The organism is Pseudomonas sp. P9_2 (assembly GCF_034008255.1).
Lineage (GTDB): Bacteria > Pseudomonadota > Gammaproteobacteria > Pseudomonadales > Pseudomonadaceae > Aquipseudomonas > Aquipseudomonas synxantha_A.
On the sequence record NZ_CP125376.1, the window covers coordinates 2,466,693 to 2,581,093 of the forward strand.

At 58.7% G+C, this 114,401-nt stretch carries 101 protein-coding genes, 1 other RNA gene and 1 pseudogene (2 of these 103 cut by a window edge); 57 read left to right on the forward strand and 46 right to left on the reverse strand.

Translation table 11 applies throughout. The features are described 5' to 3' along the window. The 4 genes and pseudogenes from hrpB to QMK52_RS27350 all read left to right on the forward strand — a co-directional run. Positions 1-1,887 carry the 3' portion of an ATP-dependent helicase HrpB gene (gene hrpB / locus QMK52_RS11020; protein WP_194439311.1) on the forward strand. Its footprint begins 624 nt before the window's first position, so only the last 1,887 of its 2,511 coding nucleotides appear in the window; its start codon lies off the left edge, out of view; it ends in the stop codon at positions 1,885-1,887. Positions 1,888-2,015: 128 nt separating this feature from the next. Then, positions 2,016-2,588: a hypothetical protein gene (locus QMK52_RS11025; protein ID WP_194439309.1), complete on the forward strand. Its 573-nt coding sequence runs from the start codon at positions 2,016-2,018 to the stop codon at positions 2,586-2,588. Between the two features lie 13 nt (positions 2,589-2,601). Further along, the gene (locus tag QMK52_RS11030) at positions 2,602-3,027 is read left to right on the forward strand and encodes a hypothetical protein (RefSeq protein ID WP_005791680.1); all 426 of its coding nucleotides are present in this window, start codon (positions 2,602-2,604) and stop codon (positions 3,025-3,027) included. A gap of 262 nt (positions 3,028-3,289) precedes the next feature. Continuing rightward, a pseudogene (locus QMK52_RS27350) lies at positions 3,290-3,358 on the forward strand (hypothetical protein); the annotation flags it as partial. An 84-nt stretch (positions 3,359-3,442) separates the two neighbouring features. Here QMK52_RS27350 and QMK52_RS11035 read toward each other — a convergent pair. The 4 genes from QMK52_RS11035 to QMK52_RS11050 form a co-directional block, all read right to left on the reverse strand. After that, entirely contained in the window at positions 3,443-4,399 is a 957-nt protein-coding gene (locus QMK52_RS11035) for a TauD/TfdA family dioxygenase (protein WP_005791679.1), read from the reverse strand. Between the two features lie 31 nt (positions 4,400-4,430). Beyond that, positions 4,431-5,168 (reverse strand): TSUP family transporter, encoded by a 738-nt coding sequence (locus QMK52_RS11040; protein ID WP_005791677.1) that lies wholly within the window; start codon positions 5,166-5,168, stop codon positions 4,431-4,433. Positions 5,169-5,498: 330 nt separating this feature from the next. Then, positions 5,499-7,955, reverse strand: a complete 2,457-nt coding sequence (locus QMK52_RS11045; RefSeq protein ID WP_005791676.1) for a membrane-bound PQQ-dependent dehydrogenase, glucose/quinate/shikimate family — start codon at positions 7,953-7,955, stop codon at positions 5,499-5,501. A 219-nt stretch (positions 7,956-8,174) separates the two neighbouring features. After that, on the reverse strand, positions 8,175-9,077 hold the full coding sequence (locus QMK52_RS11050) for a GntR family transcriptional regulator (RefSeq protein ID WP_005791674.1): 903 nt from the start codon (positions 9,075-9,077) through the stop codon (positions 8,175-8,177). Positions 9,078-9,266: 189 nt separating this feature from the next. On the opposite strand from QMK52_RS11050, the gene QMK52_RS11055 reads away from it, so the two are divergent. Then, on the forward strand, positions 9,267-10,034 hold the full coding sequence (locus QMK52_RS11055) for a hydroxypyruvate isomerase family protein (RefSeq protein WP_320404083.1): 768 nt from the start codon (positions 9,267-9,269) through the stop codon (positions 10,032-10,034). Between the two features lie 3 nt (positions 10,035-10,037). Here the strand turns inward: QMK52_RS11055 and QMK52_RS11060 are convergent, their stop codons facing one another. Next, on the reverse strand, positions 10,038-11,126 hold the full coding sequence (locus QMK52_RS11060; RefSeq protein WP_320404084.1) for an endonuclease/exonuclease/phosphatase family protein: 1,089 nt from the start codon (positions 11,124-11,126) through the stop codon (positions 10,038-10,040). A 41-nt stretch (positions 11,127-11,167) separates the two neighbouring features. Further along, on the reverse strand, positions 11,168-11,827 hold the full coding sequence (locus tag QMK52_RS11065; RefSeq protein ID WP_005791669.1) for a YciC family protein: 660 nt from the start codon (positions 11,825-11,827) through the stop codon (positions 11,168-11,170). 183 nt (positions 11,828-12,010) lie between these two features. On the opposite strand from QMK52_RS11065, the gene QMK52_RS11070 reads away from it, so the two are divergent. From QMK52_RS11070 to QMK52_RS11080, 3 genes are all read left to right on the forward strand, one after another. Further along, positions 12,011-12,736, forward strand: coding sequence for a DUF2076 domain-containing protein (locus tag QMK52_RS11070; RefSeq protein ID WP_005791668.1), 726 nt, complete (start codon positions 12,011-12,013; stop codon positions 12,734-12,736). Between the two features lie 120 nt (positions 12,737-12,856). After that, a complete protein-coding gene (locus QMK52_RS11075) occupies positions 12,857-13,333 on the forward strand; it encodes an NYN domain-containing protein (protein ID WP_005791666.1) in 477 nt (158 codons plus the stop codon). A 25-nt stretch (positions 13,334-13,358) separates the two neighbouring features. Continuing rightward, positions 13,359-13,970, forward strand: a complete 612-nt coding sequence (locus QMK52_RS11080) for a 3'-5' exonuclease (protein ID WP_320404085.1) — start codon at positions 13,359-13,361, stop codon at positions 13,968-13,970. A 690-nt stretch (positions 13,971-14,660) separates the two neighbouring features. Here QMK52_RS11080 and QMK52_RS11085 read toward each other — a convergent pair. Continuing rightward, the gene (locus tag QMK52_RS11085) at positions 14,661-14,972 is read right to left on the reverse strand and encodes a DUF3077 domain-containing protein (RefSeq protein ID WP_005791663.1); all 312 of its coding nucleotides are present in this window, start codon (positions 14,970-14,972) and stop codon (positions 14,661-14,663) included. Positions 14,973-15,446: 474 nt separating this feature from the next. Between QMK52_RS11085 and QMK52_RS11090 the strand changes: the two genes are divergently transcribed. Continuing rightward, complete coding sequence (locus QMK52_RS11090; RefSeq protein ID WP_005791662.1) at positions 15,447-15,719, forward strand: hypothetical protein; 273 nt, start codon at positions 15,447-15,449, stop codon at positions 15,717-15,719. A 104-nt stretch (positions 15,720-15,823) separates the two neighbouring features. Here the strand turns inward: QMK52_RS11090 and QMK52_RS11095 are convergent, their stop codons facing one another. Further along, positions 15,824-16,285, reverse strand: a complete 462-nt coding sequence (locus QMK52_RS11095) for an Lrp/AsnC family transcriptional regulator (protein ID WP_005791661.1) — start codon at positions 16,283-16,285, stop codon at positions 15,824-15,826. 161 nt (positions 16,286-16,446) lie between these two features. On the opposite strand from QMK52_RS11095, the gene yedA reads away from it, so the two are divergent. Together yedA and QMK52_RS11105 are read left to right on the forward strand one after the other, a co-directional pair. Next, a complete protein-coding gene (gene yedA, locus QMK52_RS11100) occupies positions 16,447-17,343 on the forward strand; it encodes a drug/metabolite exporter YedA (RefSeq protein ID WP_005791660.1) in 897 nt (298 codons plus the stop codon). Between the two features lie 48 nt (positions 17,344-17,391). Continuing rightward, positions 17,392-18,726: a DEAD/DEAH box helicase gene (locus QMK52_RS11105; protein ID WP_078822399.1), complete on the forward strand. Its 1,335-nt coding sequence runs from the start codon at positions 17,392-17,394 to the stop codon at positions 18,724-18,726. Between the two features lie 120 nt (positions 18,727-18,846). On the opposite strand, the gene QMK52_RS11110 is transcribed toward QMK52_RS11105, so the two are convergent. Then, a complete protein-coding gene (locus QMK52_RS11110; protein WP_005791658.1) occupies positions 18,847-20,073 on the reverse strand; it encodes a TIGR03862 family flavoprotein in 1,227 nt (408 codons plus the stop codon). Between the two features lie 171 nt (positions 20,074-20,244). Then, positions 20,245-21,165: a histone deacetylase gene (locus tag QMK52_RS11115; protein ID WP_194439303.1), complete on the reverse strand. Its 921-nt coding sequence runs from the start codon at positions 21,163-21,165 to the stop codon at positions 20,245-20,247. A 76-nt stretch (positions 21,166-21,241) separates the two neighbouring features. Between QMK52_RS11115 and QMK52_RS11120 the strand changes: the two genes are divergently transcribed. Genes QMK52_RS11120 through QMK52_RS11130 form a run of 3 tightly spaced genes read left to right on the forward strand, consistent with a single transcriptional unit; the run spans position 21,242 to position 23,303 of the window. Further along, a complete protein-coding gene (locus tag QMK52_RS11120) occupies positions 21,242-21,811 on the forward strand; it encodes a GNAT family N-acetyltransferase (protein WP_005791656.1) in 570 nt (189 codons plus the stop codon). A 38-nt stretch (positions 21,812-21,849) separates the two neighbouring features. Continuing rightward, positions 21,850-22,719 (forward strand): acyl-CoA thioesterase II, encoded by an 870-nt coding sequence (gene tesB / locus QMK52_RS11125; RefSeq protein ID WP_005791655.1) that lies wholly within the window; start codon positions 21,850-21,852, stop codon positions 22,717-22,719. Beyond that, the gene (locus QMK52_RS11130) at positions 22,716-23,303 is read left to right on the forward strand and encodes an HAD family hydrolase (protein WP_078822395.1); all 588 of its coding nucleotides are present in this window, start codon (positions 22,716-22,718) and stop codon (positions 23,301-23,303) included. Before tesB ends, QMK52_RS11130 begins: the two co-directional genes overlap by 4 nt. Before the next feature lie 45 nt (positions 23,304-23,348). Here QMK52_RS11130 and QMK52_RS11135 read toward each other — a convergent pair whose 3' ends face one another. From QMK52_RS11135 to QMK52_RS11145, 3 genes are read right to left on the reverse strand one after another with little or no spacing between them, the layout of a single operon-like run. Further along, on the reverse strand, positions 23,349-24,323 hold the full coding sequence (locus tag QMK52_RS11135; protein ID WP_194439302.1) for an alpha/beta hydrolase: 975 nt from the start codon (positions 24,321-24,323) through the stop codon (positions 23,349-23,351). Continuing rightward, on the reverse strand, positions 24,324-25,211 hold the full coding sequence (locus QMK52_RS11140; RefSeq protein WP_194439300.1) for a neutral zinc metallopeptidase: 888 nt from the start codon (positions 25,209-25,211) through the stop codon (positions 24,324-24,326). Positions 25,212-25,256: 45 nt separating this feature from the next. Then, positions 25,257-25,667 carry a membrane lipoprotein lipid attachment site-containing protein gene (locus QMK52_RS11145; RefSeq protein WP_005791651.1) on the reverse strand — a complete coding sequence of 137 codons (411 nt, stop codon included), beginning with the start codon at positions 25,665-25,667 and terminating at the stop codon, positions 25,257-25,259. A gap of 184 nt (positions 25,668-25,851) precedes the next feature. On the opposite strand from QMK52_RS11145, the gene QMK52_RS11150 reads away from it, so the two are divergent. After that, positions 25,852-26,730 (forward strand): DMT family transporter, encoded by an 879-nt coding sequence (locus QMK52_RS11150; RefSeq protein WP_005791650.1) that lies wholly within the window; start codon positions 25,852-25,854, stop codon positions 26,728-26,730. A gap of 1 nt (position 26,731) precedes the next feature. On the opposite strand, the gene QMK52_RS11155 is transcribed toward QMK52_RS11150, so the two are convergent. Continuing rightward, positions 26,732-28,066: an MFS transporter gene (locus QMK52_RS11155; RefSeq protein ID WP_005791649.1), complete on the reverse strand. Its 1,335-nt coding sequence runs from the start codon at positions 28,064-28,066 to the stop codon at positions 26,732-26,734. A gap of 226 nt (positions 28,067-28,292) precedes the next feature. On the opposite strand from QMK52_RS11155, the gene quiC reads away from it, so the two are divergent. Both quiC and QMK52_RS11165 read left to right on the forward strand, forming a co-directional pair. Next, positions 28,293-30,194 (forward strand): 3-dehydroshikimate dehydratase QuiC, encoded by a 1,902-nt coding sequence (quiC, locus tag QMK52_RS11160; protein WP_320404086.1) that lies wholly within the window; start codon positions 28,293-28,295, stop codon positions 30,192-30,194. 75 nt (positions 30,195-30,269) lie between these two features. After that, complete coding sequence (locus tag QMK52_RS11165; protein ID WP_005791647.1) at positions 30,270-30,935, forward strand: TetR/AcrR family transcriptional regulator; 666 nt, start codon at positions 30,270-30,272, stop codon at positions 30,933-30,935. Positions 30,936-31,015: 80 nt separating this feature from the next. On the opposite strand, the gene QMK52_RS11170 is transcribed toward QMK52_RS11165, so the two are convergent. Further along, positions 31,016-31,864, reverse strand: a complete 849-nt coding sequence (locus QMK52_RS11170; RefSeq protein WP_413817836.1) for a shikimate dehydrogenase — start codon at positions 31,862-31,864, stop codon at positions 31,016-31,018. Beyond that, positions 31,864-32,310, reverse strand: coding sequence for a type II 3-dehydroquinate dehydratase (gene aroQ / locus QMK52_RS11175; RefSeq protein WP_005791645.1), 447 nt, complete (start codon positions 32,308-32,310; stop codon positions 31,864-31,866). Before aroQ ends, QMK52_RS11170 begins: the two co-directional genes overlap by 1 nt. Before the next feature lie 205 nt (positions 32,311-32,515). Here aroQ and QMK52_RS11180 point away from each other — a divergent pair, with 205 nt between their 5' ends. The 7 genes from QMK52_RS11180 (at position 32,516) to QMK52_RS11210 (ending at position 42,156) form a co-directional block, all read left to right on the forward strand. Continuing rightward, entirely contained in the window at positions 32,516-33,037 is a 522-nt protein-coding gene (locus QMK52_RS11180; protein WP_032879370.1) for an RNA polymerase sigma factor, read from the forward strand. Positions 33,038-33,100: 63 nt separating this feature from the next. After that, positions 33,101-34,099: a FecR family protein gene (locus QMK52_RS11185; RefSeq protein WP_320404087.1), complete on the forward strand. Its 999-nt coding sequence runs from the start codon at positions 33,101-33,103 to the stop codon at positions 34,097-34,099. Positions 34,100-34,230: 131 nt separating this feature from the next. Continuing rightward, positions 34,231-36,888, forward strand: a complete 2,658-nt coding sequence (locus QMK52_RS11190; RefSeq protein WP_216092138.1) for a TonB-dependent receptor — start codon at positions 34,231-34,233, stop codon at positions 36,886-36,888. 81 nt (positions 36,889-36,969) lie between these two features. After that, positions 36,970-37,590: a heme acquisition protein HasA gene (locus tag QMK52_RS11195; protein WP_005791641.1), complete on the forward strand. Its 621-nt coding sequence runs from the start codon at positions 36,970-36,972 to the stop codon at positions 37,588-37,590. Positions 37,591-37,760: 170 nt separating this feature from the next. Continuing rightward, positions 37,761-39,509, forward strand: coding sequence for a type I secretion system permease/ATPase (locus QMK52_RS11200; protein WP_320404088.1), 1,749 nt, complete (start codon positions 37,761-37,763; stop codon positions 39,507-39,509). Further along, complete coding sequence (locus QMK52_RS11205; RefSeq protein ID WP_005791639.1) at positions 39,506-40,831, forward strand: HlyD family type I secretion periplasmic adaptor subunit; 1,326 nt, start codon at positions 39,506-39,508, stop codon at positions 40,829-40,831. Before QMK52_RS11200 ends, QMK52_RS11205 begins: the two co-directional genes overlap by 4 nt. Next, positions 40,828-42,156 (forward strand): TolC family outer membrane protein, encoded by a 1,329-nt coding sequence (locus QMK52_RS11210; RefSeq protein WP_320404089.1) that lies wholly within the window; start codon positions 40,828-40,830, stop codon positions 42,154-42,156. The genes QMK52_RS11205 and QMK52_RS11210 overlap by 4 nt, the downstream gene beginning before the upstream one ends. Positions 42,157-42,311: 155 nt before the next feature. On the opposite strand, the gene trmA is transcribed toward QMK52_RS11210, so the two are convergent. Further along, on the reverse strand, positions 42,312-43,391 hold the full coding sequence (gene trmA, locus QMK52_RS11215; protein WP_005791637.1) for a tRNA (uridine(54)-C5)-methyltransferase TrmA: 1,080 nt from the start codon (positions 43,389-43,391) through the stop codon (positions 42,312-42,314). Then, positions 43,388-44,683, reverse strand: coding sequence for an NCS2 family permease (locus QMK52_RS11220; protein ID WP_005791636.1), 1,296 nt, complete (start codon positions 44,681-44,683; stop codon positions 43,388-43,390). Before QMK52_RS11220 ends, trmA begins: the two co-directional genes overlap by 4 nt. Positions 44,684-44,871: 188 nt before the next feature. Here QMK52_RS11220 and QMK52_RS11225 point away from each other — a divergent pair, with 188 nt between their 5' ends. From QMK52_RS11225 to QMK52_RS11240, 4 genes are all read left to right on the forward strand, one after another. Continuing rightward, complete coding sequence (locus QMK52_RS11225) at positions 44,872-45,318, forward strand: DUF4879 domain-containing protein (protein ID WP_005791635.1); 447 nt, start codon at positions 44,872-44,874, stop codon at positions 45,316-45,318. A 97-nt stretch (positions 45,319-45,415) separates the two neighbouring features. After that, complete coding sequence (locus QMK52_RS11230; protein WP_005791634.1) at positions 45,416-45,940, forward strand: (2Fe-2S)-binding protein; 525 nt, start codon at positions 45,416-45,418, stop codon at positions 45,938-45,940. After that, positions 45,937-46,926: an FAD binding domain-containing protein gene (locus tag QMK52_RS11235; RefSeq protein WP_005791633.1), complete on the forward strand. Its 990-nt coding sequence runs from the start codon at positions 45,937-45,939 to the stop codon at positions 46,924-46,926. The genes QMK52_RS11230 and QMK52_RS11235 overlap by 4 nt, the downstream gene beginning before the upstream one ends. Then, complete coding sequence (locus tag QMK52_RS11240) at positions 46,923-49,106, forward strand: xanthine dehydrogenase family protein molybdopterin-binding subunit (RefSeq protein WP_320404090.1); 2,184 nt, start codon at positions 46,923-46,925, stop codon at positions 49,104-49,106. Before QMK52_RS11235 ends, QMK52_RS11240 begins: the two co-directional genes overlap by 4 nt. A gap of 137 nt (positions 49,107-49,243) precedes the next feature. Here the strand turns inward: QMK52_RS11240 and QMK52_RS11245 are convergent, their stop codons facing one another. Then, on the reverse strand, positions 49,244-50,482 hold the full coding sequence (locus QMK52_RS11245; RefSeq protein WP_005791631.1) for an MFS transporter: 1,239 nt from the start codon (positions 50,480-50,482) through the stop codon (positions 49,244-49,246). A gap of 316 nt (positions 50,483-50,798) precedes the next feature. Here QMK52_RS11245 and QMK52_RS11250 point away from each other — a divergent pair, with 316 nt between their 5' ends. Genes QMK52_RS11250 through QMK52_RS11260 form a run of 3 tightly spaced genes read left to right on the forward strand, consistent with a single transcriptional unit; the run spans position 50,799 to position 53,427 of the window. Next, positions 50,799-52,238 (forward strand): cytochrome ubiquinol oxidase subunit I, encoded by a 1,440-nt coding sequence (locus QMK52_RS11250; RefSeq protein WP_005791629.1) that lies wholly within the window; start codon positions 50,799-50,801, stop codon positions 52,236-52,238. A gap of 1 nt (position 52,239) precedes the next feature. Then, positions 52,240-53,247 (forward strand): cytochrome d ubiquinol oxidase subunit II, encoded by a 1,008-nt coding sequence (gene cydB, locus QMK52_RS11255; RefSeq protein WP_005791627.1) that lies wholly within the window; start codon positions 52,240-52,242, stop codon positions 53,245-53,247. 12 nt (positions 53,248-53,259) lie between these two features. Then, positions 53,260-53,427, forward strand: a complete 168-nt coding sequence (locus QMK52_RS11260) for a DUF2474 domain-containing protein (protein WP_005791626.1) — start codon at positions 53,260-53,262, stop codon at positions 53,425-53,427. A 66-nt stretch (positions 53,428-53,493) separates the two neighbouring features. Here QMK52_RS11260 and QMK52_RS11265 read toward each other — a convergent pair whose 3' ends face one another. Both QMK52_RS11265 and QMK52_RS11270 read right to left on the reverse strand, forming a co-directional pair. Further along, on the reverse strand, positions 53,494-54,618 hold the full coding sequence (locus QMK52_RS11265; RefSeq protein ID WP_194439286.1) for a methyltransferase: 1,125 nt from the start codon (positions 54,616-54,618) through the stop codon (positions 53,494-53,496). Between the two features lie 144 nt (positions 54,619-54,762). Then, on the reverse strand, positions 54,763-55,473 hold the full coding sequence (locus QMK52_RS11270; RefSeq protein WP_005791622.1) for a helix-turn-helix transcriptional regulator: 711 nt from the start codon (positions 55,471-55,473) through the stop codon (positions 54,763-54,765). Positions 55,474-55,931: 458 nt separating this feature from the next. On the opposite strand from QMK52_RS11270, the gene QMK52_RS11275 reads away from it, so the two are divergent. Then, positions 55,932-56,708 (forward strand): ferredoxin--NADP reductase, encoded by a 777-nt coding sequence (locus QMK52_RS11275; RefSeq protein WP_005791620.1) that lies wholly within the window; start codon positions 55,932-55,934, stop codon positions 56,706-56,708. A 40-nt stretch (positions 56,709-56,748) separates the two neighbouring features. Here the strand turns inward: QMK52_RS11275 and mscL are convergent, their stop codons facing one another. Continuing rightward, positions 56,749-57,168: a large-conductance mechanosensitive channel protein MscL gene (mscL, locus tag QMK52_RS11280; RefSeq protein ID WP_005791618.1), complete on the reverse strand. Its 420-nt coding sequence runs from the start codon at positions 57,166-57,168 to the stop codon at positions 56,749-56,751. A 287-nt stretch (positions 57,169-57,455) separates the two neighbouring features. On the opposite strand from mscL, the gene katB reads away from it, so the two are divergent. From katB to radA, 3 genes are read left to right on the forward strand one after another with little or no spacing between them, the layout of a single operon-like run. After that, positions 57,456-58,997 carry a catalase KatB gene (katB, locus tag QMK52_RS11285; protein WP_005791616.1) on the forward strand — a complete coding sequence of 514 codons (1,542 nt, stop codon included), beginning with the start codon at positions 57,456-57,458 and terminating at the stop codon, positions 58,995-58,997. A gap of 57 nt (positions 58,998-59,054) precedes the next feature. Beyond that, a complete protein-coding gene (locus tag QMK52_RS11290) occupies positions 59,055-59,594 on the forward strand; it encodes an ankyrin repeat domain-containing protein (protein WP_005791615.1) in 540 nt (179 codons plus the stop codon). Between the two features lie 35 nt (positions 59,595-59,629). Continuing rightward, positions 59,630-60,997: a DNA repair protein RadA gene (radA, locus tag QMK52_RS11295; RefSeq protein ID WP_005791613.1), complete on the forward strand. Its 1,368-nt coding sequence runs from the start codon at positions 59,630-59,632 to the stop codon at positions 60,995-60,997. Between the two features lie 67 nt (positions 60,998-61,064). Here radA and QMK52_RS11300 read toward each other — a convergent pair whose 3' ends face one another. Then, positions 61,065-61,433: a PilZ domain-containing protein gene (locus QMK52_RS11300; RefSeq protein ID WP_005791611.1), complete on the reverse strand. Its 369-nt coding sequence runs from the start codon at positions 61,431-61,433 to the stop codon at positions 61,065-61,067. Positions 61,434-61,606: 173 nt separating this feature from the next. On the opposite strand from QMK52_RS11300, the gene QMK52_RS11305 reads away from it, so the two are divergent. From QMK52_RS11305 to yjiA, 3 genes are all read left to right on the forward strand, one after another. Beyond that, positions 61,607-63,673, forward strand: coding sequence for a carbon starvation CstA family protein (locus QMK52_RS11305; protein WP_005791609.1), 2,067 nt, complete (start codon positions 61,607-61,609; stop codon positions 63,671-63,673). A gap of 15 nt (positions 63,674-63,688) precedes the next feature. After that, positions 63,689-63,886: a YbdD/YjiX family protein gene (locus QMK52_RS11310; RefSeq protein WP_003194308.1), complete on the forward strand. Its 198-nt coding sequence runs from the start codon at positions 63,689-63,691 to the stop codon at positions 63,884-63,886. A 189-nt stretch (positions 63,887-64,075) separates the two neighbouring features. Next, complete coding sequence (gene yjiA, locus QMK52_RS11315) at positions 64,076-65,035, forward strand: GTPase (RefSeq protein WP_005791606.1); 960 nt, start codon at positions 64,076-64,078, stop codon at positions 65,033-65,035. A gap of 177 nt (positions 65,036-65,212) precedes the next feature. On the opposite strand, the gene glyA is transcribed toward yjiA, so the two are convergent. Beyond that, positions 65,213-66,466, reverse strand: a complete 1,254-nt coding sequence (glyA, locus tag QMK52_RS11320; protein WP_005791605.1) for a serine hydroxymethyltransferase — start codon at positions 66,464-66,466, stop codon at positions 65,213-65,215. Positions 66,467-66,697: 231 nt separating this feature from the next. Continuing rightward, the gene (locus tag QMK52_RS11325) at positions 66,698-70,549 is read right to left on the reverse strand and encodes an EAL domain-containing protein (RefSeq protein WP_320404091.1); all 3,852 of its coding nucleotides are present in this window, start codon (positions 70,547-70,549) and stop codon (positions 66,698-66,700) included. A 284-nt stretch (positions 70,550-70,833) separates the two neighbouring features. Between QMK52_RS11325 and ettA the strand changes: the two genes are divergently transcribed. Both ettA and gdhA read left to right on the forward strand, forming a co-directional pair. Next, entirely contained in the window at positions 70,834-72,498 is a 1,665-nt protein-coding gene (gene ettA, locus QMK52_RS11330; protein WP_005791601.1) for an energy-dependent translational throttle protein EttA, read from the forward strand. A gap of 348 nt (positions 72,499-72,846) precedes the next feature. Further along, complete coding sequence (gdhA, locus tag QMK52_RS11335; RefSeq protein WP_005791599.1) at positions 72,847-74,184, forward strand: NADP-specific glutamate dehydrogenase; 1,338 nt, start codon at positions 72,847-72,849, stop codon at positions 74,182-74,184. Here the strand turns inward: gdhA and QMK52_RS11340 are convergent. From QMK52_RS11340 to QMK52_RS11365, 6 genes are all read right to left on the reverse strand, one after another. Next, the gene (locus QMK52_RS11340) at positions 74,181-74,678 is read right to left on the reverse strand and encodes a GreA/GreB family elongation factor (RefSeq protein WP_005791597.1); all 498 of its coding nucleotides are present in this window, start codon (positions 74,676-74,678) and stop codon (positions 74,181-74,183) included. The genes gdhA and QMK52_RS11340 overlap by 4 nt on opposite strands. A gap of 70 nt (positions 74,679-74,748) precedes the next feature. Continuing rightward, a complete protein-coding gene (locus tag QMK52_RS11345; protein WP_005791596.1) occupies positions 74,749-75,105 on the reverse strand; it encodes a hypothetical protein in 357 nt (118 codons plus the stop codon). Positions 75,106-75,377: 272 nt separating this feature from the next. Next, positions 75,378-76,463, reverse strand: coding sequence for a type I restriction endonuclease (locus QMK52_RS11350; RefSeq protein ID WP_005791593.1), 1,086 nt, complete (start codon positions 76,461-76,463; stop codon positions 75,378-75,380). A gap of 236 nt (positions 76,464-76,699) precedes the next feature. Then, complete coding sequence (locus QMK52_RS11355) at positions 76,700-77,011, reverse strand: chorismate mutase (protein WP_320404092.1); 312 nt, start codon at positions 77,009-77,011, stop codon at positions 76,700-76,702. A gap of 701 nt (positions 77,012-77,712) precedes the next feature. Next, the gene (locus tag QMK52_RS11360) at positions 77,713-79,566 is read right to left on the reverse strand and encodes a DUF4105 domain-containing protein (protein ID WP_320404093.1); all 1,854 of its coding nucleotides are present in this window, start codon (positions 79,564-79,566) and stop codon (positions 77,713-77,715) included. A gap of 91 nt (positions 79,567-79,657) precedes the next feature. Continuing rightward, positions 79,658-80,146, reverse strand: a complete 489-nt coding sequence (locus QMK52_RS11365) for a DUF3015 domain-containing protein (RefSeq protein ID WP_003194274.1) — start codon at positions 80,144-80,146, stop codon at positions 79,658-79,660. 265 nt (positions 80,147-80,411) lie between these two features. On the opposite strand from QMK52_RS11365, the gene QMK52_RS11370 reads away from it, so the two are divergent. Next, on the forward strand, positions 80,412-82,850 hold the full coding sequence (locus QMK52_RS11370) for a Lon protease family protein (protein WP_005791588.1): 2,439 nt from the start codon (positions 80,412-80,414) through the stop codon (positions 82,848-82,850). A gap of 314 nt (positions 82,851-83,164) precedes the next feature. Then, positions 83,165-83,482, forward strand: a complete 318-nt coding sequence (locus tag QMK52_RS11375; protein ID WP_005791586.1) for a hypothetical protein — start codon at positions 83,165-83,167, stop codon at positions 83,480-83,482. Between the two features lie 6 nt (positions 83,483-83,488). Here the strand turns inward: QMK52_RS11375 and QMK52_RS11380 are convergent, their stop codons facing one another. Next, the gene (locus tag QMK52_RS11380; protein ID WP_320404094.1) at positions 83,489-85,312 is read right to left on the reverse strand and encodes a hypothetical protein; all 1,824 of its coding nucleotides are present in this window, start codon (positions 85,310-85,312) and stop codon (positions 83,489-83,491) included. 162 nt (positions 85,313-85,474) lie between these two features. Between QMK52_RS11380 and QMK52_RS11385 the strand changes: the two genes are divergently transcribed. After that, complete coding sequence (locus QMK52_RS11385) at positions 85,475-85,963, forward strand: TIGR00645 family protein (RefSeq protein WP_005791582.1); 489 nt, start codon at positions 85,475-85,477, stop codon at positions 85,961-85,963. Positions 85,964-85,978: 15 nt separating this feature from the next. Here the strand turns inward: QMK52_RS11385 and QMK52_RS11390 are convergent, their stop codons facing one another. The 4 genes from QMK52_RS11390 to QMK52_RS11405 all read right to left on the reverse strand — a co-directional run bounded on the left by QMK52_RS11390 (position 85,979) and on the right by QMK52_RS11405 (position 89,777). After that, positions 85,979-87,412, reverse strand: a complete 1,434-nt coding sequence (locus QMK52_RS11390; RefSeq protein WP_320404095.1) for an ArnT family glycosyltransferase — start codon at positions 87,410-87,412, stop codon at positions 85,979-85,981. Between the two features lie 116 nt (positions 87,413-87,528). Next, positions 87,529-88,554, reverse strand: a complete 1,026-nt coding sequence (locus tag QMK52_RS11395) for a hypothetical protein (protein ID WP_320404096.1) — start codon at positions 88,552-88,554, stop codon at positions 87,529-87,531. A 106-nt stretch (positions 88,555-88,660) separates the two neighbouring features. Beyond that, positions 88,661-88,915 (reverse strand): DUF6124 family protein, encoded by a 255-nt coding sequence (locus QMK52_RS11400; RefSeq protein WP_320404097.1) that lies wholly within the window; start codon positions 88,913-88,915, stop codon positions 88,661-88,663. Between the two features lie 343 nt (positions 88,916-89,258). Beyond that, positions 89,259-89,777, reverse strand: coding sequence for a cysteine hydrolase family protein (locus tag QMK52_RS11405; RefSeq protein WP_320404098.1), 519 nt, complete (start codon positions 89,775-89,777; stop codon positions 89,259-89,261). 378 nt (positions 89,778-90,155) lie between these two features. Here QMK52_RS11405 and QMK52_RS11410 point away from each other — a divergent pair, with 378 nt between their 5' ends. The 10 genes from QMK52_RS11410 (at position 90,156) to QMK52_RS11450 (ending at position 99,765) form a co-directional block, all read left to right on the forward strand. Further along, positions 90,156-90,959: an HNH endonuclease gene (locus QMK52_RS11410; RefSeq protein ID WP_320404099.1), complete on the forward strand. Its 804-nt coding sequence runs from the start codon at positions 90,156-90,158 to the stop codon at positions 90,957-90,959. 496 nt (positions 90,960-91,455) lie between these two features. Continuing rightward, positions 91,456-92,106, forward strand: coding sequence for a hypothetical protein (locus QMK52_RS11415; RefSeq protein ID WP_320404100.1), 651 nt, complete (start codon positions 91,456-91,458; stop codon positions 92,104-92,106). 121 nt (positions 92,107-92,227) lie between these two features. Continuing rightward, positions 92,228-92,491, forward strand: coding sequence for an AlpA family transcriptional regulator (locus QMK52_RS11420; RefSeq protein WP_320404101.1), 264 nt, complete (start codon positions 92,228-92,230; stop codon positions 92,489-92,491). After that, complete coding sequence (locus tag QMK52_RS27355; RefSeq protein ID WP_413817837.1) at positions 92,491-92,880, forward strand: recombinase family protein; 390 nt, start codon at positions 92,491-92,493, stop codon at positions 92,878-92,880. Before QMK52_RS11420 ends, QMK52_RS27355 begins: the two co-directional genes overlap by 1 nt. Positions 92,881-93,089: 209 nt before the next feature. Next, positions 93,090-93,671: a recombinase family protein gene (locus QMK52_RS11425; protein ID WP_200659165.1), complete on the forward strand. Its 582-nt coding sequence runs from the start codon at positions 93,090-93,092 to the stop codon at positions 93,669-93,671. A 2-nt stretch (positions 93,672-93,673) separates the two neighbouring features. Further along, positions 93,674-94,303 carry a helix-turn-helix domain-containing protein gene (locus QMK52_RS11430; RefSeq protein ID WP_200659163.1) on the forward strand — a complete coding sequence of 210 codons (630 nt, stop codon included), beginning with the start codon at positions 93,674-93,676 and terminating at the stop codon, positions 94,301-94,303. 96 nt (positions 94,304-94,399) lie between these two features. Further along, positions 94,400-95,620, forward strand: a complete 1,221-nt coding sequence (locus QMK52_RS11435) for a hypothetical protein (protein WP_320404102.1) — start codon at positions 94,400-94,402, stop codon at positions 95,618-95,620. 365 nt (positions 95,621-95,985) lie between these two features. After that, positions 95,986-97,050 (forward strand): hypothetical protein, encoded by a 1,065-nt coding sequence (locus QMK52_RS11440; RefSeq protein WP_320404103.1) that lies wholly within the window; start codon positions 95,986-95,988, stop codon positions 97,048-97,050. A gap of 10 nt (positions 97,051-97,060) precedes the next feature. Next, positions 97,061-97,558, forward strand: a complete 498-nt coding sequence (locus QMK52_RS11445) for a hypothetical protein (protein WP_320404104.1) — start codon at positions 97,061-97,063, stop codon at positions 97,556-97,558. Between the two features lie 467 nt (positions 97,559-98,025). Beyond that, positions 98,026-99,765 carry a DUF262 domain-containing protein gene (locus QMK52_RS11450; RefSeq protein WP_320404105.1) on the forward strand — a complete coding sequence of 580 codons (1,740 nt, stop codon included), beginning with the start codon at positions 98,026-98,028 and terminating at the stop codon, positions 99,763-99,765. 89 nt (positions 99,766-99,854) lie between these two features. Here QMK52_RS11450 and QMK52_RS11455 read toward each other — a convergent pair whose 3' ends face one another. The 7 genes from QMK52_RS11455 to QMK52_RS11485 all read right to left on the reverse strand — a co-directional run bounded on the left by QMK52_RS11455 (position 99,855) and on the right by QMK52_RS11485 (position 109,457). Continuing rightward, complete coding sequence (locus tag QMK52_RS11455; protein ID WP_320404106.1) at positions 99,855-100,787, reverse strand: BsuBI/PstI family type II restriction endonuclease; 933 nt, start codon at positions 100,785-100,787, stop codon at positions 99,855-99,857. Then, positions 100,780-102,267 carry an Eco57I restriction-modification methylase domain-containing protein gene (locus tag QMK52_RS11460; protein ID WP_320404107.1) on the reverse strand — a complete coding sequence of 496 codons (1,488 nt, stop codon included), beginning with the start codon at positions 102,265-102,267 and terminating at the stop codon, positions 100,780-100,782. The genes QMK52_RS11455 and QMK52_RS11460 overlap by 8 nt, the downstream gene beginning before the upstream one ends. 289 nt (positions 102,268-102,556) lie before the next feature. Beyond that, positions 102,557-103,792, reverse strand: a complete 1,236-nt coding sequence (locus tag QMK52_RS11465) for an integrase domain-containing protein (RefSeq protein WP_320404108.1) — start codon at positions 103,790-103,792, stop codon at positions 102,557-102,559. 183 nt (positions 103,793-103,975) lie between these two features. Continuing rightward, positions 103,976-104,372, reverse strand: a transfer-messenger RNA (tmRNA) gene (gene ssrA, locus QMK52_RS11470). A gap of 94 nt (positions 104,373-104,466) precedes the next feature. Further along, positions 104,467-104,745 carry a hypothetical protein gene (locus QMK52_RS11475; protein ID WP_005791519.1) on the reverse strand — a complete coding sequence of 93 codons (279 nt, stop codon included), beginning with the start codon at positions 104,743-104,745 and terminating at the stop codon, positions 104,467-104,469. Between the two features lie 136 nt (positions 104,746-104,881). Beyond that, a complete protein-coding gene (locus QMK52_RS11480) occupies positions 104,882-107,692 on the reverse strand; it encodes an FAD-binding and (Fe-S)-binding domain-containing protein (protein ID WP_320404109.1) in 2,811 nt (936 codons plus the stop codon). Positions 107,693-107,762: 70 nt separating this feature from the next. Continuing rightward, positions 107,763-109,457: a lactate permease LctP family transporter gene (locus QMK52_RS11485; RefSeq protein ID WP_005791516.1), complete on the reverse strand. Its 1,695-nt coding sequence runs from the start codon at positions 109,455-109,457 to the stop codon at positions 107,763-107,765. 250 nt (positions 109,458-109,707) lie between these two features. On the opposite strand from QMK52_RS11485, the gene QMK52_RS11490 reads away from it, so the two are divergent. Further along, positions 109,708-110,475, forward strand: a complete 768-nt coding sequence (locus QMK52_RS11490) for a GntR family transcriptional regulator (RefSeq protein ID WP_005791515.1) — start codon at positions 109,708-109,710, stop codon at positions 110,473-110,475. A gap of 36 nt (positions 110,476-110,511) precedes the next feature. On the opposite strand, the gene smpB is transcribed toward QMK52_RS11490, so the two are convergent. Beyond that, entirely contained in the window at positions 110,512-110,994 is a 483-nt protein-coding gene (gene smpB / locus QMK52_RS11495) for an SsrA-binding protein SmpB (protein ID WP_005791513.1), read from the reverse strand. A 167-nt stretch (positions 110,995-111,161) separates the two neighbouring features. On the opposite strand from smpB, the gene QMK52_RS11500 reads away from it, so the two are divergent. Beyond that, positions 111,162-111,596: a type II toxin-antitoxin system RatA family toxin gene (locus tag QMK52_RS11500; RefSeq protein WP_005791512.1), complete on the forward strand. Its 435-nt coding sequence runs from the start codon at positions 111,162-111,164 to the stop codon at positions 111,594-111,596. Then, complete coding sequence (locus tag QMK52_RS11505) at positions 111,589-111,891, forward strand: RnfH family protein (protein ID WP_005791511.1); 303 nt, start codon at positions 111,589-111,591, stop codon at positions 111,889-111,891. The genes QMK52_RS11500 and QMK52_RS11505 overlap by 8 nt, the downstream gene beginning before the upstream one ends. 63 nt (positions 111,892-111,954) lie before the next feature. On the opposite strand, the gene QMK52_RS11510 is transcribed toward QMK52_RS11505, so the two are convergent. Continuing rightward, positions 111,955-112,482, reverse strand: a complete 528-nt coding sequence (locus QMK52_RS11510; RefSeq protein ID WP_005791510.1) for an outer membrane protein assembly factor BamE — start codon at positions 112,480-112,482, stop codon at positions 111,955-111,957. A 98-nt stretch (positions 112,483-112,580) separates the two neighbouring features. Here QMK52_RS11510 and fur point away from each other — a divergent pair, with 98 nt between their 5' ends. Then, positions 112,581-112,985, forward strand: a complete 405-nt coding sequence (gene fur, locus QMK52_RS11515) for a ferric iron uptake transcriptional regulator (RefSeq protein WP_003194220.1) — start codon at positions 112,581-112,583, stop codon at positions 112,983-112,985. Between the two features lie 86 nt (positions 112,986-113,071). On the opposite strand, the gene recN is transcribed toward fur, so the two are convergent. Beyond that, positions 113,072-114,401: the 3' portion of a DNA repair protein RecN gene (gene recN, locus QMK52_RS11520; protein ID WP_194439229.1), read on the reverse strand. The gene runs 344 nt beyond the window's last position; only the last 1,330 of its 1,674 coding nucleotides appear in the window; the start codon falls outside the window, past its right edge; it ends in the stop codon at positions 113,072-113,074.

Below are 114,401 nucleotides of genomic sequence, written 5' to 3' on the forward strand. Positions count from 1 at the left end.
CTCGAAGCCCTGCATGACGAGACCGGCAGCGTGCTCGTATTTTTGCCGGGGCAAGCGGAGATTCGCCGGGTCAACCAGCAACTGGCCGAGGCCCTGGGTGATCGCCCGGATGTGCTGTTATGCCCCCTGCACGGTGAGCTGGACCTCAACGCCCAGCGCGCCGCCATCGACCCGGCGCCGGCCGGCAAGCGCAAAGTAGTGCTGGCCACCAACATCGCCGAGACCAGCCTGACCATCAACGGCGTGCGCGTGGTGATCGACGCCGGGCTGGCGCGGGTGCCACGTTTTGACCCGGGCAGCGGCATGACGCGCCTCGACACCCAGCGCATCTCCCGTGCCAGCGCCACCCAGCGCGCCGGTCGGGCAGGGCGGTTGGAACCGGGGGTGTGTTATCGGTTGTGGTCCGAAGACCAGCATGACGGTTTGGCCGCCTATGGCAGTGCGGAAATTCTCGCCGCCGACCTGGCCGGGCTGGCCTTGCAACTGGCGCGCTGGGGCGTGACACCCAGCCAGTTGGTTTGGCTGGACATCCCACCGACTGCCGCCTATGCCCAGGCTCAGGAGCTGTTGCAACGCCTGGGTGCATTGAACGAAGCAACCCTCACCGCCCATGGCCAGAAGATGGCCGAGCTGCCGGCCCACCCGCGTATTGCCCATCTGTTATTGCGTGGCCAGGACCTGGGGCTGGCTGCCATGGCCTGTGACGTGGCAGCCCTGTTGGGCGAGCGCGATATCCTGCGCGGCGGCGGTGCCGACTTGCACAGCCGCCTGGCGTTGATGGCCGGTGAAGAACGCGCACGCGGCACTCAGGGTGGCGTGCAGCGCGCCAAGCAGTTGGCACGGCAATACCGTGGCTACCTGCGCGGCAAGGCGACCCAGCCGGTGGACAATCCCGACCACCCGCGCTGGCTAGGCGCCTTGCTGGCACTGGCCTACCCGGATCGCGTCGCCCAGCAACGTCGCCCCGGTGGCGCTGAATATCGCCTGGCCAATGGCCGCGCGGCGCTGTTCGCCGAAGCCGACAGCCTGATGAAACAACCCTGGCTGGTGATCGCCGACCTGGGCAGCCGCCAGGGCCAGCGTGAAGAACGCATCTACCTGGCGGCAGATTTTGACCCGGCGTTGTTCGACACGGTGCTGGCCGAGCAAGTGTGCAATGTCGACCAACTCGACTGGGACGAACGCGAAGGCGTCTTGCGTGCCGAGCGCCAACGCAAAGTCGGTGAACTGGTACTCAGCCGCGAACCGTTGACCGGCCTCGACGAATCCGCCCGCAGCCAGGCGCTGGTCAACCTGGTACGCCGCAAAGGCCTGGAACTGCTGCCCTGGACTCCGGAACTGCGTCAGTGGCAAGCCCGTGTGATGCTGCTGCGCCAACTCGATGCGGGCAACACCAGCGAGTGGCCCGACATCAGCGACAAGGCGCTACTGGCCAGCCTCGAACACTGGTTGATGCCTTACCTGGGCAAGGTCTCGCGCCTCAGCCATTTCGCCAACCTGGATATTTCCAGCTACCTGCACAACCTGTTGCCCTGGCCATTGCCCCAACGCCTGGAAGAGCTGGCGCCGCAGCATGTGAAAGTGCCGTCGGGGTCATCGGTACGCCTGGACTACAGCGAGCAGCCGCCGATTCTGGCGGTGCGCTTGCAGGAATTGTTCGGGCTGGCAGACACCCCGTGTATCGCCGGCGGGCGCCTGGCCGTGAAGTTGCACCTGCTGTCCCCGGCGCGGCGGCCGGTGCAGGTCACGCAGGATCTGGCGAACTTCTGGCGCAGTACCTACGCCGAGGTGAAGAAGGATTTGAAGGGGCGGTATCCGAAGCATTACTGGCCGGATGATCCGTTGGTGGCCGAAGCCACAGCACGGGCAAAACCTCGAGGCACCTGAGCAGTAATGGCAGCGCGCCATTAGCCCATCCGCCCTAATTGTGCCTGTCCGAGCCGCCTCCTAAAGTGGCGGCCCGAACAATAACAAGTTGCTGCCTGGCAACGTGTACCCAAGGAACGGAACTGCCCATGTCATTTCTCTTCGAGTTCAAGAAGTTGATCTTCTTGTCGGCTGCGCTGCTGTTTGCCTCCAATTCGGCAAATGCCGAAGAGCCCAATCCGATTGGTGACTGGTGGATTATCTACGGCAACGGCGTGGCCCAAAAAAACATCATGTACGTCGCCGATGCCACGTCGGTAGTGCCTTCTGAAAAAACTAAAGGCGCGACCATGGTCGCGGTGACCCTGGTTTATGAAGAGCCCGGCAAGCCAATGATCGACGTGTACAACCTCGAAGCCCAGTGCTCTACGGGCAAAGTGCGCTTTATCAATGGCCAATCCGTCGAGCGTCTGGCTTACACCCTGCGCCATCTGAAAGTTGCCAATCAATGGCAAACCCCGAAAGAGTTCTGGGTACAGCAAGCGCTGAAGTTTGCCTGTGCGCCGGGCAGTCGAGCTAAAAACGACATGGCCGCCGTGGGCAAGATGGAATACCTGCAGATGATCGAGATGCTGCAGCAGATGTTCTTCAAACTCGCACCGATTCAGGAAAAGAGCCAGATGATGGACAACATCGACAGCCTGCTCGAACTGAATAAATAAGCCTGGACAGCCAATGACTTACATACGCTTATTGTTAACCACTCTGTTGGCCGTCTTGCTCTTGACTGGCTGTTCCACTATTGCGCAAAGCCGCTGGGAAGGGCGTGATATGCAGGAAGCGCTGGACTTGTTCGGCAAACCCGATTCGATGAAAAAGGAACTCGGTTCGAACGGCGAACCCTTGGCGGTGCTGACCTGGTACAAGTCCGCGAGCTGGACCACCACCGAAGCGGCCGGGACATCAATGACCCATACCGGTAATGGCATGGTGTACACCGAACACTATCAACAAGTCGGGCACAGTTCCGATTGCAAATTGCAGGCGAAGATCAATCAACAAAAGAAGATTGCGCAGTTCCTGATCGAAGATGGACGAATTCTTCATGGCAAGTGCACCAATGTCAGGTATGTCCCCGGTTATATTCCCCCAGGAATGTGAGCGGTCTTCGCGGTCAGGGGCCTTGTGCCGTCATGGTGTATTGGGGCCAGAGGGGCGTGGTTGGCTTTTGAATGTCAATGTTTTCCCGTCTGAGCTCCCTTCGCTATGCGCCGTGGTGTGTCAACCCTCTATAAAATCCCCTTTCCAAATGTCAATCCGTCATAGCGTGATTGACAGTCAACGGTGTTTCTCACGCAAACCTCATAAGCCCGGTAAGTCAGGGGCTACAACGCTGTCAATGTCGAAGGTGCTAGGTGGTACGAAGCATTACTGGCCGGATGACCCGTTGGTGGCCGAAGCGACGGCCCGGATCAAACCCAGAAAGCCTTGAGTGTAAGTAACTCCCCAGTCGTTTTGATGACTGGGGGGTTACCTGAAAGCGTTGAATCACAGCAAGGAGGTTGTCTTGAAGGGCTTAAAGCGCTTCAAGTGCACTGTCAAATTGCTTATGCGCGTCTGGCAGCGATTTGCTCGCTTGGGCGTGGATGCCGCAGGTGTACTCGATAAACGAATGCCCGGCGGTTTCAGACTGGGCAATATTGTAGTTCTGAAAGGGCAGCATGGCCCTGCGCACCGGCGACTGATCCAGGATGTTCTTGAATGTGGTGCTCGCGTCATCAGCGATCCACAGCCTTCTTACTTTTCTCTGCTGGTTGCCATCGATGAATTTATGCCGGGCATGCAGGACCCGCAGGTTATCCATCACCAGAATGTCCCCTGGCTCAAGGCTGATGGGGGTAATGTAACGCTCGTTGGTGGAGTAGTGGGTCTGGATGTATTTAAACGCCGCGTTGGCCCATTCGGGGATAAACGCAGTGCTGTCATACCGGTAGCGAATTCTTAACGTTTCGTCATCGATTTTTTCAAAGACGGCGCAATCGATGGACAACAAGTCGTCGCGGCAGTAAGTGACACTGCCGCTGGTCATCAATATTTTTAATGTCTCGGCGTTATTGGCAAGCAGGTCATTGTAGATTTTCTGCCCATCCACCAGGAAGTTGTCGCCGCCAAATTCAGGTTTTGAAACGCACTGGAGAATGACGAATTTGGGTGGCGTGATTTTTTTCGCAGTGCCCTCTACGTAGGCGATGCCATTCAAGAACGACCCATCGGTATGCGGGAAAAAATCGCTCGACAGTTCGCCATGATAATCATCCTTGAAACGTTGCCAGTCCTTGTTGATCGGTTCGCCACCGCCCACCACGCCATGTTCATCGGACTTGGTATGAAACTGAATCAGCCCGAACTTGCCGGCGGTCTCTCTAAAGGCTTCCAGAGAGTGGTCTTGGGGCTTGATAACGCAATATCCATGCTCTTTCAGAAACGTTGAGATTTCTTTGGTTTCAAAAAAATCAAACTTACGTATGCTCATTTCACGCTCCTTGTTTTATTGGAAGAACTTTTTACAGGCCGTTGAAAAAATGATCGAAGATCATCTTCAAACCAAAAAACGTCACCCCTGCCTTTAACAGCATTGCGCCGACACGCTGCGATATACGGTCTCTGAGAAAGCCGCCCAGGTACGAACCCAATGTAGAGGCGGTAATCATGATGATGATCAGGTTGGCGTAATCCATGAACGCGAAACCTGCAATAACAAAGGCGGCGACCTTGAGCCCGTGCAGTACGCTCATTTGCATGGCGTGGGTGACAATTACTTCGTTTTTATTAATATTCATCTTCATCAGGATGGGCTGCGATATCAAACCGGTTACGGCCACGAACAGTGAAAGAAAGGTTTGAAAAAAGCCCACCAGGGCAAAGTTTTTAAATATAAAACCCAGGCGTGCGACGATCTTGGTCCAGGTGATGGCCAGGATGAAGAAGCCGAGAATCAGTGATAAATACTGCTCGGGAAATTTGCCGATGAAGAAGTAACCGATGAACGCGCCGACCAGGCAGCCGATAACGTATTTAGGCAGGATTTCCACTTTTGCACTTTTGAAATCAAACGCGAATCGACTGGCGTTGCTGACCATTTGAATCAAGCCGTGAACCGGTACAACCGCAGAAATGGGGATGAATTGAGGCATAACCGCAAGCAGTCCAATTCCGCCGCCCACGCCAATGGCAGCCGTCATGAATGACGTAATAAAACTGACGCCCACCAATAGATACAAACCATCAGAAAGTTCGAGCATTGTTAATTCCTATCCAATTTTATAAAGCGTAAAGCGTATATATCGATGCGCAGGCTTCTCATCGAGTGAGTAAACCGGGCGCAATCGCCTGCGAGCGCGCTGAGAGAGTCAGGCGCTTTGAATCTGGCGTAGAAGTGGGTATTGCTACGTGAATAAAGGGCAGCAGTGATCGCCGCTACTTATAAACTTCCTGCGATAAGTCATTAGCCTGTCATCACTCTGAAGTGATGCGATACGTGCCAGAAACTACGCCATGACTGAGGGGGGTAGAACATGTATATGTTTTACCCACCGATACGCTCATGGCGAGCCTCTCTTACAGCACTCGATTTACTGCTCAGGCAGGGCCCAGGCGATGATGCTGTCACCTAACTTGGTTGGGATTCGGTCATGACCGCCAACCACCGCCACCACGTACTGTCGACCCTGGCTCATGTAGGTCAAGGGCGAAGCCTGATTGCCTGCCGGGAGGCGTTCTTCCCAGAGCAGCTCACCGCTTTCGCTGTTGTAAGCCCGCATGAACCGGTCAATAGCGGCACCGATGAACGTCACGCCGCCAGCGGTTGTCACGCCGGTTGCATCACTCGGCGTACCGATTTCGAAGCGCATCTTGGAGGCGATCCCCCAAGGTCCACTGTCATAGCCTGTGCCGAACGGGCGGCTCCACACGACATCGCGAGTGCGCAGGTCGATACCGGAGATAAAGCCCCAGGGTGGCGCAATGCAAGGCTGGTCCAGGGATGACATCCACGGATCTTTAATCGCGCCGTAAGGCAGGCCGGCCTGGACGCGGAAGCCTTGGGCATTGCCCGGCGACTCCTGGAACGACTTGGCATTGATGGCGTCGAGCTGTTCGCGCGGTACCAGCCCCTGCATATAAGGAAGGCGCTGGTTGTTGATGATCAGCAGCCCTCGCTTGAGGTCGACCATCACACCGCCCCAGTTCAAGCCGCCATGATGGCCGGGGAAGATCAGGCTTTGCTGGCCCACGACCGGCGGGGTGAAGATCCCTTCGTAGCGTGCCTGGCGAAATTCGAGGCGACATTGCATCTGATCGAAAGGCGTCAGGCCCCAGGCATTGGCTTCGGTCAGCACTTCCGGTGTTTTCGATGGACGCCCCATGGTGCTCGGCATATCCGGGGACAGTGGCTGGGTGGCTGCGGTGTAGTCTCCCGGGGCGGTGCCCTGTGGGACAGGAGCTTGCACGACATCCACCAGTGGTTCGCCGGTGGCGCGGTCAAGCACGAACAACTGGCCGGATTTGGTCGCCTGGATCACGGCCGGACGTGGCCCGGCAGCCGTCGGAAAATCAATCAGGCTGGGTTGCGGGCTCAGGTCGTAGTCCCATAGATCATGGTGGACTGTCTGGAAGTGCCAGCGGACTTTACCGGTGGTGGCGTCCAGTGCGACCAGGGACGAGCTGAACGTGTCTTCTTGTGCTGTGCGGGTGCCGCCATAGAAGTCGCCCGCTGCGTTGCCGGTGGTGACATACACCAGGCCCAGTTCATCGTCGGCCGACAGCGGTGCCCACGAGTTGGGGGTGCTGAGGGTGTAGGTCTCGTTGTTACCCGCGGGGGCGTTGGTGTCTGGCCGGCCCAAATCCCAGGCCCACTTCTGTTTGCCAGTTACTGCATCGTAGGCGCGCACCACGCCCGAGGGGGCAGGGCGCACATCCGAGTCGAGTACTCGGCCACCGGTGATCACCACCCCGCGAATGACCAGAGGGGCAGACGTGATACCCGTCGAGCCTTTTCTGAAAGTGCCCAGCCCGTCTTTCAAATCCGCAAAGCCTGCGTTGCCGAAGTCGGGGCACGCCTGGCCGGTCAGGGCGTCTACCGCGCCGAGGCGAATATCATTGGTGCCCCAAATGATGCGCGAGGCGCACAAGCCACTGGCATTGGGGACTTCGAAATAAGAGACACCACGGCAATAGGCGCCGCCATTGGCGAAGTAGTCCGGGTCGACTTTGGAGTCGAATCGCCAGTTCTCCTTTCCAGTGGTGGCATCCAGGGAAATGATGATTTGCTTGGGGGTGCAGGTGTAGAGCGAGTTACCCACCTTGATCGGCGTGGCTTCGTTCAAGTACTTGGTTTTCTCACCGGGTTGCTTCACGTCGCCGTGGTGGTATTCCCAGGCTTTGACCAGGCCCGACACATTCGAAGGCGTGATTTGCGACGCGGCTGAATAGTGGTTGCCCAGATTGGAGCCTGCATAGGCGGTCCAGTTGGTCTCGGTGTGTGAGGCGGCAATATTGCCGTCTGGAGAGGCGACGGTACTGCGGCTGAAGGCGGCGGCGGGGCGTGTGGTGGCCAGCGTCGAGTCGGCAAGGTGAACGCTTTTCGGGAAGAACAGCGGCACCAGGATGGTAGCCCCCATCACCAGCGGCAGCACACCCATAATGGTGAAGTAATGACTTTTTCTGACCTTGGCAAAATCACGCCGTACTACGGGCCAGAACGCCAGGAACGGCACGCTGAGAACCGCCAGCCAGGCCAGGCGTGGAATATAGGCCCAGCCATCGTAACCAGACTCCCACACCGCCCAGGCATAGGTGGCCACGGAGGCTGCGCCATAAAGGTAGAGGCCCAGGGACTTTTTCAGGCCCAAGAGGATGGCCGATAACAACAGCGCGGTGCCCATCATCGCGTAATAGGGTGACCCGCCCGCGGCCATCAGCACGCCGCCTTTATAGGCCAGCATCACGCCAAGCAGGGCAACCACTGTGTTGTACACCCCGAACAAGAGGTTTGAGACTCCCGCTGCACTACCCAACGTCCTTTCGTTCATGGCCACCATCCCTGTGCGATTCGATACGGATCCGAGTCCGAGCGGCGCGCATGATTGCCTATTGTTGTAACGAAATACAATATGTAGTGAAAAAATTAACTGTTTGGTGATTTTTTTGTATTCTGTTTTGATTAGAAACAATTGTGCTAGGCTGCTTGGCCCGTTATTGGGCGCGGTGATGGCGAAGCTGCGGCACTGACGGGGAGTCAGTGACGTGCTCTAGATTTGGCTTTCTTCTGGCACTGCGCGTTGATCAGTCTTGAGTCGGCCGACTTGATCCAGGTGGCGCCAGAGAAACTGTGCGGCTTCTTCACGCCGATCAGACTCGATGAGGTCGAGCAAATGGATGTGTTCCTGGCATTGCGCCTTAAGACGCGTGCGATCAATGTTGGCCTTGTAGCCCATAAAGCGCCTGAGCTGATTCTGGTGGCGTATGGCGTCGATGAAAAAAACATTGCCGGAGCACTGCACGATCATTTCGTGAAACTGGGCCCCCAGCTGGAACAGTTGCGCGCGGGACAAGGTCTGGATCTCGCCGTCGATCAAGGCCTGTTGCTGTTGCCTGGCCTGGGCAAACGCGGCGTGATTGACCTGATAACCGGGCTCAAGCAGCGCCGCCGGTTCGATGGCCATCCGGAAACGGTAGCTATGAATATGCGCCTGCGTGTTATGCACGAAGTCCTTGAGGCCCCACCCTTGGCCTGGCTTACGCTCCACCATGGCTTCGCCGGCCAACCGGTTCAGCACCTTGAGCAACTGCCCCCGGGGCACCTCATAGCGTCGCAACAACTGCGCTTCGAAAAAGTGCGCCGGTATTTCTCCGCTCAGAATGTCGTCGACCACACGCAGGTAAAAGTCCTCGAATGGATCGCTGGCGCAAGGGACTGCGGCTTCCTGAATCTGCCCGGCACCTTGTTTGAGGAAATAGCCACGATTGGGCTCTTGAATGGCAAGGTCCCACTCGGCGAGCAAGGCAAAAACCCGCCGGATCGGCGAGCGCGACACCCCGAGCGCTTGCGCAAATGTCTGCTCGCGCAAGGGCTCACCGGCTTTCATCGAACGGGCGCGAACCATGTCGATGACGCGTGGGGCCAACTGCAGGGCGAGGTCTTTCTTGATCACAGGTTTTATTCCGAATGGTTAGCTTCAGTCCGTTCCCGTCGGGGCAGATGCCCCCACCGCACTGGAGTGGGAAAATACCATACGAAGAGCATGAGTATTTGCACTGACCACTTTCAATAGCGTGGCGCTGGAGCCGCGAATGAGGCTCCAGGCTGATGATTTGTTTATTCCCAGGATGGATAGTTACCCATGCTCAAATTCAATGCTCACCTCGGTTTCCAGTTCAACGAATTGCCTTTTCTGCAACGCATCGAAGCCGCCGCCGCTGCCGGCTTCAGGGCGGTGGAGTTCCCATCGCCCTATGAATTTGACGCCAGCCTGCTCGCCGATCACCTGGCTCAATACAACCTGCCGTTGATTCAGTTCGCAGCTCCGGCAGGTGTTACCAAAGGCATCGCTGCCTTGCAGGGCAAGGAGCAGGAATTTCGCGATGGGCTGCGCGAGGCGGCCCGCTATGCGAAGGCGCTGAACTGCTCGGATGTGCACATCATGTCTGGCGTGACCACGCCCCAGGATGAGAGCGCGCCTGCCTACGCAAGTAACCTGGAATACGCGGTCAAGTACCTCGAAGATCAGGGTTTGCGCGCGCTTATTGAAGTGATCTGCCCGCAGGCGATGCCCGGCTATTACATGTCTGACTTCAGCAAGGCGCAACAGGTGCTGGAAACCTTTACGAGTGTCGGGCTGATTCTGGATCTTTACCATGCCCAGCTTTTGACCGGCGACGCAGCCGGGGTGCTGGCGCAGTTTTACGACAGGACCGTCCATGTACAAATCGCCGACAACCCGGGGCGTCATGAGCCGGGCACCGGGACCATGGACTTTGCCGCCTTGTTCGCGGCGCTGGAGCAGCGTGGCTACCGAGGATGGATCGGCTGTGAATACCGCCCATCCGGCACCACGGTTGAAAGCCTTGAGTGGCTTAAGCCGCTGCGGGCCCAGGCGTTGAAACCCTAGGGGTTATTGTGCGGCAGGCAGCAGGAAGCGGGCGATCACTGGCAGGTGATTGGAAATCCGCAATGTATCTTCCTGCCGCACCTTCGCTTCCACGCGTTTGATCCGCGAGCTGTAGAACAGGTAATCCAGGGTGCGGTCCGGGCCATCAAGGCTTGGGTCGTTGGGGAAGTGCGTCAGCCATTTCTCACGGTCGATGCCACTGGATTGGCTGTTGCTGGGGATCATCGGGTATTTGTCCCACAGCAGATGCAACTCACTGTCCGGCGAGTACTGGCCGCGCTTGCTCGCGTCCAGGCGCAGGAACTGGCCCAGTGGCAGCAGGTTGAAATCCCCGCCAATCAACCAGGGTGTGCCGCGACCTTCGAGTTTATCCAGCAGTTTTACCGTGCTTGCCACTTGCTCCTGCACCGCGCTGCGCCCAGGTGCACCGCCGTCCAGGCGGGTGTTGAGCACCGCCAGTTGGCCTCCGTCGCTCAATGGCAGATATGTCAGCAGCAGAGCTGGCTTGGGTTGGAACTGGCGGCTGATGACGTTGGCATCGGCGGTCGGCAGTTGCAGGCGTTCGGCGTGCTCGATCTGGTAGCGGCTGAGTGTCGCCAGCTTGCGCCCGACGCTGCCGAAGATATGCAGGCTGGGCACAAAGTCGGCCTTCCAGTCGAAGGCCTGGGCGCTGCACGGGTAGAGGTCGACCAGACGCTCCTGCAACAGCGCAAGCTGGTCCTGATAGTGGGACGGTTTGGCGCCTTCGTCGAGCTCCTGCAACAGCAGGATGTCGGGTTGTTCGTCGCGGATCACCCGGGCCACTTCGTCGAGGCTGAAGGCCATGTCTTCGACGGTCGGGCGATCGTCCGGGCCGCTGCCGTCCGGGGTGTCGTACCAGAACACGTAGTTCTTGCCGGCCAGGTATTGCACATTCCACGTCATGACCTTGAGCGCCTGCCCCGGCAGCAGCGTCGGCGCACGGGGTGCCACGCAGCTGACGGGCAGGGTTTCTTTGTCGGCAGGGCGCCAGGTCAGGCTGTAGATCAGCGCGGCCAGCAGGCCGGCGATGATCAACAGGCTCAACAGGGTGATGCGCAATAAACGGGTCATCGGCTCGGCTTATATGCGTGTCAGAAGAGGCACGGAGCATATCACCGCGCGTCGGCGTCGCCACCGATCAACATGAATAAACGGAACAGCACCACGCTGGTAAACAACTGCAGGAAGCTGTGCGCACTGTCCATCAACAGCCCCAGCAGCGGCGCGGGCTCGGGATACGCCGCCACGCTGGCACCCTTGAGCAGCCACAACGGCGTCATCACGCACAGCAGGCACACCAGGATTCGCCAGAAATGCCCGCGGGTCAGGCGAAAGCTTTCCTTCATCGCCTCCAGGGCCGGCATGCCGCGCAGCACCAGCAGGTATTCGGCAAACGCCAACACCACCATCAGCCACAAGCCCGGCAGGAAATACAGCGACAGGCCGAGCAATATCAACAACGTGCTCATGGCCGTCAGCAAGGCGAAGCGCGGCCACAGGCTCAGCGCCATGGCCCATACATCCTTGGTGCGTGGCGACTCGCCACGGGTGCGGGCGTCGAGAAACAGGATCAAGGCGCCGGTGTACAGCGGGTACACCAATAAACCCACGACCACGCTGTAGCCGGGAAACGCATCCGGGCCCAGCGTGTGGTCCAGTATTTGTTGCAGCAGGGCTTCGAGGATCACCAACGGCAGGCACAACTGCACGATGGCGCCCAGGTTGCGCTGGGTAAAACGCAAGGAGTCGCGCAAAACGTCTAACGGATTCATCAGGGTCATCACAGGCCTGGAAGCAGAGGGCCACACTTTAACCGATCAGGGTCCAAAGGGGCGCAAACGTAAACCTTGAGTAAAGACCATTGAAACAACTCGTAACATCCCCATAACTGGAAGGCACCCGGCCTGATCACAGGCGGGACCGGAATTTTTTATCGGCAATCTAACGAGGTCGCCATGAACAGCGAAGAGCAAACCCTGATCGATGGACTGTTTTCACGGTTGCAGCAAGCCGAAACGGACTCAGCCCCCCGCGACGCCCAGGCCGAAGCGCGGATCAAGGAGCACATGACTCGCCAACCCGCCGCCGGCTACTACATGACCCAGTCATTGCTGGTGCAGGAACATGCGCTCCAGGCTCTGGATGCACAAAACAAGCAACAGGCGCAACAGATCCAGCAATTGCAGGATGAACTGCAGCGGGCCAAGTCTGCGCAAGCGGCGCCGGCCAGTGGTGGTGGGTTTCTGTCGAGCATCTTTGGCGGTAGCTCCCGCGAGCCACAGCCTGCGCCGAACAACTCCGGTGGGGGCTGGCGTGAGCCGGCACGGCCGTCTTTCAACCAGCCAGCACCGCAGCAAAACTATCAGCCGCCGCAAGCACCGGCTGGCGCACCCGTGGGCAGCGGTTTCCTCGGCGGCGCCATGAAGACCGCTGCCGGTGTGGCCGGTGGTGTGTTGCTCGCCGAAGGCATCAGCAGCCTGTTCCACCATAATCAGCAGCCACAGGTGGTGGAAGAAATCATCGAACAACCGGCACCGGCCAGTGACCAGGGTGACTGGGGCAACGATGACCAGAAGTTTGCCGGCAATGACAGTTGGGGCGGCAACAATGCCGACGGCTTCGCTGACAGCGATTATTCCGACGATTCCTCTTCCTTTGGCGACGACGATTCTTTCGTCTGACACCTCTTGGCCCGGGGCGCCACGGCGCTCCGGTCTGATTTTTTCCCGGAAACACTCCCTTGGCTGGCATACTGGCGCCCTTTCCGGGCGCTGGCGCCTGGCTGTCCATGAGGAAGTGCGGTGAAGAAAATTGCAGTGTTCGCCGATGTACAAAACCTCTACTACACCGTGCGCCAAGCCTATGGCTGCCACTTCAACTACGCCGCCCTGTGGGCTGACATCAGCGCTCGCGGGCAGATTGTCGAGGCGTACGCGTATGCCATCGACCGTGGCGACAGCAAGCAGCAGCAATTTCAGCAGATCCTGCGCAACCTGGGCTTTACGGTAAAACTCAAGCCGTATATCCAGCGCAGCGATGGCTCGGCCAAGGGCGACTGGGACGTGGGTATCACCCTCGACATCATGGACGCCGCCGACCATGTCGACGAAATCGTACTGGCCTCCGGTGACGGCGATTTCGACATGCTGCTCGAACGCATCATCCAAAAGCATGGCGTGCGGGCCGTGGCCTACGGCGTGCCGGGGCTGACGGCCAACTCATTGATACGCGCCGCCAGCCACTACGTGCCGATCGAAGGCGCGTTGTTGCTCAAATAGACTGTTGAACGGAGTTGGAACAGGTTTGGAACGTATAGCGGTCATCGACTTTGAAACCACCGGCATCACCCCCAGCAGCCACTGCCGGGCTACGGAGATTGGCGTGGTCATCCTCGAGCGCGGGCAAATCGTGGACCGCTACCAGAGCCTGATGAACGCCGGTGTGCGCGTGCCAGCCTTTATCGAACAGCTCACCGGCATCAGCAACGCCATGCTGCGCAGTGCGCCACCGGCTGAACGGGTGATGAACGAAGTCAATGAGTTCGTCGGCACCACGCCCTTGGTGGCGCACAACGCCGCCTTCGACCAGAAGTTCTGGGACTATGAGCTCGGCCTGATCCGCCGCACCCGCCTGCAGAAATTCGCCTGCTCCCTGCTGCTGGCCCGCCGCCTCATGCCGGCTGCGCCCAACCACAAGCTCGGCACCCTCAACGCCTACGCCAAACTGCCCCACACCGGCCAGGCTCACCGGGCGCTGGCGGATGCGGAAATGGCCGCCAACCTCACGGCGCACCTGGCCCAGCAACTGCGCCAGACCCACGGCCTGCGCGAACTGTCCCATGACCTGTTATGCACCTTGCAGAAAGTGCCTGCCGCCAAAATCAATGAGCACCTGAAAAAGCATCGCGGGTTCTGATCCGGCCACCCCCTCCAGAACACTGGAGTTCCAATGTGGGAGCTGGCTTGCCTGCGATAGCGGTGTATCAGCCAGCCATTTATTGCCTGACCCTCCGCTATCGCGGCATGGGTATCTACACAACTCTGACGTAGCAACCATCAGTAACCACGATGCGAAGCGAGCCGCTCTTGATCTTGATCTGCTCTTGATCTGCTTTTGATCTTAGGCGCCCCGTTAAACCACGCTGGCCGGAATTCGACAGGGATTTGGGGGGTAAACCGGCAGGGATGCCGGTTTAGCCGCCCCGCGCCATGGATGGCGCGTGGCGGCGGCCCCCTAAATCCATGGCGGATTACGGGCACACCGAGCCTAAGCGAGGTGCCGAGTGGTGGGGCAAGAGCCTTTTGGTTACTTTTGGCTGGGCCGGCATTCCGGCTCTTTTCAAAAGTGACCCGCTGTAAAAGCGGAACCAACAGTGGCCGTTACCCAAAAAACGGATATGTACTCAGTCTGATCCAGCGTCCTGGTCGGCCCTGAGGCCGCCATCGGGAGCAAGCCCCCTCCCACATTTGGATCGCGGTGCGTCAGTTAGAAGCTATAAGCTGACAGGCAGCAAGCTCCCTTGCAGAGGAGCAGCAGCGTACCAAAGTTGTGTAGATACCCATGGCTATCGCGGGCAAGCCCGCTCCCACAGGGGTTATGCGTCGTTTATCGAGACTGTGCGCACACCAACGCCTGGTCCACCACTCCCTTCGCCATCTCCACCAAATGCATCACCGCCCGCTGCGGCGCCGTCATTACCTCACCCGACCCATGGGCCGTCTCCACCGCGCAATGCAACAAATCCGCCGCATGGGCCAGGGCGTCTTCGAAGCTCAGGTTGTCATTCAGGATAAAGATCGGCGCATCCGGGGCGGATGCCTTGAGGTAGTAGTCGATGGCGCGACGGTGGAGCAGGGCGTCTTCGCTGAGGAAGTCGGTTTTGGATTTGGGTGGATCGGGGGTGACTTTTTTGGCCATGGTGAAACTCCTTGCTGGAAGAAGTCGACACCGTTCGCTTGCACGCGAATTAGGGTGGCAACTGTGCGTAGGTGTGCAAGACCGGGGCAAGGATCCAAACCCAGCAGGCCCGAAGGCCTCCCACGCACAGCCGCCATAACAGGCATATCGGCTGAAGGTTTATTTATGATCTTGCTTGCCATCGGACTTGCACGTCCGGTCACCGAACATTCGATGACAGGGCGAGACTAGCTACCGAATCCGACGGAAACAAGGCCGTGGGATTCTCTCGGAAACGTCCCGCAAATGAAAGGGATCGATCTTGCTGGCCACTGAAACACCGCGCGGTTGATGGCGTTTTTATGTGTCGTCGGAACAGTCAGTAGGTTAAGTCCTGCGTTGCTGTCGGAGCGTTCCGGTTTTCCTTTTGCTCAAGAGGATTTCTCAACAGACCTTTAATCTCCGGCTCTCGTGACCATAAGGAAAATGAGTTTGATGCGAGTCGAAATCAGCGAAAAAGTCATCCAGCTATTCGTCGATATCATCGGTTTTATCGACCGAAGCGAAGTGACGGAGCAAACCGATTTCATCCATGACTACGACATCATTGATGACGACCTGACCTGCTTTGTCATGCAGATCAAGTGGCAGTTCAAGCTGCAAGCGACTCAGGAGGATTGGAATCACATCACGACCATAAAGCAGATCGTTGATTTGATCGTCCAGCGCAGATCAAGCCCACTGTATTTTCCCATTGCTTTTCGGTGAGGCCTCTGACGCCATCGCAGGCAAGCCAGCTCCCACAGTTGACCGCGTCGCTCGGGCAGTACGCGATCCCTGTGGAAGCCGGGCTTGCCCGCGATGGCGATCGCTCAGCCACCATTTTTCCCATTGGCTTCCAACTGCCCCAACGGCACCCGTCGCTCTATGGCGCTGGACAAAATAATCGAGGTCTTGCTGAACCCGAACTTCGCCACCCGATTAATCAGGTCTTCCAGCTGCGGCATGGTGCCTACCGCCGCTTGCATGATCACGCACGGGTCGCCCGTGACCCGGTGGCATTCGGTCAGTTCGGGAATTTGCGCCAGGGCGTCGTATACCTTCTGGCTGCCGTGATTGGTCAGCCGCAGTTCGATCACGCATTGAATCGGCAAACCCACTTTGGATAAGTCGACTTTGGCCTGGTACCCGGTGATCACTCCGCTGGCCTCAAGCTTGGCCACGCGTTCGGCCACGGCGGGGGCGGAGAGGTTTACGGTGCGCGCCAGTTGCGCGTAGGAAGCACGGCCATCTTCAAGCAGGGCGCTGAGGAGCATGCGGTCGTATTTGTCCATGGTAAGGCTCCGGTTGCGCGTGGCTTTCGAAAGCACGGGTTATAGACCTCATAACCGTGGTTTGAAAAGTGTATGGGCAGTTTAAACAGGTTTTGTAACTTAAGTTTATCCACCTTCGTTTCTAGAATAAGTCTCCCTTTTCCTGCCATTAGAGCCGCCCAATGCCTGGCCCACGTCGCTTTCCCTTACCGTTGATCGCCGCCTTTTTCGCGTTGTATGTGATCTGGGGTTCCACTTACCTGGTGATCCGCATCGGTGTGGAGTACTGGCCGCCGCTGTTGCTGGCGGGGATTCGGTTTTGCACGGCGGGTGTGTTGATGTATGGCTTCCTCAGGTGGCGCGGGGTGCCGGCGCCAACCTGGCCGCAGTGGAAGGCCGCCGGGATGATCGGCATTTTGTTGCTCACCGTGGGCAATGGTGGTGTCAGCGTGGCCGAACACATGGGTGTGTCGTCCGGTGTGGCGGCATTGGCCGTGGCGACCGTGCCGTTGTTTACCCTGCTGTGTGGGTTTTTCTGGGGCGCGCGTAATACGCGGCTGGAATGGGCCGGGGTGATTCTGGGGATCATTGGCATCGCCATGCTCAATATGGGCAGTACCTTGCAATCAAGCCCATCGGGTGCAGTTTTGCTGTTGGTTGCGGCGGCCTCCTGGGCTTTCGGCTCGGTGTGGAGCCGCCACCTGCCACTGCCCCAGGGCGCCATGGCCAGTGCCGCAGAAATGCTCGTGGCCGGCGTGGCGCTGCTGATTGTCAGCGCGCTGTCGGGCGAGCACCTGCAGGCCATGCCGCCACTGGAAGGCTGGCTGGCTCTGGCCTACCTGACGGTATTCGGCTCGATCATCGCCTTCAACGCCTATATGTACCTGCTCAAGCATGTGCGTCCGGCAGCGGCGACCAGCTATGCCTACGTGAACCCGGCTGTGGCGGTGTTGCTGGGGATTGTATTCGTCGGTGAGACCATCGGCCTGGAAGAAGCCTTGGCGATGTTGGTGATCATCAGCGCCGTGTTGCTGATCAGCCTGCCCCAGTGGCGCAAGCCCAAGCCGGAAATAAGGTAAACTGCCGCGCATTACGCCCTTGCGCTGAATTTTTCCTACGGTAACTACATGACTTTCGCCACCCTTGGCCTGATCGAACCCTTGCTGCGCGCCCTTGAGACGCTTGGCTACCAGACCCCGACGCCGGTGCAGGCGCAAGCCATTCCGGCGGTGCTGGCCGGTCGCGACCTGATGGCCGCGGCCCAGACCGGCACTGGCAAGACCGCAGGTTTCGCCTTGCCGCTGCTGCAACTGCTGACCATGGAAGGGCCGAAAGTCGCCGCCAACTCGGCGCGTGCGCTGATCCTGTGCCCGACTCGCGAACTGGCCGAGCAGGTTCACGCCAGCGTCGCTGAATATGCCCAGCACCTGCCGCTGACCACCTACGCGGTGTACGGCGGGGTAAGCATCAACCCGCAGATGATGAAGCTGCGCAAAGGCGTCGACATTCTGGTCGCCACCCCTGGCCGGCTGATCGACCTGTTCCGCCAGAACGCGCTGAAGCTCAACCAGCTGCAAACCCTGGTGCTGGATGAAGCCGACCGTATGCTCGACCTGGGCTTCTCCGAAGAGCTTGCCAACATTTATCGCATGTTGCCGAAAAAGCGCCAGACCCTGTTGTTCTCTGCGACCTTCTCCGATGACATCCGCCTGTTGGCTGGGCAGATGCTCAACGACCCGCTGAGCATCGAAGTCAGCCCGCGCAACGTCGCTGCCAACACCGTCAAGCAGTGGGTGGTGCCGGTGGACAAGAAGCGCAAGCCGGAACTGTTTGTGCACCTGATGCGCAAGGGCCGTTGGAAGCAGGTATTGGTATTCGCCAAGACCCGCAACGGCGTGGACGCCCTGGTGGACAAGTTGCAGGGCCTGGGCATCAACGCCGACGGCATCCATGGCGACAAGCCCCAGGCTACCCGCCAACGCGCACTGGACCGCTTCAAGACCAGCGAGGTGCAAATCCTGGTGGCCACTGATGTGGCGGCCCGTGGCCTGGATATCGAAGACCTGCCGCTGGTGGTCAACTTTGACCTGCCGATCGTGGCCGAGGACTACATCCACCGTATCGGCCGTACCGGGCGTGCGGGCAACACTGGGGAGGCGATTTCCCTGGTGTGCGCTGATGAGGTGAACATGCTCTCGGCGATCGAGATGCTGACCCGCCAGACCCTTACCCGCAAAATGGAAGCGGATTTCGAGCCGGAGCATCGTGTACCGGATACCGATGCCAGCGGGCAGGTGGTGAAGAAGCCGAAAAAACCGAAGAAACCTAAAACGTCCGGTGGTGGCGGTAAGCGCAACCTGGGCAAGTGGGTGGACAGTGGTGACGTGGCGCCGGCTGAGCCGTCGATCAAGCCGGTGCGCAAGGTGCCGGTGTTTAATACCGGGCCGCGTAAGAAGAAGTGATTTTGCGCTGTGGCTGATGGCCTCATCGCACGCAAGCCAGCTCCCACCTTTAAATTGTGAATACAGTCAAAGGTGGGAGCTGGCTTGCCTGCGATGGCGGCCTTGAATCCAGCGCGGCTCTCAGCGTTTAAGCCACTCCAACATCCCCAGCCCAGCCGCTCTGCCACTGGCAAAACACCCCGTCAGCAAATACCCACCAGTGGGCGCCTCCCAGTCCAGCATTTCCCCCGCACAAAATACCCCAGGCAATGGCTTGAGCATCAACCGCTCATCCAGCGCTTCAAACGGTACACCCCCCGCCGTGCTGATCGCCTCATCCATCGGCCGCGTTTTCACCAATGTCAGCGGCAACGCCTTGATATCCACTGCCAACTGCGCCGGATCAGTGAAGTGTTCAGCGGGCGTCAGCTCGCGCAGCAGGGCCGCTTTCACGCCATCCAACCCCAACTGGCTGTGCAAATGCTTGCTCATCGACCGCGAACCCCGGGGCTTGGCCAATGCGGCCTGCACCTTGTCCAACGGCTTGCTCGGCAGCAAATCGATATGCACCGTGGCCGCACCGCTGCGGTTGATCGCTTCGCGAATCGGCGCCGACAAGGCGTAAATCAAACTGCCTTCAATGCCGGTGGCGGTGATCACGCATTCGCCCAGCCGAGGTTTGTCGTCTCCCAAGCCAATGGCGACGTTTTTCAACGGTGCGCCAGCGAATTTGCTGACCATCAACTCGCTCCACGCCGACACTTCAAACCCGCAGTTGCTCGGTTGCAAGCGCGCATAGGGCAGGCCTTTGCCTTCAAACAGGTTCAGCCACGCACCGTCAGAGCCCAGGCGCGACCAACTGCCGCCGCCCAGGGCCAGCAACACCGCGTCGCTGTGGACAACTTTGTCGCCGTCCGGGCTGTGGATAAGTAAATCGCCCTCGGCATTCCAACCGGTCCAACGATGTCGGGTGTGGATAACCACACCTTGATCCCGCAGGCGCTTGAGCCAGGCGCGTAACAGCGGCGCGGCTTTCATGTCGGTAGGAAATACGCGGCCGGAGGTGCCGACAAAGGTCTGGATACCCAGGCCATGGATCCATTCGCACAACGCCTCGGCGCCAAAGCTGCGCAGCAGCGGCGCCATGTGCGGGGCGCGTTCGGCGTAGCGCGACAGAAACGCGGGGTAGGCTTCGGAGTGGGTGATGTTCATGCCGCCCACACCGGCCAGCAGGAACTTGCGCCCCACTGAAGGCATGCCGTCGTACAGGTCCACCTGCACGCCCGCTTGGCTCAAGACTTCGGCAGCCATCAGCCCGGCAGGGCCACCGCCGATAATGGAGACGTGGTGGGCAGAAGTCTGAGGCATGGGCAGGGCTACGGTGATGTGAATAGGCCGAGCATTCTACCCGACCACGACGCCGCTGCCTGATCAAAAAACGTACACTTTCCTACAGGCCATGCGGCCACTCGCTTGCAGCCGCTTACGCTCAAGTTATCCACAGGCCGTTCCACAGGCATTGTGAGTAACACCCAGAATTCAATGACAGCCTGATGACGTCCACACCCGCTGCGCGCTGTGATGCAGGATGCCGTGACGACGGGCGAGGGCGGGGCGGTCTTTGCTGTAACCGCCGCCGATCACGCCCATCACCGGTATGTCGCGGCCCAGGCAGTGGCGCATCACGCTTTCATCGCGGGCGGCGACGCCTGCGTCTGTCAGCTTGAGGTAACCGAGGGCGTCGTCCTTGTGTACATCCACGCCAGCGTCGTACAACACCAGGTCGGGCTGGTAGAGCGGCAGCAAGTAGTTGAGCGCGTCATCCACTACCTTGAGGTAGTCGGCATCGCCCATGCCCATGGGCAGCGGGATGTCCCAGTCGCTTTGGGCCTTGCGTGCCGGGAAGTTCTTTTCGCAGTGCAGCGACACGGTGATGGCGTCCGGTGTGTCGCGGAGGATGCGGGCAGTGCCATCGCCCTGGTGTACGTCGCAATCGAAGATCAACACGCGATTGACCCGGCCGCTGGCCAGCAGGTAGCGGCTGATCACTGCCAGGTCGTTGAAAATGCAGAAGCCCGCCGGATAATCGTAATGGGCATGGTGGGTACCACCGGCCAAATGGCAGGCAAGGCCATGTTCGAGGGCCTGTTCAGCCGCCAGTATCGAGCCACCCACCGCGCGCACGGTACGTCGAGCCAGGGCTTCGCTCCAGGGCAGGCCGAGACGGCGCTGGTCTTCGCGGGACAGTTCACCGCCCATGTAGCGTTCGATATACCCAGGTTCATGGGCCAGGGCCAGGATGTCTGCCGGGCACAGTTGCGGGCGCAGCAATTGGCTGTCCTGGGTCAAGCCACTGTCCACCAGGTGGTCACGCAACAGGCGAAACTTGTCCATGGGGAAGCGGTGGTCCGCCGGGAACTCAGGGCTGTAGTCTTCGTGGTAGATCAATGGCAAGGGCATGGGATTTTCTGACGGGAACCTGCGAAGGATCTTAACAGCGCTGTACACTCACGCACATGGCAAGGCAGGGGGACCCATGGAGCCGATACTGGAATTGGAAAGTGCACGCTTGGTGCTGCGCCAATGGCGCGACAGCGACCTGCCGGAATTTGCGCGCATGTGCGCTGACCCGCAGGTGATGCGCTACTTTCCGGCTAAATTGAGCCACTTGGAAAGCGCCGCGCTGATCGGTCGGATTCGCGGGCATTTTGCTGAATATGGCTTTGGTTTCTGGGCGCTGCAGCGCAAGGACACCGGCGAATTTATCGGCGTGACGGGGCTTGCGAATGTCAGCTTCGAAGCGGGCTTCACCCCGGCGGTGGAGATTGGTTGGCGCCTGGCCCGTGAGCATTGGGGCCTGGGCTATGCCAGTGAGGCGGCCTGGACCGCACTGCGCTGCGGCTTTGATCGCTTGCAGCTGGACGAAGTCGTCGCCTTTACCACCGAAGCCAATCTGCCGTCACAAAAAGTCATGCAGGCCATCGGTATGCATTACGATCCGCAGGCAGATTTCGAACACCCCAAAGTCGCAGCCGGTGACCCGCTGCGCCCGCATGTTTTGTACCGCATCACCCGCGCCCAATGGTTGGACACGCTGCACGGATAAGCAGCCCGGAATGCCCTATTGATTGTAGGAGTTGCTCTATGAGCCAAGTATTGGAAGATCTGGTGGACTTGCTGACCCTGGAGCCGATCGAGGAGAACCTCTTTCGCGGCCGTAGCCAGGACCTGGGCTTTCGCCAGTTGTTCGGCGGCCAGGTGCTGGGGCAGTCGTTGTCGGCGGCCAGCCAGACCGTAGAAGAAGCGCGGCATGTGCATTCCCTGCACGGTTATTTCCTGCGCCCTGGCGATGCCGCGTTGCCGGTGGTGTATTCGGTGGACCGCGTGCGCGATGGCGGCAGCTTCAGCACGCGCCGTGTCACCGCGATTCAAAAGGGCCATCCGATCTTTACCTGTACCACCTCGTTCCAGTACGACGAAGCTGGCTTCGAGCACCAGACCACCATGCCGGTGGTGGTGGGCCCGGAGAATCTGCCGTCGGAGCTGGAGCTGACCCAACAGCGTGCGCACCTGATCCCCGAGCATATGCGCGACAAGCTGCTGTGCCCCAAGCCCATCGAAGTGCGCCCGGTCACCGAAAAAGACCCGTTCAACCCGCAGCCGTCCGACCCGGTCAAGTACGTGTGGTTTCGTGCCGACGGCGCCTTGGCGGATTCGCCGGCGCTGCATAAGTACTTGCTGGCCTACGCCTCGGACTTCGGCCTGTTGACCACCTCGTTGCTGCCCCACGGCAAGACCGTGTGGCAGAAAGACATGCAGGTGGCCAGCCTCGACCACGCGCTGTGGTTCCACGCCGACCTGCGTGCCGATGACTGGTTGCTGTACGCCATGGACAGCCCATGGGCCGGTAACTCCCGGGGTTTCTCCCGCGGCAGCGTGTACAACCGCGCCGGGCAACTGGTGGCATCGGTGACCCAGGAAGGCTTGATCCGCCATCGCAAGGACTGGGCATGAGCCTGTCAGACGTTAAACATTGGGTGTTCGACATGGACGGCACGCTGACGGTGGCGGTGCATGACTTTGCCGCCATTCGCGTGGCGTTGGAGATTGCGCCTGAGGACGACATCCTCACGCACCTTGCCGCATTGCCGGCGGATGTTGCGGCAGCCAAACATGCCTGGCTGCTGGAGCATGAGCGCGAGCTGGCGCTGGGTTCGGTCGCGGCCGAAGGTGCCGTTGAGCTGGTAAGGGAATTGGCCGGGCGTGGTTATCGCCTGGGGATCCTGACCCGCAATGCGCGGGAGCTGGCCCATATCACCCTGCAAGCGATTGGCCTGGCGGACTGCTTTGCCATTGAGGATGTGCTGGGGCGTGATGACGCGCCGCACAAGCCTGATCCGGGTGGCCTGTTGAAACTGGCGGCGGCCTGGGGGGTAGCGCCGAGCGAGATGGTGATGGTCGGGGATTATCGCTTTGACCTGGATTGTGGCCGGGCGGCGGGGGCCAGGACGGTGTTGGTGAACTTGCCGGATAACCCGTGGCCGGAGTTGGCGGATTGGCATGCCGAGGATTGTGCGGCGCTGCGCCGAATGATCTAACCCAGGCAAGCCAGCTCCCACATTTTCATTGGGTTTCGTCAGTGACTACTGCGTGAACAGCACCTTTTCTCCCTCTGGCGAGGTAAACATCTTATCCCCGTCATGCCCCACCCCCGGCACTTCCACCAGCTTGTGACTCAACTGCGGATGGCGCAGCTTGAGGTAATCAAAGTAGTTGTGCCCACGAATCAGCCTATACGCACCCTGGGCTTCGGCTTCGCAGCCTTTATCCAATGCCGGGTGGTTGGGGTCGGTGTCCTGCTGGCCCAACAGGTAGGTGATGTCGCGTGAGACGTAGGCTTTTTCCAGTTGCTGGGCGCCTCGGTCACCCACGTAATCGGGCAGCTTTTGCATGCCGTATTTCCAGTCGTTGAAGCTTGGGCAACTGGTCGTATCGAACGGCACCGGCCGCTGCGGGCTGAAGTAGGCGTAGGACGATGGGTTGGCAACCACGTACCGCAGGCTGATGCCTTCTGTTTGCAGCAACGGGTGGTCATGGCCGGTGAGGGCGAAGCGTTGGACGACCTGGCCGCCACCGGAATGCCCGGCGATCACGATTTCCTTTAGTGCCGGGAACAGCTTGCGGTTGCCCAGGTGCTTGATGATCTGGTCCAGAGCGCCATAAGAACTGACCTGCTCAGGCGCGGTGGAAGCTTCGCCAGCCATCCAGTCGTTGCCCTTCCAACGCAATACCTGATTGCCCAGATGGTTACGCTTCACGTCCGATTGATTCAGAAACTGCGGCGCGATCACCAGCGTAGTGCCGCCAACCCCGGCATGGGTGGCGGCGTCTATACCGCTTTGCAAGTAGGTCTGCGCATTGCGCAAGCGGCCGTGCACGATGATCAGCGCGCGTGTGACTTTGGGCAGCGGCTGGCGCCAGTCCTGGCTCACGCCGAGGCTGAGGTCGCCGGCCTCCAGATGAAAGCGATCGGGGCTGACCACCTTGACGCCGTGTTCGGCCGCCAGGGTGCAGCAGGACACGAACATACCCAGCAGAAACCCCAATCGTTTGATCATTTAGAGACTCTTGGCCGCGAAGGTATCGCATTGAGTGATCTGGCCCTGGGCGAAGCCGGTCTTGAACCAGCGTACCCGTTGCGCCGAGGTACCGTGGGTAAACGAGTCCGGCACCACGCGTCCTTGCCCCTGTTGCTGCAAGCGGTCATCGCCAATGGCGTTGGCTGCATTCAGGGCTTCTTCGATATCGCCGGGCTCCAGCCAGTTCAGGCGTTTTTGCGCCCGGTTGGCCCACACCCCGGCAAAGCAGTCGGCTTGCAGTTCCTGGCGTACGAGCAGGCCGCCATCCCCTTCCATCTGCCGACCCTGTTGGCGCGCCGCCTGGATCTTGGACGAGATGCCGAGCAGGGTTTGCACGTGGTGCCCGACTTCGTGGGCAATCACGTAGGCCTGGGCGAAATCGCCGGCGGCCTGGAAGCGTTGCGACATTTCGCGGAAGAAATCCAGGTCCAGGTAGACCTGCTGGTCAGCCGGGCAATAGAACGGGCCGCTGGCCGAGGTGGCGCCACCGCAGGCGGAGTTCACCCGGCCACGGAACAGCACCAGTTTGGGGTTCTTGTAGGCCAGGCCGTTTTCCTGGAACACCTGGCCCCAGGTGTCTTCGGTATCACCCAACACCGCGCGCACAAAATCGGCGTGCTCATCATTGGCCGGTGGCGCCTGGCGCGATTGCGAACTCACCGACGGCGCCTGCTCCACCTGCCCCGTCAACTGGCCGAGGATCTGCATCGGGTCCTGGCCGGTCAGCCAGCCAATGCCGACGATCAGCACAATGGCCGTCAGGCTCAGGCCCTTGCCGCCGCCAAAGCGCATACCACCACCGCCGCCGCCACTGTCATCGCGGGCATCCACCACGTTGTCGCTGCGTCGGCCTTTTTTCCATAGCATGGGAGCATTCCTCTGTGTGCTAACCGTGATTGATTATGGTCGGTATTAACGGCAATAGCCTTCGCCGGTGGTCACGATCAGGCAGTCTTTTTTATCCGCCAGCCATTTCAGGCCGGTGGCGGCACCGTCTCCGGCGCGCAACAGCTGCGGGCCGTCGGGGCGGGTGAAGGCGATGCCATCTTCGTTCGCTTCACCTTTGAAGGTGCCGGCATCGTCGGCGTCGAGGCCGTATTGCATGGTCAGAAGGTAGTGGCCGCGGCCGATGCTGTCGTCCTTGGCGATGGTCAGGTGCAAGCCTTCGACGCCGATCCATTTGCCGACCCATTGATCGGTGGGGGGCGTCTGCGGCACCAGGGTCGCCTGTACAGACGGCGGCGCGGGCTTGGGGGCTTCCTTGGCTTTATCGCAGGCGGTAAGCAGGGCGAGGGCAGACAGAACAAACAGGATTTTTTTCATAGCGGCAAGGCCTTGATTAAAAAGTGTGCAACGCCTGGGCGAGCGTGCAGGGTTGGACTCGATTCCAGTGATTTAGTGCGCTGTTCGCCCGCTGTTTGGTTATGCTCTTGGAGCAGGCGCTGGCCCGGCTGCTAGATTACCGGGTTGAGTACCATCGCGTTCAGCCCGCCAGCAAGAGAATTCCATGACTGTCAGTACCCCCCTCTCAGGCGTCAACCATCCTTTCAAAGGCATCCTGCTGATTGTGGTGGCGACGTTCCTGTTCTCCAGCCACGACGCCTTGTCCAAATACCTGGCCGGGTTCTACCCCATTGTGATGGTGGTATGGGCGCGCTACCTGGTGCACACCCTGCTGATGGCCGGGATCTTCCTGCCGCAATCAGGCTTGCGCGTGCTGCGCAGCAAGCGCCCGGGTATGCAGGTGGTACGTGCCTTGTGCCTGTTGGGCACCAGCCTGTTTTTCACTGCGGCATTGCACTACATCCCATTGGCCGAAGCCACGGCGGTGAACTTCCTCGCGCCGATCCTGGTGACGGCGCTGTCGGTGCCGCTGTTGGGCGAACATGTGACACGCGGCCAGTGGCTGGCGGTGATCTGCGGCTTTATCGGGGTGTTGGTAATCATCCATCCCGGCGGCGAACTGTTCACGCCGGCGGTGCTGTTGCCGTTGTGTTCGGCGACGTTCTTCTGCTTTTACCAACTGTTGACGCGCATCCTCAGTAAGTTCGATACGCCGACCACCAGCAACTTCTTCGCCGGGCTGTGCAATACCCTGGTCATGAGCGCCATGGTGCCGTTCTTCTGGCAGGTGCCGAGCCTGTGGCATGGCGTGCTGATGCTGGCACTGGGCACCTGCGGGATGACCGCGCACCTGATGCTCACCCAGGCGTTCCGCTTTGCGGCGCCGGCCTTGCTGGCGCCGTTTGGCTATTGCCAGATTGTGTTTGCAGGGTTGTTGGGCTGGCTGGTGTTCAGCCATACCCCCGATACAACCACGGTGGTCGGTATCGGGGTGATCTGCATGAGCGGGTTGGCCGCTGCCTGGCAGCAGCGGCGCAGGTAGGTCAAAGGTCGACGGTAGGAATCTTGCGCGGTGCCATGAAGTACATCCAGGTCAGCGCAATGAAGTACATCGCCGGGATCAGGGTGAATAACACTGTGTAGTTGTTGTTGGTCACCGTGAGGATATGGCCGACGATCTGGGTCATGAACATGCCGCCGATGGCCGCGCACATGCCGCCGAAGCCGAACACCGTGCTCATCATGTGCTTGGGCGTGTAGTCCATCACCAGGCTCCAGATGTTGGCGGTCCAGGCCTGGTGGGCGCCGATGGCCAGGGAGATGGCGAACACCGCGACCCACAGCTGGCTGGAGCCGGCCGCCATGATCACACCGACGATGCAGCAGGCGAACAGCAGCATCGACAAGAGCCGCGCCTTGATCGAGTTCATCCCGCGGCCGATCAGGAATGACGACAGAATCCCGCCCCCCACGCTGCCGAAGTCGGCGGTCAGGTAAATGATGATCAGCGGAATGCCCATCTGCGTCACGTTGATGCCCAGGTTGTATTGCTGGTTCAAGAACGGCGGCAGCCAGTACAGGTAGAACCAGAACACCGGCGCAGTCAGCGCGTAGGCGATGGCGAAGGCCCAGGTGCCACGCATACGCAGGATGCGGCTGAACGGCACGCGGGGCTGTTCGGGCTCGACTTCCTGTTGCACGTAGTCCAGCTCCGATTGTTTAACGCTTGGGTGGTCTTCCGGGTTGTAGTACTTCAGCCCCCAGAACAGCAGCCAGATACCGCCCAGCGATGCCATGCACAGGAACGCCGCCTGCCAGCCCCACACGTGCAGGATCAAGGGCAGCAGCATCGGCGTCATCATCGCGCCGACGTTGGTGCCGGCGTTGAAGATGCCGGTGGCCACCGCACGTTCACCCGCCGGGAACCACAAACGTGTGGTCTTGACGCAGGCGGGGTAGTTGGCGGCTTCGGTCAGGCCGAGGATAAATCGGCAAACCATAAAGCCCACCGCCGAAGTGGCCAGACCGTGGGCGCCGGTGGCCAGGCTCCACAGCAGCACGGCGCAAAAGAACACGCGCTTGACGCCTACGCGGTCGATCAGGCGGCCTTGCAGCACAAAGCCGATGGCGTAGCCGACCTGGAACCAGAAGTTGATGTTGGCGTAGTCCATCGCCGTCCAGCTCATTTCTTTGGCCAGGATCGGTTGCATCACGCCCAGGGCGGCGCGGTCGATGTAGTTCAGGGTGGTGGCAAAAAACACCAGGGCCAGCATGCCCCAGCGCGTTTTACCCACGGCCAGGGCGCCGCGGATCTTGTCGCCGATGCCGGCGTGCGGGTTGCCCGGGCGCGTGGCCAGGGCTGGATTTTGCAGAGGCATGAGGTCGTACCCGTTTTTTTGAAATTCTTATGGTGTGTTCTGGGTCTTTGTTACGTGAACGAATTGCCAGGTCGATGGTGCGCAGTGGTTAAAAAGTCGTCAATTCGCTAAACGGGCATAGTGTTCGATAATCGCACCAAAAACTAACCGGTTCGTACATTTTAATTGCTGCCTGTAGGCTGGGGGCGAATAATTTGCCACAAACAACAATTGCCGGGAGTCTTCCATGCAACGTTCTATTGCCACTGTGTCCTTGAGCGGCACCCTGCCGGAAAAGCTTGAGGCTATTGCCGCCGCCGGGTTTGATGGGGTGGAAATCTTCGAGAACGATTTGTTGTATTACGACGGCAGCCCCCGGGAAGTCAGGCAGATGTGCGCCGACCTGGGCATTGCCATTACCTTGTTCCAACCGTTTCGCGATTTCGAAGGATGCCGCCGCGACCGCCTGGCGCGCAACCTGGAGCGCGCCGAGCGCAAGTTTGACTTGATGCAGGAGCTGGGCACCGACCTGGTATTGGTGTGCAGCAATGCCTCGGCCGACAGCGTGGGCGACGAACGTATTCTGCTCGATGACTTGAGCCTGCTGGCCGAACACGCGGGCAAGCGTGGCCTGCGCATCGGCTATGAAGCATTGGCCTGGGGCAAGCATGTGAACACGTGGCAGCAGGTGTGGAACCTGGTGCGCCAGGTCGATCACCCAAGCCTGGGCGTGTTGCTCGACAGCTTCCACACCTTGTCGCTCAAGGGCGACCCCAGCGCCATTGCGCAGATCCCCGGCGACAAGATCTTCTTCGTGCAAATGGCCGACGCGCCGATCCTGGCCATGGATGTGCTGGAGTGGAGCCGGCATTTCCGCTGCTTCCCGGGGCAGGGCGAGTTCGACCTGGCTGGCTTTCTCGCACCGATCATCCAGAGTGGCTACACCGGGCCGTTGTCCCTGGAAATTTTCAACGACGGTTTCCGCGCCGCGCCGACTCGGGCGAATGCGGCGGATGGCTTGCGGTCACTGTTATACCTGGAAGAAAAAACCCGCCAACGCCTGGCTGAACAAGCCCCCGCTGCGCCCGTGGACATCCTGTTTGAAACCCCGGCGGCCAGCGAATACGACGGTATCGAGTTTCTTGAATTTGCCGTGGATGAAAGCCTCGGCGCCAAACTGACCCACTGGCTGGAGCGCCTGGGTTTCGCCAAGGCCGGTCAGCATCGCTCGAAGAACGTGAGCCTGTTGCGCCAGGGTGACATCAACCTGATCCTCAACTGCGAACCCTATTCCTTCGCCCACAACTTTTTCGAGGCCCATGGCCCATCGCTGTGCGCCACCGCGATTCGGGTCAAGGACAGCGCCAAGGCCCTGGAGCGGGCGGTGGCCTACAAGGGCCAGCCTTATCGCGGCCTGGTCGGCCCCAACGAGCTGGAATTGGCCGCGGTGCGTGCGCCGGACGGCAGCCTGATCTACCTGGTGGACCCCAGCGAAGGCGGGCTGTACGACACCGATTTCAACCTGCAAGCGGCCACACCCGCCAGCGGTGGCTTGTTGCGCATCGACCATATGGCCATGGCGCTGCCGGCGGACAGCCTCGACAGTTGGGTGCTGTTCTACAAAAGCCTGCTGGATTTCGAAGCCGATGACGAGGTGGTGCTGCCCGACCCCTACGGCTTGGTGAAGAGCCGTGCGTTGCGCAGCCGTTGCAGTTCGATTCGCCTGCCGCTGAACATCTCCGAAAACCGCAATACGGCGATTTCCCACGCGCTTTCCAGCTATCGCGGTTCGGGCGTGCACCATATTGCCTTCGATTGCGCGGAAATTTTCGCCGAGGTGCGCCGGGCCAAAGAGGCCGGCGTACCGTTGTTGGATATTCCACTCAACTATTACGACGACCTGGCGGCGCGCTTCGATTTCGACGATGAGTTCCTCAGTGAGCTGGCGTATTACAACGTGCTGTACGACCGCGACGCCCAGGGCGGTGAGTTGTTTCATGTGTACACCGAGGCGTTCGAAGGGCGGTTTTTCTTCGAGATTATCCAGCGCAAGAACGGCTATGCCGGCTACGGCGCGGCCAACGTAGCGGTGCGTCTGGCGGCGATGGCCAAGTCGCGCAGTGGGGCGGTACGCCAGGCCCGGCTATAACCGCAGGCAGGTGCTTCCTTCGGGGAGCGCCGCGGCCCATAATCAGCGCCTGCAAACAATGGCCGTGAGCGCACCATGACCTCGAGTCCCGATCTCCCCGCGGTAGCCGACGCACCGCGCAAGAGTCGCAAGAACAATCCGGAAAAGACCCGCGAGAATATTCTCCAGGAAGCCATTGTCGAGTTTGTTCAACAGGGCCTGGCCGGCGCTCGCGTGGACGCCATCGCCGAGCGCATCCACACCTCCAAGCGCATGATCTATTACTACTTCGGCAGTAAGGAGCAGTTATACGTCGAGGTATTGGAGAAGCTCTACGGCGATATCCGCAACACCGAAACCCGCATGAACCTCACGGCCCTGGAGCCGCGTGAGGCGATTCGCCGGCTGGTGGAATTCACTTTCGATCACCATGACCAGAACGTGGATTTCGTGCGTATCGTCAGCATCGAAAATATCCACAACGCCGAGTACGTCAAACGCACCGAGACCATCAAGGCGATGAACAGCAAGATCCTCGAAGGGCTGGGCGAGACCTTGCGCCGTGGCGCCGAACTGGGGTTGTTTCGCGAAGGGCTGGAGCCGTTGGACGTGCACTTGTTGATCAACTCGTTCAGTTTTTACCGGGTCTCCAACCGGCATACCTTCAGCGAGATATTCCAGATCGAACTGTCGGACGAGGCGATCAAGCACCGGCACCGGGAGATGATCTGCGAGTCGGTGCTGCGCTACCTGCAAGCCTGAGAACACCCAACTCTCAAGGTAGAAATGCAGTCAAAATGTGGGAGGGGGCTTGCTCCCACATTTGAACTCTGTTTCGGCAGTCAGCCATTCATGCTCTGGAAGTGCGCCAGCATCCTGTCTGCATCCGCCACTTCACCGCTGAACAACTCAAACGCCTTCACCGCCTGAAATACCGCCATGTTGCCGCCATCCAGGGTGCGGCAACCCAATGCGCGGGCGTCGCGCAGCAGTTCGGTTTCCAGCGGGAAATACACGATTTCCGCGACCCACAACCTTGCCCGCAACAACGCAGCGGGGACCGGTGTGCCGGGCAATTTGGTCATGCCCATCGGCGTGGTATTGACTAAACCATCGGCCTCGGCCATCGCATTTTCCAGATCAGTGCCGACTTGGGCACGACCAGGGCCGAAGCGCTGCGCGAGGTTATCCACAAGGTCGCGGGCGCGGGAGGCGTCCACGTCGAAAATGCTCAAGTACTCAACCCCCTCTGCCAGCAGTGCATGGGCTACCGCTGCGCCCGCGCCACCGGCGCCCATCTGCACCACGTGTCGGCGGGCAACGTCCTGCAAGTTGCGGCGAAACCCTTCGGCGAAGCCCAGGCAATCGGTGTTGTGGCCGATCCGTTTACCGTCCTTGAACACCACGGTGTTGACTGCACCAATGCCCCGGGCCTCGTCGGACAAGTCATCAAGCAGGGGCAGGATCGCCTGCTTGCACGGGTAGGTAATGTTCAACCCGTTGAAGTGCATCAGCTCGGCGGCCCGCAGTAATTCCGGCAGGGCGGTGAGGTCCAGGTGCAGCGGCTCAAGGTCGATCAGGCGATACAGGTAGCGCAGGCCCTGGGCGTCACCCTCGTGTTCATGCAGGGCAGGGGTGCGGGAAGCCTGGATACCGGCGCCGATCAGGCCGGCGAGAATGCGCGGTTTCATCAGGCGCGTCCCTTGAGTGTCTGGCTGAAGTGCTCCAGCGCCAGGTGGTAGCCGTGGCTGCCAAACCCGGCCAGCACGGCCTTGGCGATGGGCGATACAAATGAATGCTGACGAAACGCTTCGCGCGCGTGCACGTTGGATAAATGCACTTCGATCACCGGCACTTCACTGGCCACCAGCGCATCGCGGATCGCGACCGAGGTGTGGGTCCAGGCTGCCGGGTTGATCACGATACCCGCACAACGGTTACGGGCGCCGTGGATCCAGTCGAGCAGTTCGCCTTCGTGGTTGGTCTGGCGAAACTCGATTTTCAGCCCGAGTTCAGTGGCGCTGCGACCACACAGGGCGGCGATGTCAGCCAGGGTTTCATGGCCGTAAGTGGCCGGCTCGCGGGTGCCGAGCAGGTTGAGGTTGGGGCCGTTGAGCACCAGCACGATGGGCGGCATAGCGGGATCTCCACAGTTCTTATTGGTTATGTGGGTAAAATGTACTGGTTGGTTAGTTTGGTCAATTGATCGCAGCGGATCTGTGCGGTTATCGAACTGTTATCAACAACCTCTTGCAGCCCGATCAGATTAGATATCAATTGAAAATCATTCTCGACAACGCTTAAGATGCCCGCCTGTTTCCTATACATTCCAGGGAGTCGGTTTGTCGGACGTGGATCTCAAGGGCCTGTTTCTCAAGCACGCCGATACCCTGCGCGGGTATCTGGCCCGCAAGGTACGGGACCCGCAATTGGCCGCAGACCTGGTGCAGGAGAGCTTCCTGCGGCTGGCGGAAAAACCGGCCGGTGAGCGCATCGACAACTCCCAGGGCTATCTCTATCGAACGGCAAGCAATCTGCTGATCGACCATATTCGTCAGGAAGCACGGCGCAAGACCGACACCGTGCCCCATGAGGCGCTGGCCGAGATCGAAGATGACGTGGCCGGGTTGGAGGCTCAGGCAATGGCGCAGCAACAGCGACAGGCATTGAAGCAGGCACTGGCGGAACTGCCGGAGCGCACCCAGCAGATTTTTCGCTTGAACCGTATCGAAGGCATGACCCACGCCCAGGTCGCCCGGCACCTGGCTATCTCCGACAGCTCAGTGCAAAAGCATTTGGCCAAGGCGTTGGCCTATGTGATGCAGCGCTTGCAGGAAGGCGAGGTGGCGCCATCCGACGAATGAATTACCGAAAAATGCCAGGCCAGACGTCAGAGCGTCTATATAACGAAAATTCGAGATTCACACGTGAATAGCCAGGGTCCGCAACAGCACAGCATTACCGAGGCGGCTGCCGAATGGGCGGTGCGCCTGCACGCCGGTGCCCTGAGCGAACAGGAGCAGGCCGAGTTGCGCCAGTGGATCGCCCGCGACAGCCGTCACGAAGGGGCGCTGCGGTTTGCCGAGCAGACCTGGGCGGCATTGGGTGAAGTACATAAGGACGAGCCCGTACACCGACAACGGCCAGCCGCGCCGACCCCGCCCGTGCGCCGCACCAAACGCAGAAGGCCGTGGCAACGTGCAGCCGCTGTGGCGCTGGTCGTGGTAGTGGCGGGCGTCGGTTGGCTACACGGGCCCGACGTGTTGCTGCACATGCAGGCCGACTACGTCACGCAAAAGGGAGAGATGCGCACGGTGCACCTGGCGGACGGCAGTAGGGTGGAGCTCGATTCCGCCAGCGCCATTCGCCTGGATTACGATGGCGTGCAGCGGAGTATCAGCCTGCTCCAGGGCTCGGCGGTTTTTGATGTGGCGCCGATGAAAGGCGAAGAAACCCGGCCGTTCGTGGTGCACAGCGCCGGGGGCCAGACCCGGGCGCTGGGCACGCGGTTTGTGGTCGAGCGTGAGGGCCCGAGCCAGGCCTGGGTCGGTGTGCTGCAGCACAGCGTCGAGGTGTCTATGCAGGTATCACCGACCACCGGCCCGGCCGAGCGCGTTGTGCAGCAAGGCCAGGCTGCGCGTTACAGCCCCGTTGAAGGTGTGGTCAGCCTTGATCAGTTTGATGTGGATCGCGCCACCAGTTGGCGGCGCGGTGTGTTGATCTTCGACCGCCAGCCGTTGGCCAAGGTTATCGAGCAACTCAACCGTTACCGCCCCGGGCGGGTGGTGTTGACCGACGCGGCCTTGGGCGAACGCGAAGTCAGCGGTGTCTTCCGCCTGGACATGCTCGACAGCGTACTCGCCACCCTGACCCAGGAACTTCAAGTGCAACGCTTGGACCTGGCCGGCCTCAGCCTGATCTATTGATCCTCTCCCGTCAGAAACCTTCTGCCCTTGCTCCTACAAAAAAATATTACTGACTTCCCGTGTCTCGCGCGTCTTGCTAGGTGAGAAGCATTCGCATAAACAAAAAACGCTTAGCGCAGGGATAACCACACATGTCAGCACTCACCAAGGGGCGTATCACCGGCAGCCGGTTGGCCCTGGCCATTCACTTGGGATTGTTTGCCGTCGCCGCGCCGGTGCATGCCGTGCAGCCTGCGGCTGGCGCAGCCCAATCTGCTGTGTTGAGGTTCGACATTCCTGCGCAATCCCTGGGCAGTGCAGTACTGGCGTTCGCCGATCAGGCGGGCCTGCAAGTGTTGTTCGACAGCCAGCGCCTGCAAGGGTTGAGCAGCTCCGCGCTCAAGGGCAGCTTCGACGTGCAGGAAGGTCTTGGTCGCCTGCTGGGTGCCGCACCGGTTGAATATCGTTTCACCGGCGAGCGCCAGGTCACCTTGACCCGCGTCGAGCAACAGGCCGGAGCGCTGGCCTTGGGGACCACCACCATCACCGGCCTGCACAAGCAGGACTGGGTGTATTCAACACCACGTTCGGTCAGCGTGGTCGATCGCGAGCAACTGGACCGTAACCCGCCACGCCATGCTGCCGAGATGCTTGAAGAGGCGCCTGGCGTCTACTCCGCCGTCAGCCAGCAAGACCCTGGCCTGTCCGTGAATATCCGCGGTATCCAGGACTATGGCCGGGTCAATATGTCGGTCGATGGCATGCGCCAGAATTACCAGCAGAGCGGCCACCAGCAACGCAATGGCACGCTGTATGTCGACCCCGAGTTGTTGTCCGAAGTGGTGATTGAAAAGGGCGCGACCTCAACCCAGGGCGGGGCAGGCGTGATTGGCGGGGTGGCCAATTTCCGTACCGTGGAGGCCGCCGACCTGCTCAAGGACGGCAAGCAAATCGGCGGGCGCATTCGCCTCACCACCGGGTTGGGCGGGCGCAGCAACGGCACGCACTTTATCGGCAGTTCGGCGTTTGCCGTGGGGACCGACGTGTGGGACATGTTGGTGGCCGCCAGTGAGCGTCACCTGGGCGATTACAACCCCGGCACCAAGGGCAGCATCGGCGAGCTGCGTACCGGTGCGGCTTACATGCCGGCCAGTGAAGAGCGCATCAAGCACAGCACGGTCGCCTATTCAGGCTCGGTGATGCGCTCGCGCCTGCTCAAGCTGGGGCTCAACCTGCCAGTTGATCAGCGCCTGCAACTGAGCTACCTGGTTACCGAGGTCGACTACGACGACGTCAACATGATGACCGCCGAAAAGCCCCAGTTGTGGGAAAAGCTCGGCAGCAGCAACGTCAAGGCGCAGAACTTCGCGCTGGATTACAGCTACGCACCGGACAACCCGCTGATCGACTTCAAGGCCAAGCTTTATCATGTGGATACCCGCAATGACCAATCCACGCTGGCCCGGGGGATCAGCAAGGGTTACGACGTTACCTATCAAACCAATACCTATGGCGTGCAGGCGCAGAACATCTCGACCTTTGCCCTGACCGAGCTGGCCGCACTCAAGGCCAACTACGGGCTGGAGTTTTTCTACGATAAGGTTCGGCCCGATTCCAACCAGGCCGTAGAAGCCGGCTCGGCGCTGACCGCGTCGGCGGCGGAAAGCATCACGCCCAAAGGCGACCGCGCGATGGGCAGCGTGTTCGGGCGCCTGGATCTGGACTACGACGGTTGGCTGAACCTCAACGCCGGCTTGCGTTATGACCGCTATCGGCTGCGCGGCGAAACCGGCTTGAACACCCGCACGTTCATCCTCGGCACCACCCGCCAGATTGGGGTGCCGGTCAATTACGACGTGGATCGCGAGGAGGGCCGCTTCTCCCCGACCTTCGGGCTGTCGATCAAGCCCGGCGTCGATTGGCTGCAGCTCTTCGCCACCTACGGCAAGGGCTGGCGTCCGCCGGCGGTGACCGAGGCCCTGGTCAGCGGTCGGCCCCATGGCGGTGGGTCGGAGTCGATTCTCCCCAACCCCTACCTCAAGCCGGAGCGATCCACTGCGTGGGAAGTCGGGTTCAATGTGCTCAAGCAAGACCTGCTGTTCGCCGATGATCGCGCGGGCATGAAAGTGTCGTACTTCAACACCCGGGTCGATGACTTTTCCTATATGGCCCTGGGCGTGCAGCCACCCGGCTATGGCAACGTCAATATCGGCAGTGCGGCCTACGTCAACAACCTGGAAACCACGCGTTTTCGTGGCCTTGAGTACCAGCTCGATTACGACGCCGGCTTTGCCTACGGCCAGTTCAACTACACGCGGATGCTCGGCAGCAACAAGTTCTGCAGCAAAACCGCCTGGCTCGGCGGCGTGACCAAAACCCAGAAGCGGCCCGGCAACCGGGCGCCGGTGGATGCGATGGTACCGGACGATGCGGCCAATGCCGGCGTGGGTTGCAGCGCGATCCTGGGCTCTTCCGAACACATGCCCATGGACCGTGGCACCGCCACCCTGGGCGCACGGTTCCTTGAACGCAAGCTGGATGTGGGCGTGCGCGCTCGCTACAGCGCGGGCTACTACGTCAAAGGCGCCGCCGGGGTGACCACCGCGCAAACCGGCGTCTACCCCGCCGACTGGAAGCCCTACACCGTCTATGACCTTTATGGCAGTTACCGCGCCACCGACCAACTGACCCTGCGCCTGGCCATGGAAAACGTCACCGATCGCGCCTACCTGGTGCCGTTGGGCGACGTGCTGGCCTTCACCCTGGGCCGTGGGCGCACGTTGCAGGGCACCGTTGAATATCAGTTCTGACCGCTTTTGCCCAGTAACGGGCAAAACCACAGCAGGCACTGGCTTGCTGCGGAGTGACCACCCAATGACTTGGAGTTTTGCATGAGCATTTCTATTTCATACAGCACGACCTACGCCGCCAACACCGTCGCCCAGTACCTGAGCGATTGGTCGGCCTACTTCGGTGATCTCAACCACCGTGAAGGTTCGGTCAAAGAGGGTGTGAACACCGGTGGTTTCAATCCTGGGCCGTTCGACGGCACCCAATATGGCGTATCGAGCAGCGTCAGCGACGCGGCGGTGGTTGCCGAAGGCAGCCTGCATTACACCTTGTTCAATCCGCCGACCCACACCCTGTGGGGTTCGCTCGATGGCCTGACCCTGGGCGATACCCTCGCCGGTGGCGCAACCAGCGGTGGCTACAGCATCGCCAACCAGGAAGTCAGCTTCACCAACCTGGGCCTGTCGAGTCTGCAGTCCGAGGGCCGTGACGGCCAGGTGCACAAAATCGTGTACGGCCTGATGAGCGGTGACAGTTCGGCGCTGGCCTCGGCAATCGACACCTTGCTCAAGGGCATCGACCCAAGCCTGTCGGTCAACTCCACCTTCGACCAACTGGCCGCCGCCGGTGTGGCGCATCAGGATTCGGCTGCGTTCGCCGCTGCCGATGTGGGCCTGGTCGGGATTCAGGACGCGCCGCAAGACTTCGCCCTGGCCGCCTGATGCAAAAAAGCCGATGAAAGCTCACGCCTTCACCGGCCTGGTTGAAACCCCGTCGCCGCCCGAGTTTTCGAAGGCCAGGGCGGCGGCGGGGGCAAATTCTGTGGGTACGCCGCAGGTGCTGTCAACGCACCGGGCGAGCCCTTGCTTGACTCTTCAATGGGACAACCTCCATGACTCGGCCCGGTGCCAAGCGCGCGAATGAGATGCTGGCTGCACTCACGGCCTATAAAAGCGCCTTCTTCAACATCGGCCTGTTCTCGGCGGTGATCAACCTGCTGATGCTGGCCCCGGCGCTGTACATGCTGCAGGTGTACGACCGGGTATTGGCTTCCAGCAACCAGATGACCCTGCTGATGCTGACGCTGATGATCCTCGGCCTGTTCGCCTTGATGGGGGCGTTGGAGTGGGTGCGCAGCCAAGTGGTGATTCGCCTCGGCACGCAGATGGACATGCGTTTGAACCAGCGGGTGTTCGACGCCGCTTATGAAGCGCAACTCAAGGGCGGCAGCCAGGCCGCGGGCCAGGCCCTGCACGACCTGACCACCTTGCGCCAGTTCGCCACCGGCCAGGCGCTGTTCGCCTTTTTCGATGCGCCGTGGTTTCCGGTGTACCTGCTGGTGATCTTCCTGTTCCACCCCTGGCTGGGCCTGCTGGCGCTGGGTGGTGCGCTGCTGCTGATCGCGCTGGCGTGGGCCAACCACCATGTCAGCCAGGCGCCGATGGCCCTGGCCAGCCAACTGTCGATCAGTGCCAGTCAGCAGGCCACGGCCAACCTGCGCAATGCCGACACCATCGAGGCCATGGGGATGCTCGCCACACTGCGCGGGCGCTGGTTCAGCCAACACCAGGCGTTTCTGGTGCAGCAGAACCTGGCCAGTGAAAAGACCGCGGTGGTCACAGCCTGGTCCAAGGGCGTGCGCCTGGCCCTGCAATCGCTGGTGCTGGGCCTGGGCGCCTGGTTGGCGGTCAACGGCGACATCACACCGGGGATGATGATTGCCGGGTCGATCCTGATGGGGCGCGTGCTCAGCCCCATCGACCAGTTGATCGGCGTATGGAAGCAGTGGGGTTCGGCGCGCCTGGCCTATGAGCGTTTGTCGTTGATGCTGCAGGATAACCCGGCGCGACCGGCACGCATGAGCCTGCCCGTGCCCAAGGGCCAGGTAAGCCTGGAGCAGATCAGCGCCTGCGCCCCCGGCAGCCGTCGGCCCGCGCTGGCCAACCTGGGCTTCAGCCTGCCGGCGGGTAACGTGCTCGGTGTGATCGGCCCCTCGGGCTGCGGCAAGTCCACCCTGGCGCGGGTACTGGTGGGGGCCTGGGCACCGCTGGTCGGCAAGGTGCGCCTGGATGGCGCCGACCTGGCCGTGTGGGACAAACAGCAACTGGGCCCGCATATCGGTTACTTGCCCCAGGACATCCAGCTGTTCGCGGGCAGCATTGCGCAAAACATCGCGCGTTTTGAAACGGTGGAGGCAGATAAAGTCCTCGCTGCGGCGCAAATGGCCGGCGTGCACGAGCTGATCCTGCAACTGCCGCAAGGCTACGACACGCAACTGGGCGAGGGCGGCGCAGGCTTGTCCGGCGGGCAAAAACAACGGGTGGCCCTGGCGCGTGCGCTGTACGGCCTGCCGGCGCTGATTGTGCTGGATGAGCCCAATGCCAACCTCGACGAAGTGGGCGAGCAGGCGCTGCTGCAAGCCATCACCCAGCTCAAGCAACAGCGCCGCACCCTGATTCTGATCACCCACAAACCCAACGTGCTGAGCCTGACCGACCAGTTGCTGATCCTCAAGGACGGCCAGATGCAGGCGTTCGGCCCGACGGCGCGGGTGTTGGAGGCGCGGCAAAAGCCTGTGGTCAGCAAGCCGGTGTCGAGCATGAGCATGAGCTACCGCTTCGGTGAAGGAAAACCCGCATGAGCCAGAGCAAAGCAGCATGGGTCAGTGAGCCGCCGCACAACGTGCTGGCGCTGGATGACAAAAAATACTCGCGCCTGGGTTGGTGGCTGGTGCTGGGAGGCTTTGCCGGCTTTCTTGGCTGGGCGGCGCTGGCACCGTTGGACAAGGGCGTGGCGGTGGCGGGCAAGGTCATGGTGTCGGGGCATCGCAAGACGGTGCAACACCCGGCGGGCGGGATCGTCGAGCGTATCGACGTGCGTGACGGTGATCGGGTACGCGCAGGCCAGGTGTTGTTGCGCTTGAAAGAAACACCGTTGCGCGGGCAGATGCAGTCACTGCGCAGCCAATACCTGGCGTCGCTGGCCAGCGAAGCGCGCTTGAATGCAGAGAGTGAAGGCTTGCCGGCCATTGCATTTGGCCCCGAGCTGTTGGCCGATCCCGACGCCGCGAACACCCTGAGCCTGCAACGCCAGTTATTCCAGAGCCGTGCCCAGGCCCTGGCCACCGAACAGGCGGGCCTGCGCGAAACCATCGCCGGCTTTGAGGCGCAGTTGCGAGGCACGCGGGCCTCCCAGGCGAGCAAAGTGCAACAGCGGGCGGCGTTGAGTGAACAGCTTCAGGGCCTGCGCGAACTGGCACGCGACGGCTACATCCCTCGTAATCGCCTGCTCGACAGCGAGCGGCTGTATGCGCAGATCGACGGCGCCATCGCCGAGGATTTCGGGCGTATCGGCCAGTTGCAGCGCCAGGTGCTGGAGTTGCGTTTGCGCATCCGCCAGTTGGGCGAAGACTTTCAGAAAGACCTGCGCACTCAGTTGGCCGAGACCCGCACCCGCAGCGAGGACTTGCGCAATCGCCTGGCCTCCGCCGAGTTCGAACTGGCCAACAGCCTGGTGCGCGCCCCGGCATCCGGTGTGGTGGTGGGGTTGCAGGTGTATACCGAAGGCGGCGTGATCAAGCCCGGTGAGGCCCTGATGGACATCGTGCCCCAGGACGAGCCGTTGTGGGTGGAGGCGCGGGTGCCGGTACAGATGATCGACAAGGTGCACCCGGGCTTGCCGGTCGAGTTGATGTTTTCGGCATTCAACCAATCCACCACGCCACGGGTGGCGGGCGAGGTCACGTTGGTCTCGGCCGACCGCCAGGTCGATGAGCGCACCGATGAGCCGTATTACACGCTACGGGCCCAGGTCAGCGCAGCGGGTATGCAGCAACTGGACGGCGTGCAGATCCGTCCGGGGATGCCGGTGGAAACCTTCGTCAAGACCGGCGAGCGCTCGATGCTCAACTACCTGTTCAAACCCTTGCTGGACCGTACCCATATGGCCCTGGTGGAAGAATGAAGGCGTTGTTGTTTACCCTCTGTTTAAGTTGCACGCCCGCGGCAAACGCTCTGGGTCTGTTGGATGTGTATGATTTGGCGCTACGCAACGACCCGACCTTTCAGGCGGCGATCCAGGAGCGTGAGGCCGGTGAAGAAAACCGCGTGATTGGTCGGGCCGCACTGCTGCCGAACCTGTCATGGAGCTACAACAACTCGCGCAATGAGTCCGAAGTCACCCAGAGTACGGCGGTGGGTAATGTCACCAGCGACCGCAATTACCGCAGCTACGCCTCGGCCCTGACCTTGCAGCAACCGCTGCTCGATTACGAAGCCTATGCGCGTTTTCGCCAAGGCACCGCCCAGGCGTTGATGGCCGACGAGCGCTTTCGCGGCAAGAGCCAGGAGCTGGCCGTGCGGGTACTGGGCGCCTACAGCCAGGCATTGCTGGCACAAGAGCGCATCGAGTTGAGCCGTGCCCAGAAGCGTACGTTTGCCGAGCGCCTGCAACTCAACGACCGCCTGCTCAAAGGCGGTGAGGGTACCCGTACCGATGTGCTTGAAACCCAGGCGCGCCTGAGCCTGGCCCAGGCCGAAGAGATCGAAGCCGTGGATGCCCAGGACAGCGCTTTACGTGAGTTGGAAGCCATTGTCGGCCAGCCGCTGCATATCGAAGAACTGGCACCCCTGGCCCGCGCATTCGAGATCGCGCCGCTTGAGCCCAACCGTTTCGAAACCTGGCGTGAACTGGCCATGGCCAACAACCCCGAACTCAAGTCCCAGCATCACGCGCTCGACGTGGCCTCTTATGAAGTGGAGCGCAAGCGCGCCGGGCACTTGCCCAAGGTCAGCCTGTACGCGACCAGTCGCAAGACCAGTTCCGACTCAGAAAGCAGCTACAACCAGAAGTACGACACCAACAGCGTCGGCATCCAGATCAGCCTGCCGCTGTTTGCCGGTGGCTCGGTCTCTGCCTCTACCCGTCAGGCGGCCAACCAATTGTCCCAGGCTCAATACGAGCTGGACGCGCAAACCGCCGCAACCTTGTTGGAGTTGCGCAAGCAATTCAACCTCAACACCAGCGGCGCGGCCAAGGTGCGGGCCTATGAAATGGCAGTGAGTTCCGCCACGGCGCTGGTGAGCGCCACGAAGAAAAGCGTCAGTGGCGGGGAGCGGGTCAACCTTGATGTACTCGACGCCGAGCAGCAACTGTTCACTGCCCGCCGCGACCTGGCCAATGCCCGCCACGCGTACCTGCTGGCGCGCATTCAGTTGAAGTATTACGCGGGGTTGCTGAGCGAGCAGGACTTGCGGGCGTTGGCCGGGTATTTCCGGCCCTCGGCATGAGTGATAACTCGGCTCATAAACACCCATCTTTTGTAGGAGCGAGCTTGCTCGCGAAAACCTCACAGGCAACGCATTTCCCCAGGCAACCCGCGTTATCAATGACGTTATTCGCGAGCAAGCTCGCTCCTACATGTGGGTCGGTATATGCCGCGGATTTATCGGCGGGTCAGCAACACACCCGATTCCATATGGTGCGTCCACGGGAACTGGTCGAACATCGCACATTGGGTAATCCGGTGCGTGTCATGCAGTTGCGCGATGTTGGCGGCCAACGTCTCCGGGTTGCAGGAGATGTACAGGATATTGTCGAAACGCCGGGTCAGTTCGCAGGTGTCCGGGTCCATGCCGGCGCGGGGCGGGTCGACGAATACGCTGCCAAACTCGTAGCTTTTCAGGTCGATGCCGTGCAAGCGGCGGAATGGGCGCACTTCATTGAGCGCCTCGGTGAGTTCCTCGGCGGAGAGGCGCACCAACTTGACGTTACCGATCGCGTTTTCATCGAGGTTGCTCAAGGCCGCGTTCACCGAGGTCTTGCTGATCTCGGTGGCCAGCACGTTACGCACGCGAGTGGCCAGCGGCAGGGTGAAGTTGCCGTTGCCGCAGTAGAGTTCCAGCAAATCGTCGGGGCGATCGCCCAAGGCTTCGTATGCCCAGTTGAGCATCTTCTGGTTCACCGTACCGTTGGGTTGGGTGAAGGCGCCTTCGGGCTGGCGGTAGCTGAAGGTGCGGCCACCGACCTCGAGTTTCTCCACCACATAGTCCTGGCCGATCACATCGCGCTTGCCCTTGGAGCGGCCGATGATGCTCACATTCAGCTCAGCCGCCAGCTTGTTCGCGGCGGTGTGCCAATGCTCGTCCAGCGGGCGGTGATAGCACAGGGTGATCATCGCGTCGCCGGCCAGGGTGGTGAGGAACTCCACCTGAAACAGCTTGTGGCTCAGGGCGGCGCTGGCTTGCCAGGCGGCCTTGAGTTGCGGCATCAACTGGTTGATGCGCTGGCTGGCAATCGGAAACGCTTCGATCAGGATCGGCGTGCGCTTGTCGTCCTGGGAAAACATTGCGTAATGGCGATCACCGCCTTCGCGCCACAGGCGGAACTCCGCGCGCAGGCGGAAGTTCTGCAAGGGCGAATCGAAGACCTGCGGCTCGGGCGCGTCGAAGGGTGCCAGCAGGTCACGCAAGCGCGTGACCTTGTCTTGCAGTTGAGCGGTGTAGCTTGCGGCGTCAAAAGTCATGCGTTGAACCAGCCCAGCTTGATCACAAACAGAATCGACAGGATTACCAGTGCCGGGTTCAGCTCACGGTAGCGGCCCGAAAGCAGCTTGATGGCGGTCCAGGCGATGAAACCGAAGGCGATGCCGTTGGCGATGGAGTAAGTGAAGGGCATCGCCAGGGCAGTGATCACCACCGGCGCTGCAACCGTAATGTCATCCCAGTCGATTTCGGCCAGGCCCTGGCTCATCAGCACCGCTACAAACAGCAGGGCTGGCGCGGTGGCATACGCGGGCACGCTGGCGGCCAGCGGCGAGAAGAACAACGCCAGCAGGAACAGGATCGCGACCACGATGGCGGTCAAACCGGTGCGGCCACCGGCGCTCACGCCTGCTGCCGATTCGATGTAGCTGGTGGTGGTGGAAGTACCCAGCAGCGAGCCGGCCATGGCGGCGGTGCTGTCGGCGATCAGCGCACGGCCCATTTTCGGCATATGGCCGTCCTTGCCCATCAGGCCGGCGCGCTTGGCGACGCCGATCAGGGTGCCGGAGTTATCGAACAGGTCGACGAACAGGAAGGCGAAGATCACGCTGACCAGGCCGATATCCAGCGCGCCCTTGATATCCAACTGCAGGAACGTCGGAGCCAGCGAAGGCGGCACCGAGGTCACACCGATGAAGGGCGTGAAGCCCAATACGATGGAGGCGATGGTCACCGCCAGGATACCGATCAGCACCGCACCGCGTACGGCCAGGGCTTCGAGTGCGACGATCAGGACGAAACCCAGCGTCGCCAGGATTGGCGCCGGTTGTTTCAAGTCACCCAGGCCCACCAGGGTGGCCGGGTTGGCGACCACGATCCCGGCGTTATGCAGGGCAATCAGCGCCAGGAACAGGCCGATACCGGCAGCAATCGCCGAGCGCAGAGGCAGTGGGATGGCGTTGATGATCCACTCGCGGATGCGGAAGATCGACAGCAGGAAGAACAGCACCGCCGAAATGAACACCGCGCCCAGCGCCACCTGCCAGGTGTGGCCCATGTGCAGGACCACGGTGTAGGTGAAGAACGCGTTGAGGCCCATGCCCGGCGCCAGCGCAATCGGGTAGTTGGCGATCAGGCCCATCACGGTGGAACCGATGGCCGCCGCCAGGCAGGTCGCGACAAATACCGCACCTTTGTCCATGCCGGTTTCGCCGAGGATGCTCGGGTTCACGAACAGGATGTAGGCCATGGCCAGGAAGGTGGTGATCCCCGCAAGAATCTCGGTGCGCACATTGGTGTTGTGGGCTTTGAGTTGAAACAGCTTTTCCAGCATGCCGGCTCCCTGTGACGCTATTGTGCGTCGTTATTTGTTGACCTCTAAGTCAAAGCACAAACTGCGCCAAGCGCCTGTGGTTTCAGAGAGGATCGGAAAAAGCGGCGCATCATACCAGCAGCCGAGGCTGTGTGGCGCATGGCCTTGAGGCATACTGCGCCGACGTTCAATACCGGGTCATTGCCAGCATGAAAAAAGCCAACGCGTGGAGTCTAGCTCTGATCGCCAGTATCAGCCTGTGGCTGGGCGCAGCACCGGCGTGGGGCGCGGCTGCACCGGCGTTGAGCGAGGTGCGGGTGTTCAAGGTGGAATCGGCAAAATGCAGCGAAACCATCCCCGAACGGGTGAACACCACCCAGATGTGCGAACACCGTGGGCCCACCCAGGTGTCGGTCATGGAAGTCGGCCTGGGCAACAGCCCGATGGGCCGCTTCAATGGCGCAGAGTTGAACGGGCAACGCACGGCGGTGTGCCAGGTGGGCAACATCAGTGAGGCGTGCAATGGCGTGGGCACCTTGATGGGCTACATCTATGTGTTCGACCTGAATGTCCAGGCCCAGGGCTGGTTCGAATTCACCAATACCTCGATCAACCCCCCGCAAAACACCTTGAAAGCCCAGCTCAATATCCGCTGATCAATCATCTTGAACGCTCAAAATCCCGGGAAGTCGTACCCCTTAAGACGGCGACTTTCCTGAACGCCGCGGATGTACTTCAACCCGTGAGGTGTTTATGAGCGCAAACCCCAATGGCGCGGCGGCCCAGCCGTTTGCCCGCCACCCGATACGCATGACACTCAACGGCCAGCCGCGCCAACTGGATGTGCTGCCCTGGACCACCTTGCTCGACCTGCTGCGCGAACAGCTGGACCTGGTCGGCAGCAAAAAGGGCTGCGACCACGGCCAGTGCGGTGCCTGCACCGTATTGCGTGACGGCAAGCGCGTAAATGCCTGCCTGACCCTGGCCGTGATGTGCGACGGCGCCGAGTTGACCACCATCGAAGGGCTGGCCGAAGGCGACCAGTTGCACCCCATGCAGCAAGCCTTCATCAAACACGACGCCTTCCAGTGCGGCTATTGCACCCCCGGCCAGATCTGTTCCGCCGTGGGCCTGGCCAATGAAGGTCGCGCCCACGACCGTGCGCAGATCCAGGAACTGATGAGCGGCAACCTGTGCCGCTGCGGTGCCTACAGCAATATCCGTGACGCCATTGAAGAGGCGCTGCCGGCGTGCCACCGCTCGGGAGGTGAACAATGAACCCCTTCCACTACAGCAAGCCTGCCGGTGTTCAAGAGGCGGTGCACCTAAGCAACGCGGCCTCGCGCTTCATTGCCGGGGGCACCAACCTGCTCGACTTGATGAAAGAAAACATCAGCCGCCCGGAACACTTGATCGATATCACCGGTTTGCCCTTGCACGAGGTTGAAGAAACCGCCGACGGCGGCGTGCGAATTGGCGCGCTGGTGAGCAATGCCGACCTGGCCTGGCACCCGCTGATCGAACAGCGTTACCCATTGTTGTCCCAAGCGATCCTGGCGGGGGCCTCGCCGCAATTGCGCAACATGGCCAGTACCGGTGGCAACCTGTTGCAGCGCACCCGCTGCTACTACTTCTATGACGCTACGGTGCCGTGCAACAAGCGCGAGCCCGGTAGCGGCTGCCCGGCGCGTACGGGGTTGAATCGCATCCATGCGATCCTTGGCGCCAGTGAGCAGTGCGTGGCCACGCATCCCTCGGACATGTGCGTGGCCCTGGCGGCGCTCCAGGCACGGGTGCATGTAGAAGGGCGTGGGGGTGCACGCGTCATCGAGTTCGCCGACTTCCACCGTCTGCCCGGCGATGCGCCGCAGCGCGACAACCAATTGGCCGATGACGAGCTGATCACCGCAATCGAACTGCCTGCCGACCATCTGGCCCGGCATAGCCACTACTTGAAAATCCGCGACCGCGCGTCCTATGCCTTTGCTTTGGTGTCGGTGGCTGCGGCGCTGGAACTGGACGGCGACACCATCATCGATGCGCGCCTGGCCCTCGGCGGCGTGGCGCACAAACCCTGGCGCGACCGCGCAGTGGAAGCGGCATTGATCGGTCAGACCGTCAGCCGCGAAACCTTCAGCAACGCTGCCGATGCCCTATTGCAAGACGCCGAGCCGCTGGAGCACAACGGCTTCAAGATCAAACTGGCACGACGCGCAATCATCCGTGCCCTGAGCGACGCCGCTGTCGCAGGAGAACAGCCATGAGTGCCATCGGCAAACCCCTGGACCGTGTCGACGGTCTGCTCAAGGTCACAGGCCAGGCGCGCTATGCCGGTGAGTTCCCTGAGGATGGCCTGCTGCATGGCAGTGTCGTCTCCAGCACCATCGCCAAAGGCCGCGTTATCAAGATCGATGCTTCCAAGGCCCTGGCCTTGCCCGGCGTGGTCGAGGTCATTGATCACCTCAATCGCCCCAGAATCGCCAGTTACGACGACGCCTTCCAGGATGATGATGCCGCCGACGGCTCACCCTTTCGCCCGCTGTACAACGACCGCGTGCTTTACAGCGGCCAGCCCCTGGCCCTGGTGATCGCCGATAACCTGGAACTGGCCCGGCACGCCGGTTCACTGGTGCACATCGAATACGCGCCTGAAGCGTTCGAAACCGACCTGCTCACCCAGCAGGAAGGGGCCTACCCTTCACCGCAGACACCGCCCAAACCACGCGGCAACTTTCAGGCCGAGTGGGCCGGTGCGGCGATCAGCCTCGATCTGCATTACAGCACCCCCATCGAACACCACAACCCCATGGAGCCCCATGCCAGCACCGTGCTGTATCAGCCGGACGGCACGTTGCATATCCACGACAAAACCCAGGGTCCGCAGAACTGCCAAGCCTACGTGCAAAAAGTGTTCGGCCTGGATAAAAGCCAGGTGCGCATCTTTGCTGCCTTTGTCGGTGGCGCCTTCGGTTCGGGCCTGCGCCCGCAGTACCAACTACCACTGGCAGTGATGGCATCCCTGGCGCTCAAGCGGTCGGTGCGCGTGACCCTGACTCGCCAGCAGATGTTCACCTTCGGCTATCGCCCACGCACTTTGCAGCGTTTGCAGATGGGTGCCGCCGCCAATGGGCGCTTGCTGGCCCTGGGGCATACCGCGATTGGCCAGACCTCGCGCTTCGAGGATTTCAGCGAGCACGTGGTGGAGTGGAGCGGCATGCTCTATCACTGCGACAACGTGCAGCTGACCTACAAGCTGGTGCCGCTGGATGTATTCACTCCGTTGGACATGCGCGCCCCCGGTGCTGCGCTGGGCGTGATCGGCCTGGAATGTGCCATGGATGAACTGGCCTGCGCCTTGGCCATCGACCCGGTGCAACTGCGGCTGATCAACTACGCCGAGCGCAACCAGAACGAAGACAAACCCTGGTCGAGCAAAGCCCTGCGCGAATGCTACAGCGAAGGCGCCGAACGTTTCGGCTGGAGCCAGCGCAACCCGGAACCGCGCAGTATGCGCGACGGTCGCCAGTTGATCGGCTGGGGCATGGCCGGTGGGGTGTGGGAAGCCATGCAGATGAAGGCCAGCGCCAAGGCACGCATCGATAGCCGCGGCAAACTCACCGTCAGCAGTGCCACCACCGACATTGGCACGGGCACCTACACGGTGATGACCCAGATTGCCTCTCAGGCCAGTGGCGTGGCGATGGCCGATATCAGCTTTCTGTTGGGTGATTCGTCATTGCCCACGGCGCCGTTGCAGGGCGGTTCGTTTACCGTGTCTTCCGTCGGCACCGCCGTACAGCAAGCGTGCGAAGCGCTGAATGCCAAATTGCTGGAGATCGCCCGGCAGACTTACCCGGTATTCAAGGATGCCGATTCGGTTTGGTTTGAAGACGGCCAGCTACACAGTGGTGACGTGAGCGTGTCATTGGCGCAACTGGTCAAGGACAGCGGTGAAGACGCCTTGCAGGTCCAGGTCGACAGCGAGCCCGACAAGAAGCGCGAGGGCTATACCAGCGCTACGCACTCGGCGGTGTTCGTCGAAGTGCGGGTGGATGAAGACCTGGGCACCATCAAGGTCAGCCGTGTGGTCAGCGCGATTGCTGCCGGGCGCGTGGTCAACCCGAAGATGGCCCGCAGCCAGATCCTTGGCGGCGTGGTGTGGGGCATTGGCATGGCGCTGCATGAAGAGACCCAGGTCGACCATCAATTGGGACGCTACATGAACCACAGCCTGGCCGAGTACCACATCCCGGTGAACGCCGATATCGGCGAGATTGACGTGCTGTTTGTCGAAGAACACGACGATGTGGTCAACGCACTAGGGTCCAAGGGCGTGGGAGAGATCGGCATTGTCGGCGTGGCGGCGGCGGTGGCGAATGCGATTTACCATGCCACCGGCAAGCGGGTGCGGGAGTTTCCGATCACCTTGGATAAAGTGCTCTAGCACCGGCCTTCCAAGCACCGAAGCTCCAACTGTGGGAGCTGGCTTGCCTGCGATAGCGGTGCCTCGGCCACCAGAGAGTTGCCTGATACACCGTTATCGCGGGCAAGCCCGGCTCCCACAGGGTACAACGCTTAAGCTTATGGCTTGGTTTCTTCCACCGGCACATGCATACGATCGCGATTGGCGAGGGTCGGGAACAACTTGATCCATACCCCGGTCACCACCAGGGTGCCGATCCCGCCCATTACCACCGCCGGCACGGTGCCGAACCAATGAGCGGTTATCCCGGATTCGAACTCGCCCAGTTGATTGGATGCACCGATAAACAGGCCATTGACCGCGCTGACTCGCCCACGCATCTCATCCGGTGTTTCCAGTTGCACGAACGACGCGCGGATCACCATGCTGATCATGTCCGCCGCGCCGAGCACTACCAGCACCGCCAGGGAGAACCAGAACGAGGTCGAAAGGCCGAAGGCAATGGTCGCCACGCCGAATACGCCAACGGCGGTAAACATCACGCGTCCTACCTTGCGGTCTACCGAGAACCGCGCCAGCCACAGTGACATCAGCAAGGCGCCCACCGCCGGTGCCGAACGCAGCAGGCCCAGGCCCCAGGCGCCGGTCAGCAGGATGTCCTTGGCGAACACCGGCAGCAACGCGGTGGCGCCGCCCAGCAGTACGGCAAACAGGTCCAGGGAGATGGCGCCGAGGATGTCCGGGCGGCTGCGGATAAAGCGGATGCCGGCCAGCAGCGAGTCCATCGTGGCCTTGGCTTTGTTGAGCGGCGTCTGGCGGGCGGGCAGGTTCAAGGTCAGCACGCAGGCAATCAGGTACAGCGCCACGGTCGGGCCGTACACCCACACGCTACCAAACGCGTAGAGCAAACCGCCAACGGCGGGTGCGACGATGGTCGCCAGTTGCTGGGCCGATTGCGATGCCGCCACGGCCCGTGGGAACAACGCGCTGGGCACGATGCTCGGCAGCAGCGCCTGGGTGGTGGGCATTTCAAATGAGCGCGCGGCGCCCAGCAGGAAGGCGAGGATAAAGATCATCTCGCGGGTCACGTTGCCGGTCAGGCCGCCGATGGCCAGGGACAAGGCAATCAGCGCCTGTAACGTCTGGCAAATGGCGGCGACCCTGCGTCGCTCATAGCGATCGGCCACATGCCCGGTGTGCAGCATGAACAGCACGCGCGGTACGAATTCCACCAGGCCAACCAGCCCCAGGTCCAGCACGTTGCCGGTCAGTTGGTAGAGGTTCCAGCCGATCGCCACGGTGAGCATCTGGAAGCCGCTGGCGGTAAAGATCCGCGCCAGCCAGAACGCGATGAAAGGGCGGTGGTGACGTAACAGCAACGCGGGTTCACTGGGCATCGGGAATCAGGTCGGCAGCGGGGGAATGGCGAGATTAGCATCAAGCTGTAACAAATAGTTGCAAGAACAGGACTGAGGCAAGCTGTCACGCGGCAAAAGACCACACAGTCGTACAGCAAAAATGGGACTACTCTTTCAACGATGCTTGATCCAGATCAAAACCTGCCCCGGAATTGCTCTGGCGGCCGCAAGGCCAGAATCCCCACGAGATGGGTAAAAAAAGAAACGAATTGAAATTCGCCACACTCCATATCCGTGGGGGCAGTGGGTGCAGGCTCCCAGCCAGCAGCCGGTATTACCTGACAGAGGAAGACTTATGTTCGGTTTGGAGGCGCTAGATCTCGCCCGAATTCAATTCGCGTTCACCATCTCGTTTCACATCCTGTTCCCGGCGATCACCATCGGCCTGGCCAGTTACCTTGCGGTGCTGGAGGGCTTGTGGCTCAAGACTCATAACGATACCTACCGTGACCTCTACCATTTCTGGTCGAAGATCTTTGCCGTCAACTTCGGCATGGGTGTGGTCTCCGGCTTGGTCATGGCCTATCAGTTTGGCACCAACTGGAGCCGTTTCTCGGACTTCGCCGGTGCTGTCACCGGGCCATTGCTGACGTACGAAGTGCTCACGGCCTTCTTCCTTGAGGCCGGTTTCCTTGGTGTGATGCTGTTCGGCTGGAACAAGGTGGGGCGCAAGCTGCACTTTTTCTCCACGGTGATGGTGGCCGTGGGGACGTTGATCTCCACGTTCTGGATTCTCGCCTCCAACAGCTGGATGCAAACGCCACAGGGCTTTGAAATCATTGATGGCCGGGTGATTCCCACCGATTGGCTGGCGGTGATCTTCAACCCTTCGTTCCCCTATCGCCTGATGCACATGGCCACGGCTGCATTTGTTGCCACGGCATTCTTCGTCGGCTCGTCGGCGGCCTGGCATTTGCTGCGCGGCAAGGACAACCCGGCGATCCGCAAAATGCTCTCCATGGCGATGTGGATGGCGCTGATTGTCGCGCCCATCCAGGCGGTGATCGGTGACTTCCATGGCCTTAATACCCTCAAGCATCAACCGGCAAAAATCGCCGCGATTGAAGGCCACTGGGAAAACATCGGCAACGAGCCGACGCCGCTGATTCTGTTTGGCTGGCCGGACATGAAAGCCGAGAAGACCAAATACGCGGTCGAGATTCCGTACCTGGGCAGCCTGATCCTGACCCACTCCCTGGACAAGCAGGTGCCGGCCCTCAAGGAGTTCCCCCCTGAGGACCGCCCCAACTCGACCATCGTGTTCTGGTCGTTCCGGGTCATGGTTGGCCTGGGTTTCCTGATGATCTTCACCGGTCTGTTCAGCCTGTGGCTGCGCCGTGGCGACAAGATGTACACCTCCAAACCGTTCCTGTACCTGGCGCTGTGGATGGGCCCGTCCGGGCTGATTGCGATTCTTGCTGGCTGGTTCACCACTGAAATCGGCCGCCAGCCTTGGGTGGTCTACGGGCTGATGCGCACCGCAGATGCCTCGTCCGGGCATAGCCTGGCGCAGATGACCATCACCCTGGTGTTGTTCGTGGTGGTGTACTTCGCGCTGTTCGGCGCAGGCCTGGGTTACATGATGCGCCTGGTGCGCAAGGGCCCTGTGACTCACGACAGTACCGAACCGGCCCATGGTGGCCCTGGTCAGAAACGCACCCCGGCGCGTCCGTTGTCTGCCGCCGACGATGGCAGCGATAACGACCACGACCACATCCAGCACAAGGGGAATTGAGATGGGTATTGATCTTCCGCTGATCTGGGCCGTGATCATCATCTTCGGCATCATGATGTATGTGGTCATGGACGGCTTCGACCTGGGTATCGGCATCCTCTTTCCGTTTATCCCCGGCAAAGTCGACCGTGACGTGATGATGAATACCGTGGCCCCTGTATGGGACGGCAACGAAACCTGGCTGGTACTCGGCGGCGCGGCGTTGTTTGGCGCGTTCCCGCTGGCGTATTCGGTGGTGTTGTCGGCGTTGTATCTGCCGCTGATCCTGATGCTGATCGGGCTGATCTTTCGCGGCGTGGCCTTTGAGTTCCGCTTCAAGGCCAAGGACCACAAGCGTCACCTGTGGGACAAGGCGTTTATCGGTGGCTCGCTGGCAGCGACCTTCTTCCAGGGCGTGGCGTTGGGCGCCTTTATCGACGGTATCCCGGTGGTGGACCGCCAGTTTGCCGGTGGCTCACTGGACTGGCTCACACCGTTCACGATGTTCTGCGGCGTGGCGCTGATCGTGGCCTATGCCTTGCTCGGCTGCACCTGGCTGATCATGAAGACCGAGGGCAAGTTGCAGGAGCAGATGCATAACCTGGCGCGGCCGTTGGCTTTCGTGGTGTTGGCGGTGATCGGTATCGTCAGTATCTGGACGCCTCTGACCCACCCGGAAATCGCTTCGCGCTGGTTCACCTTGCCGAACCTGTTCTGGTTCCTGCCGGTGCCGGTTCTGGTATTGGTCACGATGTACGGACTGTTCCGCGCCGTGGCCCGTCATGCGCACTACACGCCGTTCCTGCTGACGCTGGTGCTGATCTTCCTGGGCTACAGCGGCCTTGGCATCAGCCTGTGGCCCAATATCATCCCGCCGTCCGTGTCGATCTGGGACGCTGCGGCACCGCCGCAAAGCCAGGGCTTCATGCTGGTGGGCACGTTGTTCATCATCCCGTTCATCCTGGGTTATACCTTCTGGAGCTACTACGTGTTCCGCGGCAAGGTCACCCACGAAGACGGCTACCACTAGGAGGGTTGAAACATGTCCGGTAAACCTTCACTGCACGAGATTGAACAGGCCGAGAAGCAGCCATTGTGGCGGCGCCTGGGATGGCTGGCGATGATCTGGGTCGGCAGCGTGCTGGCCCTGTTCGTGGTGGCCAGCCTGATGCGCATGTTCATGAATGCGGCGGGCCTGACCACGCACTGACATACCGAACCGGCCTGCCAGCGTGAGAGGCAAGCCCTGCTCTTCTATTGGAAGGGCAGGGCTTTTTTATTTGCGCGCTTTGAGGATGACGAACTTTGGTGTGGCCGCCACTTGTTCGACGCCACGGAACAATCGCGCCAACTTGCTGTGGTAGCCCAGGTGGCGATTACCCACGATATACAACGCGCCGCCCACTACCAGGGCTTCGCGTGCCTGCTGGAACATGCGCCAGGCGAGGAAGTCACCCACCACTTGTTGTTGATGAAACGGTGGGTTGCACAGCACCACGTCCAGCGATTGCGCCTCCTGACCGGCCAGGCCGTCATCGGCACGTACAATCACGTCGCGATCGCCCAGGGCGGCTTGCCAGTTTTCAGCCGCCGATTGCACGGCCATATAGGACTCATCCACCAGCGTGTACTGCGCGTCGGGGTTTTGCAAAGCGCTGGCAATCGCCAATACGCCATTGCCGCAGCCCAGGTCTGCCACGCGGGCGCTGCCAAGGTTTTTCGGCAGGTGCGGCAGGAAGGCACGGGTGCCGATGTCCAGGCCTTCGCGGCAGAAAACGTTGGCGTGGTTGAGCAACTCGATCGCTGGGGCGTCCAGGGTGTAGCGGGTGGGGTAGGGCGAGACTGCGACAGGGCGATCTGCCACGGTGGCGATCAGCAATCGCGCCTTTTTGACCGCAAGCGTCGCGTGCATCGGCCCGATGTAACGCTCCAGCAGTTCACCGGCGGCGCGGGGCAAGTGCTTGACCATCGCCCCGGCGATCACCTCGGCGCCCGGCGCCAATTGCCCCTGCAGGCGGATCAACTGTTCTTCCAGCAGCGCCAGGGTTTTTGGCACACGGATCAGCACCCGATCGAAGGGCCCCACCGGCGCGATGCTGGCGGGTACGAATGGCACGGCATCAAACGCCTTGCCGTTACGCACCAGGTTTTTCTCCAGGGCGTGGGCGGCGAGGAACGAGTCGCCGCTGGAGGTCACCGGCATCTGGCCCGCAAGGCTGGCCGCGAGGGCACCAAAGCTGTCATTGAGTACCAGCACGCGGGTCAGCGCATTGGGTTGCTGTGCGCCAAGGTGGTTGAGCAGGTACTCGTCGGCGGCATCGAAGGCTTGCAGCGGATCATTGTGTTGCTCTGGCTGACGAATCAGATCGAGCTGGGCGAAAGGGCTGTCAAGCAGGGGCATGGGGGAAGAATGCTCTGGGTAATCGACGGAACCGTCTGAGTGAAAGGCGACGCGACCCGCTGAAGGGGGCGGCATCAACACTCAGAATTGGCCGTAAATGTTACGTTTTTTTTTACGCAATGACATGGGGTGTTTAATTGACGATTAGAGCATCCCCGCTTTGGCGAGGCAGAGCACAGCCTGGATCTTACTGGTGACCTTCAATTTGCTGAGTACTCTGCCGACATGAAAACCCACCGTGCGCTCGGACAGGCACAGAATGCGAGCGATCTCCGCGGCGGTCTTGCCCATCGCGCACCATCTGAGAATCTCCGTTTCGCGGGCCGTTAACTTGAACGGCGCCTCGTCGATGGGCTCGCAGGTGTATTGAAGCGCGACTACGGCATGCATCGCATGGCAGAGCCACAAGACTTGACCGGCTTTTTCGTAAAGCTCTTCAGGGCTGACCTCACCCTTGTCACGCACCAGGGTCAGCATACTGAATACACCCTTGAAATCATGCACCGCCTGGGACCAGCCCCTATGCACCCCAAATGACTCAGCCAAGTCCCACAGTTCAGGGGTGTTACCGAAGGCTTGCTTCTCCCAGAGGATGGGCAGTACAGAGTGCTTGCAGTGAACTACAGCCGGATCTTTGTCGAAGAAACCTGCTTGTTGATAGATTCTGTTCCATTCATTTGGGTAGTTGTTGCAGTTGAAAGGCTTTGCTTGGGTATTTTCGGATTGAGTACTCATCGTGAACGAGCAATATTTGAACCCCATTTCCTGAGTGCGGTTGATCACCATTTCATACACGGTGGTGATTTCGCTCTCGCCTTCCAGCTTGGGCAGCCGTGAATTGCGCCAATTGACCATCGGTAACTCTCCATGGGTTTCTTTGTGACTTGGGTACTTCCTGATCCCCAATCCAGCACGAAAACAAGTGTAGGACACGTCGTACAAGCTAGTCTGAAAAAAAATTCATCAGGTGGTTGGTCTACAGGTTTCAGATATGTACAAGCGTTGTTGGTTTGTATGAAAAAACCGATGGGACATTTTTTTTGCACTGGTTTTAATGACTTGCAGGTGATATCAAAATGACGTCTTCGGACGGCGTAGTTTCATCTTGTGGCGTATTCCGGTTGGGTTAATAGCCAAATGATTAGTATGAGTGTGCGGCTCTTTGTTTCCTTCGGATTGCTGGTGAGCCGCTGGCCCACTTGCGTCACTGACAGGCCGTGCATCATGGGTAAATGCAATGCCAGTACAAATCAACGGTGTTTGCGTCATCTGCTTTGAGAGACACTAGCAGCCTGTGCAAAACGGAGCCTCCCATGACGGCCAGTGCTGAGAAATTTACCCGCCAGACCTTGCTCGACGTGCAATCGCTGACCCCCAGCCTCTTCACCCTGCGCACCACTCGCGACCCAGGCTTTCGCTTTACCGCCGGCCAGTTCGTGCGCCTGGGTGTAACCAAGGCCGATGGCAGCACCGTGTGGCGTGCCTACTCTGTGGTGTCATCGCCTTTTGATGAGCATCTCGACTTTTTTTCCATCGTTGTTCCCGGCGGGGAGTTCACCAGCGAACTCAGCCGGCTGCGGGTCGGCGATACCCTGCTGGTAGAGCGCCAGGCCACCGGCTTCCTGACCCTTAATCGCTTCGTTGACGGGCGCGACCTGTGGCTGTTGGGGACAGGGACTGGCGTTGCGCCGTTCCTGTCGATCCTGCAGGACTTTGAGGTATGGGAAAAATTCGAACACGTCATCCTGGTATACAGCGCCCGGGAAGCGAAAGAGCTGGCCTACCAGGCGCTGATCAAAGAACTGGGGGAGCGCGAACACCTGGCCGAGTACGCGCATAAACTCACCTACATCCCCATCGTCACCCGCGAGCAACATCCGGGTGCGCTCAACGGGCGCATTACCACGTTGATCAAGAATGGCAAACTGGAGCGCACGGCCGGCCTTAAGTTAACACCCGAACATTCCCGCGTACTGATTTGCGGCAACCCGCAGATGGTCGATGACACTCGTCAGCTACTCAAGCAACGGGACATGCAACTGAGCCTGAGTCGACGCCCTGGTCAGGTTGCAGTAGAAAATTACTGGTAGAAAAAAGGCGCCTCACGAGGCGCCTTTTTGCAATCGCTGATTAAAGCGGTTTGTTGTTATTTTGAGCCTTGAGCAGATCGCGGATCTCGCCCAGCAGCACTTCTTCCTTGGTCGGCGTCGGTGGCAAGCTAGGGGCTACGGCTTCTTCTCGCTTCAGGCGGTTGATGGCCTTCACACCCATGAAGATCGCAAAAGCGACGATCACGAAGTCGATGATGCTCTGGATAAACTTGCCATAAGCCAACACCACCGCCGGTACGTCACCCTGCGCGGCCTTGAGTGTTATCGCCAGGTCGGCAAAGTCCACCCCCCCGATCAGCAGACCAATAGGCGGCATTATCACGTCGCCTACAAACGAGGAAACAATCTTGCCGAAGGCGGCGCCGATGATGATACCGACGGCCATGTCGACCACATTACCTTTGACCGCGAAGGCCTTGAACTCACTGATCACGCCCATAGGTTATTCCTTGTTACAGTTGAGAAGGGTGGAGGTCAGTGTAATTCAGTCGTACAAGGCTTGCTCGACACAACTGTTAACACTGTCGATTTTTATCGACACATTAAAACGCAAATAGTTTGCAAAGTGCCACCAATCGCGCGCGAATTACCCGTCATTTCAGCCCGTTACCAGATTATTTTCTTAATCGGGCCTGTGGTGTTTTTCTATTTATCTTCTGAGTCGCAGGTCACTAGCCTCTGACAAGCACAACAGAATGTGCGCTAAAAAAACCAGAGGAAACCTCGATGAACACTCCAATCCGCCGCAGGCCCGTGTCCGCGCGTCACGCGCTGGCACTGGTGACCGCAAGCCTGCTGTCCCTCTCCGTGCAAGCCGCCAACCTGACCCGCGATAACGGGGCCAACGTCGGTGATAACCAGAACTCGCAAACGGCCGGAGCGAACGGCCCGGTATTGTTGCAGGACGTTCAGCTGATCCAGAAGTTGCAGCGCTTTGACCGCGAACGCATCCCCGAGCGTGTGGTACATGCCCGCGGTACGGGCGCCCATGGCACCTTCACGGTGACCGACAACCTCAGCGACCTGACCAAGGCCAAGGTGTTCGCCGCCGGTGAAACCACGCCAGTGTTCGTGCGCTTTTCGGCGGTCGTCCACGGCAACCATTCCCCTGAAACCCTGCGTGACCCACGGGGCTTTGCTACCAAGTTCTACACCGCCGAAGGTAACTGGGACTTGGTCGGCAATAACTTTCCGACCTTCTTTATCCGCGATGCCATCAAGTTCCCGGATATGGTCCATGCCTTCAAACCCGACCCACGCACCAACCTGGATGACGACTCGCGCCGTTTCGACTTCTTCTCCCATGTTCCCGAAGCCACGCGTACTTTGACCGAGTTGTACTCGGACTCCGGTACACCGGCCAGTTACCGCGAGATGGACGGTAATGGCGTACATGCCTACAAGTTGATCAACGCCAAGGGCGAAGTGCACTACGTCAAGTTCCACTGGAAGAGCCTGCAAGGCATCAAGAACCTGGATCCCAAGCAAGTCACCGAAGTACAGGGTCGTGACTACAGTCATATGACCAACGATTTGGTCACCCATATCAACAAGGGCGACTTCCCCAAGTGGGACTTGTATGTGCAAGTGCTCAAGCCCGAGGACTTGGCCAAGTTTGATTTCGACCCCCTGGATGCCACCAAGATCTGGCCGGATGTACCTGAGCGTAAAGTCGGGCAGATGGTGCTCAATCGCAACCCGGCCAATGTCTTCCAGGAAACCGAGCAAGTCGCGATGGCGCCTGCCAACCTGGTGCCGGGCATCGAGCCGTCGGAAGACCGCCTGCTGCAAGGCCGGGTGTTCTCCTATGCCGATACGCAAATGTACCGCTTGGGTGCGAACGCCCTGCAACTGCCGATCAACGCTCCACGGGTCACCGTCAACAACGGTAACCAGGACGGTGCGATGAACTTCGGCAAAACCACCACCGGCGTGAACTACCAGCCAAGCCGGCTGTTGCCACGCGAAGAGCCGCAAACCGCGCGCTACAGCCAGTCGCCGCTGTCGGGCAGCACCCAGCAGGCGAAGATCCAGCGCGAGCAGAACTTCAAACAGGCCGGTGACCTGTACCGCTCCTACACCAAGAAAGAGCGTCAGGACTTGATCGACAATTTCGGCGGCTCGCTGGCCACCACCGATGACGAGAGCAAGCACATCATCCTGTCGTTCCTTTACAAGGCTGATCCGGAATACGGCACCGGCGTGACCAAGGTGGCCAAAGGTGATCTGGCTCGCGTGAAGGCGCTGGCGGAAAAACTGACTGACTGATTCGTTGGTTGCGGTCGGCGCCTCTACGGGCGTCGACCTTTGGCAGGAGAAGCCCCTATGCGTATCTCTATCGGTTTACTGATGGCCATGCTGGCCTTTGTCGCCCATGCGGAGTCTCCCGACCCGGTGGCGCTCAAAGCCCAGTTGCAGGATTACTACTTCGACGCCGCTCGCCGTGGCGACCTCGACATGCTCAACACCTTTATCGACTCCGGCTACAGCCTCAACACCCAGGATGACAAAGGCTACACCGCACTGATTCTCGCCGCTTATCACGGCCAGGGCTCGTACGTGGAGCGTCTGCTCGACGCGGGTGCCAACGCCTGCGTACAGGACAAACGCGGCAACACGGCGCTGATGGGCGCAATCTTCAAGGGTGAGCTGAAAATCGCCCAGCGCCTGCTGGCCACCGACTGCAACCCGGACCAACGCAATGGCGCGGGACAGACTGCCGCCATGTACGCCGGGCTGTTCAAACGCGTCGAGTTGCTGGGTGAACTGCAAGCCAAAGGCGCAGACCTGAACGCCGAGGATCCCGTCGGTAACAGTGCTTCACGTTTGGCCAGTGGCGAAATCCGGACCCCGGCGTCGCGCTGAGCTATCATCGCGGTTTTTCGGTTGGAGGTTCTCACATGGCAAAGGCCAAGCGCATGTACGGCTGCACGGAGTGCGGCGCGACCTTTCCCAAATGGGCGGGCCAGTGCTCCGAATGCGGTGCGTGGAACACCCTGACTGAAACCATGATTGAAAGCGGTGGTGCCGCAGCTCCTACCGGCCGCGCCGGCTGGACCGGGCAACAGGCACAGATCAAGACCCTGGCCGAGGTCAGCGTCGAAGAGATCCCGCGTTTCTCCACCGCGTCCGGCGAACTGGACCGCGTACTTGGCGGTGGCCTGGTCGATGGTTCGGTGGTGCTGATCGGCGGTGACCCGGGCATCGGCAAGTCGACCATCCTCTTGCAAACCCTGTGCAGCATCGCCAGCCGTATGCCGGCGCTGTACGTCACCGGCGAAGAATCCCAACAGCAAGTGGCCATGCGCGCCCGCCGTTTGGGCCTGCCCCAGGACCAGTTGCGGGTCATGACCGAAACCTGCATCGAAAGCATCATCGCCACGGCGCGGATCGAAAAGCCCAAGGTCATGGTAATTGACTCGATCCAGACGATTTTCACCGAGCAACTGCAATCGGCACCGGGCGGCGTGTCCCAGGTGCGCGAGAGTGCGGCGCTGTTGGTGCGCTACGCCAAGCAGAGCGGCACGGCGATCTTCCTGGTCGGCCATGTGACCAAGGAAGGCGCGCTGGCCGGGCCACGGGTGTTGGAGCACATGGTGGATACCGTGCTGTATTTCGAAGGTGAGTCCGATGGCCGCCTGCGTTTGCTGCGGGCGGTAAAAAACCGCTTTGGCGCCGTGAACGAGCTGGGTGTGTTCGCCATGACTGACCGTGGACTGAAAGAAGTCTCCAACCCCTCGGCAATTTTTCTCACTCGGGCCCAGGAAGAAGTCCCGGGCAGTGTGGTGATGGCGACGTGGGAGGGTACCCGGCCCATGCTGGTGGAAGTCCAGGCGCTGGTGGATGACAGCCATTTGGCCAACCCGCGGCGGGTCACGCTGGGCCTGGACCAGAACCGTCTGGCGATGTTGCTGGCGGTATTGCACCGTCACGGCGGCATTCCGACCCATGACCAGGATGTTTTCCTTAACGTAGTGGGCGGGGTCAAGGTGCTGGAGACCGCCTCCGACCTGGCGCTGATGGCGGCGGTGATGTCCAGCCTGCGCAATCGGCCGCTGCCCCATGATCTGCTGGTGTTTGGTGAGGTCGGCCTGTCGGGCGAAGTCCGCCCGGTGCCCAGTGGGCAGGAGCGGTTGAAGGAGGCGGCCAAGCATGGGTTCAAGCGGGCGATCGTGCCCAAGGGCAATGCGCCGAAGGAAATGCCGGCAGGTTTGCAGGTGATTGGGGTGACGCGCCTGGAGCAGGCGTTGGATGCACTGTTCGAGTAGCCAGCGACACCGCGAAACCAATGTGGGAGGGAGCAAGCCCCCTCCCACATTTGAGTTGTGTTGGCTTCTAGATTTCCAGCAATGCCGCCAGCTCTCTGTGTAGCTCTTCCTCATCCCCCAGGTTCAACTCAATCAGTCGCCGCAAATGGCTGATCGAATCCAGATCGATATGTTGGCACACGAAGCCCAACTGCCCCTTATCCTCGTGGCTCAGCTTCACTTGCATCTTTATATGCGCTTTCGGATCCAGGCGTATGTCTACGTCGAACGGCAGCGCCTTGTTCCCCTTCCAGTCTTCGGGGCGCTCGACCAGTAGACCCTTTAGCGAGAGATCCACCAGTTTCACCGGAAAATCCCATCCGTTTTGCCGAATTTCGGTTTTGGCATCAAAAGCAATCCGGCGAAAACGGCGGCGATCAGACGGTTGCTCAGTCATGGTGAAGTCCTCGGTGGATAGGAGGATTGTAGCCTTGCGCCATCATTTGGCATTTATTTCGTTTTTTTGCCGCATAGAAGGCTCTAGACCAACGTAGGGGGCTGGTCTTTGAGGCCAACAGCGCTAAACTCGGGCTGGCTGTCCTTTCTGTCCACCCTGGCTGGAATACAAAAATGAAAAATAATAATAGCCTGCTACGCCACCTACCCTGGCTGGTGCTGGCAATCGTAGGAGCGTGCGCCCTTGGCGTAGTGGCCTTGCGCCGCGGCGAGGCGATCAACGCCTTGTGGATTGTGGTCGCTGCTGTGGCCATCTATCTGGTTGCGTACCGTTACTACAGTCTGTTCATCGCCAATAACGTGATGCAACTCGACCCTCGGCGGGCCACCCCCGCAGTGGTCAATAACGACGGTTTGGACTATGTGCCGACCAACAAACATATCCTTTTCGGTCACCACTTTGCGGCGATTGCCGGTGCAGGCCCGTTGGTCGGTCCGGTGCTGGCGGCGCAGATGGGTTACCTGCCCGGCACTCTGTGGCTGATTGCCGGTGTGGTGCTGGCGGGTGCGGTGCAGGACTTCATGATCCTGTTCCTGTCCACTCGTCGCAACGGGCGTTCCCTGGGTGACATGGTTCGCGAAGAGATGGGCCGCATTCCCGGGACCATCGCCCTGTTTGGCTGCTTCCTGATCATGATCATCATCCTCGCGGTGCTGGCGCTGATCGTGGTCAAGGCCCTGGCCGAGAGCCCATGGGGCATCTTTACGGTGATGGCGACCATCCCGATTGCGATGTTCATGGGCATCTACATGCGCTACATCCGCCCGGGCCGCATCGGTGAAATTTCGATCATCGGCGTGCTGTTGCTGCTGGGTTCGATCTGGCTGGGCGGGCAGATTGCCGCTGACCCGGTCTGGGCCAAAGCCTTCACCTTCACCGGGATCCAGATCACCTGGATGCTGATCGGCTACGGCTTCGTTGCCGCTGTTCTGCCGGTTTGGCTGATCCTGGCGCCGCGTGACTACCTGTCGACGTTCCTGAAAATCGGCACCATCATCGCTCTGGCGATCGGCATCCTGGTCACCATGCCTGACCTGAAAATGCCAGCACTGACCCAGTTCATCGACGGCACTGGCCCGGTGTGGAAGGGCGGCCTGTTCCCGTTCCTGTTCATCACCATTGCCTGTGGCGCGGTCTCGGGCTTCCACGCGCTGATCTCTTCGGGTACCACGCCCAAGTTGCTCGCCAGTGAAAGCCACGCCCGTTACATCGGATACGGCGGCATGTTGATGGAGTCGTTCGTGGCCATCATGGCGATGGTTGCCGCTTCGGTGATCGAGCCTGGCGTGTACTTCGCCATGAACAGCCCGGCCGCCATTGTCGGCACCGACGTGGTCACCGTGGCGCAAACCGTCAGCAGCTGGGGTTTTGCAATTACCCCTGAGGCGCTCTCTGCCGTGGCCCACGATATCGGGGAAACCACCATCCTGGCCCGTGCCGGCGGTGCGCCGACGCTGGCGGTCGGTATCGCACAGATCCTGCACAGTGTGCTGCCAGGTGAAAACACCATGGCGTTCTGGTACCACTTTGCAATCCTGTTCGAAGCGCTGTTCATCCTCACGGCGGTCGATGCCGGTACCCGTGCCGGTCGTTTCATGCTGCAAGACCTGCTCGGTTCGTTCGTGCCTGCGCTCAAACGCACCGAGTCCTGGACCGCCAACCTGATCGCGACGGCCGGTTGCGTGGCCATGTGGGGTTACCTGCTGTACCAGGGCGTGATCGACCCACTGGGTGGCATCAACACCTTGTGGCCGCTGTTCGGTATCTCCAACCAGATGCTGGCGGGTATCGCGCTGATGCTGGCGACCGTTGTGCTGATCAAAATGAAGCGCCAGCGCTACATCTGGGTGACCATGTTGCCGGCCGTCTGGCTGCTGATCTGCACCACCACCGCAGGCTTCATCAAGCTGTTCGACGCCAACCCGGCGATCGGCTTCCTGTCGCTGGCCAAGAAATACAGCGATGCCCTGGCCAACGGTCAGATCCTCGCCCCGGCCAAGAGCATCGACCAGATGCAGCATGTGATCTGGAACGCCTACACCAACGCAACGCTGACGGCGCTGTTCCTGTTCGTGGTATTCAGCATCCTGTTCTATGCGCTCAAAGTCGGCGTAGCCGCCTGGGGCAACAAAGAGCGTACGGATAAAGAAGCGCCATTCCAGGCCGTACCGGACGCATAAGCGAGGATTGCCACTATGTTCAATGACATCAGTCGCCTCGGTAAATACCTCGGTCAGGCTGCGCGCCTGATGGTCGGCATGCCCGACTACGACACCTACGTCGAGCATATGCAAACCAAACACCCGGACAAGCCGGTGATGGACTACAAGGCGTTCTTCCGCGAACGCCAGGAGGCCCGTTACGGCGGCAAGGGTGGGCCCAAGTGCTGTTGACCCGGTAACGCGGGCCAATGCGATACCCCTGTGGGAGCAGGGCTTTCTGTGGGAGCTGGCTTGCCTGCGATAGCATCACCTCGGTCTGACTGAAGCACCGAGTTGTCTGCATCGCAGGCAAGCCAGCTCCCACAGGGGCCTTTGCTCCCACTTTTGTTTTGTGTTTATTCAGTTATCAGGAGAATAGTTTTGTCCTCTCCCATCCCCGTCACCATCCTCAGCGGCTTCCTCGGTGCCGGCAAGACCACCTTGCTGCGCCATCTGCTCAAGGCCGAGCACGGCTTGAAAATCGCCGTGATCGAAAACGAATTCAGTGACGCCGGCATCGACACCCAGCTCTTGGGCGACGAGCCGGTGCAAGTCATGACCCTGTCCAACGGCTGCGTGTGCTGCACCATCCACACCGACCTGACCAAGGCGCTTTACCTGCTGCTTGAGCGCCTGGACAGCAGCGAGATCGCCTTTGACCGGCTGGTGATCGAATGCACCGGCCTGGCGGATCCTGCGCCGGTGGCCCAGACTTTTTTCATCGACGAAGAACTGCGCGAGCGCTACATCCTCGACGGCATCATTACCCTGGTGGACGCCGCCCACGCCGAGCATCACCTGACCCAGACCATCGCCCAGGCCCAGATAGGCTTTGCCGACCGCCTGCTGGTGAGCAAGCGCGACCTGGTGGACGACGCCACCTTCGACGCCCTCAGCCAGCGCCTGACCCGTATCAACCGGCGTGCGCCGATCCGTGTGGTGGATCACGGCAAGATCGACTTGGCTGAGTTGCTGGATGTGCGCGGCTTCAACCTCAATGCCGGCATGAGCCTGCGCCCGGTCAGCGCTGCGCCATCGGTCGACCGTATTTCCAGCCTGGTGCTGCGCACCGACCAGCCGCTGGATATCGACCGCCTCAGTGAGTTCATGAACGAACTGCTGGAAGACCACGGCAAGCAGCTGCTGCGCTACAAGGGCGTGCTGAATATTGCCGGGGAGGATCGACGCATGGTGTTCCAGGGCGTGCTGAAACTCTATGGTTTTGACTGGGACACCGAATGGGCCGAGGGTGAAGCGCGGGAGAGTGTGATTGTGTTTATTGCCGATGAGTTGCCGGAGGACAAGATCCGTGAAGGCTTCCAGCGCGTCTACCAATCCTGACTTGAAATGCGATCAACTGTGGGAGGGGGCTTGCTCCCGATTGCGGTGGGTCAGTAAACATATAAGTGACTGACACACTGCTATCGGGAGCAAGCCCCCTCCCACAATTGAATGCATTTCAAATTGAAATAAAAAAGCCCGGCTCAAGAGCCGGGCTTTTCATTCAAGCAACTGCAATCAAGCGCCGTATACCGGCAGCTTCTTGCAGATGGCCTTGACCTTCTCACGTACCGCGTCGATCACGGCTTCGTTGTTCAGGTCAGCCAGGATGTCGCAGATCCAGCCGGCCAGTTCCTTGCACTCTGCTTCCTTGAAGCCACGGGTGGTCACAGCCGGGGTGCCGAAGCGCAGGCCGGAGGTGACGAACGGCGAACGTGGGTCGTTCGGCACGGAGTTCTTGTTTACGGTGATGAAGGCTTTGCCCAGGGCAGCGTCAGCATCTTTACCGGAAATGTCCTGCTTGATCAGCGACAGCAGGAACAGGTGGTTTTCAGTACCGCCGGACACCACGTCAAAACCGCGCTCGATGAACACAGCTGCCATGGCCTGGGCGTTCTTCACCACTTGTTGCTGGTAGGTCTTGAACTCAGGCTGCAGTGCTTCCTTGAAGCAGATCGCCTTGGCGGCAATCACGTGCTCCAGCGGGCCACCCTGGGCGCCCGGGAATACCGCGGAGTTGAGCTTCTTCTCGATCTCGGCGTTGGCGCGAGCCAGGATCAGGCCGCCGCGTGGACCGCGCAGGGTCTTGTGGGTAGTGGTGGTCACCACGTCAGCGTAAGGCACTGGGTTCGGGTACACGCCCGCTGCCACCAGACCGGCCACGTGGGCCATGTCGACGAACAGGTAGGCACCGACCTTGTCGGCGATTTCACGGAAGCGTGGGAAATCCAGGATCTGCGAGTAGGCAGAGAACCCAGCCACGATCATTTTTGGCTTGTGCTCGACCGCCAGGCGCTCGACTTCGTCGTAGTCGATCAGGCCGTTGGCATCGATACCGTACTGGACGGCGTTGTACAGCTTGCCGGAGGAAGAAACGCTGGCGCCGTGGGTCAGGTGACCGCCGTGGGCCAGGCTCATGCCCAGGATAGTGTCGCCGCCTTGCAGCAGGGCCAGGTACACGGCGCTGTTGGCCTGGGAACCGGCGTGTGGCTGGACGTTGGCGTAATCGGCGCCGAACAGCTCCTTGGCACGGTCGATGGCCAACTGCTCAACCACGTCGACGTACTCGCAACCACCGTAGTAGCGCTTGCCCGGGTAGCCTTCGGCGTACTTGTTGGTCAAAACCGAACCTTGAGCCTCCATCACCGCAGGGCTGGTGTAGTTTTCCGAAGCGATCAGCTCAATGTGCTCTTCCTGGCGCACGGCTTCTTGCTCCATGGCGGCGAAGAGATCGGCGTCGTACTTGGCAATAGTCAAATCACGGCTGAACATGGCGGTCCTCAAGGATCGGGGGCAGAAAAGGAGGGCATTCTAACCCAATGGGTTTTGGATGGCATATGAAAGGACATCATGTCGCGGACAAGTGGGGCTCATCTGGAGATGAGTGGTGTCAGTACTGGCCCCCATCGCAGGCAAGCCAGCTCCCACATTTGACTGTGTGGACCCGATCAAATGTGGGGGCTGGCTTGCCTGCGATGAGGCCATAAGCTCCACTGCAGCACTTCAGTCGAACATGAAGAGAGCATCATTACTGAACTGCGCCTCGAACCGATTCGCCGGCATCGGCCGCCCGAACAGGTAACCCTGTACCTCATCACAGCCATGCTCGCGCAAAAAGTCCAATTGCTCGTGGGTTTCCACACCTTCGGCGATCACCGCCAGGTTCAGGCTGTGGGCCATGGCAATGATCGCCCGGGCGATCTGTGCGTCCTGCTCACCGGAGGGCAGGCCATCGACGAAGGTGCGGTCGATCTTCAGCACGTCGATGGGGAATTGCTTGAGGTAGTTGAGCGATGAATAGCCAGTGCCAAAGTCGTCTACCGCGATGCTCAGGCCCAGGTTCTTCAAGCTGGCGAGGATTTGCAGCGCTTCGTTGACTTCGCGCATCAGGATACTTTCGGTCAGTTCCAGCTCCAGGCACGCTGGCGGCAGGCCAGTGTCCTTGAGGATGGTGGCGATGCGCGTGCCCAGCTGGCCGTCGGAAAACTGCCGCGCCGAGATGTTCACCGAGACTTTGGGCACCCGCACCTTGTTCTGGTGCCAGGTCTTGAGTTGGCGACAGGCTTCGCTGATCACCCAATCGCCCACGTCCACCACCAGCCCGAGTTCTTCCAATACCGGAATGAAATCCCCCGGTGGCACCAGCCCGCGACGCGGGTGGCGCCAGCGCAGCAGGGCCTCGGCACCGGTCAGGCGTTTGCCGTCGCCGCTGAATTGCGGTTGGTAATACAGCACGAATTCGTTCTGGTCCAGGGCGTGGCGCAGGTCGCTCTCCAGCTCCAGACGCTCCAGGGCGCTGGCGTTCATGTCGGCCTGGTAGAACTGGAAGTTGTTCTTGCCGCGTTCTTTGGCGTGGTACATCGCCGTATCCGCGTTTTTCATCAGTTGGCTCAGCTCGTTGCCGTCTTGCGGGCTGAGGGCGATGCCGATACTGGCGGTCACGAAGAACTCGCGGCCTTCGAGCACGAATGGCTTCACCAGGCTGGCCAGAATCTGTTCGGCCACATGAATCGCGCGGTTCAGCGCCATTTCGCGGCTGACCCGTGGTTGCAACAGCAGGGTGAACTCGTCGCCGCCCATGCGCGCCACGGTGTCGTCTTCGGCCACGCAACCGAGCAGGCGCGTCGCCATTTCCTTGAGCATACGGTCGCCGGCGGCGTGGCCGAGGGAGTCGTTGATCGGCTTGAAGCGGTCGAGGTCGAGGAACATCAACACCACCCACGACTTCTGCCGTTCTGCCGACTGCAACGCCGTGTGCAGACGGTCTTGGAACAGCGTGCGGTTGGGCAGGTGGGTCAGGGCGTCGTAGTAGGCCAGGCGGTGGATGCGCTGTTCGCTGGCCTTGCGCTCGCTGATATCGCTGAAGAAGCAGACGTAGCTGGCCAGGTCGCCTTCATCGTCAAACACCGCCGTAATGCCGACCCAGGCCGGGTAATGCTCGCCGTTGCGGCGCTTGAGCCACACTTCGCCTTCCCAGGTACTGTGCTGGTGCAGTTGCTTGAGCACATAACGCAGGTGGGCTTCCTGCTGCTCGTCGACGGTGAGCATGTTCGGCAATTGGTCGAGCACGTCCGCCACTTCATACCCGCTGACCCGGCTGAACGCCTCGTTGGCTTGCACGATATAACCGGCCGGATCGGTGATCAGGATCGCCGAGGTGGAGTGCTCGAAGACCGTGGCCGCCATGCGCAGGTCTTTTTCGGCGCGGCGTTGCTGGCTGATATCGCGGCCCACGCCGAGGATGCCCTCAAACGCGCCATGTTCATCCCACACCAGCACCAGGCGCAGTTCGATCGGTACTTTGCGCCCGTCGGCGCGCAGGCAGTCGAACAGGAACAGTTGGGTCTGGACTTCATCGCGCAAGGTGTTCAACGCCTCGGGGTTGCCGAGGGCGCGACTGACCTGTTCCATCAGGCTATAAATGCCGGTCAACTGTTGCGGATTGGCAACGATTGACTGCCAGCCATGTTTGAACACCCAATCCACGTCATAGCCCAGCACGGTGTTGACCGATGGGCTGATGTAATTCAGAGCCAGTTGGCTGTCGGTAGAGCAGATCACGTCGCTGATGCTTTCAGCCAACATGCGGTAGCGCTGTTCGCTGTCTCGCAGGGATTCGCTGGCTTCGATCTGGTCGGTAATGTCCTTGGCCACACCGATGATCCGAGTGACCACGGTGGACGTATCCCGGGCCAGGGCCTGTTCGCGAATATCGAAGCGGCGCCACTGGTTATTGCGGTGGCGAAAGCGCAGTTGGCAGTGCAACTGGGTCGTGTAGCCGACCTGGCGTTGCTGCTCACGCGAATCATGGTAGTGCTCGGCGTCTTCGGGGTGCAGCAGGATTTCCCAGAAGTACTCACCCATTTGCTGCAGTTCGGCTTTGTTATAGCCCAGGGTGTGGCCCAGATGATGGTTGCTGAAAATCATGCGCTGGCTGATCACGTCCTGCACATACAGGTGATCAGGCACCGTGCGCACCACATCCGACCAGAAGCTCTCGCGCTCCACCAGCGACAACTCGATCAGCTTGCGGCTGGTGATGTCGCTGATGCTGAGGATCACGGCCTTGACGTCATCCTGCTGCTCCGGCAAACGCATCACCAGCCACAGGTACTGTTCGTTGCCGGCCACGTCGTTGAGCTGGATTTCCAGCTCCAGCTGTTTTTGCCGGGTCAGTACAGCTTCCAGCACCTGATAGCCGATGGACGTGGCATTGCTCGGGCAATCATCGATCAGGCGCTCCCACGCCTGCTCGCAGGACGCGACGTTGAGCAGGCGCACGGCCATCTGGTTGACCTCGGTGACGCGCAACTCCTTGAGCAGTTGCTTGCGTTCGGCGGGGTTGGCCTGCAACCAGGCGTGCAATTGTTCGCGGCTTTGTACCTGGGTCTTGTTGCAAAACGCCTTGAGCCCCGCCAGGTCGAGCACGCACAAGGCCACGCCTGTGCCTTCGAAGATGTCCTGATAGCGTCGCCGGCCTTCATGCACCTGGCGTTGGCGGCGGCGCATGTTGAGCAGCACGATCACCGGGACCAGTGAAAACGCCAGGCCCAGCAGGCACTTGCCGATAAAGGCAGGCAGCAGTTGTTCCAGCACCGCGCTGCGGTCAAACAGGCCGCGCAGTTGCCAGTCGCTTTTGCTCAAGGGCGTGACCAGCACACTGTGGTTCAATTCTTCCGGTGTCAGAGCGCTGGGCCACTGCGCCGGCATCCCGCTGTCACGGCTGACCACACGATGGTTCAGGCTGTTCTCGATCGCCCACATCGGGCGCTGGCCCTGAATGTCCTGCCGTGTGAGGTTGGCCAGGTAATTGGGGGCCAGGCGCAAGGCCCAGTACACCTTGGAGCCACCGCTGGGTTGGTGCAGCAACAGATAGATGACCGTGCCGTCATTGTCGTTGCTCAGGTAGTAAGACTGGGCGTGACTGCGCTTGACCAGGTCTTCGAGCAGGGCACTGTCTTGGCTGCCTTCGGCAGTGTCGCTGATCAGCGCGCCGCTGGGGGCGAGCAGGGCGAAGCTGCGCAGGTCCGGCAACGAGCGCTGCAATGTGCGCATCAAGGCCTGCTGCTGCTCGGCATTGCGCGGCGGCTCGACAATGGGCAGCAGGTTCAGGGCGATCTGCGCGCTCAGGGCCATGCTCTGGCTGATCTGCTCGGCGAGGTCGGCACTGTAGTCGATGGTGTATTGCTGCTGGTTTTTCTGGTTTTGCTGCAACTGGTCAAGCAGTTGCCAGAACAATAACGCGAGCAACATCAGCACAAGCGTCGCCAATGCGCCCTTCAAGGTACCGTGCAGGGGCGCTCCCGGCGCAATATGAGCGGCGCGCAAGGGAGTGGGCGGCGTGACTTTGGACAAGCTGTGATCCTGCGGTTGGCTGGACTGGCGCGCGACGTGCACTATAAGCCGGACGCCCGGAGGGCGGCTAGCATGCCTTGAGTTGTGGCAAAGTGCCAGTCTTCCCTGGCTGGACTGCCCCAGCGCATTCAGGTAGCTTTGCCGGTTACGCGGGGGCGTTCCAGCCCCAGACATTCAGGCTTTTTCCCCACGCAGGCATTGATGATAGTCAAAGGCCCGCGCGGCGCATGGCCTGGCACGGGCTTCGTCCGCTTAATTCATCAGTCACTGACGCTAGGTTCACCATGGCTCAATACGTCTTCACCATGCATCGGCTGGGAAAAGTTGTTCCGCCGAAGCGGGAAATCCTGAAAAACATTTCGCTGTCCTTCTTCCCTGGCGCCAAGATCGGCGTGCTCGGCCTCAACGGTTCGGGTAAGTCCACGCTGCTGAAAATCATGGCCGGCGTCGACACCGAGTTCGAAGGCGAAGCCCGCCCGATGCCGGACCTGAACATCGGTTACCTGCCGCAAGAGCCGATCCTGGATCCGACCAAGACCGTGCGCGAAGTGGTTGAAGAGGCCGTCAGCGTGATCAAGGACGCCCAAGCGCGCCTCGACGAGGTCTATGCCGCCTACGCCGAACCGGATGCCGACTTCGACAAGCTGGCCGCCGAGCAGGCCAAGCTCGAAGCCATCCTGCAGGCTGGCGACGGTCACAACCTGGAGCGCCAACTGGAAGTCGCCGCCGATGCGCTGCGCCTGCCGGCGTGGGACGCCAAGGTCGAGCACCTGTCTGGTGGTGAAAAACGTCGTGTGGCCCTGTGCCGCCTGCTGCTGTCGGCTCCCGACATGCTGCTGCTCGACGAACCGACCAACCACCTGGACGCCGATTCCGTCGCCTGGCTGGAGCACTTCCTGCACGACTTCCCGGGCACCGTGGTTGCGATCACGCACGACCGGTATTTCCTGGACAACGTTGCCGGCTGGATCCTCGAGCTCGACCGCGGCGCCGGTATCCCTTACGAGGGCAACTATTCTGGTTGGCTGGAAGCCAAGTCCGACCGTCTGGCCGCCGAATCCAAGCAGCAATCGGCTCACGAAAAAGCCATGAAGGAAGAGCTGGAGTGGGTGCGCAAAGGCGCCAAGGCCCGCCAGTCCAAATCCAAGGCCCGTCTGCAACGCTTTGAAGAAATGCAGTCGCAGGAATTCCAGAAGCGCAGCGAAACCAACGAGATCTACATCCCGGCCGGTCCGCGCCTGGGTGACAAGGTCATCGAGTTCAAGAACGTATCCAAGGGCTATGGCGACCGCGTGCTGATCGACAACCTGTCGTTCTCCATGCCAAAAGGCGCGATCGTCGGCGTCATTGGTGGTAACGGTGCGGGTAAGTCCACGCTGTTCCGCATGTTGATGGGCAAGGAAACTCCGGACTCCGGCAGCATCGAGATCGGCGACACCGTGCAACTGGCCTGTGTGGACCAGAGCCGCGACGACCTCGACGGCAGCAAGACCGTATTCCAGCAGATCTCCGACGGCTCCGACCAGATCCGCATCGGCAACTATGAAATCCCGTCGCGCACCTATGTCGGCCGTTTCAACTTCAAGGGCGGCGATCAGCAGAAGTTCGTCAAGGACCTGTCCGGTGGTGAGCGTGGTCGCTTGCACTTGGCCCTGACCTTGAAAGAGGGCGGCAACGTGTTGCTGCTCGACGAACCGTCCAACGACCTCGACGTTGAAACCCTGCGTTCCCTGGAAGAAGCCCTGCTGGACTTCCCGGGCGCCGCCATTGTGATCTCTCACGATCGGTGGTTCCTTGACCGCGTCGCGACCCACATCCTGGCGTACGAAGATGACTCCCAGGCGGTGTTCTTCGAAGGTAACTACACCGAGTACGAAGCAGACCGTAAAAAGCGCTTGGGCGAAGCAGCTGCCCAGCCGCACCGTGTGCGTCACAAAAAACTGGCCTGATTCGGGCTGGTTTGAAAAAAGCGAAGCCTTCGGGCTTCGCTTTTTTTTGGGCGCTGTTCAGGTGGACCGAGGCGACTTCATCGCAGGCAAGCCAGCTCCCACATTAGATCGAGTACCTCTGCTACGACACGGTCCAATGTGGGAGCTGGCTTGCCTGCGATAGCGGTTTAACTATTGGTGCATATCTCGCGTTGAAATCCCTGTTAGAGGGCAAAAATCCTGATTATTTATATCCAATGCACCATTTAAATTCACAAAAGCGACATTTTGCCCTGTCACGGTGCGAAATGAATTGATAAAGTCCGGCTCATTCTCTGTTTAACAACAATCAATTTGCCGAGACTTTTCATGATCGAATCCGTCGAATCCTTCCTGGCCCGCCTCAAGAAACGCGACCCCGACCAGCCGGAATTCCACCAGGCTGTAGAAGAAGTCCTGCGCAGCCTGTGGCCCTTTCTTGAAGCCAACTCCCACTACCTGACCTCGGGCATTCTGGAACGCATTTGCGAACCGGAACGCACCATCACCTTCCGGGTGTCGTGGGTGGATGATCACGGCAAGGTTCAGGTCAATCGCGGTTTCCGTATCCAGATGAACAGCGCCATCGGCCCGTACAAAGGTGGCTTGCGCTTTCACCCTTCGGTCAACCTGGGCGTGCTGAAATTCCTCGCCTTCGAGCAGACCTTCAAAAACTCCCTGACCTCGCTGCCCATGGGCGGCGGCAAAGGCGGCTCGGACTTCGACCCCAAGGGCAAGAGCGATGCCGAAGTGATGCGCTTCTGCCAGGCGTTCATGAGCGAGCTGTACCGCCACATCGGTGCGGACGTCGACGTACCGGCCGGCGATATCGGTGTGGGCGCACGGGAAATCGGCTTTCTGTTCGGCCAGTACAAGCGCCTGAGCAATCAATTCACTTCAGTGCTGACCGGCAAAGGCATGACCTATGGCGGCAGCCTGATTCGTCCGGAAGCCACCGGTTTCGGCTGTGTGTATTTCGCCGAGGAAATGCTCAAGCGCCAAGGTCAGCGGGTCGAAGGCAAGCGGGTGGCGCTGTCCGGCTCCGGCAACGTGGCGCAATACGCGGCGCGCAAGGTCATGGACCTGGGCGGCAAGGTGGTTTCCCTGTCGGACTCCGAAGGCACCCTGTACGCCGAAAGTGGTTTGACCGAAGAACAATGGTCGGCCCTGCTGGAGCTGAAAAACGTACAACGTGGGCGCATCAGTGAATTGGCTGAACGTTTCGGCCTGGAATTCCGCAAAGGCCAAACCCCCTGGGAGCTGGCGTGCGATATCGCGCTGCCATGCGCCACCCAGAACGAACTCGACGCCCAAGCCGCACGCACGCTGTTGCGCAACGGCTGCATCTGCGTGGCCGAAGGCGCCAACATGCCGACCACCCTGGAGGCTGTGGATATCTTCATCGACGCGGGCATCCTGTTTGCGCCCGGCAAGGCGTCCAACGCCGGCGGTGTGGCGGTGAGCGGCCTGGAAATGTCGCAGAACGCCATGCGCCTGCTGTGGACCGCCGGGGAAGTGGACAGCAAACTGCACAACATCATGCAGTCGATCCACCATGCCTGCGTGCATTACGGTGAGGAAAACGGCCGGGTCAACTACGTCAAGGGCGCCAACATCGCAGGCTTCGTGAAAGTGGCTGACGCGATGCTGGCCCAGGGTATCGTCTAAACCTCGGGCTCGATGCTCAGCACTTCGATCAACTGATCGCCGACGGGGCGCTTCCACAGCACCTCGTCGCCCACCTGGGCCCCCAACAAGGCGCGGCCCAGAGGCGAGCCCCAGTTGATCAAACCGGCGTTGGCGTCGGCTTGATCCTCACCTACCAATTGAATGCGCTGCTGCTCGTCCTGCTCATTGGCGAACGTGACCCAGCTGCCGATCTGCACCTTGTCGGTGGCTCTCGCCGGCGCGACCACCTGAGCGCTCTGCACCCGCTGGTTGAAGTAACGCAGGTCCCGCTCAAGATCCGCCTGGCGCTGCTTATCGGCATGCTCACCCTTGGCGGACTCGGCGCTGTACTCAAGCTGCAATTGCGCCACCTTGGCTTGCAACTGCGCCAACCCTTGCGCGGTCAGGCGGTTAGGTTGCGCGCTGACCTGACGCTCCACCGGCTGATCGGCCTGGGCGGCGGCGTTGTCTTCATTTACAAAAGCTCGGCTCATGGTGTTCTCCCTCTATGGCATTTGGGCCATGTTCGCCGTGCTTTAGTTTCGATGGATGTCTGCAAACGACCTATTGCGAGCGATACGCTTTGGCCGCATCGCGGTCTTTTTCCTGCTGCCACTCGTGCTCGCGGTCGTTGTTGCGGTTGTCCTGGTAGTCGCGCAGCTCTTCGCTCTCGCGCATGGCCTTGCATTGGCGGAAACCATCCTCCCAGCCTTCGGCATAGTGCTTTTCTTTCAGATAGCGCGGCACGTTCTTGCGAAACTCTCCGGTGATTACCCCCGCAGCCTGGCGACCGCTGCTGCAACCGTCGTCAAAGCCATCGGCAAACGCGGGTGGGTAACCCTTGGCCAGTAAATCCTGATGGGTTGTTTGGCACCCCGCCAGCCACACCACTGCACACAGCATTAGCGCATACCGCCACATGGCGTACTCCCTGGCCGATTCACGGCTGATATGGAGAGTCTAGAAGGGGATTTGTCAGCTGTATGTGAAAGAGGTGTCAGAGGGATGTGCAGGACTTTTGGCCAAGCACAAAATCAAATGTGGGAGGGGCGGTGCGACGATTCGACTTGCCCCCGATTGCAGGGTGTCAGTCAATCTATTTGTTACTGACCCACCGCTATCGGGGGCAAGTCGAATCGTCGCACCGCCCCTCCCACAGTTTTATCCATAACTCCGGTCTCCCGGTGCAGCCTTTATTCGTAGTAACCCACTGTCTTTTTTAGCTGATCGGCGTATTCGTAAATTTCATCAATGGATGAAATAGCGTGTCGGGTCTCATTCTTTTCCTCGTCGAATACCCCGAGGTACTTTTGGCTACGATTGAAGTGGAGTCGGCAGATGGGCTTACGATTGTTGTCATCCAGTAATATCCCAAAATAGCTTTGGGTATCACGTTGAACGATTCGTTTGGCATCGACAACAGACCGGACGACAGCGCGGACGATGTGGTAACCCTCCATTTCCTCAAGGGTTGTCAGGATTTTATCTTCTGCCTCGTCTCGATCCTGCATGTCTACATTTGTACTGTTCGCGACAGTCAATGACGTTATCGCCGGCTGAATTGCACCACTCATGGCAGACTTCAGTCGCTCATTAATTTGGTCATTCAAAAATTGAGCTAACGCTTTGCGTGTTAGTTCGAAAAATTGCTCCCGCACTTTCTGCGTGATCACTCCTTCGTAAACTCGGGATGCGAAAAATTTCACGAAGTCGTCTTCTGGTTTACTGACTTGTGCGCCAATGAGCTTCTTGAGTTGGCTGACGTATTTCAGCTCTCCCGCTGCGCTTATGATCGAGTCCACATCGAAGGCTGATTTGGTAAGTTTTATCAGCTCTGGTACGGAGTATTCATCAATGTCCAGCAGATCCAGCTCTAAAAATGGCTTTTCGTCCATTTTGTTAGGGGCGTCCAGATCGGTAAAAAATCTGTAGACCTGGCCGTTGGTAAGAATTGAGATTCTTGCGCTTGTAACGTGAAAGTACCGAAAGAGCTGCGACGCGTGGTTAATGCTCAATGACTCGCCAATCTTTTTGCATTCAATGAGTATCTGAACCTCGCCATCTTTCATGATTGCGTAGTCGATTTTTTCACCTTTTTTCGTTCCGACGTCGCAGATAAATTCGGGCGTCACCTCTTGCGGGTCAAACACGTCATAACCCAACACGGTGTTGATAAAAGGCATTACAAAAGCATTTTTTGTAGCTTCTTCTGTTTGGATGGCGGGGCCTTGCAGACGGACTTTTGCTGCCAGGCTGGTGAGTTTTTCAAGAAATTCCATATAAGCCTCTTACCCTATTCGGATCCGTGTATAGAAGTGGTGGCAAATTGATTGCCACTCGATACTAGACACAAAACCTCACAAAGAGAATGAGGTAAGAGGCGGTTTGTTTCGACTGAAAAAAGCTAAAAAGACGTCCGAAATTTCCTGCCTATTTTTCAATGGGTTGCAAGAGCGCCAATAATTTGTGCCTGGCGGCGAAAGACTGGTAATCCTGAGCAGATAATATGGATGGATCAGGCTTGTGGCTTGCCGACTTTGTCCAGCACAGCATATTCAGCCAATTCCTGTCGGATAAACGCCGCAATCATCGCGCGATATACCTGCTCAGTGACCTCAGGATTAGCCCCCGCCGCCAGGGATAGATCCCGCACTTTCGCAATCACCTGTTCAACCCGTTGCGGCGCCTTGACGCCATCGGTGTCTTTTTTGAAGCGTGCGGCTTGGGATACGTAGTGCCCGCGTTCGGCGATCAGAGTGACGATTTTCTGGTCAAGGAGGTCGATGTTAGTGCGGACTTCTTCAAGGGTATTGCAGTAAACGGCCATATTAAGTGGGCTCCTGATTAGGCGAGAAATGCTAACAAAGTGTGGGAGGGTCTTGCCCCCGATGACTATGGGTACCTACACAATTTTGTAGGTTTTAGCAGCCGACGGTAACTACGATGCGGAGCGAGTCGCTTTGGATCTGCTTTTGATCTTAGGCGCCCCGTTAAACCACGCTGGCCGGAATTCGACAGGGATTTGGGGGGTAAACCGGCAGGGATGCCGGTTTAGCCGCCCCGCGCCATGGATGGCGCGTGGCGGCGGCCCACCAAATCCATGGCGGATTACGGGCACACCGAGCCTAAGCGAGGTGCCGAGTGGTGGGGCAAGAGCGTTTTGCTTACTTTGCCGCTTTTGCAAAGTGAGCCGCCGTCAGGGCGGAACCTTAAGTAGCCGTTACCGCAAGAATGGATATGTACTCGGTATAACGGTGTCGGCTGTCAGGCCGCCATCGCAGCGATGCGGCGACCCGACAAGCCAGCCACAGTTTGATCGTGGGGTGTCAGGTAGATAAGCGTCGGCTGTCCGTCGTCACGGGAGCAAGCTCCCTCGCCACAGGTTTAGCGTCGTACCGAAGGTGTGTAGATACCTATGCCCCGATGACAAACTGGCAGTCACTGAATACTGGACTGACACACCGCAATCGGGAGCAAGTCGAATCGTCGCACCGCCCCTCCCACATTTTGATTTTCATCAGGCTTGAGTCAGTAGTGATACCACTTCAATTCAAGCATCACTTCATTCACCGGCGTGGACAGGTGGCTGAACTCACGCTGGGCGCTCAAGCGCAGGCCCAGGTTGCGTGACAGTTCCCATTGCTGGTTGAGGCTGATGCTGCGCCGCACTTCGCCGTTGGTGAAGAAATCGCCCTTGGCTTCCAGGCTCAGGTTGCCCAGTGGGTTCTTCCACAACACGCCGGTGTTGAAGCCGGCGGCGGGGGAGATGGCTTCGCTGAAGTCATTGTTGTGCTCCACACGCACGGTGCCGAGGGCGAAGCCGAGCATGTCGTCGGAGAGCTGCCAGGTGCCGCCGGCACCGCCGTTGATGTGGGCCACCAGGGTTTCGTCGTCGTGCTTGCCCGGTACCCGCTCCAGGCCGCCGGTGACTTGCCATGACCAGGGTTGCAGCAGCGCGTTACGCGGCGTCAGCGAGCGGATGGTGGCCAGGTCCAGTTGCTGCAGTTGCCAGTGATTGCCTTCGTACTGGCGCAGTTTCATTTGCAGGATTTCGATCTGGGCGCCGAGGGGGAAGCCTTCGGCGTTGTCGTTAAGGTCGTGATAGGCCATGCGCAGGCCATATTCACCAAAGGCTTTGTCGCCACGGGTGCCGATGCCGGCTTGCCAGGTGCGCGACTCATGGCCGTTCTCGGGTAAGCCAGGTGGCGTGATCTTAAGGTCAGGCGCGGGGTTCTGATTGATGGCGCGCAGCAGTTCGAAGCTACGTTGGGAGCGTGCGGTGTCACGCTCCAGGCCGTTGGCGCGGTAGCGGCCAAGGCGATAGGCGGCATCCACAATCAGCGCCTGGCGATCACGCGCCAGAGCCTTGAAGGCCGGCTCTTGCAGTTGCTTCTGATCGTCGCTGATTTTCAGTACCCATTGCTGCTCATCGCTATCCAAAGGTTTAGCGCGTTCGAGCAACTCGCGTTCACGGGAGGGCCGATAGTCGATCTTCTCCACCAGGCCCGCTTCCTTGACGGCCTTGACCGTGTCGGTCGGGATCGCGGTGAGCGGGAATTGCTCGGTCAGGCGCAGGCCGGGGCGGGCCACTTGCAGCAGTTCCAGCAGGCGATAGGAGCAGTTTTCGTCGAAAAAGAAATAGTCGAACTGGATCTGCTTGAGCTCCCACACGTGCTCGACCATGCGCTTGGTCTCGACCTCGGTGAGGTTCAGGCGGTATTCCCACAGGTCGCGGTTTTCCAGGCTGCGGTATTCGGAGAGTTTCTCCTGATAGGGCACCAGGGCGAACAGGCCGGGGTAGCCGCCCATCAGGCCCTTCCAGGCATACAGGATGCTGTTGTCGGAGCCTTCGATATAGGCACCGAAGTTGATGGCATAGCTGAGCAGCGCAGTGTTGTTGCTTTGCACGTCGGCCTGGTCGATGCGCAGCAAAGTGTGGCCGAACATCGACGACGGGCTGTTGAGATAGGCCGCGGGGAAGATCATTACCGCGCTATGGGGTGCGACGTCCTTGAACCATTGGGTGAATTCCTTGCAGTCCAGGGCGGGCAGGTCAGTCAGGTGCAACTGATCCTTGAGCCAGCGGGTACGTGCGGGGTACACACACTGGGCGTGCTTCTCACCCAGGCTGGCCGGTGCATACAGCGCTTGCACGGTGGCCTTGAGTTCGGCGTCCGGGTGATGGGCGCCGTCGGCGGCGAGGAAGAATTTCTTGTCGCTGACATAGCTGCGCCAGCCACTGATCTTGCCGGCTTCGTAATGCCCCAGCGAAAGCCAGAACGGGTCATTGGCCAGTTGCTGCAAACGTTGATCGTCGAGGTGCGGTGCCGCATGCAGCGGGGCGCAGGCGAAGAGAGCCAGGCAAGCGAGGCGTTTGAGCATGGGGGCTACTTAAGTCGGACTGAAAAAAGACCCAAGGGGGGCAGGTCGAAAAAATAAAACCCGCGCCTCGAAAGACGCGGGCGGGTCGAGCTTAAGCCTGGGTAGCGTATTTCGCCAGACGGGCATCGCTTTTCAGTACAGCAATGGTGTTGTTGTGCACGTCGTCAGCGGTCACGTCAGCCTTGCTGAAGATCTGCTGGAAGTGCTCGTGGGTCACGGCCGCGAAGTGATCGCGATCTTCCGGGGCAACACCCAGTACCACGGCATAGGTGGTCAGTGCTTCGCCGTTGCCTTTGGCCATGTCTTCGGACAGCTCGTTCATCATGCCATTCATGGCAATCCAGGACTTGCCGCCGTAGGTCAGGGCGCTGTTGGTGCTGCAACCGTTGGTGCCCGAGGTCATGCCGAAGGTGGCGTTACCCGAGGTGCCGTTGGTGGTGGAAGCGAGGAAGTGAGCCGGAGTACCGCGCTGGCCTTCGAACAACATGTTGCCCCAACCGCAGTTCGGGCCACCTGGTGCTTCTGCCATTGCATTGAGGGAGACGACGGTGAAGAGAGTACCAAGAAGGATCCGTTTCATAGCTTTGTTCTCTTTGTGTGCAAACCAATGGACAAGGGTTCAGGTGCTTCTCAGCACCCTAGGGGCCAGTTATTAGTCCAACCCGCGCAGTTTGGAGTTTAGGCACGTTCCTAGGGTTCCGTGTTTTTTTATAAACATTCAATCGCTGGCGATTTTTTTGTAGGGCGCGTGCGGTGGCTATGCTTTCCCGAAAGCGCGCCTTGCCAGAGCGCTCAACCCGGAGCCAGAATGCCCCCATCTGCCCCGCCTGATGTAAGGAAGCCCGATGCCTGATCCTGTTGCTGCCAGCTTGCGTCTAGCGCCCGAAGCGCTGACTCGCCCTTTCTCCGCTGAACAGTTCAGCTTCTCGACCACCAATGATTTGGAGCCCTTTCGCGGTGTGCTTGGCCAGGAACGTGCGGTTGAAGCCTTGCAGTTCGGCGTGGCCATGCCACGCCCCGGTTACAACGTGTTTGTGATGGGCGAGCCCGGCACCGGCCGCTTTTCGTTCGTCAAACGCTACCTCAAAGCCGAAGGCAAACGCCTGCAGACCCCGGCGGACTGGGTCTATGTGAATAATTTCGATGAGCCACGCGAGCCCCGCGCCCTGGAATTGCCGGGGGGCGGCGCCGCGGCGTTTATCGCCGATATCAACGGGTTGGTCGACAACCTGGTGGCCACCTTTCCGGCAGTGTTTGAACACCCCACTTATCAACAGCGCAAAAGCGCCATCGACCGGGCCTTCAACCAGCGCTACGACAAGGCGCTGGATGTGATCGAACGACTGGCCCTGGAAAAAGACGTGGCGCTGTACCGCGACAGCTCCAACATCGCCTTTACGCCGATGCTCGACGGCAAGGCGCTGGACGAAGCCGAGTTTTCGCAACTGCCGGAAGCCGATCGCGAGCGTTTCCACAACGATATTTCCGCGTTGGAAGAGCGCCTCAACGAAGAGTTGGCCAGCCTGCCGCAGTGGAAGCGCGAGTCCAACAACCAGCTGCGCCAGTTCAACGAAGAAACCATCACCCTGGCCCTGCAGCCGTTGCTGGCACCGTTGTCGGAAAAGTATGCAGAAAACGCCGGCGTGTGCGGCTACCTGCAAGCGATGCAGGTATACCTGCTTAAAACCGTGGTCGAGCAACTGGTGGACGACGCCAAGACCGACGCCCAGGCGCGCAAGCTGCTTGAAGAGCAGTACTGCCCGAGCCTGGTGGTGGGTCACCCGGTCAACGGTGGTGCGCCAGTGGTGTTTGAACCGCACCCGACCTACGACAACCTGTTCGGCCGTATCGAATACAGCACCGACCAGGGCGCGCTTTACACCACCTATCGCCAGCTGCGTCCGGGCGCCTTGCACCGCGCCAATGGCGGCTTTCTGATTCTGGAAGCCGAAAAAATGCTCAGCGAGCCGTTTGTATGGGATGCCCTCAAGCGTTCCCTGCAATCGCGTAAGCTGAAGATGGAGTCGCCCCTGGGCGAACTGGGCCGCCTGGCCACCGTGACCCTCAACCCGCAGATGATCCCCTTGCAGGTGAAGGTGATCATCATCGGCTCGCGCCAGTTGTATTACGCGCTGCAAGACGCCGATCCGGACTTCCAGGAAATGTTCCGGGTGCTGGTGGACTTCGACGAAGACATCCCGATGGTCGACGAGAGCCTGGAGCAGTTCGCCCAGTTGCTCAAAACCCGCACGTCGGAAGAAGGCATGGCGCCGCTGACCTCGGATGCGGTCGCGCGCCTGGCGACTTACAGCGCACGCCTGGCGGAACATCAGGGCCGCTTGTCGGCGCGTATTGGCGACCTGTTCCAGTTGGTCAGCGAGGCGGACTTCATTCGCCACCTGGCCGGCGACGAAATGACCGATGCCGGGCATATCGAGCGCGCCCTCAAGGCCAAGGCCACGCGTACAGGCCGCGTGTCGGCGCGGATTCTCGACGACATGCTCGCCGGAGTCATCCTGATCGACACCGCGGGTGCGGCCGTGGGCAAGTGCAACGGCCTGACGGTGCTGGAGGTCGGCGACTCGGCATTCGGCGTACCGGCGCGGATTTCCGCCACGGTGTACCCGGGCGGCAGCGGCATTGTCGACATCGAGCGTGAAGTCAACCTCGGCCAGCCGATTCACTCCAAGGGCGTGATGATCCTCACTGGTTACCTGGGCAGCCGTTATGCCCAGGAATTCCCGCTGGCGATCTCCGCGAGTATCGCCCTGGAGCAGTCCTACGGTTATGTGGACGGCGACAGTGCGTCCCTGGGCGAGGCGTGCACCTTGATTTCGGCCTTGTCGAAGACGCCACTCAAGCAGTGCTTTGCCATCACCGGCTCGATCAACCAGTTTGGTGAAGTGCAGGCGGTGGGCGGGGTCAACGAGAAGATCGAAGGCTTCTTCCGCCTCTGCGAAGCACGCGGGCTGACCGGTGAGCAAGGGGCGATCATCCCTCAGGCCAACGTTGCCACGTTGATGCTCGACGAGAAGGTGCTGCAGGCCGTGCGCGCCGAGCAATTCCACATCTATGCGGTACGCCAGGCCGATGAGGCGTTGAGCCTGTTGGTGGGCGAGGATGCCGGTGAGCCGGACGCCGAGGGGCAATTTCCGGAAGGCACCGTGAATGCGCGGGTGGTGGAGCGTTTGCGCGCGATTGCCGAGATGATCAGCGAGGAAGATCTGAAGGAGGCGGAGAAAGAGCTGGCGCAGCAGGCGTTGGCAGAAGCCAAGCCAAGCTGATTGCTGTCATCACTCGGTTAAGGTGGGAGCTGGCTTGCCTGCGATAGCGGTGTATCAGCCAACTGGGAGGTTGGCTATGAGTCCGTCATCGCAGGCAAGCCAGCTCCCACAGTGGTCCGTGATGTCTTTAGGGACGTTTAGCGTGCCACAAAATTGACTCCATTCTCGGGGACCAACGCCCGTTGGTCCCTACAACCTTGGTTTGTGGTGTTTTTCTTCTATTCTCAGAGTCAGGGATATCCACAGGAGTCGCAGGATAGAAACAGCCTCGCCTTGCGCTGGGGCTGAACACCGATCTACCGAGGGGCGCCGCCATGTCGCGCAACCTTTGCCTTACCCGCCAGTGCCTGGGCCTGGTCACCCGTATCGAATGCTCCATTCGCCCCCTCGCCGGGGATAACGGCATGTGGACGCTATTGTTTGCCGCCGGAATGTCGGGCGAGCAGCCTTCCACCATCAAATCCCAGGGCCCGTTCCATGGGCCCTTCGTGGCCGAAAGAATGCTGGGCACCATCGTTGATAGCCTGACCTTGCATGGCTACGAGCAAATGGACGAGCCGCAGATCTGGTGCCTGCACCTGCAAGCCCATCTGCGCCAACTCAATGGCGGCCAGGAGCAGTTGGCCCTTTAGCGCCGGCTATTTGCTCTCTGGTTTGTCCAGCTTGACCTCGAAGCCGTACTGCACGGTGCTCAGGTCGGTGCGCTGGTAACTCTCCAGCGTAGTCGGCTGGCCGTAGAAGTAATGCACGTCGAACAGCGCGGTGCCGTACTCCTCGGCGCGGTGGCTGACATTGAGGATTTCCTTGAGGTAATTGCCGCTGGCGTCCTTGGCGTAGAAGCGCCAGCTGTCGGAGGGGAAGTCCTTTTGATCGACGATCAGCGCGTTGTCCTTGAGCGACAGGCCCTTGGGCAGCTTGGCGACATCAATCACGGCTTTCTCGATAGTCGCCAGGAACAGCGGTACCGAGCCCACCACAAACGCCGGGGTTTCCGGGAACAGGTTGAGGTCGTAAGTCAGTGTGCCGTTTACTGCGTTCAGCTCGAAAGCCTCGGTTGGCAGCTCGATGGGCTCGCCGCGCTCGCCCTTGTCGTCGGCGGTGAAGAAGGTGATAGGCGCATCACTGTTGTTACGCTCGGCGCCGACCAGGTCGTCGTTAAAGGTGAAAGGGTGGTCAAACACGATTTTCGCGGCGCTGGCGTCTTCGGTCGATTGGCTGATGGTCACGCTGCTTTTGAGTTGGTCCTCGGTCATCGAGGCATCTTTGAGCCAGCTGGCGGCGCCGTCGTCATACACCGTGACCGGCATCGGCAGGGCCTGCACCGTGGTTTGCAGACTGTTCCTGTCGAAGCGTAATACCGGCAGATCCAGGTCTTTGTGGGTAACCGTGGCCTGGGAGAAATCCAGCACATTGACCTGCAGGTTGTCGATCAGCCCGTTGAAATACACCTTGGCGTAATGGCTGGTTTGCTTGTGTTCGAAGGCTTTTTGCTCATCGGTGAGCTGTTTCTCGAAGGCGTCTGACCAGGCGTTCTGCTTGTGCATTTCAGCCAGTTGCTTCTCGTAGAACGCCACTTGCGCGGCACTTTCGTTGATTGAGCCCGAACGGGTCAGAAATTGCCCGGTAGTGTCCCGCGCCTGCACCAGCAAAGGGTTCGGTGATTCGTCGCCCACGTCTGCGGCCAGGGGGGCGCTGTTGGTCAGTTCGATCTCGGCGTAATTCTTTTCCAGCAACAGCAGATTGAGGGTGATGTTGCCCTCGGTGCGTTTATGGCCCACGTCCTTTTTGCTCAGGTCGAAGGTCAGCACTTTGCCCGGCGTGATCACTTCAACCGCGCCCTTGAGGCTGACGGGCTGCGGCTGGCTTTTGTTTTCCGTCTCGATGCCTTCGATAAACGGGTAGGTCACCGTCAGGTCGTCGGGGTTGGTGAGGTTGGAGCTGCTGGGGCTCAATTGGATGCCCGGGTCGGTTTCCGACCATTCCGGCTGAAAGGGAATGACTTTGTTGTTGCTCAGGGTTACCGACTGCCATTCCAGGCCATGGGGGAAGGGGAACTGGTCAGGGGCGTTGAAATTGAACGGGAAGACCGGCTGCAAATCCGTCAGATAGTCCGAATGAGAGCTTTTGCGCAGCACGAACAGGCCGTTGATATAGGTATCCACCAGGGCCTGGGGCGTGGGGTAGTGCTTGAGCAAGGCCAGGGTGTCTTCGCCGTACTCGGCCTCGATGGGCTTGGTGGCGAGCTTGAGGCGCGCCCGTTCCAGCAACAGCAGCGAGCCGCCCAGATCCGCGATGGCATCGCGCAGCTTGGGGTCCTGGATGGTGTCCAGGGACTGTTCGAACTTCGCGGTTTTCTCTTCGAGGGTCGCCTGCTTCTGCTCTTCTTTGGGGGAGCAGCCGCTGGCCATCAGCAACGCCGCACACAGGCCGAGAGTGGCCAAAGGGGATCGCACATCCATCATCTGAGTTTTCCTGTCCGACATCATCGAGCCGAGTTAATGGCCTCGACACTAGCAGAAAAATTCTCTTACAGATGCCACTTGGGTCAGTTTTCTCGCGGTGACAGGGGCCGGGTGGCGGCTGGTATACTCGGCGCCATTTTTAGCCAAGCTGTGTGAGATTCAATGGAACGCTTTATCGAAAACACGATGTACGCCTCGCGTTGGCTGCTGGCGCCGATCTACCTAGGGCTGTCCCTGGGCTTGCTGATCCTGGCGCTGAAGTTCTTCCAGGAAATCATTCACGTGATTCCCAACATCTTCACCATGTTGGAAGCGGAAGTGATCCTGTTGCTGCTGTCGTTGATCGACATGGCCCTGGTTGGCGGCTTGCTGGTGATGGTGATGATTTCCGGCTACGAGAACTTCGTCTCGCAGCTGGATATCGATGAAAACAAGGAAAAGCTCAACTGGCTGGGCACCATGGACTCTTCGTCGCTGAAGATGAAAGTGGCGGCCTCCATCGTGGCGATTTCCTCCATCCACCTGCTGCGTATCTTCATGGACGCCAAGAACGTCGATCCACAGCACCTGATGTGGTACGTGATCATCCACATGACGTTCGTGGTCTCGGCGTTCGCCATGGGCTACCTGGACAAGCTCACCAAGCACTGATGCCCCGCGCCGGCCTTACTGCTCGACGAAGTAGTAAGGCTGGCGGTTGATCGCCATTTGCTTGATCACCGTGACCTTCTCGTTGAGTCGGTCGGTGTGGTCCGTCAGCGCAACGTTGCCGGGCTTGGCGGTGAGGAAGGCGCGCAACTCGGCTTCGGTCTTGAGGATCGGCAGGTAGGCTTGCAGGTAGAACACGCTGGCGCCGGCGATTCGTTCGTTGGGCTGGAACATCGCCACCGTTCGGCCTTCGTCTTGCAGGGTCTGGACCTGGCTGATCACCGGCACGAAGGAGTGGCGCACATCGGCTTTTGGTGCAAACCAGAACGCTGCGCTCAGGTAGCAGGCGATGGCCAGGGTGAAAACCCCGCCGATGATCTGGCGGTGGTAGCGGTACAGCGCCGGCTTGCGGTCTTTGGCCCACTCCAACAGCACCCGCGCATATTCGGCGGCCAGTACCGCCGCGGCTGGCGTCAGCGCCATCAAATACACCGTGCGTTTGCTGGAAGCCAGGGTCAGCAGGGTGAACTGCGCCACCAGCCACACGCTGAAAAACAGGCGATAACGGTTGCGCACCAGGCTTTTGCGGAAATGCCACAGGCCCAGGTACACCAGGATATTCCAGGGCAGGAAGGCCTCGGGCAGTTTCGCGAGGTAATAGTAGAAAGGTTCGTAATGCCCTGCTTCGACAAACGATCCGCTGAAGCGCCCGACGCTATTGGTCCACAACACCTCGCCCACCGCCTGCATCCCACCGCGCTGAAACAGAAACCCCAGCCAGATCAGCAACGGCACCAAGGCCAGCAGCGTGAACAGCGCCGGCTTGAGCCAGTCGCCGATGCGCAGGCGTTTATCCATCAGACTGGTACTGAGCAGGTACACAAAGATCACGATCCCCGGCAGCGCCAGGCCCAACACCCCCTTGCTCAGCGTGGCGATGACCATGCCAGCGGTGAACAACGCCCACGCCCACACACTGGAGCCATCGCGCTCGGGCCGCACAGCCTGGTAAAACGCCAGTAAGGCCGTGGTTACGCCGAGGCAGAGCAACGAATCCTCACCCACCCCGCGCACATTGCCCCAGTAACTGGCCATGGTCGCCAGAATCAGTGCGGCACTGAACGCCAGCGTCTGCGGCCGCCCGAAGCGACGCAGCATCCCGTACAACAGCATCACGCTGAACAACCCGGCAAACGCCGACGCCAGGCGCACCGCCCCGGTGCTGGCGCCAAACAGGCGAATCGCACCGGCATCCAGCCACAGACTCAGGGGTGGTTTTTCCAGGAAGGGCTCGCGAAACAGGCGCGGCACCACCCAGTCATTGTCCAGATGCATCGCCATAGCGATCCCGGACACCCGAGCCTCGGTGGAGCCTTGCAGCTCGTGGTTGCCAAGGGCGAAGAAGAACAACAGACCAGCAAGCAGGAGCAGCAGGGGAGCGGGGCGCGTCATGGAATCTGGCTACCGGGGCATGAGACCGATCGGGCGACCGGTCATGGGTAGTCAGGGAGTATACGAGCGCGATTCTTAACCTTTGGTGAACGGCCGTGGGGTTTTTCTCGGGCGCGTCAGGGCATTTTCAAGCTGGGCACTGCTGCTTTGCCTTGTGCGGTCAGCACCGGCTCCAACTGCTCCCAGGTAAAGCTCAAGTCGTTGTCGCAACCGTCACCATTGGCCGGTGTCGAGAGTTGCAGGCCCTGGGTGTTGAAGCTGAGGTGAAAGTTGGAGTAATCGGTGATCGCGGGGCAGCCCTCGTCGGTGGTGGTTTGCTTGGCCAGCCAGGTGCTGAAGGCGGCCGGCAGCTTCAAGTGACCGGAATAGGCGTCATACCATTGCTGATGGCCGCCGATCCAGGTCCAGGGGTCAACCGATTCACCGGTTTGCAGGTTCCAGGAGTGCAGGCCCCAACTGATGCCCATGGCGCCTTGGCCTGCGGCCCAGCGGTAGAACCGCACGGTGAGAAATTGCGATGACCAATAGGCGGGCTCAACCTCGATCTCACTGGTATAGGCTGAGCCGTTTCGACCCAGGTATTCACGCCGCTCATAAAAATAGTCGGTTAGATCTTCGTCATTGACGGCCAGAGCGGCGAGTTGCTGGTTGATCTTCTGCACCGCCGGGCTGTCACCCTCCAGCTTGAGCGTGACGCGGGGGCCTTGGGTCTTGAGCTGGTAGAGATGGTTGTGGAAAGTCTTCTTCTCGGTCTTGATCGGCAGCGGCGCGGCTTCCATGGGCGCGTTATAGGCATCGCTGCCACAGCCGTCCGTGCCAATGCGGCGCAGGGCCAGTGGCAGCGGCGTACCGCCATCGGTTTTGCTCCAGGCACCCGAAAGGGTATCGCCCTGAGGTTTTTGCAGGGCCCAGAAACCGGTGTTTCCTTCTTCCACCCAAGGCGCGTTGTCGTTGGCCTGGGTCAGTTGAATCGGGGTACGGATGCGCTGGTAGTAATAACTGCCATGCTCCCCGTCGGCGCCGTTGAAACACACGGTGATAGCGGACTTGCCCAAAGTACCCTGCCAAACCCCGGCCAGCTCGGCAGCGGTGGCGAATGAAGGGATGAAGGCGAGGGCGATGACGGCGAAAGGCTTGAACACGGGTATCTGACTTCCGGTTGTCTGATAAAGGCCGTCAGGGTAATGGGAAGTGTGAGGGGATGCCAGTGGGCGAGATGCGGTGAGGCAGCTCGCCCGTTTTCGTGTTTTAGGGTTGTGGCGGATGGGTATTGAATGGCTGGGTGTTCAAGACCCGTTCTACCAGTAACTCACCCAGAACGATCAATTGCTGAGCGGCCAGCAGCTTGTGACGGTGCGCGCCTTCAAGTTCGAAAGCCAGGTCGGTGGTCATGGCGTTGAGAGAGGCGAGGGTTTCGCTGGCTTGGATTAGCAGGGTTTCGGGGTGGATGTCGTCGGCGAGGATGAAGAGGGTGGTTGGGGGATTGGGGGTGATTTTTTTCATGATGAAGCTCCCACACTGTTTAAGGAGCTGCCTCCCCCCTGCTGTCAAACAGGAATAGGTGGCAGCTGTACGCGGGTTGACAGACCGGAAGTGTAGGAACCCGGCGCACCCGAAGATGCCCCACGCACAGCCGCCATGAACGGAGCGGAATGCGTAAGCATGCCGCCTTATCACGGGGTGTGAAAGGTTACACTTTTCGGCCTGTCAAAGCCGGTCGCTGATCATCAGCGACGTAAAGAAGTTAGCGTTGTGAGGTGGCTTGCGCCAGTTCACCAACAGCGCGGCAACTTGCGGGAAAATTCCGAAGCTCGGCCCTGTTGGCGTCCCCCGTCGTCAGGCTCTGTTAAAAGCTCCAGTCCTCAGCCCGAACCAACTGGCAGAACGGCCCGTTGAGCGTGGCATTGTGATGAGCCACGATAGCCTCGGCTTTCATCAAGGGCGTATGAGAACAGGTATGACCGTCGGCGATAAGCACCGCATCGAAGCCAAGATCACGCGCGGCACGGCAGGTGCTGTCGACGCAGTATTGCGTTTTCATCCCTGTGACCACCACGCCTGTAGCGCCGCAAGCGCGCAAACTGTCAGCCAGTTCGGTCATCGCAAAAGCACTGGGCCGGCGTTTTTCGAACACCACTTCCCCACCCAGCAACTTCAGTTCCTCTGCAACCAGCGTAAGCGGGCTGCCCGATTCGATTGGCGAGCCAGCGGGGCCGATGTGGCGAGCGAGAAAAATCGGCGCACCTGCGCTGCGGGCCTTGTCCATCAAGGTATTGAGGGTTTCCAACAGTTCGTCGCAGCGCCAGGGTTTCTCCGGGCCGTGGATGAGTCCGACTTGGATATCGAGTATCAACAGGGCGTACATAGGTGCATCTCCTTGCGTGTGAACCAGCGACACAAGGCATAAAAAAGGCCCTGTCCATCGCTGGCGGGCCTTTGAAGTGTTCGTTGGTTATTGGCTCACGACACCTCGTACGCTCCGCTTGATGCGGTCGTGGTGGTGGTTGTTGAGGTGAGGCAATAGGTAGTCATGGGGCGACACTAGCATCGTGGTTGATGGAATGCCAAGTACAAAAAAGACGTCCTTGGGCGTCTTTTTTATTGATGCCAGGGGAAGCTGAAAAGCTTTCTCAGCTTATTAATTTATATGAAGAATAAGAATCTTAAAAAGTTGGGCTGGAATATTTTGTAAGAAGTTTCCTCATTTTTGGTAGGCTTTTGCCATCAGTCGAGAGGAAATGGAATGCCCGCAGTCATCGTTGAAAACGACACATCGCAGTGGCAAGACGAAACCGGCGCTGTCTATCACTTCCCCAAGCGGTACCAAGCCTGGCTTGCTGAAGGAACCGAAGTGATCTATTACAAAGGACGCATCAAGGACAAAACCTTTGCTTCTATCCGCCTCAGCGCCGATCCGCATTATTTTGGTATGGCACGCATCGGCAAGGTCTACGCAGACCGGAAGAGTGATAAGGGGGACCTTTTTGCTTTGATCGAAAACTTCACTCCGTTTGAAGGCGCTATCCCCTCGAAAATTAACGGAATGTACCTAGAGACGATCCCCGCTACTCGCGTGAACAACTATTGGCGTGACGGGGTTCGGTCCATTTCCCAACTGGATTACGATGCAATCCTAAGTCATGCGAAGCTCCTGTCTTCCCAGGCTGACCAGGGCACACCAAATATCCAAGGCGATCCATTGACCTTTGAATCGGCCAATGAAGGCAGCAAATCAAGTTACTTTGGAACCCGTTACGAACGTCGGAAAGATCTGAGGGTGAAGGCCATTGCTATCCACGGGCTCGCCTGCAAGGCATGTGGCTTTGATTTCGAACAGGCGTACGGCGAGCACGCGAAGGGGTTCATTCACGTTCACCATATAGTGCCGATTTCGGACTTTGGTGGTGAGAAAGCCGTGAATCCTGAGACTGACCTCGTTACGTTGTGCGCCAACTGTCACGCCGTGGTCCATCGCAAGAGGGATATGACGCTGAGCGTTGATGAGCTGAAAGGCATGTTGCGCGGGCGATGGGTAATCGAGCCTTAGTTTTCTACTGTGTTCAGCCAACGGTTTTTTGTGAGGCTGAACCCTGGGTAGTGACATTCTACCGGCGGGCCCATTAGCCGTTACTGTACCCGGCAAGTCGGCTCTCAAGGTATTACGCGGTCTCCTGATCGGTACAGTATAGGTAGCAGCCTTTCATTCCACTGGAAAATGGGACTGGAGGAAGGAGATGGATTTATTTTTCCCCGTGTTTACTGGACTTCAGGCACAAAAAAAGACGTCAAAAGACGTCTTTTTTCGTTCGTTTGGTGGGCCGGGGTAATTTGAATCTGATTAATAACCCTATGATTTATAGATATATTTCTATTTTGTAGACAGCACTTGGAATGCATTTTGGAATACATCTGGTCTAGTGACTAACAGATGGACGACACTCAATCCCATCCTTTAACGCTTTCTTAACTGCGCATAGGAAGCAAGGACCACGAAGAAAATGCGGTAGGCTCCGCATCGTAGTCATTCGAGGAGGACGCCCGACGTGCGGAAAGATCTGATTGGTTTGCAGTGGCTGAGTGTAGATCAAGCACTGCTTTGGTTAAAGGATGAGGCCGGCGTTCAGCTTTCGGACAAGGACTTGCTGGCGCAATGCGATGCTGGCCGGTGCGCTGCATATCTGAACGTTGATGGTTTGAAGGGCGAGTGTGCTGAAGGCCTCATAGATGAGCTGGGTCAGCGGTTCTTTACTGTCTATGGCGTCGGTAAAGGTCAGATCATCAATCCGAGAGGGATAATAGAGGCGGCTGGCAATGGCGAGATAGCAATTGAAATCTCGGGTGAGGTGCGCCAAATCGACCGCGCCGAGGCAGAGGCTTACCATAGCGTCGACTGGGCTACCACATTTTCTCCTGCCAATTGCCATTTGCTTTTCAAGACTTCGGACATTGAAGAACTGGTTCAATCGTTCGCGGGCGGCGTTGTAACACCAGCCGATGTGAAGCCTTCCCAATACCTGACAATAGCCGCTCTTCTTGATTTGGTGCTCAAGCCGGGACGTCCTGTCTACGATCAGGCGGATGTCATCGCAGAGATACTTGATCGTTATCCTGCCACTCGTGGGCTGAGTGAAAGCAACCTTCAGAAGATATTTGCCGATTCCAACACGGCAGCGTTGGACGCAAAAATGCGGTAACCGACAATTTCAATTTCAATTGCAACTGTTGCAGTTGCAGTTGAAATGACTTCCATGGCGCTGGCGGATTGAATGGCCCCACCAGTCCACAACGCACCACAAGGTGCCAAGGAAGTCCACGATGCAACCATCATTGATCAACAATCCCAACCCAGCTAGCTCCGGCTACGCGGGACGCCGGATTTTACGTTTACCTGAAGTGCTGCTCAGGACCGGATTCAAGCGGGCCCACATCTACAATCTCATCAATCAAGGCCGATTCCCTCAGTCGGTTCAGCTAGGCGCTAGGGCCGTTGGATGGGATTCCGTGGCCGTGGATAGATGGGTTGAGGAGCGCCTCGCTGGTGAGCCCGGCTTTCACTCTCCAGCGGCAGGTGCATTCTAATGGCGACTTACGCCTATTCTCTCATCGGAAAAAATCCCAACAATAATTACTGCCAAGTATGTGATGTCGGTGAGCCCGATCAAGCATTCGTGGAAAAGGGGTCGTACGGGTCAGTCCCGGTTCTCAAGAGACCGAAATTTTTAGAGGCTTTGAAGGTTCTTCGAAAAGGGGACACCTTTACAATCTCCTCGTTAAGTGTCTTGAGCATTGACCCGGAGCCGAGACCGAGCGAAATGTTGGCGACCTTGCGGACGCTACAAGCAACAGGCGCCTATGTTGTCTTCGTCCAGGAAGGGTGGGCACTCTCCAGTAGCCTAGGAAAGCAGTTTCTCGTAACGCTTCGAGCTTTGGCGCAGCTTGAGAATACGGTTCGGCGTATCCGGCTGTGAGCTTGCCTCAGCGCTATGCTCTCTTTGTGGTCCAAGACTCGCTCGGACCACAAAGTGCTGGCTCAGAGAGCGTACTTTTTGAGCCGGAAAATATGCGCTGTTTCATCAGCACAAATACTAGTCTCAAAGACGGCTCAAATGTGTTGATTTAATCTGAGCTACTCGATATATTCTGAGCCATACTTTTGAGCTATCGAGTGAGCGCCCTGATGACAGTCTTAGCCTACGTCCGAGTCAGTACTGACGATCAAAGCACTGACGCACAGCGCCATTCGATTGCTGTGCTTCATAACGTCGAACACTGGTTTGCAGATGAAGCCACTTCCGGGGGAACGAAAGCCTTGGAACGTCCCGGGTTTACAGACCTCTTCAAGTTTGCTCGCAAGGGCGACACCTTGGTCGTGTCCGCAATCGACCGCTTGGGGCGGGACACTATCGATGTGCTTGTGACCGTTCAGGCATTAGAGGCAAAGGGAGTAACGGTTTTATCAATGCGAGAAGGCTTCGACCTATCGTCTCCAGTCGGTAAAGCGATGCTTGCAATGCTGGCTGCTGTAGCGGAACTGGAGAGAAACAACATCAAAACTCGACAGATGGCCGGAATTGCTCGTGCTCGGGCAACTGGGCAGAAGCTTGGTGCTCCTAAAAAGATTGATGACGCCGCTGTGAGTGATTGGCGTAGAGCGCGCAAGGCAACCATCCAGGAGACGGCACACCATTTCGGGATTTCAATTGCCGCAGTCAAGCGAGCTTGTGCCAGCAATGCCATTAGCACCGTAGAGGGGGAGTGACCATGTCAGGTAAACAGAAAACCCCAGATCAAGCCGCGCAGGCAGTGATACTCAGGGAAGCAGGTTGGACTATCTCGGCCATTGCCGGTCAATTGGAAATCAGCATCAGCACCGCCCAACGGTTGTTGAAAAAGCACGGCGCAGTATCAGGCGCCAGCACCCAGGCACTGATAGAAAGAGCCAGAGAGGGAATGCTGGACATGGCTTTCTCGTTGGAGAGCGTTCAGCAGAAAGCGGCCTCACTTGTTCTCGACGATCTGGCGCTGAGTGAGAAGATCCGGACAAAGCTCGCGTCTGCTCTAGATGTTCTCGATGTGAGCAATCCAATAGTCTTCCGATCTCTAGCTGCAAGCGCAACGACACTGAAGTTGACGCAGGACGTCGCTCGCCGGGCGTTGCCTCTGGATAAGCTGGATCAGTCGCTTGAAAGAGAGGAGCTTCCAGTGCTCCAGATTCACATTATGAATGAGCATGATGTGGCCGAGATGCGAGCGCAGCAGCGCCGAGAAGATGCGGAGATTAACGGCGACAGTGAAGGTGTCGACGATGCTGTTGAGACGCTCAACTGGTTGGCAGAGAGACGATCAGCTCAAGCCCAGCAGTTAGACAATGACATCGTCAGCGAGGAGTGATCACACCTTGACCGGAGGTTGACCGGGCAAAGTGTCAAACCCTTAGAACCATAGACAAGTGCCGAACCCCCTGGCGACATCCAGGGAACCACGAAAATGAAAATCTGCCCTGGATCTAATTCCGGCAATGAGACAGCCATGACCATCAAACATCAGAGCCCATTCAAGGAGGGGGAGGTTTTACAGATTCAGAAGCGCCTGCTCGATAGCGCACGTATCCGCCATGCTGAAAACATGGTGAAGAGGGAAGCTTATAGAGCACTTTTCGGAGATGAATGGTTTGAGGGCGAAACGGTTGATACAGATTTAAGCGATGACCAGTTATCAGCGGACCTGAATGCGCTACTCGACGAGTGTCCGATGGAGAGGTCAGCGATAAAGCCCGATGAGCCTGGAAAGTGTCCGGCTATTGAACCGGGGCGCTTTGCTGGCGCACCTTCATATCGTGTTGCTACGTCAGCTACGGCTCGTCAGGAGCCGGGACAGGCGATTCACCCTCTCGATGAGCAGCGCATCCCGCGTCCTGCGATTCTTGCCGAACTTAGAGTAAATGCAAAAAGCGGCCGCTCAAATCGCCATGGACAGGCCCTCTCAACTCCGGGCAGGGCAGGGCTTATAGCTGGTTTCAGCTTGAGTCACGCGGCGCACGTTGTAGCTATTAACAAACTACACCCAGACGTTGACCGTGATCAGCTAGAGGCGCTCCTCAAAATAGACGCCTTTATCCAAAAGGTGGTGCGTGATTATCAGGGAGCAGGAGAGCTGCCAGATTGGGAAAAATTTGTCAGTCCAGAAATCAAACAGTTTTTCCGTATCTTCCACCTGTGCGGGAAGCCTGACTCAAAAACCCTCACCATCCGTCTCGATCACAAAACGGCTGAGGCTGCATTGGTCGCTCCACGTGGGCCAGCTAACTACCTAGCTGCGATCATCAAGCGAACTTTGGCAAAGCTGGGGATTGAGACTGATCTGGCTTTCACTCTTGAATTCAATCACACCGGTCGCGCAGAAAATCACCCTGCGCACATCCATGGCACGATATGCATCCCGGACGATAGAGTCGATGAGGTGACCGAGGCGCTCAGGAGTGCGCTGGCGGAAGCTTACAGGCAGCGGTACAAGAACCTTGCAGTTCATATGGAACAGCCTCGGAGCGCCCGTGCATGGGCTGCGTACTGCATCAAAGAGTACGACAACACTGCTAGCAAACTGACGGATGATCGTGGACGAAAAACCCGTCCGGAATACTCCACTCGAGAGCTGACGCAGGACGCGAAGGCTTTCTACCGAACTGTTAGCGCTTGGCTCGGCGAGTAGTTGCCATCGGGAGGTACTTCAGTCAACGCGGTGTATCAGACTGGGATTCATGCTTGAAACACAGACGCCTACAGTACCGGACGCAGGCATTGCGAAACATTTTTCAGTGCTTCTCCGACGACAGGAGCAAACAGGTTACTCTCGGCTGGGGGTGATATCGACCGGCTGCGGGGAAGATGTGATGTCGAGCCGGGCGGTGACTCAGGTGTTGAAGGGCCTAGGCCACACGGCATGACCAAGCCGGTAGGGAGGCCGAAACCCTATTCAGTTTACAAAGCCGAGTGGATAGGAACCTAAACAATGGCGCTTAGCCATCCTAAAATGGTAGCTTCATTCGCTCCCCCTCCGTTAAAAGGATTTTTGGAATGCTTCAGAGTGGATACATAAACTTCTTCAATGCTAACAAATGCGGGCTATATCGTCATTTTAGTGAAACCGCAAGCGGTCTAGATCTCGTCGACACTTTCTCTAGACTTCGCAGTTGGAAGGATGGCCGTAATTTCGAAGCAACAAACCCATGGGACCCCGCTAAAAATAGAAACAAGACGCCTTGTTATTGTCATGCGATACACCATGACAACGAAACCGGCGATTACATGCTCGTACTCTGGAAAGGTGATTCAGACAAGCACGGTCCATTATATGGGATAACCGTCAATCCTGATGGAACCATTGAGCAAGCAGTAGAGCAAACGAAAACTAAAGGAAAAAAGCAAATGATATGGGGGCGTCCGTGTTATTACTGGGTAGTGCCAGAACTAAACATTGTCGCGTCGATTAAGTTTGATAACTCCAGAACGGATTCCGCAATGTTCCAAGAGTGGGTTACTGGCTGTATGAACTTCAGAGTTCCAGTGCCTGAGTATCGAGTAAGCTCGACGGAGAAAGGGTTTACTAGATTTGAAATGATGGACGAGGCCGACAAATTTAAGTACTACTTTCAATTTGATCTATCCATGAAATCGCTCGCGACCTCCTCAGCAGAGATGCAAAATCTGGCGAGGAGAGTAACGCAGATTGTCAGGCGCGAAACGGTCTCAATTAAAGAGGTCGACAAGCGAAAGGGCTTTGCAAAATTATTTAAGAACTTTGAAGTGCCATATATATCCGCAGAGGATAATTCACTTCGTCAAGTGGAGTTGCGCGTTGAGGCGAAGCCCACCGTCAAAGAAATCGAAACTATAATTGAAACCTATGCTGCGGACCACGATAGTAAAGCTTGGGAGGATGTAGGCTTCGTTTTGGATAAATCAAAATCCATTGTCTGGGCGAGCAACTATCGACTTACAGAGCATATATCGATAGAAGATCACGGCAAACCTGTCTTTAAGGCAGATCACATCTATGCTAATATAAAAGCCAATCGCGACCGTTATTTAGGTCCTCTCAGAAAAGACTTAATCAAGAAGCAGGCATTAGCCAATGGTTAAATTGACGATCATGGCCATTACCTCTGCCTTAATTGGCAGTTTGATATTTATTAATCATGCAGTTTTCTCATATGCAGACTTCAAGGATTACTGCAACACATTGCTATCTGTATCAGGCATGGTTTTTACTATCATGGGTATTTGGATTGCATTTGTATATCCTAATGCCATCAAGCGACTCCAAGATCCAGAAAAAATCAAGATCGCAGATTTTACGGCTACAATGCAAGATACTCGCCGATTGGAAAGCATTGTAGGAAGCATAATGCAGTCCGGTTCTGTGGCAATGTGCATCATGCTAATATACTTAATTAAGTTGGTAGCTTCAGGGTTGCCTATCTACCTAGAGTATCGTGATGTAATTAAATCAAGCGGTGCAGGATTGGTCATCTTCCTCACATTTGTACAGTGTTCGGCGGTAGTTAGTGTTATCTATGCTAATTACCTTTTCATAGACGATCTGCATAACCGTCGGGAAGCACAAGAACGCAACGCCGACGTTAAGTAATAATAATGAAAAAATGCCATTGCTATGGCAGCTCATGCGCTACAAGACCCTGGTCTACGAAGGCTGGATATGGGTTTGAAGCCACCAGTTACAAAAAGGCACTAAGCGGTCGCCGCAAGTGCTTTTTTTGTGCCTAATAGGTTTAAATTTGCTCCGCAAAATTTTTTAGTGAATGTCTTCGACGCTGTGAGAAGCCTGGAGAACACCTCATGTGCATGGAATCGATGGCTGAGTGATGAGCATTGAAGCTACCCAACCTCATCTATGGCCCCGTCGGGAGCTGCCTTCATGAGCAGAGCATCGCAATTGTGGGCTGGAGCTGATGAAGAATCCGTAATAGTCTTAACAGACGATTCGACTGGGTCTCTGACGCTTAGATATCGGCATCGTGCTGCATGGAGGGATGGTGCGAGGTGCGATGCGTGGTTCTGTAGAGGCGCACGGCAACACAAAATAGAGGATGTTTGATGTCAGAATGGATTACAGATAGTCAAGACGAGCAGACGTTTGAGGGGCTATTACGCGACGCCGACCAAATTCATGTTCCCATTTTTCAGCGCAGCTATGTCTGGAAACAAAAACAGCTGGATGAGCTATTGACTGATATCAATCAAGTGCGATCAGAAGTCGAGGAATCCCAGTTTCTAGGCGCAATTGTGGCGTACGAGAAACCACGAATTGGCAATACGGTTGGACGGATGCGCGCACTAGAAATTGTCGACGGCCAGCAGCGAATTCTGACGCTATATATCTTTGTAATGGCTATCGTCGAATGTTTTGCGGCTATTGATAAAGAAGAAGCTGTCGAAGTTGTCAGAGAGTACCTTTTGCTGACGCCTCGTCGCGGGCTGGAAATCAATACACGTATTGTTCCGGCTTTTGCCGATCGCAGCCAGTTTAGAGTAGTGTGGGATAGGATTAATAGTCCTGAAATCTTACAGCACGAACTCGAAGATCTAAGCCCCCACCTTCCTCCGCCCAGTGGTAACTCTGATGGCGAGCTGGTTAATCAGTACTCCCGAATCATAAAGCACCTCAAGCGGGAAATGCCTCGAGACCCAGTCGAGCAGTTTGCGTATTTGCGCCAAATTGTAAGTGTAGTAACTCAACATTTAACTTTTGTGCATTTGAAACTTAATGACGCCTCGGCTGCGACGAAAATCTTTGAAAGATTAAATTTTAGAGGTGTCAAGGTAGGTATCGTTGATCTAGTTAGGAATGAGATTTTTTCAAGCCTTGCAGATAATCCAATTGAAACTCAAAAGGTTTTTGATCATGTTTGGAGGCCTTTTGAAAGCACATTTGAGGGGCGCTCGGAGTCTTTTTTCTTTCCTTACTGCCTAATTCTAGATAGCAATACGAAAAAGTCAGAGTTGTTTGTTCAGCTAAGGGCGTCATGGAAAAGCCTCACTCCTCAGAGAATGATTGAACATATGTTGCCTTATCAGCTTCCTTTCATGGCGATTGATAAGTCTGGTTACTATCCGAAAAGCGCGCCAATCTCCGTCAGACTCGATCGGCTAATACGTATGAAGCGACCCGCTTCGATTTACCCGTACGTGATGTCTATGCTGAAATCACACTCGGACTCGACAGTAACAGAAGCAGCGGTGATCGATTTATTTGATGCGCTCGAGTCATTCCTGGTTCGACGGGCAATTGTTGGGTTTGAACCGACTGGTTTGCATGCTCTTTTTAAAGGGCTTTGGTCCCAGATGAAGGAAACTACAGTCGCAGAGTTTAAGCGGCAAGTAGGAAGCCGGCCAACCATTCAGTGGCCAAGTGATGCAGAAGTTAAAAGTGCCATCTCGAAGCGAGCATTAGCGAAGGCAAATATCTGTTCCTATTTGCTTGTGGAGTTTGATAAGAGCTTGAAAGGCGATAATCCGGCGTTGCCTTCCACTATCGAGCATGTCCTCCCTCAGACCTACGATGATAAATCTGCTTGGGCGACGCTTTTTAGTAAAGAACAGCACAAGCAGATGAAGGACCTATTGGCAAACGTCATACCGCTATCCTCGCCGCTTAACTCTTCTCTTCAAGACTCACCTTATGAAGTTAAGAAGGTGCGGTACAGAAAAGAATCAATGTTTACTACTCCTCGCCACTTAGCCGATCAGTGGTCCGAGTGGGAGCCTAACTCCATAGAGCAACGCTCAAGTGAGTTGGCCGACTGGGTTGTCAAACGTTGGCAACATTCTTTATAGAGTAAAGGGTTAGGACCTATAGTTTTTTACAATATGTGCCAGGTGAAATAAAGAATGGCGACTAATAAGTCGCCATTCTTTTTTTTGACTCAGTGTGGTCCCAGAAATCGATCACCATTAAAGTGAATGAGATGAGAGGGGTCCTCTGCGCACCATACCTCTGTCTCCCATGCCAAGACAGTTAAAAATCGGGCCATCAACTGACGGTTAGGAAACGCAGTTACATAAACTAACCCGGCAGTGGCGTTGCCGAATAAATGACTAAGTTCAGCGTGGCGCTTCCCATCCACTGGCCCGACTGAAGTAACGCTTTCTATTAAATAGAGCCAGTTTTTTGACTCCAAATATAAAATGGCGTCTGGCATTTTTCCTCGCTCATGGACGTCAATGCCGAGCTTGAGCATAGCTGCCGTGTCGTGGATGACTCCTTTGTTACCAGTATCCCCAACATACAGGACCTTCGCTCCAGGAGCGAACCTAGGCGCAAACTGTTCAATAATATCTCTTATCAGCTCGCTGTGACCTCCCGGTGACATCATCAGAGCTGAGCCGTCCGGGAGCGTGCAAGGAACCATCGCCATATCGCGTGCTGCCATGTACGTAGCAGTTAGCGTTGGTAGCTCGTTTGCGTATGCTGAGAGGTTTTCAGCCCATTGAGGCGTGTTGTAGCTACTTAAGAGAAGTTTCGCAACGGGTGAAATTTGATAGCACCACTTTGGGGAGTTGGGAGGTCGACTAGGTTCGTCAGGGTTCTGTAATACCAGTCCTCCTGCTACAAATTGATGTAGTGTTTCTTTGCGGAAACTTTCCCTTGAATTTTCTGCATAAGGTCGTTGATAGTCATTGCGACAGAAATCAAGAATTGCTCTGATGCCTAGGAGCGGGGCTTCGAGGTTTTGCCATGAGCCATCCTCTCTAAGCTGCAACAATGCCAAAAGAGTTAGTGCTGACCTGTCATTAACCTGCGCTCGAGGGAAACCAAGCGCAGCTATTATTGCAGCTGCGTCATCGATCTTAGACAATTATGCCTCCTACAATAGTGTCAATTTCATCCTGAGAGGGCAGCACTGAGCCGACGCTCTTGCCCCAATCCTCTAGTGTCGCAATGTCCGGGTAGCGGAGTGCTCGCAAGTCTCCTGCATTTACTTGTGTATGCCCGCTGAAGCGTCTTAGCCATTCGTCAGCAAAGGTTGAACCTAAATACACGGCTAATCCTTTAGCAATGTTTTCTGGCATACCACGCTTAGCTCGGTGGAAGTAATTCATGTGGTTATCAAAACCAATAATTTCACCCTCTGCTGATGAAGGAGTAAACACAGCAGGAATTATCCGGCGCTTTTCTTCCTTTGAAGATAGTCGACGAACGCATACATAGCATCCATTCGGCTTCATCCACTTTAAAGTTTCACTGTTTACGTGTATATAATTTGGCTTTTTTGCGTTCATCTTAGGGTGCCTAACAAACCCTTGCTCAAAATGATGAGCGTATATCAGAGGCGCACAGTTTTGTTCATTTTGCTCGCGCAAGTGTTCTCGGAGTCTGAAGTCCACCACTGGGCCAGTACTGACGGTTAAGTCAATATCTTCTAGAGAGTGCCTATATCGCATTAGCGCTGCTTCAGTGGCACTGTCCTCTTTGGCAGCCTCTAAATGAAAAATCTTTTCCTTGTCTTCTGGTATGACGATCTTGTCAAAGGGCATCGTCTGCGTCGTCACATCCGAAAAGGATGCATCTGCGCTGGTGGAGATTATGACGGCCTTTTGCTTAGCGCCTTTTTTAATATGAAATATTACGTTTTCCTGTAGTACCTCATCCCCCTTGAATGCATGGGTCCGGGACTCGAATACATGAATCTGAACTAAAGCAGCTCGGTTTAGCAAATACTCCCGAAATGGGCGGAAATATGTTCCATTGCAAAAACTCCGAGGGGTGATCGCTACCAGCTCCCCTCCTTCAACTAGAAGGTCGAGAGCAAGTGCAACAAAAGCTGAATAAAGGTTTGTGGTTTCGATACCTGACGTGCGTAACGACTGACGATGATCCGATGCACTGTTTATTTTTTTATACGGGGGGTTTAGGATTGCATGAGTAGGTCTATAGCTTTCATGCTGAGCTGCACGGTTTGAAAAAGCTAGAATAAAATCATCGAAGCGTGTTTCAGCTTCAAATGTTGACCCTGACGATACTAAAAGTTGTTCACAAGCCTCGAGAGTAGTCAGTAACGGCTCTTCTAGCTGCCGGTCTATTTCCCATGCTTCGCAAGTAAGCGATAGTACATTCTCTGCTGCTGCTCGTTGTGCAAAGGCTGCTGTGAGTGACCCTATGCCAGCGCCAGCGTCAAGAAGGTGTACTGCTTTCTTATCAAGCGGGGCGAACATCTGAGTCATGAAGTTCGCAATAACAGCCGGAGTCATGAATTGGCCAAGCATAGTTTTATGCTTCGCCGTTGTCGCCACGGATATAGCTTGGCGGCGTTTGTCTATGCTTTCGATCGCTAGCATCAATCGGTGTTTCCCTTATGGAGATTGGCTTGGAGCGCTTTTGACTTCTTCATGGGGTAATCAATCGGGCGTCCTCGCTAAGGAAGCAAGGATACCAATGGCGGCAGGGTTCGTGGGGGGCTTTGTGCGATTCGATGTGATAGAAGCGACTGAACCTATCTGGCAGATCTCCACGCGGGACCGCACTGCGTTAAGGTCTGTGGCTCCAGCCTAGCCTTGGAGGCGATGTGCATCACCCGGCTTTTACTACGGGCTTCTTCTGCCATAACCGGGTGAGGCGGAGCGGCTCTCAGCACCTCATGTCAATGATTGCAGTCATTGACAGATTCCCGGTAGCAGCCCCTTTGATATGTTCGCTCCACCACTGCATCATTGGGCGCCTCCTCTCAATGTAGTCAGCCCGATTGTAAGCGCTACGTACCTCGTCTTTATCAACATGAGCGAGCGCAACCTCGATCAGCTCAGGGTCCCAGCCCTGCTCGTTCAGTATTGTGCTCGCCATCGAACGCATACCGTGGCTGACAAGACGTCCTGCAAAACCCATGCGTTTTAGTGCCATATTGGCGGTCTGGCTGTTGCAATGAGTGCGCGGGTTACGGTCTGCGGGGAACACATATTCTCGGTGTCCACTGAAAGGCTTAATAGCCTCTAGAAGCTCAAGAGCTTGTTGAGTGAGCGGAATGATATGCGTGCGGCGCTTTTTCATGCGTTCAGGAGGGATCGTCCATATTTTTTTTCCGAAATCGATATCTGCCCAACGAGCCGTCGCCGCCTCCGCTGGACGAGTCATGGTGTGGAGCTGCCACTCGATCAGGCAGCGCGTGGTTCTTTTGATGCTGGCATTGGCAACAGCTACCATCAGTTCCTTGAGCTCATCCGGCGCCAGCGCCGCCATGTTTTGCTTCTTGGGTTTTTTAAAGACAGAGCGAATGCCACTGAGCGGATTTGAAAAAATCAGTCCAGCATTCACTCCGTAAGTCATGATCTCGTTGAGACGTTGGCTCAGCCGCTTAACCGTCTCTAGACTGCCCTTTGCCTCGAGTGGTCTCAGCAATTTAATAACCGCTGGCGCTGTGATTGCTGAAATCGGCGTCGACGCCAGCTCAGGAAAGACGTGGAGCGTTAAAGAGCGCCAGATGTCTTCAGCGTATGCGGAGGTCACTGAGTCTTTCTTAAGATCAAACCAGGCGTTAGCAACGTTTTTAAATGTGTGCTCGGTGGTCGCCTTTAACGTTTGCCGATCCGAGTCACGCTTTTCCTTAGGATCGAGTCCCTGGGCAACCAGCTCCCTGGCCGCAACGGTGCGTTTCCGTGCTTGAGCTAGGCCAACCTCGGGGAAGGTTCCCAAACCCATGTTGATCCGTTTCTTGGTCACCGGATGGATGTAATTGAAGTTCCAAAGCTTCGAGCCATTGGCTCTGACTCTCATCTGAAGGCCGTCACCATCAGTGAGGATGTAGTCCTTCTCCTTTGGCTTAGCGGCCTTGACTTTGATGTCTGAAAGGCGCGCCGCTTGAGCTCCCATGATGTATTCCACGCTGTTTATGTATTCCAAAACTTAGCAGGTGAGCGCTTGGAATACCACTTGGAATACATGAGCTAGCAGATGCTGATGGACGCTCAAAGACGTCTGTGGAGCCTAAGCCCCTGTATTCGCTGGATTTCAGGCACAAAAAAAGACGTCCGTGGACGTCTTTAGATGTTGAAGTGGTGGAGCCGGGGGGATTTGAACCCCCGTCCGCCAGTACTCCGCTGTCGGTACTACATGCGTAGCCGTTTCTATTAAGTTAACCCTCAGCGACCCGAAGGGCAGGGTGCTTTGGGCGAGTTGTGTAAGTTTTAGCCGCTTCGTCCACAACGTACTGCACGGCGATTCTGTTCTATATGACAATCACTTTGGGTTTACAGACATCCCCTGGTGATTGCTGGACCCGAAGGTACCAGAAGCTCAGGGCTAAGGCTGCTTACGCAGCGAGAGCGAATTCCTGGCCGTAGTTTTCGTCATTGGCAACTATAAGAAGTTGCAACAGTGGATTTACGAGTTCTGTTACCAACTCGGCATGCACCTAAAGTTTCGCGACCGGCGTCGAATCCTAAACGGCCCCGTGCTTGTAACTCGTTGTTTCTTAGTGAGTGACAAGCCTGTGCAGTGTACGCCAAAAGCTTGGCGAAGGCCAACCCGAAGGTTGGCCCTATCGCTTACTGGCCGCCTTTCTCGCTGTTCTGCAGGTCTTGCAGGGCCTTGGAGGTGATTTCGATGCACTTCTTGTCATCCCCTGCGGCGTGGGCGGCCTTGGCTTGGGAGACGGCGGTGTCTATTTCGCCACTTTTGCCACTGGTGTCGGTGGCCAGTAGGGCTTTGCCGTTGTTGATTTTGTCCAGGTTGATCTGGCACAGGTCTTTGTCACCGGCAGCGAAGGCGGGAGAGGCGAGCATCGCAGCGGTCATGAACAAGCCAGCAAGAGCGGAACGCTTCATAGGGTGTCTCCTTGCGCAAAAGGGCTCGACGCTGCTGGCGTGCAACCGCTGCCAGCGACATCACTGATGGGCCTCGTTTGTCGAGGCCTATGCAGATGACTGCGCCTGTGCGCCAGGGTTCGGTTTTTTTGCGCGGTCAGTGGGCGCGGGCGCGGGTGACGCGGTCTACCAGGTAGACCAGGCCGTGATAGTCGATGCCGCCATGCTGGCTCAGGCCGATCTCGCAGGTGCGGCTGGTGGAGATGCCTTCGCTGCAATGTTGCACGGCGTGCTTGAGCGAGCGCAGGGCGTGGGCGTTGAGTTGCGGGGTGGTGAAGCCTTTGTCGCCGGCAAATCCACAGCAGTGAATGCCTTCGGGGATGACGACGGTTTTTGCACAGCGCCGGGCCAGTTCGATCAGGGCCTGGCTTTCACCCAGGTGCTGGGTGCTGCAGGTGACGTGTACGGCGATGGGCGCTTCCTGCGGCGTGAAGTCGAGGCGGTCCAGTAGGTGGGTGCGGATAAAGCGTACCGGGTCGTAGAGGTCCAGGCGGGTTTCGCTGAGGTCTTGTACCAGGCGCAGGGTGCAGGGGCTGGTGTCGCAATAGATTGGGTCGAGGCCGCCTCGGCTGGCGTGCAGCAGGGCGCCGATCAGTTCCTGGCGCTTGTGTTCGGCCTGCTCGGCGTAGCCTTTGGAGGCGAAGGGCTGGCCGCAGCACAGGTTGTCTTGATTGTCGGGGAATACGACCTGGTAACCGGCTTTTTCCAGGAGGTTGCGGGTTTTGTCATACAGCGACATCTGTTCTTTATCACCGGCTGCCGGGCCCATGGCGCGTGAGACGCAGGCGGCCAGGTAGACCACCCGCGGGCGCTCATCTGTAACTGGCGGGCTGAAGCGAATGGCTTTTTCCGGTTGTGGCATGGCATTGGTCCACTGCGGGATTTGCCCTTTGGACAGTCTGTTCACGGTGGCCGACCACTTTGTCAGGCGCGGGGCACCCAATAACATGCGTGCACCATTGGCGACGTGCAGGGTGAAGCGCGCGCCTTGCAGTGCGGTGGCGAAATGGCTGGCGAGCCATTCTGCGGTTTTCGTACGGTCGGCATCGCAGCTGCGCAGCTTTTTCACCAGGTCGCCGGTATTGATGCCTACAGGGCAGCGTTGGGCGCATAGCCCGGTGGCGGCGCAGGTGTCGATGCCTTGATAGTGGTAGGCCGCTTCCAGTTCGGTGGTGTCTACGCCTGCGCGGCGTTTGGCCTGGATGTCGCGCCAGATCACAATGCGCTGGCGCGGGCTCAGGGTCAGGCCTTTTGAGGGGCACACGGGTTCGCAGAAGCCACACTCGATGCACTTGTCCACAAGCTCATCGGCGGCGGGCAGGGGCTTGAGGTGTTTGAGGTGGATTTGCGGGTCTGCGCTGAGCACCACATCCGGGTTGAGGATGCCGTTGGGGTCGAGCAGGCGCTTGAGTTGCCACATCAATTGATAGGCGTCGCTGCCCCATTCCAGTTCAACGAACGGCGCCATATTGCGACCAGTGCCGTGCTCGGCCTTCAGCGAGCCACCGAATTCCACCGCCACCAGTTGCGCGACGTCGTCCATGAACGCTTGATAGCGTGCGACTTCTTCGCTGCTGTTGAAGCCTTGGGTGAATACAAAGTGCAGATTGCCTTCCAGGGCGTGTCCGAAAAGGATGGCTTCGTCGTAGTGATGTTTGTCGAACAGTTCGATCAGGCGGTTTACGCCGATCGCCAGTTGTTCGACGGGGAAGGTGACGTCCTCAATGATCACGGTGGTGCCGGTTTTGCGTACGGCGCCTACGGCGGGGAAGGTGTCTTTACGGATCGCCCACAGACGGGCGTTTTCCACGGGGTCTTCGGTAAAGTCGACCTGTTTTTCTACGGGGAACGCCGCCAGAGAGGCCATGATCAGCGTTAGTTGTTCGTGCAGTAATGACGGCGAGGCCGCGCGGGATTCGATCAGCAGTGCGCAGGCATTTTCCGATAAGTGTTGTACGAATGCGGGCATACCCGGTTTGTCTTGTACCGAGCGCATGCTGCGTCGGTCCAGCAGCTCAACGGCGGAAACCGGCTGGGTTTTCAGCACCGTTACTGCGTTGCAGCATGTCTCGACATCCGGGAACACGATCAGCGCCGAGGCTTTGTTCGGGTGATCGATCACCGTGTCGTAGGTGACCGCACTGATAAACCCCAGGGTGCCCTCGGAGCCGACCAGTAGGTGGCTGAGGATATCCAGCGGGTCGTCGAAATCCACCAAGGCGTTGAGTGACAGGCCGGTGGTGTTTTTCAAACGGTATTTGTGGCGAATCTTCGCAGCCAGTTCAGCGTTTGCGCGTGTCTCGCGGCCCAACGTGGCCAGGCGTTCAAGCAGTGCACTGTGTGTTTGGCGGAAGGCTTGCACGCTGGCGGCATCTTCGGTGTCCAGGCGGCTGCCATCGGCCAGCACCAGGCGAATGCCGGCGAGGGTGTGATAGGTGTTTTGCGCCGTACCGCAGCACATGCCGCTGGCATTGTTGGCAACGATGCCACCAATTTTGCAGGCGTTGATCGACGCCGGGTCCGGGCCGATCTTGCGCCCGAACGGCGCGAGCCACGCGTTGGCCTGGGCGCCGATGACGCCGGGTTGCAGGCGGATCTGTGTGCCTTGCCCACGAATTTCGCGATGGTTCCAATTGTCTCCGAGCACGATCAGCACCGAGTCGCTGATGGCCTGGCCGGACAGGCTGGTGCCCGCGGCCCGGAAGGTCACCGGCACGTGATCGCGCTGGGCCAGTTGCAGCAGTGCGACAACTTCGTCTTCTGACTCCACGCGGATCACCAGCTGTGGGATCAATCGGTAGAAGCTGGCGTCTGTGCCGAAGGCGAGAGTGGAAAGTGGATCGTCGAAGCGGCGATCTTGCGGGATCAGTTGTGCGACGTCGCTGAGAAAAGCAGCAGGCAGGCTCATCGGTCCTCCAGAAATAGCAGACGCCGGCATCGTTGTCCGGCGTCGATTCTTACCCTATTACGTGCAGGTCTCAGTGCACCAGCATACCGGTGAACCAGTACGCCTGCGCCAGGGTGATCAGCCCGACGATGGTGGCAAAGAACAGGCTGTGCTTGAGGGTAAAGCGGAACAGATCGGACTCCTTGCCCACCAGGCCCGTGGCTGCGCAGGCCACGGCGATCGATTGCGGCGAGATCATTTTGCCGGTGACGCCGCCGCTGGTGTTGGCGGCTACCAGCAAGGTGTCGTTGACGCCAATCTGGTGGGCGGTGGTGGCTTGCAGCGAGCTGAACAGGGCGTTGGATGAAGTATCCGAGCCGGTCAGGAAAACCCCCAGCCAGCCGAGGAATGGCGAGAAGAACGGGAAGGCGGCGCCGGTGCCGGCCAGTACCAGGGCCATGGTCGAGGACATGCCGGAGTAGTTGGTGACGAAGGCGAACGCCAGCACCATGCCGATGGACAGGATCGGCCAGCGCAGCTCAAAGAAGGTTTCTTTTAAAGTGGTAAGACCAGTTTTGATGTCGATTTTCAGCACCAGCATCGAGACCAGCGCGGAGAAGAAGATCGCGGTGCCGGTGGCCGAAATCGGGTCCAGCTTGAAGACGGCGGGGATGGCGGTGGGGTTGGTGACGATGGGTGCGACTTTGATCACCAATTGGTCCAGGTGGGGGATCGCGAAGTTGAACACCCAGCTGTACATCGAACCGCCCGCGGCGAACATGGCCTTGAAGGGTTTGAGGGTCCAGATGGTGACCAGCACGGTCAGGATCAGGAACGGCGACCAGGCCTTGAAGATTTGCCCCAGGCTGTAGGGTGAAACCACTGTGCTGCGCGGCAAACCGAAGCCGCCGGCGCTGGAGGTGACCGCTACGCTGGAGGTGGCACCGGCAATCTGCGCGCCTGCGGTGCGCTTGGGTTGCCAGATTTTCAGGAACAGTGTGAGGGCGATCAGGCTGGCGAGTGCCGAGGTGATGTCCGGCAGTTCCGGGCCAATGAAGTTGGAGGTGAAGTACTGGGTGACGGCAAAGCTCAAGCCGGCCACCAAGGCTGCCGGCCAGGTTTCACGCACGCCGCGCAGGCCGTCCATCATGAACACCAGCCAGAAGGGCACAAACAGCGACAGCAGCGGCAGTTGGCGGCCGGTCATGGCGCCGATCTTGAACGCATCGATGCCGGTGACCTGGCCTGCGACGATGATCGGAATGCCCAGTGCGCCGAACGCCACCGGCGCGGTGTTGGCGATCAGGCACAAGCCCGCGGCGTACAGCGGGTTGAAGCCCAGGCCCACCAGCAACGCGGCGGTGATTGCCACGGGTGCGCCGAACCCGGCCGCGCCTTCCAGGAAGGCGCCAAAGCAGAAGCCGATCAGCAGCACCTGCAAACGTTGGTCATCGGTGATCGACAAGACGGAGCTGCGGATGATCTCGAACTGCCCACTCTTGACCGTCAGCTTGTAGAGGAACACCGCCGCCACGATGATCCAGGCGATGGGCCACAAGCCATAGGCAAACCCGTAACCGGCCGCTGCCAGGGCCATGTCGACCGGCATCTGGAAGGCGAATATGGCGACCAGGATCGACAATGCCAGGGTGATGCTGCCGGCCACATGGCCTTTGAGGCGGAATACGGCCAGGGCCAGGAAGAAGAACACGATTGGAATAACGGCGGCCAGTGCGGACAGGCCGAGGCTGCCGAGAGGGCTGTAGAGCTGTTGCCAGGTTTGCATATGGGGTGGCCCCTGATTGTTGTTGTTTGATCAGCTTGGATAATTGGTAATACCAATTTACAATCGCTGTGGGCTAGATTAAGAGCCTTGGCAGGGGTGTGTCAATTTGCCGCTCGTCAAACTTTGGTCTGAGAGTGGCTGTCGAGTGTTCTGAACGGGTAAATCGAAGGTGTTCTGATAGGTGCTGCGGGCGCGGCGATAGGCCAGAATAGGGGCCCCGGCGAGTGGTCGGGATGGTGGAGAGTGAGTTATGGGGTTTGATCAGGTGCGTCAGCGCCGTTTGTCTGACGATATTGTCGAGCAGCTTGAGGGCATGATCCTTGAGGGCACGTTGAAGTCGGGCGAGCGCTTGCCGGCCGAACGCGCTTTGGCTGAACAATTTGGTGTGTCGCGCCCTTCATTGCGTGAGGCGATCCAGAAGTTGGCGGCCAAGGGGTTGCTGGTCAGTCGACAGGGCGGCGGCAACTATGTGGTGGATTCCCTGGGTTCGACCTTCAGTGATCCGCTGCTGCATCTGCTGGAAAACAATCCCGAGGCGCAGCGCGACCTTCTGGAGTTTCGCCAGACTCTGGAGGCTTCGTGTGCTTATTACGCGGCATTGCGTGCTACCGAGGTCGACCGTGAGCGACTGACGGCGGCGTTCGAAGCGCTGCAGGACTGCTATGCGCGAGCCGACGAGGTGAGCCGAGTGGAGGAGGGCGCTGCGGATGCAAGGTTTCACTTGGCGATCGCCGAGGCCAGTCATAACGCGGTGCTGCTGCACACCATTCGCGGGTTGTTCGACTTGCTCAAGCGCAACGTGGTGACCAATATTGGCGGTATGTATCAGCAGCGCACCGAGACCCGCGACATGCTGATCAGTCAGCACCGGGACTTGTACCTGGCGATTATCGAGGGGCGGGCCGAGCAGGCGCGCGACGTTTCAACACGTCACCTGTTGTACGTGCAGGAAGTGTTGGAGGAAGTGCGTCAGGAGGTTCAGCGGGTAGCGCGGGCGGAGCGACGTAAGGGCATGTAGCCACGGGGGTTGCCCGCGGCTACATCATCACAAGGGTTAGTCTTCCTTGCCCTTGTTGCGCACGGCGCGATGCAGTTCGCGATTGGAGTCGCGCTCGCGTTCGGTGTCGCGCTTGTCGTATTCCTTCTTGCCCTTGCCCAGTGCGATTTCGCACTTGACCAGGTGCTTGCTCCAGTACCACGACAGGCAGACGCACGCGTAGCCTTTTTGCTGCACGGCCGCGGCGAGCTTTTCGAGTTCGCGGGCATTGAGCAACAGCTTGCGCGTGCGCACCGGGTCGGCAATCACGTGGGTGCTCGCGGTGGTCAGCGGGGTGATATGACTGCCGAGCAGCCACGCCTCGCCATCCTTGAGCAGCACATAGCTGTCGACCAGCTGCAGTTTGCTGGCACGCAGACTTTTTACTTCCCAGCCGGCCAGGACCAGACCAGCCTCGAACCGATGTTCGATGAAGTAATCGTGTCGCGCCTTTTTATTTTGCGCGATGGTCCCTGTGGGGTGTTTCTTTTGTTTAGCCATAGGGGCGGCATTATAGGGAGTTGCGAGCGTGTCGGCTACGGTCAACCTGCGTGCTTGAGCGTGTTGGACGAATCCCGGACAATACGGGCAGTTCTTTGGTTTTTTTCTCTCGCGGATCGGGCTGTACTTTCGCGACGTTTGCCTTAAGCAGTGGAAGTAACGCTCACATGACGACGCATATTCAACGTTCGGCCCTGCTGCCCTATCCGGCACAGGCGCTCTATGACCTGGTCAACGACGTGGCGCGTTACCCGGAATTCCTGCCTTGGTGCTCGACTGCCGAGGTTTTGGAGAGCAGTGATGAGCACATGGTCGCCAGTGTTGGTGTGGCCAAGGGTGGCCTCAGCCAGCATTTTGTTACGCGCAATGTGCTGGTGCCGGGCAAATCCATTGAAATGAATTTGCAGGAAGGGCCGTTCACCCAGCTGCACGGCGTGTGGGTGTTCAAGGCGCTGACAGATAAGGCCTGCAAGATCAGCCTGGATCTTTCGTTTGATTACGCCGGCCCCATTGTGCGGGCGACGCTGGGGCCACTGTTCAATCAGGCGGCAAATACCTTGGTGGACGCTTTCTGTCAGCGAGCCAAGCAATTGCATGGTTGATATTGAAGTGGTGTATGCCGATGTGGATCGCCAGGTTCTGCTGGCGGTGGCGATGCCGGTGGGCACAAGCCTGAGGGCGGCAGTGCTGGCGTCGGGCATTGCAGAGCATTTTCCGCAGTTGGCGTTGGCGGACTGCCCGCTGGGTATCTTCGGTAAGGTGGTGGCAGACGCTGATGTGCGTGCCGTGCAGCCGGGGGATCGGATTGAGATCTACCGGCCATTGCTGGCAGACCCCAAGGAAATACGCAGGCTGCGTGCGGCGAAGGCGGCGATGCTCAAGCGAAAAAACACCTGAGCTTGCCAACCGGCAGGCAACAAAAAGCCCGGCATGCCGGGCTTTTTATCGAGCGCCGCAAAATTATTGCGGGCTGGTGTCCAGAGGCTGTGGCGTCGGGACGGGTACAGTTTCGACACCGTCGACGTCTTTCTGGATCTGGTCCAGCAAGGAGCCTGGCTTGGCCGGCACCTCGGATTTCGGCTTTTCGGCTTCCTGCGCAGGCGCGGTCACGTTGGTGCCGCTGTCCTTGCCCAGCAAGGCTTCATCGCGGCTTACGCCGGGCATGAAGTCACCGGACAGGCTCACGAGCTGGTCATTGCCATTGAAGATGACACTGACGCGCTCCTGTTGGCGTTCACCGCCACCAGGCTGCAGGCTGTAGAGATAATCCCAGCGATCGGCATGGAATGTGTCGGTCAGCAGGGGGTTGCCCATGATAAACCGTACTTGCCGTCGGGTCATTCCCGGGCGTAACTGGTCTATCATGTCCTGCGTGACGACATTGCCCTGCTGGATGTCGATTTTGTAAACCCCGGGGAATGAACAACCGGCGAGTGCGAGCAGTCCCACAAAGGTGAAACTGGTTAGCAAGAGCTTGGTGTTTTGCATCGGTGGGCGACTTCCACTATCTTGGCTGGGACAACGTAAACGCCGATCATACCCGTATTAAGAGAAGCTGCGAAGCAGCATCCGCGAGAAAGCTAACCATGGTTGAAAATAGCGAACTACGCAAAGCCGGTCTCAAAGTGACTCTGCCACGAGTCAAGATTCTACAAATGCTCGATTCTGCTGAGCAACGCCACATGAGTGCCGAGGATGTTTACAAGGCGCTGATGGAGTCTAACGAGGACGTCGGCCTGGCCACGGTCTACCGTGTACTGACCCAGTTTGAAGCCGCAGGGCTGGTGGTTCGCCATAATTTCGACGGCGGTCATGCAGTATTCGAACTGGCTGACGGTGGTCACCATGACCACATGGTTGACCTGGATACCAATGAGGTTATCGAGTTCACCAGCCCTGAAATCGAAGCGCTGCAGCATAAGATTGCTGAGGAGCACGGTTTCGATTTGGTCGACCATAATCTGGTGCTGTACATCCGTAAGAAAAAGTAAAAATCGACGCAGTTTTGCTCTGCGAAACGGTTGAAGGCGACCCTAGGGTCGCCTTCGTGCTTTCTATAAAGAGGAAAAGTACCCGTTCAAGCCTTCGCGGCCACGACCATTTTTTTCGCGTGAGCCAACGACTCCTTGGTCAGGTCGATACCGCCGAGCATCCGCGCAACTTCTTCTACCCGTTCGGACTTGTTCAGCTTGGAGACGGCCGTGTGCGTCGCGTCGCTGCCGCGCACCTTGTGCACAAATAGATGTTGATGCCCCTGAGCGGCCACTTGCGGCAAGTGAGTCACCGTAAGTACCTGGCCGCGATCCCCCAGGCGGCGCAACAACTGGCCAACAATCTCTGCGGTTGGCCCGCCGATGCCAACGTCTACTTCATCGAATACCAGCGTTGGTACCCGTGAGGTCTGGGCGGTGATCACCTGGATCGCCAGGCTGATCCGCGACAACTCGCCGCCTGAGGCCACTTTGGCCAGGGCCTTGAGTGGCTGACCGGGGTTGGCGCTGACCAGCAGTTCTACCTGCTCCAGCCCATGGGGCTGTAGTTCGTGGCTGGCGTTGGCGCGCAGTTCGATGGTGAAGCGCCCGCCCGGCATACCCAGGCGCTGGATTTCCTGCTCGACGGCGCTGGCCAGGCTGGTGGCTGCCTGTTGGCGCAGGTCGCTCAGCTCCTGGGCCTTCTCCTGATAGTGGCGGGCAAACGAAGCGAGTTCCTCGCCGAGTCGCTCGATGGACTCGTCGTTGGCATTCAGTGTGTCGATTTCATCCAGCAGCTTCTGTTGCATGGCAGCCAGTTCAGTGGGCTGGATTCGATGCTTGCGCGCCAGGGTGTAGATAGTGTCCAGGCGTTCTTCTATTTCCTGCAGGCGTGCCGGATCGGCGTCGAAGTGGTCCAGGAAGCGGTTGAGTTCGCCGACGGCTTCTTCAACCTGGATCTGTGCGCTGGTGAGCAGGGTAGTGGCCTCATTCAACGAACCGGAAGCATTGTTCACGCTGGACAGGCGATTGAGGCTGGCTGTCAGTGCGTTGAGCACATTGCCCGAGTCACTCTCGCTGCATTGCTCGACGACCTGGCGGCAGATACCCAGCAAGGTCTCTGCATTGGTCAGGTTCTTGTGTTCCTGCTCAAGCTGCTCCAGTTCGGTCTCGCCCAGGCCCAGGCTTTCAAGCTCTTCGAGTTGATAGCTGAGCAGTTGTTGGCGGGCGCGTTGTTCATCGCCGGAGTTGGAGAGGCGTTCCAGTTCCTGGCGTGTCTGGCGCCAGCGTTGGGCGGCCAGTTGAACCTGGCGGGCAAGGTCGGTGGCGCCGGCGTATTCGTCGAGCAGTCGGCGGTGAGTATCGGTTTTGAGCAGGGACTGGTGTTCATGCTGGCTGTGGATATCGATCAGCAGCTCACCCAGGGCTTTCAAGTCG

Excerpts from the sequence above, each read along its gene's own strand:
- fur (WP_003194220.1), top strand. The coding sequence starts at position 112,581 with ATGGTTGAAAATAGCGAACTACGCAAAGCCGGTCTCAAAGTGACTCTG.
- QMK52_RS11060 (WP_320404084.1), bottom strand. The coding sequence starts at position 11,126 with ATGACCCGTTTATTGCGCATCACCCTGTTGAGCCTGTTGATCATCGCC.
- katB (WP_005791616.1), top strand. The coding sequence starts at position 57,456 with ATGAACACTCCAATCCGCCGCAGGCCCGTGTCCGCGCGTCACGCGCTG.
- QMK52_RS11380 (WP_320404094.1), bottom strand. The coding sequence starts at position 85,312 with ATGATGGATGTGCGATCCCCTTTGGCCACTCTCGGCCTGTGTGCGGCG.
- QMK52_RS11155 (WP_005791649.1), bottom strand. The coding sequence starts at position 28,066 with ATGCCTCTGCAAAATCCAGCCCTGGCCACGCGCCCGGGCAACCCGCAC.
- QMK52_RS11245 (WP_005791631.1), bottom strand. The coding sequence starts at position 50,482 with ATGCCCAGTGAACCCGCGTTGCTGTTACGTCACCACCGCCCTTTCATC.
- QMK52_RS11150 (WP_005791650.1), top strand. The coding sequence starts at position 25,852 with ATGACTGTCAGTACCCCCCTCTCAGGCGTCAACCATCCTTTCAAAGGC.
- glyA (WP_005791605.1), bottom strand. The coding sequence starts at position 66,466 with ATGTTCAGCCGTGATTTGACTATTGCCAAGTACGACGCCGATCTCTTC.
- yedA (WP_005791660.1), top strand. The coding sequence starts at position 16,447 with ATGCCTGGCCCACGTCGCTTTCCCTTACCGTTGATCGCCGCCTTTTTC.
- QMK52_RS11035 (WP_005791679.1), bottom strand. The coding sequence starts at position 4,399 with ATGAGCATACGTAAGTTTGATTTTTTTGAAACCAAAGAAATCTCAACG.
- QMK52_RS11210 (WP_320404089.1), top strand. The coding sequence starts at position 40,828 with ATGAAGGCGTTGTTGTTTACCCTCTGTTTAAGTTGCACGCCCGCGGCA.
- QMK52_RS11190 (WP_216092138.1), top strand. The coding sequence starts at position 34,231 with ATGTCAGCACTCACCAAGGGGCGTATCACCGGCAGCCGGTTGGCCCTG.
- QMK52_RS11385 (WP_005791582.1), top strand. The coding sequence starts at position 85,475 with ATGGAACGCTTTATCGAAAACACGATGTACGCCTCGCGTTGGCTGCTG.
- QMK52_RS11275 (WP_005791620.1), top strand. The coding sequence starts at position 55,932 with ATGACGGCCAGTGCTGAGAAATTTACCCGCCAGACCTTGCTCGACGTG.
- QMK52_RS11240 (WP_320404090.1), top strand. The coding sequence starts at position 46,923 with ATGAGTGCCATCGGCAAACCCCTGGACCGTGTCGACGGTCTGCTCAAG.
- QMK52_RS11225 (WP_005791635.1), top strand. The coding sequence starts at position 44,872 with ATGAAAAAAGCCAACGCGTGGAGTCTAGCTCTGATCGCCAGTATCAGC.
- QMK52_RS11200 (WP_320404088.1), top strand. The coding sequence starts at position 37,761 with ATGACTCGGCCCGGTGCCAAGCGCGCGAATGAGATGCTGGCTGCACTC.
- QMK52_RS11130 (WP_078822395.1), top strand. The coding sequence starts at position 22,716 with ATGAGCCTGTCAGACGTTAAACATTGGGTGTTCGACATGGACGGCACG.
- QMK52_RS11195 (WP_005791641.1), top strand. The coding sequence starts at position 36,970 with ATGAGCATTTCTATTTCATACAGCACGACCTACGCCGCCAACACCGTC.
- ettA (WP_005791601.1), top strand. The coding sequence starts at position 70,834 with ATGGCTCAATACGTCTTCACCATGCATCGGCTGGGAAAAGTTGTTCCG.
- QMK52_RS11345 (WP_005791596.1), bottom strand. The coding sequence starts at position 75,105 with ATGTGGCGGTATGCGCTAATGCTGTGTGCAGTGGTGTGGCTGGCGGGG.
- QMK52_RS11270 (WP_005791622.1), bottom strand. The coding sequence starts at position 55,473 with ATGGTCAATTGGCGCAATTCACGGCTGCCCAAGCTGGAAGGCGAGAGC.
- QMK52_RS11475 (WP_005791519.1), bottom strand. The coding sequence starts at position 104,745 with ATGAAGCGTTCCGCTCTTGCTGGCTTGTTCATGACCGCTGCGATGCTC.
- QMK52_RS11450 (WP_320404105.1), top strand. The coding sequence starts at position 98,026 with ATGTCAGAATGGATTACAGATAGTCAAGACGAGCAGACGTTTGAGGGG.
- QMK52_RS11095 (WP_005791661.1), bottom strand. The coding sequence starts at position 16,285 with ATGGACAAATACGACCGCATGCTCCTCAGCGCCCTGCTTGAAGATGGC.
- QMK52_RS11370 (WP_005791588.1), top strand. The coding sequence starts at position 80,412 with ATGCCTGATCCTGTTGCTGCCAGCTTGCGTCTAGCGCCCGAAGCGCTG.
- QMK52_RS11170 (WP_413817836.1), bottom strand. The coding sequence starts at position 31,864 with ATGAAACCGCGCATTCTCGCCGGCCTGATCGGCGCCGGTATCCAGGCT.
- mscL (WP_005791618.1), bottom strand. The coding sequence starts at position 57,168 with ATGGGCGTGATCAGTGAGTTCAAGGCCTTCGCGGTCAAAGGTAATGTG.
- QMK52_RS11310 (WP_003194308.1), top strand. The coding sequence starts at position 63,689 with ATGTTCAATGACATCAGTCGCCTCGGTAAATACCTCGGTCAGGCTGCG.
- gdhA (WP_005791599.1), top strand. The coding sequence starts at position 72,847 with ATGATCGAATCCGTCGAATCCTTCCTGGCCCGCCTCAAGAAACGCGAC.
- QMK52_RS11355 (WP_320404092.1), bottom strand. The coding sequence starts at position 77,011 with ATGGCCGTTTACTGCAATACCCTTGAAGAAGTCCGCACTAACATCGAC.
- QMK52_RS11030 (WP_005791680.1), top strand. The coding sequence starts at position 2,602 with ATGACTTACATACGCTTATTGTTAACCACTCTGTTGGCCGTCTTGCTC.
- QMK52_RS11265 (WP_194439286.1), bottom strand. The coding sequence starts at position 54,618 with ATGCCCCTGCTTGACAGCCCTTTCGCCCAGCTCGATCTGATTCGTCAG.
- QMK52_RS11260 (WP_005791626.1), top strand. The coding sequence starts at position 53,260 with ATGTCCGGTAAACCTTCACTGCACGAGATTGAACAGGCCGAGAAGCAG.
- QMK52_RS11410 (WP_320404099.1), top strand. The coding sequence starts at position 90,156 with ATGCCCGCAGTCATCGTTGAAAACGACACATCGCAGTGGCAAGACGAA.
- QMK52_RS11110 (WP_005791658.1), bottom strand. The coding sequence starts at position 20,073 with ATGCCTCAGACTTCTGCCCACCACGTCTCCATTATCGGCGGTGGCCCT.
- QMK52_RS11375 (WP_005791586.1), top strand. The coding sequence starts at position 83,165 with ATGTCGCGCAACCTTTGCCTTACCCGCCAGTGCCTGGGCCTGGTCACC.
- QMK52_RS11430 (WP_200659163.1), top strand. The coding sequence starts at position 93,674 with ATGTCAGGTAAACAGAAAACCCCAGATCAAGCCGCGCAGGCAGTGATA.
- QMK52_RS11025 (WP_194439309.1), top strand. The coding sequence starts at position 2,016 with ATGTCATTTCTCTTCGAGTTCAAGAAGTTGATCTTCTTGTCGGCTGCG.
- QMK52_RS11365 (WP_003194274.1), bottom strand. The coding sequence starts at position 80,146 with ATGAAACGGATCCTTCTTGGTACTCTCTTCACCGTCGTCTCCCTCAAT.
- quiC (WP_320404086.1), top strand. The coding sequence starts at position 28,293 with ATGCAACGTTCTATTGCCACTGTGTCCTTGAGCGGCACCCTGCCGGAA.
- QMK52_RS11205 (WP_005791639.1), top strand. The coding sequence starts at position 39,506 with ATGAGCCAGAGCAAAGCAGCATGGGTCAGTGAGCCGCCGCACAACGTG.
- QMK52_RS11105 (WP_078822399.1), top strand. The coding sequence starts at position 17,392 with ATGACTTTCGCCACCCTTGGCCTGATCGAACCCTTGCTGCGCGCCCTT.
- QMK52_RS11055 (WP_320404083.1), top strand. The coding sequence starts at position 9,267 with ATGCTCAAATTCAATGCTCACCTCGGTTTCCAGTTCAACGAATTGCCT.
- QMK52_RS11460 (WP_320404107.1), bottom strand. The coding sequence starts at position 102,267 with ATGCTAGCGATCGAAAGCATAGACAAACGCCGCCAAGCTATATCCGTG.
- QMK52_RS11220 (WP_005791636.1), bottom strand. The coding sequence starts at position 44,683 with ATGCTGGAAAAGCTGTTTCAACTCAAAGCCCACAACACCAATGTGCGC.
- cydB (WP_005791627.1), top strand. The coding sequence starts at position 52,240 with ATGGGTATTGATCTTCCGCTGATCTGGGCCGTGATCATCATCTTCGGC.
- QMK52_RS11390 (WP_320404095.1), bottom strand. The coding sequence starts at position 87,412 with ATGACGCGCCCCGCTCCCCTGCTGCTCCTGCTTGCTGGTCTGTTGTTC.
- QMK52_RS27355 (WP_413817837.1), top strand. The coding sequence starts at position 92,491 with ATGGCGACTTACGCCTATTCTCTCATCGGAAAAAATCCCAACAATAAT.
- QMK52_RS11505 (WP_005791511.1), top strand. The coding sequence starts at position 111,589 with ATGGTTGATATTGAAGTGGTGTATGCCGATGTGGATCGCCAGGTTCTG.
- aroQ (WP_005791645.1), bottom strand. The coding sequence starts at position 32,310 with ATGCCGCCCATCGTGCTGGTGCTCAACGGCCCCAACCTCAACCTGCTC.
- QMK52_RS11485 (WP_005791516.1), bottom strand. The coding sequence starts at position 109,457 with ATGCAAACCTGGCAACAGCTCTACAGCCCTCTCGGCAGCCTCGGCCTG.
- QMK52_RS11490 (WP_005791515.1), top strand. The coding sequence starts at position 109,708 with ATGGGGTTTGATCAGGTGCGTCAGCGCCGTTTGTCTGACGATATTGTC.
- QMK52_RS11065 (WP_005791669.1), bottom strand. The coding sequence starts at position 11,827 with ATGAATCCGTTAGACGTTTTGCGCGACTCCTTGCGTTTTACCCAGCGC.
- QMK52_RS11305 (WP_005791609.1), top strand. The coding sequence starts at position 61,607 with ATGAAAAATAATAATAGCCTGCTACGCCACCTACCCTGGCTGGTGCTG.
- QMK52_RS11250 (WP_005791629.1), top strand. The coding sequence starts at position 50,799 with ATGTTCGGTTTGGAGGCGCTAGATCTCGCCCGAATTCAATTCGCGTTC.
- QMK52_RS11070 (WP_005791668.1), top strand. The coding sequence starts at position 12,011 with ATGAACAGCGAAGAGCAAACCCTGATCGATGGACTGTTTTCACGGTTG.
- QMK52_RS11120 (WP_005791656.1), top strand. The coding sequence starts at position 21,242 with ATGGAGCCGATACTGGAATTGGAAAGTGCACGCTTGGTGCTGCGCCAA.
- QMK52_RS11300 (WP_005791611.1), bottom strand. The coding sequence starts at position 61,433 with ATGACTGAGCAACCGTCTGATCGCCGCCGTTTTCGCCGGATTGCTTTT.
- QMK52_RS11290 (WP_005791615.1), top strand. The coding sequence starts at position 59,055 with ATGCGTATCTCTATCGGTTTACTGATGGCCATGCTGGCCTTTGTCGCC.
- QMK52_RS11420 (WP_320404101.1), top strand. The coding sequence starts at position 92,228 with ATGCAACCATCATTGATCAACAATCCCAACCCAGCTAGCTCCGGCTAC.
- QMK52_RS11500 (WP_005791512.1), top strand. The coding sequence starts at position 111,162 with ATGACGACGCATATTCAACGTTCGGCCCTGCTGCCCTATCCGGCACAG.
- QMK52_RS11140 (WP_194439300.1), bottom strand. The coding sequence starts at position 25,211 with ATGCTATGGAAAAAAGGCCGACGCAGCGACAACGTGGTGGATGCCCGC.
- QMK52_RS11350 (WP_005791593.1), bottom strand. The coding sequence starts at position 76,463 with ATGGAATTTCTTGAAAAACTCACCAGCCTGGCAGCAAAAGTCCGTCTG.
- QMK52_RS11135 (WP_194439302.1), bottom strand. The coding sequence starts at position 24,323 with ATGATCAAACGATTGGGGTTTCTGCTGGGTATGTTCGTGTCCTGCTGC.
- QMK52_RS11425 (WP_200659165.1), top strand. The coding sequence starts at position 93,090 with ATGACAGTCTTAGCCTACGTCCGAGTCAGTACTGACGATCAAAGCACT.
- QMK52_RS11480 (WP_320404109.1), bottom strand. The coding sequence starts at position 107,692 with ATGAGCCTGCCTGCTGCTTTTCTCAGCGACGTCGCACAACTGATCCCG.
- QMK52_RS11405 (WP_320404098.1), bottom strand. The coding sequence starts at position 89,777 with ATGTACGCCCTGTTGATACTCGATATCCAAGTCGGACTCATCCACGGC.
- QMK52_RS11440 (WP_320404103.1), top strand. The coding sequence starts at position 95,986 with ATGCTTCAGAGTGGATACATAAACTTCTTCAATGCTAACAAATGCGGG.
- QMK52_RS11445 (WP_320404104.1), top strand. The coding sequence starts at position 97,061 with ATGGCCATTACCTCTGCCTTAATTGGCAGTTTGATATTTATTAATCAT.
- QMK52_RS11165 (WP_005791647.1), top strand. The coding sequence starts at position 30,270 with ATGACCTCGAGTCCCGATCTCCCCGCGGTAGCCGACGCACCGCGCAAG.
- trmA (WP_005791637.1), bottom strand. The coding sequence starts at position 43,391 with ATGACTTTTGACGCCGCAAGCTACACCGCTCAACTGCAAGACAAGGTC.
- QMK52_RS11040 (WP_005791677.1), bottom strand. The coding sequence starts at position 5,168 with ATGCTCGAACTTTCTGATGGTTTGTATCTATTGGTGGGCGTCAGTTTT.
- QMK52_RS11085 (WP_005791663.1), bottom strand. The coding sequence starts at position 14,972 with ATGGCCAAAAAAGTCACCCCCGATCCACCCAAATCCAAAACCGACTTC.
- QMK52_RS11465 (WP_320404108.1), bottom strand. The coding sequence starts at position 103,792 with ATGGGAGCTCAAGCGGCGCGCCTTTCAGACATCAAAGTCAAGGCCGCT.
- radA (WP_005791613.1), top strand. The coding sequence starts at position 59,630 with ATGGCAAAGGCCAAGCGCATGTACGGCTGCACGGAGTGCGGCGCGACC.
- QMK52_RS11115 (WP_194439303.1), bottom strand. The coding sequence starts at position 21,165 with ATGCCCTTGCCATTGATCTACCACGAAGACTACAGCCCTGAGTTCCCG.
- QMK52_RS11510 (WP_005791510.1), bottom strand. The coding sequence starts at position 112,482 with ATGCAAAACACCAAGCTCTTGCTAACCAGTTTCACCTTTGTGGGACTG.
- smpB (WP_005791513.1), bottom strand. The coding sequence starts at position 110,994 with ATGGCTAAACAAAAGAAACACCCCACAGGGACCATCGCGCAAAATAAA.
- QMK52_RS11045 (WP_005791676.1), bottom strand. The coding sequence starts at position 7,955 with ATGAACGAAAGGACGTTGGGTAGTGCAGCGGGAGTCTCAAACCTCTTG.
- QMK52_RS11235 (WP_005791633.1), top strand. The coding sequence starts at position 45,937 with ATGAACCCCTTCCACTACAGCAAGCCTGCCGGTGTTCAAGAGGCGGTG.
- QMK52_RS11230 (WP_005791634.1), top strand. The coding sequence starts at position 45,416 with ATGAGCGCAAACCCCAATGGCGCGGCGGCCCAGCCGTTTGCCCGCCAC.
- QMK52_RS11090 (WP_005791662.1), top strand. The coding sequence starts at position 15,447 with ATGCGAGTCGAAATCAGCGAAAAAGTCATCCAGCTATTCGTCGATATC.
- QMK52_RS11145 (WP_005791651.1), bottom strand. The coding sequence starts at position 25,667 with ATGAAAAAAATCCTGTTTGTTCTGTCTGCCCTCGCCCTGCTTACCGCC.
- QMK52_RS11360 (WP_320404093.1), bottom strand. The coding sequence starts at position 79,566 with ATGCTCAAACGCCTCGCTTGCCTGGCTCTCTTCGCCTGCGCCCCGCTG.
- QMK52_RS11435 (WP_320404102.1), top strand. The coding sequence starts at position 94,400 with ATGAAAATCTGCCCTGGATCTAATTCCGGCAATGAGACAGCCATGACC.
- tesB (WP_005791655.1), top strand. The coding sequence starts at position 21,850 with ATGAGCCAAGTATTGGAAGATCTGGTGGACTTGCTGACCCTGGAGCCG.
- QMK52_RS11340 (WP_005791597.1), bottom strand. The coding sequence starts at position 74,678 with ATGAGCCGAGCTTTTGTAAATGAAGACAACGCCGCCGCCCAGGCCGAT.
- QMK52_RS11400 (WP_320404097.1), bottom strand. The coding sequence starts at position 88,915 with ATGAAAAAAATCACCCCCAATCCCCCAACCACCCTCTTCATCCTCGCC.